94 protein-coding genes are annotated in these 99353 nt (G+C 32.4%); 69 read left to right on the top strand and 25 right to left on the bottom strand.

Annotation, left to right across the window (positions count from 1 at the left end):
• Positions 1–428 precede the first annotated feature (428 nt).
• Together Q0P94_RS00255 and Q0P94_RS00260 are read left to right on the top strand one after the other, a co-directional pair.
• Entirely contained in the window at positions 429–3203 is a 2775-nt protein-coding gene (locus tag Q0P94_RS00255; RefSeq protein ID WP_295112222.1) for a hypothetical protein, read from the top strand.
• A gap of 134 nt (positions 3204–3337) precedes the next feature.
• Positions 3338–6856: a hypothetical protein gene (locus tag Q0P94_RS00260; protein ID WP_295112225.1), complete on the top strand. Its 3519-nt coding sequence runs from the start codon at positions 3338–3340 to the stop codon at positions 6854–6856.
• Here the strand turns inward: Q0P94_RS00260 and Q0P94_RS00265 are convergent.
• Positions 6853–7044 carry a hypothetical protein gene (locus Q0P94_RS00265; RefSeq protein WP_295112228.1) on the bottom strand — a complete coding sequence of 64 codons (192 nt, stop codon included), beginning with the start codon at positions 7042–7044 and terminating at the stop codon, positions 6853–6855. The two genes, Q0P94_RS00260 and Q0P94_RS00265, sit on opposite strands and share 4 nt — an antisense overlap.
• A 154-nt stretch (positions 7045–7198) precedes the next feature.
• On the opposite strand from Q0P94_RS00265, the gene Q0P94_RS00270 reads away from it, so the two are divergent.
• From Q0P94_RS00270 to cca, 8 genes are all read left to right on the top strand, one after another.
• A complete protein-coding gene (locus Q0P94_RS00270; protein ID WP_295112232.1) occupies positions 7199–10837 on the top strand; it encodes an Ig-like domain-containing protein in 3639 nt (1212 codons plus the stop codon).
• A gap of 92 nt (positions 10838–10929) precedes the next feature.
• Positions 10930–11475 (top strand): flavodoxin family protein, encoded by a 546-nt coding sequence (locus Q0P94_RS00275; RefSeq protein WP_295112235.1) that lies wholly within the window; start codon positions 10930–10932, stop codon positions 11473–11475.
• Positions 11476–11500: 25 nt separating this feature from the next.
• Positions 11501–12346: a pantoate kinase gene (locus Q0P94_RS00280; protein WP_295112238.1), complete on the top strand. Its 846-nt coding sequence runs from the start codon at positions 11501–11503 to the stop codon at positions 12344–12346.
• Positions 12339–12854, top strand: a complete 516-nt coding sequence (locus Q0P94_RS00285) for an SAM-dependent methyltransferase (protein WP_295112241.1) — start codon at positions 12339–12341, stop codon at positions 12852–12854. Before Q0P94_RS00280 ends, Q0P94_RS00285 begins: the two co-directional genes overlap by 8 nt.
• Before the next feature lie 333 nt (positions 12855–13187).
• Positions 13188–13982, top strand: coding sequence for a 2-amino-3,7-dideoxy-D-threo-hept-6-ulosonate synthase (locus Q0P94_RS00290; protein ID WP_295112244.1), 795 nt, complete (start codon positions 13188–13190; stop codon positions 13980–13982).
• Between the two features lie 9 nt (positions 13983–13991).
• Positions 13992–15122, top strand: a complete 1131-nt coding sequence (locus Q0P94_RS00295; RefSeq protein ID WP_295112246.1) for a 3-dehydroquinate synthase II — start codon at positions 13992–13994, stop codon at positions 15120–15122.
• A gap of 10 nt (positions 15123–15132) precedes the next feature.
• Positions 15133–15690, top strand: coding sequence for an RNA 2',3'-cyclic phosphodiesterase (thpR, locus tag Q0P94_RS00300; protein WP_295112249.1), 558 nt, complete (start codon positions 15133–15135; stop codon positions 15688–15690).
• Positions 15691–15694: 4 nt separating this feature from the next.
• Positions 15695–17047 carry a CCA tRNA nucleotidyltransferase gene (gene cca, locus Q0P94_RS00305; protein WP_295112253.1) on the top strand — a complete coding sequence of 451 codons (1353 nt, stop codon included), beginning with the start codon at positions 15695–15697 and terminating at the stop codon, positions 17045–17047.
• 149 nt (positions 17048–17196) lie between these two features.
• Here cca and Q0P94_RS00310 read toward each other — a convergent pair whose 3' ends face one another.
• Both Q0P94_RS00310 and Q0P94_RS00315 read right to left on the bottom strand, forming a co-directional pair.
• Positions 17197–17406, bottom strand: a complete 210-nt coding sequence (locus Q0P94_RS00310) for a hypothetical protein (protein ID WP_295112256.1) — start codon at positions 17404–17406, stop codon at positions 17197–17199.
• Positions 17407–17534: 128 nt separating this feature from the next.
• Entirely contained in the window at positions 17535–17663 is a 129-nt protein-coding gene (locus tag Q0P94_RS00315; protein ID WP_295112259.1) for a hypothetical protein, read from the bottom strand.
• Positions 17664–17851: 188 nt separating this feature from the next.
• Here Q0P94_RS00315 and Q0P94_RS00320 point away from each other — a divergent pair, with 188 nt between their 5' ends.
• From Q0P94_RS00320 to Q0P94_RS00350, 7 genes are all read left to right on the top strand, one after another.
• Entirely contained in the window at positions 17852–18196 is a 345-nt protein-coding gene (locus tag Q0P94_RS00320; RefSeq protein WP_295112262.1) for a hypothetical protein, read from the top strand.
• A gap of 45 nt (positions 18197–18241) precedes the next feature.
• A complete protein-coding gene (locus Q0P94_RS00325) occupies positions 18242–18796 on the top strand; it encodes a DUF2284 domain-containing protein (RefSeq protein WP_295112265.1) in 555 nt (184 codons plus the stop codon).
• Positions 18797–18800: 4 nt separating this feature from the next.
• Positions 18801–19490, top strand: a complete 690-nt coding sequence (gene npdG / locus Q0P94_RS00330) for an NADPH-dependent F420 reductase (RefSeq protein ID WP_295112268.1) — start codon at positions 18801–18803, stop codon at positions 19488–19490.
• Positions 19491–19496: 6 nt separating this feature from the next.
• Entirely contained in the window at positions 19497–19982 is a 486-nt protein-coding gene (locus Q0P94_RS00335; RefSeq protein WP_295112271.1) for a hypothetical protein, read from the top strand.
• Positions 19983–20102: 120 nt separating this feature from the next.
• Positions 20103–26609 carry a right-handed parallel beta-helix repeat-containing protein gene (locus tag Q0P94_RS00340; RefSeq protein WP_295112274.1) on the top strand — a complete coding sequence of 2169 codons (6507 nt, stop codon included), beginning with the start codon at positions 20103–20105 and terminating at the stop codon, positions 26607–26609.
• Positions 26610–26967: 358 nt separating this feature from the next.
• On the top strand, positions 26968–34473 hold the full coding sequence (locus tag Q0P94_RS00345) for an Ig-like domain repeat protein (RefSeq protein WP_295112489.1): 7506 nt from the start codon (positions 26968–26970) through the stop codon (positions 34471–34473).
• A gap of 99 nt (positions 34474–34572) precedes the next feature.
• The gene (locus Q0P94_RS00350) at positions 34573–34902 is read left to right on the top strand and encodes a TIGR04076 family protein (protein ID WP_295112277.1); all 330 of its coding nucleotides are present in this window, start codon (positions 34573–34575) and stop codon (positions 34900–34902) included.
• 258 nt (positions 34903–35160) lie between these two features.
• On the opposite strand, the gene Q0P94_RS00355 is transcribed toward Q0P94_RS00350, so the two are convergent.
• On the bottom strand, positions 35161–35796 hold the full coding sequence (locus tag Q0P94_RS00355) for a CatA-like O-acetyltransferase (RefSeq protein WP_295112280.1): 636 nt from the start codon (positions 35794–35796) through the stop codon (positions 35161–35163).
• A 75-nt stretch (positions 35797–35871) separates the two neighbouring features.
• On the opposite strand from Q0P94_RS00355, the gene Q0P94_RS00360 reads away from it, so the two are divergent.
• On the top strand, positions 35872–37203 hold the full coding sequence (locus Q0P94_RS00360; protein ID WP_295112283.1) for an FAD-dependent oxidoreductase: 1332 nt from the start codon (positions 35872–35874) through the stop codon (positions 37201–37203).
• Positions 37204–37228: 25 nt separating this feature from the next.
• Positions 37229–38209 carry an Mrp/NBP35 family ATP-binding protein gene (locus tag Q0P94_RS00365; RefSeq protein ID WP_295112285.1) on the top strand — a complete coding sequence of 327 codons (981 nt, stop codon included), beginning with the start codon at positions 37229–37231 and terminating at the stop codon, positions 38207–38209.
• On the opposite strand, the gene Q0P94_RS00370 is transcribed toward Q0P94_RS00365, so the two are convergent.
• Together Q0P94_RS00370 and msrA are read right to left on the bottom strand one after the other, a co-directional pair.
• Entirely contained in the window at positions 38206–38601 is a 396-nt protein-coding gene (locus Q0P94_RS00370; protein WP_295112288.1) for a hypothetical protein, read from the bottom strand. The genes Q0P94_RS00365 and Q0P94_RS00370 overlap by 4 nt on opposite strands.
• Positions 38602–38606: 5 nt before the next feature.
• Entirely contained in the window at positions 38607–39503 is an 897-nt protein-coding gene (gene msrA / locus Q0P94_RS00375; protein WP_295112291.1) for a peptide-methionine (S)-S-oxide reductase MsrA, read from the bottom strand.
• A gap of 118 nt (positions 39504–39621) precedes the next feature.
• On the opposite strand from msrA, the gene Q0P94_RS00380 reads away from it, so the two are divergent.
• Both Q0P94_RS00380 and Q0P94_RS00385 read left to right on the top strand, forming a co-directional pair.
• Positions 39622–39813, top strand: a complete 192-nt coding sequence (locus tag Q0P94_RS00380; protein ID WP_295112293.1) for a hypothetical protein — start codon at positions 39622–39624, stop codon at positions 39811–39813.
• 54 nt (positions 39814–39867) lie between these two features.
• Positions 39868–40098 carry a hypothetical protein gene (locus tag Q0P94_RS00385; protein ID WP_295112296.1) on the top strand — a complete coding sequence of 77 codons (231 nt, stop codon included), beginning with the start codon at positions 39868–39870 and terminating at the stop codon, positions 40096–40098.
• On the opposite strand, the gene Q0P94_RS00390 is transcribed toward Q0P94_RS00385, so the two are convergent.
• The 4 genes from Q0P94_RS00390 to Q0P94_RS00405 all read right to left on the bottom strand — a co-directional run bounded on the left by Q0P94_RS00390 (position 40087) and on the right by Q0P94_RS00405 (position 42454).
• Positions 40087–40368, bottom strand: a complete 282-nt coding sequence (locus Q0P94_RS00390) for a hypothetical protein (RefSeq protein WP_295112298.1) — start codon at positions 40366–40368, stop codon at positions 40087–40089. The two genes, Q0P94_RS00385 and Q0P94_RS00390, sit on opposite strands and share 12 nt — an antisense overlap.
• Positions 40369–40812: a hypothetical protein gene (locus tag Q0P94_RS00395; protein ID WP_295112301.1), complete on the bottom strand. Its 444-nt coding sequence runs from the start codon at positions 40810–40812 to the stop codon at positions 40369–40371.
• 2 nt (positions 40813–40814) lie between these two features.
• Positions 40815–41303: a hypothetical protein gene (locus tag Q0P94_RS00400; protein ID WP_295112304.1), complete on the bottom strand. Its 489-nt coding sequence runs from the start codon at positions 41301–41303 to the stop codon at positions 40815–40817.
• Positions 41304–41509: 206 nt separating this feature from the next.
• Positions 41510–42454, bottom strand: coding sequence for a ketopantoate reductase family protein (locus Q0P94_RS00405; protein ID WP_295112307.1), 945 nt, complete (start codon positions 42452–42454; stop codon positions 41510–41512).
• A 187-nt stretch (positions 42455–42641) separates the two neighbouring features.
• Between Q0P94_RS00405 and Q0P94_RS00410 the strand changes: the two genes are divergently transcribed.
• The 3 genes from Q0P94_RS00410 (at position 42642) to Q0P94_RS00420 (ending at position 45301) form a co-directional block, all read left to right on the top strand.
• Positions 42642–44078, top strand: a complete 1437-nt coding sequence (locus tag Q0P94_RS00410) for a zinc-ribbon domain-containing protein (RefSeq protein ID WP_295112309.1) — start codon at positions 42642–42644, stop codon at positions 44076–44078.
• 50 nt (positions 44079–44128) lie between these two features.
• Positions 44129–44473 (top strand): isoprenylcysteine carboxylmethyltransferase family protein, encoded by a 345-nt coding sequence (locus Q0P94_RS00415; RefSeq protein WP_295112312.1) that lies wholly within the window; start codon positions 44129–44131, stop codon positions 44471–44473.
• Positions 44474–44605: 132 nt separating this feature from the next.
• Positions 44606–45301, top strand: a complete 696-nt coding sequence (locus Q0P94_RS00420; RefSeq protein WP_295112314.1) for a class I SAM-dependent methyltransferase — start codon at positions 44606–44608, stop codon at positions 45299–45301.
• On the opposite strand, the gene Q0P94_RS00425 is transcribed toward Q0P94_RS00420, so the two are convergent.
• Positions 45302–46006, bottom strand: a complete 705-nt coding sequence (locus Q0P94_RS00425) for a PD-(D/E)XK nuclease family protein (RefSeq protein ID WP_295112317.1) — start codon at positions 46004–46006, stop codon at positions 45302–45304.
• Between the two features lie 56 nt (positions 46007–46062).
• Complete coding sequence (locus tag Q0P94_RS00430; RefSeq protein ID WP_295112320.1) at positions 46063–46608, bottom strand: hypothetical protein; 546 nt, start codon at positions 46606–46608, stop codon at positions 46063–46065.
• A 145-nt stretch (positions 46609–46753) separates the two neighbouring features.
• Between Q0P94_RS00430 and Q0P94_RS00435 the strand changes: the two genes are divergently transcribed.
• The 6 genes from Q0P94_RS00435 to Q0P94_RS00460 all read left to right on the top strand — a co-directional run bounded on the left by Q0P94_RS00435 (position 46754) and on the right by Q0P94_RS00460 (position 50767).
• Positions 46754–47296 (top strand): flavodoxin family protein, encoded by a 543-nt coding sequence (locus tag Q0P94_RS00435; RefSeq protein ID WP_295112323.1) that lies wholly within the window; start codon positions 46754–46756, stop codon positions 47294–47296.
• 87 nt (positions 47297–47383) lie between these two features.
• Positions 47384–48358: an alpha/beta hydrolase gene (locus Q0P94_RS00440; RefSeq protein ID WP_295112326.1), complete on the top strand. Its 975-nt coding sequence runs from the start codon at positions 47384–47386 to the stop codon at positions 48356–48358.
• A gap of 237 nt (positions 48359–48595) precedes the next feature.
• Positions 48596–48769, top strand: a complete 174-nt coding sequence (locus tag Q0P94_RS00445; RefSeq protein ID WP_295112329.1) for a 4Fe-4S binding protein — start codon at positions 48596–48598, stop codon at positions 48767–48769.
• Positions 48770–48964: 195 nt separating this feature from the next.
• Positions 48965–49201: a 4Fe-4S dicluster domain-containing protein gene (locus tag Q0P94_RS00450; RefSeq protein WP_295112333.1), complete on the top strand. Its 237-nt coding sequence runs from the start codon at positions 48965–48967 to the stop codon at positions 49199–49201.
• A 60-nt stretch (positions 49202–49261) separates the two neighbouring features.
• Positions 49262–49681, top strand: coding sequence for an NUDIX domain-containing protein (locus Q0P94_RS00455; RefSeq protein WP_295112336.1), 420 nt, complete (start codon positions 49262–49264; stop codon positions 49679–49681).
• A 9-nt stretch (positions 49682–49690) separates the two neighbouring features.
• Positions 49691–50767 (top strand): acyltransferase, encoded by a 1077-nt coding sequence (locus Q0P94_RS00460; protein WP_295112339.1) that lies wholly within the window; start codon positions 49691–49693, stop codon positions 50765–50767.
• A gap of 25 nt (positions 50768–50792) precedes the next feature.
• Here the strand turns inward: Q0P94_RS00460 and Q0P94_RS00465 are convergent, their stop codons facing one another.
• A complete protein-coding gene (locus Q0P94_RS00465; protein ID WP_295112342.1) occupies positions 50793–51077 on the bottom strand; it encodes a putative quinol monooxygenase in 285 nt (94 codons plus the stop codon).
• Positions 51078–51198: 121 nt separating this feature from the next.
• Here Q0P94_RS00465 and Q0P94_RS00470 point away from each other — a divergent pair, with 121 nt between their 5' ends.
• From Q0P94_RS00470 to dtd, 8 genes are all read left to right on the top strand, one after another.
• Positions 51199–53058 (top strand): hypothetical protein, encoded by a 1860-nt coding sequence (locus Q0P94_RS00470; RefSeq protein ID WP_295112345.1) that lies wholly within the window; start codon positions 51199–51201, stop codon positions 53056–53058.
• Between the two features lie 178 nt (positions 53059–53236).
• On the top strand, positions 53237–54193 hold the full coding sequence (locus Q0P94_RS00475) for a malate dehydrogenase (protein WP_295112348.1): 957 nt from the start codon (positions 53237–53239) through the stop codon (positions 54191–54193).
• Positions 54180–55442 (top strand): serine/threonine transporter SstT, encoded by a 1263-nt coding sequence (gene sstT, locus Q0P94_RS00480; protein ID WP_295112350.1) that lies wholly within the window; start codon positions 54180–54182, stop codon positions 55440–55442. The genes Q0P94_RS00475 and sstT overlap by 14 nt, the downstream gene beginning before the upstream one ends.
• A gap of 114 nt (positions 55443–55556) precedes the next feature.
• A complete protein-coding gene (locus Q0P94_RS00485) occupies positions 55557–56453 on the top strand; it encodes a hypothetical protein (protein ID WP_295112353.1) in 897 nt (298 codons plus the stop codon).
• Between the two features lie 9 nt (positions 56454–56462).
• A complete protein-coding gene (locus tag Q0P94_RS00490; RefSeq protein ID WP_295112356.1) occupies positions 56463–57068 on the top strand; it encodes a zinc ribbon domain-containing protein in 606 nt (201 codons plus the stop codon).
• A gap of 10 nt (positions 57069–57078) precedes the next feature.
• On the top strand, positions 57079–58218 hold the full coding sequence (locus Q0P94_RS00495; protein ID WP_295112359.1) for a toxic anion resistance protein: 1140 nt from the start codon (positions 57079–57081) through the stop codon (positions 58216–58218).
• Positions 58219–58224: 6 nt separating this feature from the next.
• On the top strand, positions 58225–58647 hold the full coding sequence (locus Q0P94_RS00500; protein ID WP_295112361.1) for a hypothetical protein: 423 nt from the start codon (positions 58225–58227) through the stop codon (positions 58645–58647).
• 12 nt (positions 58648–58659) lie between these two features.
• Positions 58660–59106 carry a D-aminoacyl-tRNA deacylase gene (dtd, locus tag Q0P94_RS00505; RefSeq protein ID WP_295112364.1) on the top strand — a complete coding sequence of 149 codons (447 nt, stop codon included), beginning with the start codon at positions 58660–58662 and terminating at the stop codon, positions 59104–59106.
• Here dtd and Q0P94_RS00510 read toward each other — a convergent pair.
• Together Q0P94_RS00510 and Q0P94_RS00515 are read right to left on the bottom strand one after the other, a co-directional pair.
• On the bottom strand, positions 59103–59750 hold the full coding sequence (locus Q0P94_RS00510) for a hypothetical protein (RefSeq protein WP_295112366.1): 648 nt from the start codon (positions 59748–59750) through the stop codon (positions 59103–59105). The two genes, dtd and Q0P94_RS00510, sit on opposite strands and share 4 nt — an antisense overlap.
• Before the next feature lie 139 nt (positions 59751–59889).
• Positions 59890–60288: a hypothetical protein gene (locus Q0P94_RS00515; RefSeq protein ID WP_295112369.1), complete on the bottom strand. Its 399-nt coding sequence runs from the start codon at positions 60286–60288 to the stop codon at positions 59890–59892.
• 102 nt (positions 60289–60390) lie between these two features.
• Here Q0P94_RS00515 and Q0P94_RS00520 point away from each other — a divergent pair, with 102 nt between their 5' ends.
• A complete protein-coding gene (locus Q0P94_RS00520; protein WP_295112372.1) occupies positions 60391–60744 on the top strand; it encodes a tetratricopeptide repeat protein in 354 nt (117 codons plus the stop codon).
• On the opposite strand, the gene Q0P94_RS00525 is transcribed toward Q0P94_RS00520, so the two are convergent.
• Positions 60741–61217, bottom strand: coding sequence for a GNAT family N-acetyltransferase (locus Q0P94_RS00525; protein WP_295112375.1), 477 nt, complete (start codon positions 61215–61217; stop codon positions 60741–60743). The two genes, Q0P94_RS00520 and Q0P94_RS00525, sit on opposite strands and share 4 nt — an antisense overlap.
• Positions 61218–61273: 56 nt before the next feature.
• Here Q0P94_RS00525 and Q0P94_RS00530 point away from each other — a divergent pair, with 56 nt between their 5' ends.
• Together Q0P94_RS00530 and Q0P94_RS00535 are read left to right on the top strand one after the other, a co-directional pair.
• Positions 61274–61732 carry a pyridoxamine 5'-phosphate oxidase family protein gene (locus tag Q0P94_RS00530; RefSeq protein WP_295112378.1) on the top strand — a complete coding sequence of 153 codons (459 nt, stop codon included), beginning with the start codon at positions 61274–61276 and terminating at the stop codon, positions 61730–61732.
• Positions 61733–62071: 339 nt separating this feature from the next.
• A complete protein-coding gene (locus Q0P94_RS00535; RefSeq protein WP_295112381.1) occupies positions 62072–62731 on the top strand; it encodes a uracil-DNA glycosylase in 660 nt (219 codons plus the stop codon).
• Here the strand turns inward: Q0P94_RS00535 and Q0P94_RS00540 are convergent, their stop codons facing one another.
• Both Q0P94_RS00540 and Q0P94_RS00545 read right to left on the bottom strand, forming a co-directional pair.
• A complete protein-coding gene (locus Q0P94_RS00540; protein WP_295112384.1) occupies positions 62732–63334 on the bottom strand; it encodes a hypothetical protein in 603 nt (200 codons plus the stop codon). It abuts the gene before it with no gap.
• 25 nt (positions 63335–63359) lie between these two features.
• Positions 63360–63926: a hypothetical protein gene (locus Q0P94_RS00545; RefSeq protein WP_295112387.1), complete on the bottom strand. Its 567-nt coding sequence runs from the start codon at positions 63924–63926 to the stop codon at positions 63360–63362.
• A gap of 93 nt (positions 63927–64019) precedes the next feature.
• Here Q0P94_RS00545 and Q0P94_RS00550 point away from each other — a divergent pair, with 93 nt between their 5' ends.
• The 5 genes from Q0P94_RS00550 to Q0P94_RS00570 all read left to right on the top strand — a co-directional run bounded on the left by Q0P94_RS00550 (position 64020) and on the right by Q0P94_RS00570 (position 70178).
• Positions 64020–64469 carry a hypothetical protein gene (locus tag Q0P94_RS00550; RefSeq protein ID WP_295112390.1) on the top strand — a complete coding sequence of 150 codons (450 nt, stop codon included), beginning with the start codon at positions 64020–64022 and terminating at the stop codon, positions 64467–64469.
• 128 nt (positions 64470–64597) lie between these two features.
• A complete protein-coding gene (locus Q0P94_RS00555) occupies positions 64598–65368 on the top strand; it encodes an FHA domain-containing protein (protein WP_295112392.1) in 771 nt (256 codons plus the stop codon).
• Between the two features lie 12 nt (positions 65369–65380).
• Positions 65381–68914: an Hsp70 family protein gene (locus tag Q0P94_RS00560; protein ID WP_295112395.1), complete on the top strand. Its 3534-nt coding sequence runs from the start codon at positions 65381–65383 to the stop codon at positions 68912–68914.
• 6 nt (positions 68915–68920) lie between these two features.
• Positions 68921–69070 carry a hypothetical protein gene (locus tag Q0P94_RS00565; protein WP_295112397.1) on the top strand — a complete coding sequence of 50 codons (150 nt, stop codon included), beginning with the start codon at positions 68921–68923 and terminating at the stop codon, positions 69068–69070.
• A gap of 70 nt (positions 69071–69140) precedes the next feature.
• The gene (locus Q0P94_RS00570) at positions 69141–70178 is read left to right on the top strand and encodes a LytS/YhcK type 5TM receptor domain-containing protein (RefSeq protein WP_295112400.1); all 1038 of its coding nucleotides are present in this window, start codon (positions 69141–69143) and stop codon (positions 70176–70178) included.
• Here the strand turns inward: Q0P94_RS00570 and Q0P94_RS00575 are convergent.
• Together Q0P94_RS00575 and Q0P94_RS00580 are read right to left on the bottom strand one after the other, a co-directional pair.
• Positions 70170–70994 (bottom strand): hypothetical protein, encoded by an 825-nt coding sequence (locus Q0P94_RS00575; protein ID WP_295112403.1) that lies wholly within the window; start codon positions 70992–70994, stop codon positions 70170–70172. The genes Q0P94_RS00570 and Q0P94_RS00575 overlap by 9 nt on opposite strands.
• 79 nt (positions 70995–71073) lie before the next feature.
• On the bottom strand, positions 71074–71457 hold the full coding sequence (locus Q0P94_RS00580) for a hypothetical protein (protein ID WP_295112406.1): 384 nt from the start codon (positions 71455–71457) through the stop codon (positions 71074–71076).
• A gap of 274 nt (positions 71458–71731) precedes the next feature.
• Here Q0P94_RS00580 and Q0P94_RS00585 point away from each other — a divergent pair, with 274 nt between their 5' ends.
• The 3 genes from Q0P94_RS00585 to Q0P94_RS00595 all read left to right on the top strand — a co-directional run bounded on the left by Q0P94_RS00585 (position 71732) and on the right by Q0P94_RS00595 (position 74157).
• The gene (locus Q0P94_RS00585; RefSeq protein WP_295112410.1) at positions 71732–72235 is read left to right on the top strand and encodes a nitroreductase family protein; all 504 of its coding nucleotides are present in this window, start codon (positions 71732–71734) and stop codon (positions 72233–72235) included.
• Between the two features lie 25 nt (positions 72236–72260).
• Positions 72261–73715: an NAD(P)/FAD-dependent oxidoreductase gene (locus Q0P94_RS00590; RefSeq protein WP_295112413.1), complete on the top strand. Its 1455-nt coding sequence runs from the start codon at positions 72261–72263 to the stop codon at positions 73713–73715.
• Positions 73716–73827: 112 nt separating this feature from the next.
• Entirely contained in the window at positions 73828–74157 is a 330-nt protein-coding gene (locus Q0P94_RS00595) for a hypothetical protein (protein ID WP_295112416.1), read from the top strand.
• Positions 74158–74177: 20 nt separating this feature from the next.
• On the opposite strand, the gene Q0P94_RS00600 is transcribed toward Q0P94_RS00595, so the two are convergent.
• The gene (locus tag Q0P94_RS00600; protein WP_295112419.1) at positions 74178–75227 is read right to left on the bottom strand and encodes an NADH-dependent flavin oxidoreductase; all 1050 of its coding nucleotides are present in this window, start codon (positions 75225–75227) and stop codon (positions 74178–74180) included.
• A 38-nt stretch (positions 75228–75265) separates the two neighbouring features.
• Between Q0P94_RS00600 and Q0P94_RS00605 the strand changes: the two genes are divergently transcribed.
• The 7 genes from Q0P94_RS00605 to Q0P94_RS00635 all read left to right on the top strand — a co-directional run bounded on the left by Q0P94_RS00605 (position 75266) and on the right by Q0P94_RS00635 (position 79200).
• A complete protein-coding gene (locus tag Q0P94_RS00605) occupies positions 75266–75526 on the top strand; it encodes a zinc ribbon domain-containing protein (protein WP_295112422.1) in 261 nt (86 codons plus the stop codon).
• Between the two features lie 6 nt (positions 75527–75532).
• Positions 75533–75982: a MarR family winged helix-turn-helix transcriptional regulator gene (locus Q0P94_RS00610; RefSeq protein WP_295112425.1), complete on the top strand. Its 450-nt coding sequence runs from the start codon at positions 75533–75535 to the stop codon at positions 75980–75982.
• A gap of 73 nt (positions 75983–76055) precedes the next feature.
• Entirely contained in the window at positions 76056–76535 is a 480-nt protein-coding gene (locus Q0P94_RS00615; RefSeq protein ID WP_295112428.1) for a bacterioferritin, read from the top strand.
• A 6-nt stretch (positions 76536–76541) separates the two neighbouring features.
• Entirely contained in the window at positions 76542–77321 is a 780-nt protein-coding gene (locus Q0P94_RS00620) for an MBL fold metallo-hydrolase (protein WP_295112431.1), read from the top strand.
• Positions 77322–77358: 37 nt separating this feature from the next.
• On the top strand, positions 77359–78120 hold the full coding sequence (locus tag Q0P94_RS00625) for an EFR1 family ferrodoxin (RefSeq protein ID WP_295112434.1): 762 nt from the start codon (positions 77359–77361) through the stop codon (positions 78118–78120).
• Between the two features lie 33 nt (positions 78121–78153).
• Entirely contained in the window at positions 78154–78579 is a 426-nt protein-coding gene (locus Q0P94_RS00630) for a thioredoxin family protein (protein WP_295112437.1), read from the top strand.
• The gene (locus Q0P94_RS00635; protein WP_295112440.1) at positions 78580–79200 is read left to right on the top strand and encodes a cytochrome c biogenesis CcdA family protein; all 621 of its coding nucleotides are present in this window, start codon (positions 78580–78582) and stop codon (positions 79198–79200) included.
• A gap of 52 nt (positions 79201–79252) precedes the next feature.
• On the opposite strand, the gene Q0P94_RS00640 is transcribed toward Q0P94_RS00635, so the two are convergent.
• Positions 79253–80212 (bottom strand): PLP-dependent cysteine synthase family protein, encoded by a 960-nt coding sequence (locus Q0P94_RS00640; protein WP_295112443.1) that lies wholly within the window; start codon positions 80210–80212, stop codon positions 79253–79255.
• 303 nt (positions 80213–80515) lie between these two features.
• Here Q0P94_RS00640 and Q0P94_RS00645 point away from each other — a divergent pair, with 303 nt between their 5' ends.
• Positions 80516–81679 (top strand): zinc ribbon domain-containing protein, encoded by a 1164-nt coding sequence (locus Q0P94_RS00645; RefSeq protein WP_295112445.1) that lies wholly within the window; start codon positions 80516–80518, stop codon positions 81677–81679.
• 45 nt (positions 81680–81724) lie between these two features.
• On the opposite strand, the gene Q0P94_RS00650 is transcribed toward Q0P94_RS00645, so the two are convergent.
• Together Q0P94_RS00650 and Q0P94_RS00655 are read right to left on the bottom strand one after the other, a co-directional pair.
• Positions 81725–82222 (bottom strand): hypothetical protein, encoded by a 498-nt coding sequence (locus Q0P94_RS00650; RefSeq protein WP_295112447.1) that lies wholly within the window; start codon positions 82220–82222, stop codon positions 81725–81727.
• Positions 82223–82254: 32 nt separating this feature from the next.
• Positions 82255–83019, bottom strand: coding sequence for an alpha/beta fold hydrolase (locus tag Q0P94_RS00655; RefSeq protein WP_295112450.1), 765 nt, complete (start codon positions 83017–83019; stop codon positions 82255–82257).
• A 234-nt stretch (positions 83020–83253) separates the two neighbouring features.
• Between Q0P94_RS00655 and Q0P94_RS00660 the strand changes: the two genes are divergently transcribed.
• The 12 genes from Q0P94_RS00660 to Q0P94_RS00715 all read left to right on the top strand — a co-directional run bounded on the left by Q0P94_RS00660 (position 83254) and on the right by Q0P94_RS00715 (position 98433).
• Positions 83254–84639, top strand: a complete 1386-nt coding sequence (locus tag Q0P94_RS00660; protein WP_295112453.1) for a glycosyltransferase — start codon at positions 83254–83256, stop codon at positions 84637–84639.
• 15 nt (positions 84640–84654) lie between these two features.
• On the top strand, positions 84655–86973 hold the full coding sequence (locus Q0P94_RS00665; RefSeq protein ID WP_295112455.1) for a hypothetical protein: 2319 nt from the start codon (positions 84655–84657) through the stop codon (positions 86971–86973).
• A 264-nt stretch (positions 86974–87237) separates the two neighbouring features.
• Positions 87238–88080, top strand: coding sequence for a pyridoxamine kinase (locus Q0P94_RS00670; RefSeq protein WP_295112458.1), 843 nt, complete (start codon positions 87238–87240; stop codon positions 88078–88080).
• A gap of 197 nt (positions 88081–88277) precedes the next feature.
• On the top strand, positions 88278–89060 hold the full coding sequence (locus Q0P94_RS00675; protein WP_295112460.1) for a class I SAM-dependent methyltransferase: 783 nt from the start codon (positions 88278–88280) through the stop codon (positions 89058–89060).
• A 169-nt stretch (positions 89061–89229) separates the two neighbouring features.
• Positions 89230–90045 (top strand): 5'/3'-nucleotidase SurE, encoded by an 816-nt coding sequence (gene surE / locus Q0P94_RS00680; protein WP_295112463.1) that lies wholly within the window; start codon positions 89230–89232, stop codon positions 90043–90045.
• Positions 90046–90257: 212 nt separating this feature from the next.
• A complete protein-coding gene (locus Q0P94_RS00685; RefSeq protein ID WP_295112466.1) occupies positions 90258–91337 on the top strand; it encodes an acyltransferase in 1080 nt (359 codons plus the stop codon).
• A 121-nt stretch (positions 91338–91458) separates the two neighbouring features.
• Positions 91459–92487: a HisA/HisF-related TIM barrel protein gene (locus Q0P94_RS00690; protein WP_295112469.1), complete on the top strand. Its 1029-nt coding sequence runs from the start codon at positions 91459–91461 to the stop codon at positions 92485–92487.
• 398 nt (positions 92488–92885) lie between these two features.
• Positions 92886–95837 carry an SGNH/GDSL hydrolase family protein gene (locus Q0P94_RS00695; protein WP_295112473.1) on the top strand — a complete coding sequence of 984 codons (2952 nt, stop codon included), beginning with the start codon at positions 92886–92888 and terminating at the stop codon, positions 95835–95837.
• Positions 95838–96043: 206 nt separating this feature from the next.
• Positions 96044–96307 (top strand): hypothetical protein, encoded by a 264-nt coding sequence (locus tag Q0P94_RS00700; RefSeq protein ID WP_295112475.1) that lies wholly within the window; start codon positions 96044–96046, stop codon positions 96305–96307.
• Positions 96285–96485 carry a hypothetical protein gene (locus tag Q0P94_RS00705; protein ID WP_295112477.1) on the top strand — a complete coding sequence of 67 codons (201 nt, stop codon included), beginning with the start codon at positions 96285–96287 and terminating at the stop codon, positions 96483–96485. The genes Q0P94_RS00700 and Q0P94_RS00705 overlap by 23 nt, the downstream gene beginning before the upstream one ends.
• A 122-nt stretch (positions 96486–96607) precedes the next feature.
• Positions 96608–97138, top strand: coding sequence for a hypothetical protein (locus Q0P94_RS00710; protein WP_295112480.1), 531 nt, complete (start codon positions 96608–96610; stop codon positions 97136–97138).
• A gap of 107 nt (positions 97139–97245) precedes the next feature.
• Complete coding sequence (locus Q0P94_RS00715; RefSeq protein WP_295112483.1) at positions 97246–98433, top strand: STAS domain-containing protein; 1188 nt, start codon at positions 97246–97248, stop codon at positions 98431–98433.
• 16 nt (positions 98434–98449) lie between these two features.
• Here the strand turns inward: Q0P94_RS00715 and Q0P94_RS00720 are convergent, their stop codons facing one another.
• On the bottom strand, positions 98450–99046 hold the full coding sequence (locus Q0P94_RS00720) for a zinc-ribbon domain-containing protein (RefSeq protein ID WP_295112486.1): 597 nt from the start codon (positions 99044–99046) through the stop codon (positions 98450–98452).
• Positions 99047–99353 lie beyond the last annotated feature (307 nt).

A 99353-nucleotide genomic window follows, 5' to 3' on the forward strand; every position in this document is an offset into this window, starting at 1 on the left:
CTTTAATTATTATATGATATGTTAATATTATTAGATATGTACAATTTAGAAATATTTATATTACCCTTTATTCAAAAATATACCTACGGAATATGAATTCATAATTAATGGATATTCCTTGAAAATTTAAATAATATAATTATATGTTTATTGAGTTAGAACAAATCTTATATTGAAATGCTTAAATCAAAATTTAGTTAAGTTCTATTTTAACTGTTATGATTGGTATTTTTTGGCCTAGTGTTTTAATTAATTAGTATGATTGATATCCATTAGTTGTATTGTGTTTTTTAGATGCACGATAATGGTTAGGTTATATTATTTGTATAAGTTCGATTTAACTGGAAATAAATTTAAAAATTTATATTATTAAATTTAGTTTGATTTAGTTTAGTATATTTGATTTGTCTCTCGCTTTGAGGGAAATCATGAAATGTAATAAACTAAAGATTTTATTGGTATTTTTAGTACTAATAATGTCTGTTGGGATGGTTTCAGCTAGTGAAAGTGTTTCAATGGACGCAGATGTAAATGATGTGAACGAACAGTTAGCTATAAATCAAGTAATTACAGACGAAAACATTTTAAGTGACGGTGAAGTAGGTACTTTCACCGAACTGGATGAATTAATTACTCAAACTATTAATTCTAAAAAAGATGTATTAGATTTAACAAAAGACTATAAATATGATAGTATAAAAGACAGTAGTATTTTAAGAAATGGGATTTCTATTTCTAGATTTACAATTAATGGAAATAACCATACTATTGATGGGAGTGGAATTGCAAGGATATTCACTCAGTATAGTGGACAAGTAACATTAAATGATATCCATTTTGTAAATGGTAGATCTCCATACGATTCAAACGGTGGGGCAATCATTATAAATTCCGGTAACTTGACAGTCAATCATTGTACATTTGAGAACAATGCGGCACAAAAACATGGTGGGGCTATTGCTGTATCCCTGATTTCAGGTTCAAGCTATGTGAAAGCTTATGACTCCACTTTTGATGGAAATACCGCAAAATATAATGGTGGATCTATATATGCTAGGAACTTGATTGTTGACAATTCTTCATTCAGCGGTAACAGGATATTGACAAGATATTCTAAAAACCATATGCAACTTGAGGAAAAAGGTTTGGGCGGAGCAATTTTTGCTCAAAATTCGCTTATAAACCATTCAACGTTTAAGGGAAATACTGTATTTGGAAATGGTGAATACCAAATTGATGAAGGTGGAGGAGCTATTGTCTCCACAGGTCAGTTAATTGTAGATAATTCCTACTTTGAAAAGAATAAGGGTTTCAAAGGAGGAGCAATATTTGGTATATCAGCTTATGACAGTGAACTAGTTCCTAGAAACTACGTGAAGGTATATAATTCAATATTCTATGATAACAGCGCATATAACGCTGGTGCAATTTGTTCGAATTTTAACCTTACTACTGATCATTGTTTATTTGATAGCAACAATGCGACCGGATATGGTGGTGGAGCTATCAATACAGGATTTAAAAGTAATAATAATATATTCACTTATTCAAATTTCACAAATAATGAAGCGCTTAACTATGGTGGGGCTTTATCTACCAGTCATTCACATATAGACAATTGTATATTTGAAGGTAATAAGGCAAGACATGGTGGAGCTATATTTTCATTAAGTTTTGACATATCAAAGTCCACATTAAAAGATAATGTTGCAACTGAAGGAAAAAACATTATAGTTATCGATGGATACACTAAGGATGATTATACTAAAATATCCGAAAGTGATGTGATTCAGTATAATCAGAACAAGGTTAGTGATTATTTAAATGATGTTCTTGATGGTGCTTCTCGTGATACTCACTACATCCCAACTGGTGATTTCGCAGGGTACAGCGTTTTCTGTGTGGAAGAACATTTGTTCCGTCCGGAAAATACTGAGGGTGTATTGATTGATGATTTATCATACATTGTAAACTCTCTTGACAGGACAGGTGTAGAGGATTACCTCAGAGTAATGTTCTATCTGTTAGATGCACGTCCTGAAAAGTATGTTGATTATACTGACAGGGATATTCAAACTGTCACATGGGTTTTCACAGATGGTGATTATCTTCACTCAAGAGATAGACTTGTAAGAGATGTATTAGACCAATATTATAATCATTGGGATGAAATGAATATGACAAACAACTCATATACTCTTCCTAATGGTGAATTAATGGAATATGACATGGTATTGTTCTTAACTCCATCCGATAGGCAAAATATGGTTTTATTCAAAAGTCAGCCATTCGTTCCAAGACACAACGAAACAGTTAGCAAAACCACTTTAAATACGACTGTTCTTGTAGGTGAGAACGTTAAATTCAAAATCAGTGTTACAAATAACGGTAACATGATTTTAAATGATGTATTTGTTAAAGATATTAAGTATAGTAAAGGTTTAGTTTATAAAAACTGGTATAGTGATGTAGGTAATTGGACCTATGATGGCCATGGAAAATGGACATTGGATCATACTTTAAGATTAAAACAGACTGTAAGTTTCATTGTTGAATTTGAAACTACTGAAGTCGGTGTTTTGGTCAACAATGTAACATCCGGTTACGGAAACTTCACAGTATCCAATTCAACCAATACAACTACAACCTATCCTAATCCTGAAATGTCTGTAAGAAAAATATCTAATAATAAAAAAGTTCAAGTTGGTAAAACTGTCAGCTTTACTGTTGTTGTAGAAAACACCGGTAAATATGATATTACTGGCTTATACATAATTGATAATGATTATAGTGAAGGTTTAGTTTATGATTATTTTGTTGATCCAACCAATCTCTGGCAATATGTCGGAAACGGTAAATGGATTTTCAATGGTGTTTTAAAAGTTGGTGAAAAAAGAAGTATTATCCTTTATTTCATTGCTAAAACAACTGGTTTAAAAACCAATAATGTGACTGCTGGTAACAATCAAACCAATAAGACTGTTAACAGCACTAACAAAACCAATGTTACTAAGGAAAATAAAAAGCCTACAAATAACACTACCAAAAAGGATAATAAAACTAAACATCATCATGAAAACAAAACAAAAGTTCATCATTATAATAAAATTAGATATGATAAGAATGCAACTGGAAATCCTTTGTTTGCTCTGATATTGGTATTAATCAGTCTAAATTTTATTACTTTTAGGCGCAGGAAATAAAACTTAAAGTTATGTATTTTTCATACATAACACTTTTTTCTTTTTTTGTAATGAATTTTACACAAGTATATATAAGACTTTTAATAAATATAACTATATCTTAGCGACATTTTTAAGATAAGGAGGAAATAATTTTGAAATTGAAAAAGAGGATGTTAGTTATATGCTTAATATTATTCATTCTCATCGGTATTTCATCTGTATCGGCGGCAGATAATGATACAGTTGTTCTTTCAGATATTGGTGATATCAATGATGATATTTTAAGTATTGACAATTATAATGATAAAATATTAGGTGATACTAATGATGGAAGTTTTGCTGATTTAAATACAAAAATAAATGGCAATTCTTCAACCAATATTACTCTTGATAAAAATTATACATACTCTACAAGTGACACAATCAAAACGGGTATAGTTATTTCTAAGAATAATATTGTAATTGACGGTAAAGGACATACTATTGATGCTAAAAATCAAGCAAGAATATTTAATGTAACCGGTACAACTGTAACTTTGAAAAACATTAATTTCATTAATGGATTTTCTCAAAAAACTGCTGGTGCAGTTTATAATTACGGTGAAAATCTAAGAATATTGAACTGTACTTTCATGGATAACACTGCAAATTCATGGGGTGGAGCAGTCTATTCATATCCTAACAGTTACAGTATTTTTGCAAACTCTACATTTATAAATAACAAAGGAGCATATGGAGGTGCAATGGCGCTTTTAGGTGACGGAAACCATGCTCGTCATGATGTTTTAAACTGTACTTTCATTGGAAATAAAGCTACTGCCGATGATTTTGGTGGTGGAGCAATATTTTATTATGCCGACTGGGATTCCAATAATTATGTACGCAGTTCTTTATTTATAAATAATACTGCAGTTAATGGTGGAGCTATCTATAACTGTATTAATTCTATGATTGATGTATCAGATTCAATCTTTATTCAAAATTCAGGATATCAAATCGACTCATTTGCATATCATGTTGATGCTAAAAACTGCTGGTTTGGAAACACTGTTGATAATATGTCAGCAAGCCCCAATGTTGGTAAAACAATTAATGTGTCTAACTGGTTATACTTTGATATGATTCCTGATTTCGGATCATTGAGTGTAACCGTTTCAATCAATAATTTGTATGATAATGCAACAGGTAAAACAAGTATTTACAAAACATCAAAATTACCATCAATTGATGTAGGGGTAACTGCTAAAAATGCAACATTTGATAAAAATATTGTAACTTTAGACAACTCAGGCAAAGCAACTGTAAGTTATAATGTAATGAGTGATTATACTTTAACTGCTAAATATGAGAAAATGGAAATATCCAAATCATTTATAAGTGGAAGTTTCACTGAATTACAGGCTTTGATTGATAATGCCCCTGGTGATGAAATTACTTTGGAAAAAGATTACACTTTCACTCCTAGTGTAGATACTCATTTGACTGCAGGAGTTACTATTTCCCGTCCAATTATTATTAATGGTAATGGTTATACTGTTAACGGTGCAGGTAAATCCAGAGTATTTTACATAAATCATGCCCGTGGTGTTACATTAGAGAATATTATAATTGCTAATGGTAATACTTATTTAGCTAATGGTGCAGGTGTATTATGTTATGGTAATAACATTAATTTTATAAATTGTACTTTTATCAATAACTATGCTGACAGTGATGGAGGTGCTGCACTTCATATTACTTATGGTAATGGTACTAATATAATTGACTGTAAGTTTATTAATAATACTGAAATTGAAGATGGTGGTGGTGCTATATATCTTGATGTAAATGGTGTTGAAATTACAAATACTTTATTTGAAGGTAACCATGCAAGAATATGTGGTGGTGCTATACATCTTAATAGTGGAGGTACTAAGATAACTAATTGTACCTTTAAGAATAATTATGCTCATCAAGGTGGTGCAATACGAGATTGTGATTGGAGTGATTTAACCACTATTGTAACTGATTGTATTTTCATTGGCAACAATGCTACTGGTGATAATCAGGAGGATGGTGGTGGTGCTATAAGGGCACATAGAATGAATATTGATAACACTATATTTATTGGAAATAATGCTAAATTCGGTGCTGCTATATTCATAATTGGGGGTAATTATGTGAATGTTGATAAAGCACTTTTCATAAATAACACTGCAAGAACTAATGCAATCGTTTTTTCAGAGTATGGGTCAAATATTGAAAATTCAATTTTTGTAAACAATCATATTCCATTTGGATATTTGATTTCTTCAGTTAACGGTGAAGGTTTCAGAACAAATTATAACTGGTTTGGAAATGTTTGGAAAAATCACAATACTAATTACGTTGTCTCCAACCTTTGTGAAATGGATAACTGGTTATTCTTAAATTTAACTGAAATAGTATATGACGACAATAAATCCACATGGCAAGCAAAATTCAATTTCTTTGTATATGATAAAAATAATGATAACATTATACCATATGATTTCAACAATTTACCATTATTTGATTTGAAATTATCCTCTATAAACTTAACACTTGATAAAAATGTCGTTTCCTTAGGTCAAACAATTAATGCTACTGTAGATTATTATAAAGGAATTCTAATTGCAGAATATGAAAACGTAAAATATGAAATGCCATTCAAATTCAAAATAGATACTTGGATTGAAGTCAATTCCACAATAAATGTACCAATATCCAAGAAAGTTTCAATGCACGATTTGATTCATCCATTTGAATATGATTACATGTACTTCTTGCAAAATGCTAATAGGATTCGCTATGCAAGTAGTGATGCAAGTATTGTAAAAGTAGATAAATGGGGTAACCTTAATGGAGTAAGTTTAGGTGTTGCTAATGTTACCATTTACTTCTATGGTACTGATGTAATGGGTAATGATCAATATAATCCGTCTACTGCGGTGGTTACAGTTAATGTAACACGTATTCCAACTTCACTTAAACCGGTAATTGTACCAAACAGCACAATTGAGTTAAATCCAAATGCTCAAACTGTTCGTTATTCATTGGATCCTTATGTCTCAGGAAGCATAATAAATTACACTTCTAATGATACCAGTATTGCAACAATAGATTATGGAATGCTCAAGACATTAAAATATGGTGTGGTCAATATTACAGTTAGTTATGCCGGAAATGAAAAATACGCTCCATGTTCCACTTCATTTATTTTAACTGTAACTAAAAAACAATCTTCAATTAGTGTATCTAATACTAATTTAACATTAGATGCTGGTCAAAGTCCATATTATGTGGGAGTTTCCGTAAATCCTAGTGGTGTTGATTTAAAAGTTAATTCAAGCAATCCGGATGTTGCTACTGTATCTTTAAATAATGGTCAGTATGTAATCACACCAATTAGTGGAGGTTTAACCAATATTACATTTACTTTTGAAGGCAATGAAAAATATGAACCTTCATCAAATCAAATTTTAGTTAAAGTTATTGATTATGAAACATATATTGATGTTAATTCCACAATTGAAATAAATGTGGGTGATATCGATTCATTACCTAATATTTTCACTTTAAGAGATTCTGACGGAAATCAATTGGTTCTGTCTCCTGTGGCATATAATTTTAAAACTAATGATTCCAATATTTTAAATATTTCCGAATACTAGTCTTTCACTGCATTAAATGCAGGAAAAGCTCTTTTAACTATTGAATTTTTAGGATATGATAAATATAAGGCTTCAAAGGCTTCTGTAACAGTTATTGTATCATCTGTAAAAACTGAAATTAAAGTAGAACCTGAAATTACGATATATGTTGGAGATAATGTTAAACTTAATGAGACTTCAAATATCAATGTTTTAAGCCGTATCTTTAGTTATGCAAGCGATAATAACAATATTGTTTTTGCGAATAAATTTGGATATGTACAGGGTATTTCAGAGGGCAGTGCAAAAGTAACCATCAAATTTGAGGGTAATGACAGATATCAACCTGCAACTGCTGAAGTAATGGTTAATGTTGTTAAAGTTCCTACAACTGTTGAAGTTGGAAAGGTATTTACTTTATTAATCAACGAAACTGAATCACTTAATGCTACTTTAAATCCCCCTGCTGCAGGTAGCTTGCTCAGTTATACAAGCAGTAATGCCAATGTTGTAAAAGTGGATCAGAATGGTAAAATTACTGCTGTTGGTGAAGGTACTGCATATATTACCGTTAAGTTCTCAGGTAACAATAAGTATGCTGCTTCAAATGCTACTGTTGAAGTGAATGTTGCAAGTGGCATTGTATCTTCAGAAATTAAAGTAAATGATACAATTGATTTGAAAGCTGGTGATAAGGTGAATATAGGTGCTGTATTAGTACCTTCCAATGCAGGAATATTGAATTATTCAAGCAATGACACTGATGTTATCACTGTTGATGAAAATGGTGTAATTACTGCAATTGCAGAAGGTCAAGCTATTATTACTATTCAATTAACACCTAAAAATAACTTTGAACCTGCAAGTGCTTCTGTTATTGTTAATGTTTCTCCGGTAGTAACATCTATTGATGTGACCAGCCCTATTGAAATAAATCTAACTGAAACCAAACCTATTGATTATATTTTCTCCCACCCTGATGCTGGAGATTTAGTATTTACAGTAGGTGATGAAAGTATAATTGACCTTGAAAATGGTATTATCACTGCTAAAAAAGTTGGAACCACAACAATTACAATCACTTTCAAAGGAAACAAACAATACACAGCTTCAAGTGCTACAATCAATGTAGCTGTTGTTGATGTTCCTGTAGCTATCGATGCTGCTGATTCCATTACTATAAATGTGACTGATATCCAATCAATTGATGCTAAATTAAATCCTAAAGTTGGTGATTTGGTTTATACTAGTTCTGATGAAAGTATCGTTACTGTAAATCAGAACGGTGTTATTAAAGGTATTAAAACTGGTGAAGCTGACATTACAATTAGCTTTGCAGGAAACGGTAAATATCGTGGAAACTCAACCATTATTCATGTAACTGTTGTTGATGTTCCTGTGGATATTGTCATCGGTGATGATTCAATCAGATTAAACGTAACTGAATATAATAGAATTATTGCTAATTTAAATCCTAAAGTTGGTGATTTGGTTTATACTAGTTCTGATGAAAGTATCGTTACTGTAGATCATAATGGGGTTATTAAAGGTATTAAAGCTGGTGAAGCTGACATTACAATTAGCTTTGCGGGCAACGGTAAATATCGTGCAAACTCCGTTAAAGTTCATGTAACTGTGGATGTTGTAAAAACAGAAATCAAAGTGGAAAATACTGACATTTCATTATTCATTGATGATAATGTAAATCTTAATGCTACTTTAAGTCCGTCTGATGCAGGTGAGTTAAACTACACAAGTAGCGATCCGACAATTGTAAGTATTGATGAAAACGGTCAAATGACCGCTTTAAAAGAAGGTAATGTAATTATTACTGTAAGTTACACTGGTGAAGGCAAATTCGTATCTTCATCCAAATCAGTAAACGTTAAGGTCACCAAAATTGCTACTCAGATAAATATTGACGATATGAATATGGAATTGGGAATATCTGTTGTTGTCAAACCAATAGTTTCCCCTATAGACATATTGATTAAAAACCTTACTTATATAAGTAGCGATGAAAATATTATTGAAATTCATCAAAATGGATATGTATATGCTGCTGCAGCAGGTAAAGCAATAATAACAATCAGATATGCTGGAAATGATAAATACGCTCCATGCGAAAGGAATATGACAATTACTGTTTCACCAAGACACACTTTCATTGAAGTTAAAAACGATATTGAAATTGGATATAGTGACAGTATGGATTTAGGTGCAGTAGTTAAAGCTTCATTTGATACACCAGTGGATGGTAAATTAACATATTCAAGCAGCAATCCTGAAATAGTAAGTGTAGATAAAAACGGTAAAATCACTGCCAATAAACGAGGTAATGCTGTAATAACCATTAATTATGAAGGTTACACCAATCAAGCTGGCTATTTGATATACTATCCATCCAATGCTACAGTCAACGTAGTCGTTGAAGCTATGACTACAGAAATTACCTTGAATTCAAACAAAATAACTTTATATGTGGATGATGAAACTTCTGTCAATGCCAAATTAAACCGTCCTAGTGAAGGTAAATTAGATTACTCAAGCAGCAATCCTAATATTGCTAAAGTTGATTCAAACGGTAAGATTACTGCCGTTGGAAAAGGAAATGCAATAATTACTGTTGCTTATGCAGGAAACAACGATTACCGCTCTTCCTCTGCAAAACTGGAAGTTGTTGTTAAAAAAGTCAGTACAACTATTAAAGTCAATCAATCTGTTCACATGTATGTTGATGGCAATGTTAATTTGAATGCAAGTGTCTTGAAGACAGATGGAAGATTAACCTATTCAAGCAGTAACCCATCAGTTGTCACTGTTGATGCAAGAGGTAATTTGAATGCAGTTAGAACAGGTTCTTCTCAAATTACTATTAAATTAGAAGGAGACAGCAAGTATGCTGAGTCACTAAGAATAGTTATAGTTTATGTATATCTTGTTCCAACTTCTATTAAAGTGGATCCTATTGTGATGTATGTGGGTGATGAGTTTACTATCAAAAATGGATTAACTCCTACAGGCATAGGCAAATTAACTTATGACGGTTATAATTGGGATATAATTGATGTGGACAGTAAAGGTCTTGTTACAGCATACATTGAAGGAACTACTGAAATCATTATTTCATATGCAGGTAACTATAAGTATGCTCCTTCTAACTGTACAGTTCCTGTAACAGTCAAAAAGTTCAGCATTCCATCAGAAGAATGCAAATTTGATATTTTAGTTCGTGACGAGATAGGCACTGCGACATTTAGTGTTAAATTACCTGATTATGCTGAAGGAACCTTTTATATAATTATTGATGGTAATGAAAGTAATATATACAGTGAGGAAATTGTTAACGGTGTAGCTAAACTTACTGTTGAAGATTTAAAACCTGGTCAACACAATGTATCAATGGCATACTCTGGAAATCTAATCTATTCAAGTGTTTCTGAATTTGATAAGTTCTACCTATCAAAAATTAAGATAGATAAAAACAGGGATATTCCTATCCTATACACTGCTACAGGCAAATATATTGTTCACTTAACCAAGGATACTCAAGCTATGTCTGGTAAAGTCGTAACATTCTATCTCAACGGTAAAAAGCTTACTGCAAAAACCAATAAAAACGGTTATGCATACATTAATGTTAAATTGCCGGTTAGAGCAAAACCATATGTTGTCACTGCTCAATTCGGTAACGTTAAAGTTGCAAATAAAATATCCATCAAAAGTATTGTGGTTGCTAAAAACGTTATTGTTAAAAAGTCAGCAAGCATATCCAAAATCCAGGTTTCATTGAAGAAGGTAAACGGAAAATTCTTATATGCCAAAAAGGTTACCTTGAAATTTGCCGGTAAGACATTCATTTCAAAAACCAACAAAAAAGGAATTGCAGTATTCTATCTTAAAAAGGCTGTATTCTCCAAACTTAAAGTTGGTAAGGTTTATAACTATAAGGTTTCCTTCTTAAAAGATTCTGTGGCAAGAAAAATTTTCATTAGAAGATAGGATTTATTTTTTCCTATTTTTTCTTTTTTTTTATTCATTTTTTTAGTAACTTTTATATGATATTTTTTTATTAATTATTATAAGGTGTAATTATGAAAATTTTAGCTTTACAGGGAAGTCCCAGAAAGAAAGGAAATACTAATCGTGTTTTGGATGAAATGATTAAAGGGGCTGAAGATAACGGCCATGAAATTAAGAAATATTTTTTGAATTCTTTGGATATCAGTCCCTGCAATGGCTGTGAGAGATGCGCCAAAGGAAAAGACTGCCAATTTGAAGATGATGGGGCTGAAATTATTAATCAGCTGGCAGATGGTGCAAGTGTGATTTTAGCTTCTCCAATTTACTTTGGTCAGATGACAGCACAGGCAAAAACAATTGTGGATAGGTTCTATTCCATTTTCAATAATCCTGATAAGAAGTTTGATGGAAAGGCAGCAATGATATTCACTCATGCTTTTCCGGATAAGGACATTTACCAGCCATATATCAAACTCACTGAAGCTCAACCATTTTTAAACAATACTGAACTGGAATACATTGAAACATTGGAAGTTGCTGGTGTAAAAGAGATTGGCGATGCAGACAATGCAGAGGATGACCTTAAAAAAGCTTATGATATTGGTCAAAAATTTTAATTAAATTAAAAACAAAGTTGTATATATGAATAAGTCAGTTTTTGTGCCTGGACATGTTACAGGTTTTTTCAATATTGAAAATCATGAGGTGAGCCTTAAAAACGGATCTTGCGGTGTAGGGTTTTTGCTCTCTAAGGGTGTTAGAACCACTATTTCGCCTTCCGAAAAACTGGAAATTGATGTCAATCAGGGTGATGAAACAGTCATTGATGAAGTTTTAAACATTATGGAACTTGATGACACATTCAAAATCACACAGGACATTCAGCTTCCGATAGGGGCAGGATTTGGAACCTCGGCAGCTTCAGCATTAAGTTTAACATTAGCGGTCAATGAATTTTTGGATTTAGGGTATTCGCAGGAATTATGCGGTCAGATTGCACATATGTCTGAAATAAATCTGGGTGCGGGATTGGGTGATGTAATCGCCCAAACAGGCAAAGGCATAGTTTTGAGAACTAAATCCGGTGCTCCAGGCATCGGCGAGATAAAATCATTTAGAAAAGATGTTTTTGTTGGATATAAAACATTTGGCCCTATAAAAACGGCAGATATTATTTCAAACCCTCACCACAAGCAGGTCCTTTCACGGGCCGGTTTGAAATATCTGGAACTATTTGAAAAAGAACCCACCATGGATAACTTTTTATCCTATTCTGCCAAGTTTTCAAGTGAGACAAATTTGATGACTGATGATGTGAAAAATTTAATTGAGTATTTTAATTCTTCGTGTGATATTTTGGGAAGTTCAATGGCAATGCTTGGAAATACTGTATTTGCTTTTGCATATGATGAAGATGCATTCAAAAATTTAGACATTGATGACTTACATGTATGTCAACTTGATAACAATGGTATAGTTTATGATTAAATTAAGTTATGATATTAAAAAATACCGTCAGGATTTAACGGAACTGATTAATGATGGGGATGTAGTTATAGAATTGGGATGTCATCTTGGTGGCACGACAAAAATCATTTCTCACAGTTGCAGAGTCATTGCAGTAGATAATTCACCCGAAGCAATTGATGTGATGGGCAGTCTTGATGGTGTGGAGTTCATTTCAGGGGATGTGAGACGCCATGAAGTTTTGGGCGAGGTTTTTTCGAAAGTTCAAAAGTGTGATGTGCTTGCAATTGACCTTGGAGGTGGATATCATCCTGATACGGTTTTTAAAGTGTTTTACATTTGGTCATCAACATTCAAACCGGCACATACTGTAATTAGAAATCGTGGAATTTTGGAATTTGTCAATTCATCAACTGTCAGCGGTGAGGATTACAGTTCAGATGAAGGTTTTCTGGATTCATATAATGACTCAGGAATCCCTCCGCTTATTAAGGAATTTGACTTATGGACACCTTCGCTTAGGAAGTAACTTAATGTTTTTTTTTAATTATTTGTGTGATTTAATGAATAAATTAAATTAACTATTTTTCTTTTAATTTTCAATCTGTACCATTATTCAATATTTAATTGTCATGCTGATTATCGATTACATTATATTTAATACTGTTTACTGTATATTTTTTATAAAATTAGTGTTTATTTTTGATTATATTTTTCATTATGAAATATTATTCTGTTTAATTTTCATTTATTAAATTTAATGTAATTTTAAACTTCATTTAATATTTTTTTCATATTGTGCAATTAATATTATATATGTTGATAAATATAATATAATTCATAAGTTTAAATGAGGCTTAATATGATGATAGGCAAAAAGATTCGTTTAGAAAGAATCATAAACAGAAATACCGGTAGAACTGTAATTGCACCGATGGATCATGGTGTGTCCAGTGGACCTATTCCTGGTATTATTAATATGGATGAAACTGTTGAAAACATCTCACAAGGTGGGGCAGATGCAATTTTAATGCACAAGGGAATTGTAAAACAAGGCCACCGTGGTTACGGAAAAGATATTGGGTTAATCGTGCATTTGTCAGCAAGTACCTCACTTGCACCGGACCCAAATGATAAGGTAACTGTAACAAGCGTTGAAAAAGCTATTCAGCTTGGAGCGGATGCAGTATCAGTTCATGTAAACCTTGGAAGTGAAACAGAAAGTCAGATGTTGCAGGAATTAGGTGAAATAGCTGAAACCTGTGACTATTGGGGAATGCCTCTTTTGGCAATGATGTACCCAAGGGGTCAGAAGGTGGAAAACGAACACGATGTTGAATTCGTAAAGCATGCAGCTCGTGTAGGTTCAGAACTTGGAGTGGACATTGTTAAGACCAATTACACTGGAGACCCTGATTCATTCAAAGAAGTTGTTGAAGGTGCAATCGTGCCTGTTGTAATTGCTGGAGGGCCTAAAGTTGAAACTGATGAAGAATTGTTGCAAATGGTTAAGGACTCTCTTGAAGTCGGTGGTGCCGGTGTAGCTTTCGGACGTAATTTGTTCCAGGCTGAAAATCCGGGCAAGATTACCCGTGCAATTTCTGAAGTGGTCCATAATGATTTGGAAGTTGATGAGGCTTTGGAATTCTTGAAATAAGGTGATTGTATGCAAGATAAATTCGCTTGGATAAGCACACCTGATGAATTGTGGGAAGATAAAAAGGAAATGATTACCACAGCATTGGAATCAGGAATTGACCATGTTCTTGATTTGGATGATATAGAACAAATCAGAAAACTGGGTAATGTAAAAATAATTGCTAATAGTGACGATGCCGACATATATCTGGTAGGCATTAACGGTGAAGGTGACGGCTTTGTAGATTTGAAAGAAAACTTTGCTGATTCACAGGATATTGCAACTGCAAAAAAAGCAAAAAGCGAAGGAAAAACTGTATGCGCATATATTAAAATCACAGATAAGGCTCATGAACAATTGGCAGTTAAATTAGGGCCTATTGTAGATTATATTATTCTCGTTGGAACTGACTGGACTATCATTCCTCTTGAAAATATCATTGCGGACCTTCAAAAGGAGGATGTAAAAATCATTGCTGCAGTACAGGATCTTGATGGTGCGCGTGTAGCACTTGAAACATTGGAACATGGAACTGATGGAGTAATATTTGAAGCAAATGACTTCAATAAAACCAAAAAAATAGCTCAGGAAGTTGTTGAAGCTTCACAGGCAAAATATGAACTGAAGGTAGCTACAGTAACCAATGTCAAGCCTTTGGGATCTGGAGACAGGGTATGTGTTGATACAACAGACATGATGAAGCCTGGTGAGGGAATGCTTATAGGGTCATATTCAAAATCAATGTTTCTCGTTCATTCCGAATCTTTGGAAAGCGAATATGTTGCTTCACGTCCATTCAGAGTTAACGCAGGTCCTGTTCAGGCATATGTGATGGTGCCTGGAAACAAGACCAGATATCTTGCAGAACTTGTTGCCGGAGATGAGGTACTGATTGTAAATACTGAAGGTGAGACAAGAACCGCATATGTGGGCAGAAGTAAAATCGAGAGAAGACCACTGATATTGATTGAAGCTGAATATGAAGATCAGACAATACGCACTTTACTTCAAAACGCTGAAACTATCAGAATTGTTGATGAAAATAACGAAGCACTGTCCGTAGCTGACATCAAACCTGGTGATAAAGTAAAAGTCTACATTGAAAGCAAGGCACGTCACTTCGGTATAGCTATTGATGAAACAATAATTGAGCAGTGAGTGTGATTTGATGCCTGAAATTAGAGCTTTTCTTGCAATTGATTTGGATGAAGACTTAAAACCTAAAATCAATAAGATAATTAAGAACTTCAAGGAAATTGATGCAAATATTAAATATGTTGATTTGGCTAATCTTCATTTGACATTGAAGTTTTTTGGAGATATTGATGTTGACGGAATTGATTTGCTCAGCCGGAAAATATCAGATGTAGTCTCCGGATTTGATTCATTCAATATTAAGATTATGGGATGCGGTGCATTTCCAAACAAAAACCACATTAAGGTAATTTGGGTTGGTCTTGAAGGGGATAAAGTCCTAAAGGATTTGCATGATAAACTCGATGTTGAATTTAAGAAACTCGGTTTTGAGGCAGATAAAAAATTCTCATCACACCTGACCATCGGACGCATGAAATCCGCCAAAAACAAGAATGAAGTTAAGTCTCAAATAGAGTCTCTTGAGAATTTTGAAATTGGTGAGATGACTGTGGATAGAATAATACTTAAAAAATCTACATTGAAACCATCCGGACCAATATATGAGGATATAAAAGTATTTGAATTGTGATTATATGGATTATGAAGCTATTTTAAAAGATATCAAACCAACAGTTGATGAAAAACAGCATATTGATGATGTTTCCTTCAGGATAATGAATTTCCTTCAGAAGATGTGTGATGCACAGGGCATTGATGCGCATGTGAACCTTGTCGGTTCTGTTGCTAAAAACACGGCACTTAAAGGAAAATCTGATATTGATATCTTCATAGCTTTTCCACTCGACACAGATAAGAAATACTTAAAGGAAACAGGCCTTAAGTTGGCACATTCATGCTGCAGTGAATTCGATGTTGAAGCAGAGCATCACTTTGCTTCACACCCATATGTTACAACCCACATTGAAGGATGTGAAGTGGATATTGTTCCATGCTATGCAATTGAAGACGGAAGTCAACTCAAATCCGCAGTTGACAGAACAATCCTTCACACCAGATATGTAAAAGATAAACTATCAGACGGACAGGATGAAGAAGTCCTTCTTTTGAAACGATTTATGGCAATGACAGGGACATATGGATCCGAGTTTAAGGTAGGAGGATTTGCAGGATATCTGTGTGAGCTGCTTATTATCAAATACGGCAACTTTGAAAATACTCTTGATGCGGCAATCAACTGGAAATTCGGTGAAATTATAGACTTGGAGGATTATGGCACTGCAAATTTATTTAACGACCCTCTAGTTGTAATTGATCCCACTGATAAGAACAGAAATGTTGGTGCTGCTCTACGATTGGACAAGATGGCTGAGTTTATCCAGTCCGCACGTAACTATATAAATTCAGACAATAAACAGGACTATTTTTATCCTCTACAACTCAATTTAAATAAAGAAAATATTCTAAAAGAATTCAAATTGAGAAACAGTGATTTGATAGCATTCAGATTCAGTATTCCTGAAATGCCATTGGATACTCTTCATCCGCAGCTTAGAAAGACATGCGAAGCTCTTGAAAGGAAATTGAACAGTGAGGAGTTCAATGTATTCAAGGCCGATTACTGGAGCGATGAGGTAGATGACTGCGTGATACTGCTTGAAATGTCGTCATCAAAATTGAATAACATTAAGGTAAACATTGGGCCTAAGGTATTCATAAATCAGGCATGCGAAAACTTTGTCAAAAAGTATGGCCGTGAAAACTGCTATATAAAGGATGACTTTTTAGTTCACACGGAAAAAAGAGAATTCAACAATGCAGTTGATTTGATTTCATATATTTTTACACAGGAACATATCGGCCTTATCAAAGTTGGAAAAAACCTTAAGAAAAACCTGATTAACACTCATGAGTTCATTGGTATTGATGAGATTGATCTGAAATTTTTAGATGATTTTTTAAATCCCGGCAAGTATATTGTAAGATAATAGTTAACAAGATGTTAACTACTATAATTTTTCTATTTCTGAAATGCTTAATCCTGTGATTTCTGATATTTCTAAATCGGTCATTATATTTTTTAAATTTTTTGCCACTTCTTTTATTCCTTCTTTAATTCCTTCTTTTTTACCCTCTTCTATTCCTTCTTTTCTACCTTCTTTTCGTGCTTCATCCTTTTCAAGTTGAGCCCATTTTTTTTCGTATGTTCAAAAACTTCTCTAAACAATGCTTCGGTTTCAGGTGTCATATCAATCTCCTTTTTAAATTCTTTTTGTTCATTTTCGGGGACAAATTTTTCAATTTCTAATTGAATTAACTGTTTCTGTAATTTTATCATATCTAACATTTGCAATAATATTATAGTCATAAAATCGAGTCAGATCATCGACTTTAGGACTTTTTAGTTGAAATTCAATATTATATAATTTTCCATCATTTGTTTTACATAAAAAATCTAAATATACTGTTCTCCCGCTAATTGTCGTAATTTCTGTTTTCAAGACTTCTTCTATTTCTTCCGATATATTCTAAAAATTCACTCAGATAAACTGTGATGATTATTTTTAATATGGAGTCATAAATTTGGTGATGTTTTTTGTTCATTTTATAACTTCCTAGTGGTTATTTACTTATTATTTAATTTAAAGATTATAAATAATTTTTGTTGATTTTAAGCTAAATTTTACTCTTTAAACTAAATTTTACAAATATAAATCAATTTTCAGCAACAATCACAATATTAATATACCTTCAAAACCAAAGATAATTTAGTCAAACCTAAAAGTGATACTATGGCACAGAAAACTTTTCTATATGAATATCAGCACAATGACTTGGAAGGTCTGAAAGGTATTGAAAAGGAAGCTTTCAGAAAAGCGGATGAACTCAACGATAATTTGCTTGATTTGAAGATAATGATTGATCAGGTCAATGAGGAATGGGATGAATACATTGAATTTCTGGAAGATAAGAGAATATCAAAATACTGTGAATTCAAATGCCTGGAAACTATTGAATTTGATGGGGAACTGCTTTATGCAATAGTAAACACCCTTAAAAAATCATTGAATGATACCAACAAATCAATTGGTTATAATTCAAAAAAAATCAAAATTAATCGCGTAATTGAAGGATAATATTTATAGAAAGTTTTATAATATTCAATTTTTATAATAATAATTATGTCTGAGATTAAAAAACTCACAGCAGATGTTGATGTCGTTGAATTCTATGAGAAATACGTCGACTTTGATGAAGTGTCAAAACTGTGCATTGAAGAGCAGGAGATGCTTGGATACAACTGGAACTATCCTCCATTTGAATTTGATGTTGCAGACGTCTGGAATTCATATGACAAGCTCAAGATAATCGCTTTTAAAATTGATTTTTCTGAAGAGGAACTGGCACACACTTTTGAAGAAAAGGAACTTGAATTCATTTTGAAAAGATTCGAGAGAATGAAAGTGAAGCTGATGAATGAAATTTACATGCTTGAAGATGAAAATTCTTTGGGTCTCTTTCTTGGCAAATGTAACCTGTGCATGAGATGCACAAGGGAATTCAACATGCCATGCAAGATGCCCTTCAAGATGAGATACTCATTGGAATCTCTTGGTGGGAAAGTCGATGAATGCATCAATGACATTTTTGGATATGAAATAAAATATGCTCATGATGGGAAACTGCCGGAATATATAATTTTCGTCGGCGGATTATTATATGATAAAAATAGGTGATAGAATGAAAGTAAGTATAATTGGAGGAACAGGTCCACAAGGACTTGGAATTGCAGAAAGATTGGCCATTGCAGGCATGGATGTAATTGTAGGTTCAAGAAAAGAAGAAAAAGCATTAGATGTTGTTGCAAAAGCAAAAGAAGATTTATCCGATTATGATTTGTCAAACATGGTAGGCATGGCAAATGAAGACGCTGCAAAAGAAGGCGACGTACTTATAATTACCGTCCCTCTGGCTGCACAAAAACCAACCCTTGAAGGAATCAAGGAGTTCTGTGCTGACAAGATTGTTATGGATGCAACCGTACCTCTTGAAACTGCAATCGGCGGAAAACCTTTCAGATTCATTGATTTGATGGAAGGATCAGCCGCTGAAAGAACTGCTAAAATCTTGGAAGGAACAGGTGCAAAGGTAATCTGTGCATTCTGTAACATTTCAAATTCTCATTTGGCTAACATTCCTGAAGAAATCGACTGTGACTGTCTTATAGCCGGTGATGACGCTGATGCTAAGGCAACTGCAGCGGAAATCATTGATAAAATCCCTGGAATCAAAACAATCGACTGCGGTATTTTGGAAAAAGCACGTATCATAGAAAAAATCACTCCGCTTCTCATTGGACTTAACATTAAATATAAATCCCATTACGGCGGACTTAGAATAACCGGAATTCCTGCACTCGATAAGGAATAGATTAACATGGATTCATTCGAGGCTCTTGTTGGAAAAAACATCCATGATGTAGTCTTGGATGAATCGGAAACTTTTTTTGTTGCTCCTGTGGAGTATTTCTATAAAAACTGTGGCAAGAGATATCCCGCATCGAAATTTAAATTATCTGATTTGGACTATTTTAATTTTATTGGCTTTTCAGAGCTTTTTAAGTATGAATCTGTTTTAATAATATGGCATGATTCAACTGGTATTATAACTGATCTTGAGTTTTATTATTTAAGTAACGACTTTGACGTGCTTTTTAAGGATTACTGGTATATTAAGAAAGCCATTGATAATGGTGAGGCTCACAAGTTGCGTGAAGGTGATACAACTTATCTCGGAGCTTCAAGATTGCCTGAAAAAGTTGCCCAGCCAAACAGTGACAGGCTGGCCGATAGACGTGAACTTGTTTTGAAGAAAAAGTATCTTCAAAAAATCCTTGATGAAATGGGATTTAAATGCAGATAAACTTTATTTTTTAACTTTTTTTGTAATTTTATTCAATTTTTTCTTAATAATATAAATATTATATTATACATAAATAATAACATTCTCGATTAATATTTAGTGTAAAAGGAGAGAATTGTTTTGACGTTTAAAAAGGAGATAATTACTATTTTATTAATTATCTGCGTGCTTTTTACAATTTCGGCAATAAGTGCAGCTGACAGTGGTGATGAAGCTGTAAGCGTTGCCAATGATACTGTGGAAGTAACAGGGGTTAATGTAAATAGTGAAAATATTTTACAAAAAAGTAATAATGATGTTGAAATTTTGGGGGACACGGACGATGGAAGCTTTGCTGCTTTGCAGACTAAGGTAAGTGGTGCTTCTGGAAAAGTCCTATTGGAAAATGATTATGAATATATGAGTACTGATACAATTACGGCAGGTATTGATATAACTGTGAATAATTTGGTTATAGATGGTCAAGGCCATAAGATAGATGCGAAAGGCCATACAAGATTTTTTAATGTTAATTCTAATAGTGTAACCATTAAAAATATTACTTTTGTCAATGGTTATTCTTCTGATGGACCTGGAGCGATATTTGCTGATAATCAAAATGATATTTGTAATAATGTTAAAATTCAAAATTGTACATTTATAAATAACCATGGTCTTGATGGAGCTATATATTACTACTATGCTTGGGGTAATTCTATCACTGACTCAACTTTTATAAACAATACTGGGTCTAATACTGGTGCGGTTCGTTGGATTTATTATGGTGGAACTATAGATAAATGTATTTTTATAAATAACACTGGTTCTAATGCAGGTTCCATATATTGGTCAATATATTATTCAAATGGAGTAATTTCAAATTCAATTTTCATTAACAATTCTGGAACTTATGATGTTTTATATAATAACCAATATGCTAGTAGCTATGGTAATACTCTTACTGCAGAAAATAGCTGGTGGGGTCTGACCAAGGACAATTATAAAACTGCAACTCCAAAGGTAAATTCTGCTTTGAAAATAAATAAACAATATGTTTTAGATTTGAATTTGGACGGCAATGGAAATGCTTTTGTATCATTAAATAATTTATTGGAAAATGGGGTTTTAAGTGAAGATACAAACTATGCTTTACCTACAATTGATTTGGATGTTAAAGGAGAGGATATTGAAGTTCCTTCTAAAGTAAAAATTGATGGTACCGGGAAAAATACAATCGTTTACACTCCAGCTGATTCATATTTATTGACCGTCGGTATCAGTGGTGCTGAAATAACCCGAGGAGTTGATCCTACTTTCATTTCACTGCAGAATAAAATTAATAATGATATAAGCGGAGAATTATCATTAAAACAGGATTACAATTATGATTCTGATAAGGACAGCAGTTTAACCAGCGGCATTGAAATCACTAAAAGTTTAACAATTGATGGTAACGGACATTTCATTGATGCAAAAGGATTATCTAACATTTTTTACTTTAATGATGAAACAGGCTCTCAGGATTTAATCTTAAAAAATATTATTTTCAGAAATGCAGTCGGTACAGATGGTGCTGTTGTATACTTTAAGGGAAATAAGATTGAAGTAATTAACTGTACTTTCACTAATAATGATGCAAGTGGTCAGGGTGATGTATTATATATCAATGCAAACAGTAATGAAAATAAAATAACAGAGTCAAGTTTTATAAACAATGTCGGTTCTAATTCTGTAATTTATATGAGTCCTACCACAATAGCTAATATAGATAATTCAATATTTATCAGTAATGATGCTACTTACAATGTTGTTGGATCAAGTGATGTTGTAGCTGATTATAACTGGTGGGGTAATACAGCTCAAAATTATGATACTTCAATCACTAAAACAGACGGCATAACTGTTAATAAATGGTTATTCCTGAATATAGAGGCGGACCCAGCTACTGAAGGTACTGCAACAGTATCTTTAAATAATCTTTTTGACGGTAACGGTAAAGGCAATTATGACAGCTATGCACTACAGGCCATAACACTTAATCTTGGTGGTACACATGCACAGTGCAATCCGACTGCTGTAACTCTCAACGACAACGGTCAAGCTGCTTTCGGGTTTGCAATGTTTAAAACTACTGCAACATTAACTGTCAGTTATGAGGATATAACTGTCAATAAAGAACTGGAATATGTTATTGTCTGTAACGGTAGTTTTAAGGAATTGTATGATCTTATTTGGTTTACTCCACAGGAAGGAGTTCTAAACCTTGAACATGATTTCAAATTTATTGACGGTGTAGATACAATAAAAAATGGAATATTTTCAAATAAAGACATTACCATCAACGGAAATGGTTATACAATTGATGGTGATAAAAAAGCGTGCATATTCTGGTTTAATGAAAATCATGTAACTTTAAATAATATTACATTCAAGAATGGGGTTTCTGATTATGGTGCTGCAATTTATCACTCTGCCCAATCTTTAAATGTGAATTACTGTACATTCATAAACAATCAGGCTAGTGATTACGGTGGAGCGGTTTATAATTATGGCGGTACAAATTCCTTTATTAACTGTACATTTATCAATAACTACGGTAACAGAGGAGGTGCAGTTTATGATAATGGTCCTGTCAACACTTTCATCAATTCCACTTTCGCAAATAATCGCGCTTCAACAGGTGGTGCAATATATAGCTATGCAAGTGGCAACACTGACTTTGCAAACTGTACATTTGAAAACAACAGTGCAACTAATGCCGGGGCTTTATATATTTATCATTCATATGTTGATTCAGATAATTGTACATTTAAAAACAACACTGCAAATCAGGGAGCAGTATCATATACAACAGGATACAGAAATGTGATTACAAACTCCAAATTTATTAAAAATATTGCAAAAGCAGGTGCTGTTATTTATGATGCAAATACTAATGTTGCGTCAGCAGATAAATGTATTTTCATTAACAATACTGCAACAACAGCTTTAATTTATGTAACTGGAGGTTACACTCTTGAAAATTCCATTTTATTGAACAATTCCGGAGAATATGTTATCAATTCAGCTATTCCACAACAGTTCTTTGCCAATTATAACTGGTTTGGAAACAATATGACCAACTATGACCAAAAACCTAATGTTCCTGCTAATCTGGCAATGGGTCCATGGTATGTTTTAGATGCCAATGCAACAAACGAATATGCAACAATTTCTTTAAACAATCTATATGATGGTACAAACCTCATCAGAGGATATTCATCTTACGATCTCCCGAATATCACATTAAACACTGAATCAACTAATCTGGATGTTCCAGATACAATTACACTAAATAAAACAGGGAAAACAAATGTTGCATATACATTAAATGGTGAAAAAGGATCATTAACAGTTAAAAACACCAATGCAGTAGCAACAACAGAAATTATGGCTGGAGATTTTAATATCTTGCAGAAACTTATAGGTGAAAATGATGTAGTTGAGCTAACACGCAATTATACTTATGATTTATTATTTGACACTATCACAGAAGGAATTGTTATTGACCGTGACAATGTCATAATCAAAGGTAACGGTTACATTATTGATGCAAAAGGCCAGTCCAGAATATTCAAGATAACAGGTTCAAATGTCGTAATCGAAAACATTACATTCATCAATGCCAAAAGCGATGAGAATGGTGGTGCAATATACTTTGACGGCGAAAGCGGAACCGTAAAATCATCCATATTTACAAATAACACAGCTGCAGGCGGAAGTGCAATATACTGGATAAAAAACAATGGAAAAGTAAACGACTGTGTATTCATTGACAATCCTGGAGATAATGCAATTTATGCTCCAAGCGACTTGAATGCTGATTATAACTGGTTTGGAAATAACGCTTCCGATTACAATAAAAACATTGCAAAAGTTGAAGGATTCACATTAAACAACTGGTATTTCTTAAATATTACCTTAGGACAAGCGGCTGCAACAATCAATTTGAATAATGTCTACAATGTTTTGGATGCAACAAACAGCACAAATGAAAATTGCGCTTTAGGAAACCTGAACCTGACATTAATTGGAGAAAACCTGACTGTTCAGGACAGTGCGGTTTTATCTAAAGGAGTTGCTGATGTTCCTATTGCTCCAGTATATAAGGACCTATCATTAACCGCAAGTTTCGGATCTGCTTCATATAATAAAAGCTCTTCTATACAGGGGGACTTTGCTATTTTACAGGAATTAATCAGTGCAGCCGGTGAAAACGGTGTTGTCAATTTAGACCGTAATTATAATTATATTATAGGTGCGGATACTGGATATACTGGAATTAGGATATCCCTTAAAAATTTAACAATCAACGGTAACGGATTCACTGTCAACGCAAATGGCAAATCAAGAATATTCAATATCGAAAACGCTCATAATTTAACTATTAAAAACATTACTTTAACTAATGGTTATAGTAATGAACATGGTGGTGCAATTTATTGGAAAGGCGCAAAATATGCTACAATTAGAGATACCATAATTAAAAACAGTCATTCTAATTCACAAGGTGGTGCAATATACCTTAATAGTGGTATTAACAAGAGATTCATTAATGTGACTTTCATGAATAACACCGCTCTTACCGGTGGGGCACTGGCTTTTATGGACCAGCAATCTGGTGACAGCAATTTAATTTATGACTCAACATTTGTAAATAATTCTGCTTCTTCCAATCTTGGTGGAGGTGCAATTTATAGTTATTCTGGAAAAATAAATATCACAAATTCAGATTTCATAAATAATTCTGCATACAGTACTACTCAATCAAATTATGGTGGAGCTCTTTATATTTCAACCACTGCTGATGATGTCAGTATAGTGAATTCTACTTTTAGAAACAATTTCGCAAAAGGTAAATCTACAGCTCACGGTGGAGCAATATATTGGGCGGCTACAGGTAAAACACTTTCCATAGCTAATTCCACATTCATTGGAAATGATGCAAAAGGTGGTACAAGCTATGGTCGTGGTGGTGTATTGTATACTACTGCAGGTACTCACAATATTGTAAACTCAACATTTTTGAACAACCATGCTAAATCTTCAGGTGGAGCAGCTTTTTGTGCAAATAGTGCATCTCAAACCAATTTCAGAGATTCAATATTCCTTGGAAATTACTATTCCTCATCTCAAGCATTTCCAAGTGTTGTAGGTAGGACTTCCGGTAAGTATAATTTCGACAACTGCTGGTTTGGAAACACTCCTTCAGATACCGGAAATCGTGGAGTTACTCCAGGTACCTATATAATTGTAAACAACAAATTGACATTGAATTATGAAACAGACCCATATATGGTGGTTGGTGAAGACAGAAATGTCAAATTTGTTTTCACATATGTTGAAAATGGTGTAAATAAGGTTTATGATTCATCCAATCTTCCTAAGGTAAATCTTACACTTACACCTTCCAACGGAAAAGTTAACAAGAACAATGCATTAATGGAGGAAAATATTTTATTCAATGCAGACCAAAGGGAAAATGTTAAAATAACTGCTTCATATAATGTTGCTTCATTAACAGTTCCTTTTGAAGTAAAATATTCAGTTAAAATTATAGCTGCAGATGAAATTACCATTCATGTTGGTGATGTTGATGTTGAGGTTCCTGCAGAGTTAAGTGAAAGTGCAGCTACTGGTGTTATAAATTATCGTGGAGGAGATGAATTTATAGATGTTTTGGCTAATGGATATGTAACTGGTCTTAAATACGGAACATCTGTTTTAACAATTTTTTATACTGGTGATGATAATTACGCTCCGGTTAGTGTTAACGTTATTGTAAATGTAGTTAAAAATTCTGCTTCAATCACTGTAACTGATGAGAACCCTATACATATTAAAGTAAATGATGAGAATATCCAGCTTAATTATACTAAAGTAAGTGATGCAACCATTAACTTCGTTAGTAATGACACAAGCGTTTTAGAAATTGACCCTGCAACCGGTGTAATGACAGGTAAAAAAGGTGGAGTAGCAAATATTACAATTTCACTTCCTGAAACAGATAAGTATGAAGCGAAAAGTGTTAACATAATCGTCACAGTCGACAAAATTGATGCAGATATTAGTGCTGAGCCGTTTGAAGTGAGTGTTCGTGAGGAAAAGTTAATTGATGTTAATGTTCCTGGTGATTTTGATGGAACTGTTTCTTTTGTTAGTGCTGTTCCTGATAATCTTACTGTTGATACTGATGGTAAGGTTACTGGTAAAAAAGGTGGTGAAGTTGTTGTTACTATGAGTTGGGCTGAAAGTGATAAGTATCTTGCGGGTAGTGCTGATGTTAGTGTGAAGGTTAATAAGCTTGTTCCTACTATTTCTGTCGGTGATATTGGTTCTATTGATGCTGATGAGTCTGTGAGTGTTGTTGCAAGTGTTGATAGTGGTGCTGAGTTGACTTATGTGACTAATGATTCCAGTGTTGCAAGTGTTTCAGGTAATGTGGTGACTGGTGTTATCGGAGGTAAGGTCAATATTACAGTTCGTGCTGCTGAAACTGATGAATATCTTGCAGGCAGCAAAAATATCACAATCACAGTTAACAAGATATCACCAAACATTCATGCCGACAGCATCGAGGTCGATGTCAACGCAAACATTCAAACCTGATGACTATAACGGCATCATAACTTATGAAAGTAAAACTCCATTAATTGCAGGTGTTGATGAAAATTCAGGTAACGTAACAGGAATTTCTGGCGGAACTGGAACTATAACCATTAATTGGGAAGAAACTGCAAAATACAATGCAGGCAGTTATGATGTAACTGTAAAAGTCAATAAAATAACTGCAGATATTAGTGCTGAGCCGTTTGAAGTGAGTGTTGGTGAGGAAAAGTTAATTGATGTTAATGTTCCTGGTGATTTTGATGGAACTGTTTCTTTTGTTAGTGCTGTTCCTGATAATCTTACTGTTGATACTGATGGTAAGGTTACTGGTAAAAAAGGTGGTGAAGTTGTTGTTACTATGAGTTGGGCTGAAAGTGATAAGTATCTTGCGGGTAGTGCTGATGTTAGTGTGAAGGTTAATAAGCTTGTTCCTACTATTTCTGTCGGTGATATTGGTTCTATTGATGCTGATGAGTCTGTGAGTGTTGTTGCAAGTGTTGATAGTGGTGCTGAGTTGACTTATGTGACTAATGATTCCAGTGTTGCAAGTGTTTCAGGTAATGTGGTGACTGGTGTTATCGGAGGTAAGGTCAATATTACAGTTCGTGCTGCTGAAACTGATGAATATCTTGCAGGCAGCAAAAATATCACAATCACAGTTAACAAGATATCACCAAACATCAAAGTCGATCCATTCGATGTTGATGCTGACAGTACTAAGCAGATTGTTCCTGTAAAACCTGGTGATTATAGTGGTGAGATAACCTATGAGAGCAATAATACATCCATCGCATCTGTTGAAGGTGACGAGGTCACAGGTATTTTCGGAGGCAAAGTCAACATAACAGTCAGCTGGACTGAAACAGAGAAATACACCGCAGGCAGTTCAAACGTAATTGTTGTAGTCAACAAAATTTCACCTAACCTTCATGCGGACGCATTGGATGTTGAATTCAATCATACCAAATCATTAGTTGTCACTTCAGATAGTGAAGGCGGCTTGACTTATGAAATTCAGGATTCAAGCATTGCCACCGTAGATGGAACAGGTAAAGTTACCTCAAATAAAATCGGACAAACCACTGTTAAAATAAGCATAGCCGAAACTGAGAAATACACATCCGACGAGGTGGATGTTATTGTTAATGTTATCAAAACATCCCCAAATCTCCACACTGATGTGATTAGGGTGAAAGTTGGAAACACAGAAGAAATTCAATTAACATATCTCGGTAATGGGACACTATCATTTGAAAGCCTGGATAATGCTACTGTGACTGTCAGCAACAACGGCAAGGTCACAGGTATTGATAACGGTGAAACAAAAGTCAAAATAACAATTGCGGAAAGTGAAAACTACACTTCCCAAACAATTGAAGTTCCTGTAATTGTTACCAACAAGGAAATAGGTAAAATCAACATTTCCTCAAACCAGAAATATATGGTTGATGTTGATGGAAAAATCATAATTAATGCAACTACAAACAGCGACGGAACTTTAAGCTACACTATCAATGATACAAGTGTTGCAGTTTTATCCGGCAATGAACTGACAGGTCTCATTGGAGGAAAAGTTAAAGTAACAGTTACACTCCCTACAACCCACGACTATGTTGGTGAGGTTAAAAACATTACAATTACCGTAAACAAACTCACACCAACTGTCACAATCATCAATGGTGAAAATGACGAAGTCGATGTCGGTAAAAACATCACTGTCAATGCTCAAACATCAGCTGATGATATGGGCGATGCTAAACTAATATTTGAAAGCAATGATACTGATGTGGCAAAAATTGATGAAAACGGAGTTGTGACTGGTCTTAAAGGAGGTGTTGTAAACATTACCGTAACAAGTCCTGAAACTTCAAGATATTCCAAAGGAATCAAAAACATTACAGTAACAGTCAATAAACTTGAATCAAATATTACAGTTAACAATGGAGAACCTGTTTCTGTTGATGTGGACAGGACTGTAAACGTTAATGCAACCACCAACAGCAATGCGACAGTTGAATTTATAAGCGCTAATGTTGACATTGCAAAAATTGACAGTGAAGGTAATTTGACAGGTGTTACTGGATATGATGTTGTAATTACAATCAGTGTACCTGAAAACGAATGGTATCTGGCAAAAACTGTTTATGTAACTGTTAAAGTTAATAAGCTTACTCCAAATATCACTATCAACGACATCGATTCAATTAATGCTGATCAAACTGCAGTAATAGTCGCTACTACAGATAGTGACGGTGAAAAGTCATATGAAATCAATGATACCACTGTTGCAGCTTTAAATGGCAATGAATTGACAGGTATCCTAGGTGGAAAAGTCAATGTAACCGTGAATGTGGCTGAAACTGACAGGTATGTTGCAGGAAATCAAAGCATTGAAATAACTGTCAATAAGATTTCTCCAAAAATCAATGCAAGCGATATTGAGGTTGATGTTGACAGCACCAAAGCAATCGATGTCAAAAAGCCTGATGATTATGAAGGTATAATCACTTTCACAAGTTCCGTTCCGGAAAATGCAACAGTTGATGCAAACGGAAATGTGACAGGTATTTTAGGTTCAAACCAAACAGTTACAATCAGTTGGAGTGAAACAGACAAATACACTTCAGGAAGCTATTATGTAAATGTAATTGTCAACAAACTCAAACCAACATTGGAGGTTGCTAAAGATTCAGTCTCAGTAGATGTTGACAAATCCATCTCAATCGGATATGACTATATTGGCGAAGGTGCAGTAATTTTCGCTTCAAGCAATACAAGTGTTGCAACCGTTAAAGGAGGAACAGTTACCGGAATAATCGGAGGTGAAGTAACAATTACATTAACTTCAAAAGAAACTCCTAGATATCAGTCCGTAAGCAGGAATGTAACTGTAACTGTTAATAAACTCACTCCTGAATTCACAGTCAATAACGAAGAACCGATTTCCATTGATGTATATGGAAGTGTTGATTTAAATGTTACCACTAATAGTGACGGAAGCCTCAGCTTTGAAATTGTAGATGATTCAATTGCTGATTTAAATGATGTTACTGTAACAGGTAAAAAAGGTGGAAAAGTAAACGTAACTGTAAGGGTATCCGAAACCGAAAGATATCTTGCAGGCAGCAAAAATGTAACAGTCACTGTAAACAAGCTCATTCCGAATATCAAAATTTTAAATGATCCATTTTCCGTAGATGTTGATGATACTGCTGATATAATGGTTGACTTCTCAGGTGATGAACGTGGAGTCTCATACAAATCCAATAATGAATCAATTGCAGTAATTGTAAATAACAATCATGTTTCAGGAATAATTGGAGGTCAGGTGAACATTACAGTAACTGTTGGGGAAGACGAAATATATGAAAAGTACAGCAAAAACTTCACATTGACAGTAAATAAGTTAGCTCCGACAATCACTGTAAACGGTGAACCTATTTCAGTGAATGTGAAAGATGGAGTGTCAATTATTGTAAGTGTCGACAGTCCTGGAGATGTAACATTCAAGGTCAATGATTCATCAATTGCCACAGTAAACAATGACGGACTTGTAGAAGGTCTGAACAGTGGCATTGTAGAAATTACAATCAGTGTTGCTGGAACTGACAAATATCTTGCCGCAAACAAAACAATTAATGTAACTGTCAATAAGGCTCCAACTGTCATTAATGTGGTCAGTCCGATTCAAACACAGTACAATGATACAATTTCACTGAATCCGGGTATTTCAACACAAAACGGACATGACGTAAGTGAAGGAAACATTACATACTACATTGGTGAAAATCCAATTTCAGATGCAATATCCATTGGTGATGAGTTCAGATGGACTGTAAAATCCATTGAAGAATTCAATATCACTGTAAAATACTCAGGATCTCACAACTACCTTCCATCCGAAGCAAACATTACAGTCAAATCCAAAAAGGCAACTGTTAATGTTGTAGTTGAAGTTGAAGATGCGGTTTATCCTAATGCAATAACTGTCAAAGTGACATCTGATGTCGACGGAAAATACACAGTCATCTTAAATGACACACAAAACACTAAACTGACAGTGGATGTAGTTGGAGGAGTAGGTGAAAACACAACCTTCCTTAATGCAGGTAACTACTCAGCTGAAGTTTCAGCATTTGACTATGAAAACTACACAGTAAACGCTCAAAACGATACATTTAAAATTGAAAAGGCAGACATCAACGTGACAATTGTCGTTGATGAAATTGTCTACGGCAGCAATGTGACCGGTTACATCACGACTGATGTTGCTGGAACTTACACAGTAAACATTGCAGACAAATATTCATTCGATATTGAAGTCAGCGAGCCTGACAAGGAAATTTACTTCAATGAATATGTCTATCTTGATGTGGATTCATACAATGCAACTGTAGCAACCCCTGAACAGGAAAACTACAACAGACAGAAAAATTCAACAGCATTTAAAGTAATCAAAGCCGACAATCATATTGAAGTAAGTGTCATTCCTTCAACCTATCCGTTCAACGTAACAGTTCAGGTAACCGCAACAGCAGCAGGAATGTATAAGGTCGACATTAACGGAACAGTTGTTGAAGTCCAAGCAAATACCACAGGCACAAGTATTCATTTGGCTGCAGGTTCATATTATGCAAACATTACAGGATATACAAGCAACAACTACAATGGATTGACTAAGAACACTACATTCAATGTTATCAGGGCACTTGCTGTCATTGTCATTGAAATCGATGACACCACACTACCTGGAGATGTATTTGTCAAAGTAATCTCAAACATGCCTGACACCTATAACATAACAATCAACGGAACCTACACAGTTCCTGTAACAGTTGATGAATATGGTGAAGGAAATGCAACAGTCAGTTTACCTGCAGGCATAGGATATGTGGCAACAACCACATTTGCTGATATTCAAAACTACACTGTAAAAATTACAGAAGTAAAATTTAATGTAAGCAAATCAGACAATAACATAATTGTTGTTGTTGAAAATATTGACTATCCGAACAATGCAACTGTCAGGGTGATTGCTGATGTCAACGGAACATACACAGTAGACATTAACGGAACCGTGGTGGATGTCGAAGCTAACGGTGAAGGAAAACATGTCTCATTAGATGTAGGAAGCTATAATGCAAATGTTGTGGGATATGTCAGTGATGATTACAACGCAATCATTACCAATGACACATTCACAGTATTTGGAACAAACAATGTGAAAGTGGAAGTTCCTGAAATTGTATACAACGGTGAGGCAACAATCAATGTCACTGCTGATGTCGACGGAAACTACACAGTCAAAATCAACGATGAAAACGTAACTGTTGAGGTAATCAACGGTAAAGGATCAACAACAATTGAACTTCCTGAAGGTTCATATGCAACATCAACTTCTCTCGGTGATGAGGTATACCATAATGATGTAGATGAGTCAGCATTCTATGTATTGCCTAAGGACATCAAATACGAATTGACAATACGTGATATAAACTATCCTGAAAATGATACAATCACTTTGATTGGTGAAGGAAATGTAACAATATCCGTCGAGTATTACCTGGTCAAATTTTTCAATACCACAGGATACTCATTCGATGTATATGTTAACGGAGTTCCTAGCATGATTGGTGAGCCTGTCCAAAAGCAATTCACAAATGTTAAAGATATTATAATTTCCAAAACTTCAAAAGTGAATATAACTGTTGTCTACAAGGACATAGTAAATAATATCACAGTTACAAGCAATGCCCTGACTTATGATATTACAGTCAAAAATTCTACAGTTTCAGCTGTTGCAGATGACATATCATACACCGATAATGCGATAATCAACATCAAAGCCGGTGAGGACGGAACATATGATGTTATAGTTAATGGCAAATCATATGAGGTAAATGTGACTGATGGAGTTGGAAGCCTTGATTTGGGTGTGCTTCCGGCAGGGGAATATGATGTTTCAATTGCATCTAGAGACAATGCAAGCATCAGAAATGTCACTTCATTTACAATTTCCAAAGCGGATGACATTGAACTTAACACTAGCGTATTCAATGAAGAGTTGACAATTACAAATTCAAACAATGCAACTGGTAAATTGACAATTTCAGTAAACGGAACTGATTATGAAGTAGAATTGGTAAACGGTACTGCAAAAACACCTGTTGATTTATATCCTGGTGAATATCAAGCAACAATCAATTATGCAGGTGATGAAAACTACAACCCTGTTTCCAAAAACATCACATTGACTGTTCCGAAAATTGAAGTTCCTTTCGATGAAGCTGTTGAAATTGAAGTTGTAAATGACACAACCTCTGCAGAAGTGACAGTTAAACTGCCTGGTGATGCAACTGGTGAGTTGATTGTAACTATCGATGGTGTTGAAATGCCTCCAGTTGAAGTAGTAAACGGTACTGCAACAGTCAGAACAGATGACCTGGCTATTGGAAACCATACAGTAAGTGCATCATACTCAGGTGATGGAAAATATGCTCCGATTGAAAACACAACTACATTAACTGTTCCAAAAATACCTACTCCAATCGAAGATGCTGTAAGTGTTGAAATTCCGGAAGGTACTACTTCAGCTAAAATCACTGTAAAATTACCTGAATTCGCATCAGGTGATGTCAATATCACAGTTGATGGCAAACAATACACTGCCCCTATCAACGGTGGAGTTGCAACAGTGACTGTAGACGATATGGCAGTCGGTGAACATAACCTTACCGTAAACTATCCTGGGGACTACAGATATGAGGCTGCAAACACAAATTCAACATTTGATGTTCCTAAAGTGGTCTTGCCGGCGGATAAAACAATCAAAATTGACCTTCCAGTCAATACAACCTCTCCGGTAGTCACTGTAACATTGCCTAGGGATGCAACAGGAAAAGTTACAGTAACTGTTGACGGTGAAAATTACACTGCTGATGTTGTAAACGGTACTGCAAGTGTTGATGTCGGTGATTTAGCTATTGGAAATCATACAGTAACCGCAACATACTCCGGTGATGACAAGTATGCGCCGGTTACCAAAAACTCTACTGTCAATATTCCTAAGGTAACTCCGTCAAAAGAGGACCTTTCAGTAGATGTTACACTTCCTGTCGGTGACAAGGACCCTGTACTTGATATAGGAGTGCCAAGTGACGCTACCGGATATGTATTAGTGGACATAAACGGCTACACATATCACCTTCCGATTGAAAATGGAGTATCCCACATCAACTTGCCTGATTTAAGCTATGGCAAACACAATGCAACCATAACTTATCCAGGTGATGCGAAATATAATCCAATCAGCAAAAACGTCACAATTAACATTCCAAAACCTAAACTGTCCACATTGGACATTACCATCAGGTACACACATAATTACATATACAAAGTACGTGTAACACTTGACGGCAAGCCTATTGTAAAACAATATGTGACATTTAAGTTTGCAGGAAAAACATACAAACGTTTAACTGATGAAAAAGGTATTGTATCCCTTAAGTTGCCTACTGTGAAACCTAACACATATAAGATTTATGCAACCTACAAGGATGTGACAATATCCAAGAATATCAAGGTTGTAAGCATCATACATGCCAAAAACAAGGTTGCAAAAACAACATCCAAACGTATTATCATAAAAGTCTTGTTGAAGTCTGTAAACAAGAAATACATGAGCGGAAAAATAGTAAGTATGAAATTCCTTGGAAAGGTCTACAAGGCCAAAACCAATAGCAAAGGAATTGCTCTATTTACATTCAAGAATGTTGTTCCAAAACTTAAGGTCAACAAGCCATATAAGTTCCTAGTCACATATGGTCAGGACAAATTAACAAGAACAGTTGTTGTCAGAAGATAGAGATTACTTTCTCTATCACTTTCTTTTTTTTTATTTTTAGTCTAATTTTTTCACTATTTTTCAATAGGATTATAGATAATCAGATTCATATATTAATTCATGAAAAAAGTTAAAATTACAATCCTAAAGACTACTTTTCAAGAGGATCTTGCAAAGGAATATGGTATTGAGGGACTTTCAACATGTCCTATGATGAGTGAAGGTCAGGTATATTATGCGGATTATGCAAAGCCTGAAAACTTTTGTGATGAGGCCTGGAAGGCTATCTATCAGTATGTTTTTGCATTGGCTCACGGTGTTCAGGAAATCTGGTATTACAGTGATTGGATTAAAACTCCTGGTGTGGCAATTGTCTCATGTAATGACGGGTTAAGACCGGTAATTATGAAACTGGAAGCAACTGACATTGAATCTGTTGCAGAAGATTAAAAGTAGCTCGTTTATTTTCATAAAATTACTAATTTTCTGTAGACAATTTTATAAAAAATAATATTTTCATTATTATTAATAAATATTATTTTATTTTATACAATATTTGGGGTTTTCCATTTTAAATTCTAATTTTATTTTCAGTGGAATTAAATGAAAAATATAAAATAAATGTAAAAATGCAGTATTCCAAATGAAGATGATTTTTTGAGAATAATTCAAACATGTACAAGGATTTCAAAAAGTAAGTTCAACAACTCAGTATCTGGTTGGTAATTTTGTAAATTCCTCCTGAGCATATTCATAGAAATACCCAAGTTCCCTGCCGTTGACAAAGATATGACTTACTGTAATAGCAACTGTCATTTCTTTATCTTCATTTATACGTCCCCAGCTTATCAACGGCTGGATTTGACGGCCTGTCACAACACAGCTTGTAATTGAGTCAAAATCAATCCATGGGATGCATGAAAAGTTTGCGATGTTTTCCATATCTCTTTTTTCCATATCCACAGTAAATCCCTTATTTTCACCATTCAAAATTGATTTTGAGAGATCTTTAACATAATCATGCCATTCATTGAGGGTATCAAAGTTTTGTGGGGTTTCAACTCTCATTTCCTTATATATTTCGTTTTTCTCATCCATTATTGGTGTGGTTGCCTCAAGATAGTCAAATTCATAAACCTTATTGTTTATTATTCTTCTTTTTAGTGCCGGTACTCTGTTTACTGCATTCATCAGACAGCCCAGACTCATGACAAAAAATGATTTATCGTGTTCATGACACCAATTCCACATTTTTTCCACACTGATTCTTGCAGACATGGTGTATCTGGAAGATTGGAAATTAATGAATGGATTTTCATTTAGATTAAATTCAATTTCTCTCATTTAAAAAACCTTAATCTTTTTATATCATTTTTTAATATATATTATATTGTATAAATCTTTAATGGGTTTGTTAAAATGAAAGTAGTAATCGTAGGTGGAGGAGCTGGAGGAATATCAACAGCTTCAAATATTCGCAAAATTGACAAAGATATAGAAATTACAGTTCTCACAAGAGACAACAAAGTAGCATATTCTCCATGCGCTATTCCTTATGTATTGTCCGGAACAATTGAATCATTCGATGATATTGTTATGAGAACTCCTGAAGATTATAAAGAAAAAGATATTGATGTTATCATTGAGGCAGAAGTGACTGCAGTTGATTCTGATAAAAAAACCGTGACTTATCAAAAGAATGGTAAAGATACTGTCATACCATATGACAAGCTTGTATTGGCTACAGGAGGAAATCCATTTGTCCCTCCAATGCAGGGTGTGGACTTGGATGGAGTATTCAAAATCAGAAACATTGAAGACGGTATGAAAGTACAGGAAGCTATGAAAGATGCAAAAAGCGCAATCGTAACTGGTGCAGGTTTAATTGGTATAGAAATTGCATTTGCTCTTAAAAAACAAGGTTTGGATGTTATATTAAGTGAAATGATGCCTCAAATTGTTCCAAGATCTTTGGATAAGGACATGTCCGACATATTGGTAAAATACCTTGGAATGGAAGGAATTAAAGTTGTATTAGGTAAACCTATCACTAAATTAATCGGTGATGGTAAAGTCGAAAAGGCATGTTTCGGTGATGAAGAGGTTTATGACGCTGACATGGTAATAATGGCAACAGGTGTAAGACCTGAATTGGAACTTGCTGAAATGGCAGGATGTGACATCGGAAGATGGGCAATCATTGTAAATGACAGAATGGAAACATCAGTTGAAGATGTTTACGCTGTTGGAGACTGTGTCGAATCCAGAGACCTTATTTTAGGATTTAATACAATTTCTCACTTAGGAACTACAGCTGTTCGTGAATCAAAAACATTAGCTCGTACAATCTGCGGTAAAAAATCCAAATTCAATCCTGTATTGAATTCAATGGTTTCTAAAGTGGGCAAATTGGAATTTGGTGCTGTAGGATATACCACAAGTTTCGCTCAACAAAACCAGATCAGACCTGTTGTACAAAAAGTGCAGGCACTTACAAGAGCAAGATACTATCCTAATGCAAAACCTATGGACATCAAGGTTATCTGTGACGGTAACGGAACCATTATAGGTTGTCAAATCATAGCTGAAGAAAGGGTAGCTGAAAGAATTGATACCATGACTTTGGCTATTACCGAAGGATTGACCTGCTTTGATTTAAGTAATATGGAATTTGCTTATGCACCACCGGTATCAATGGTTACAGACCCATTAATCCTTGCCGTTGAAGAGGTTAGTAAAAAATTTAATTAAATAAATATTTTTGGAGATGATATTAATGCCAGAACATGGACACGGTCACGGTCATCATGGTCACGGAGGCCAAATGACACCTGAACAACAAAGACAAATGATTGAACAAGAATTGAGAATAGCTAAAAACCTTGGCCAAATCAAGCATAAAATAGTTGTTATGAGTGGAAAAGGAGGAGTTGGAAAATCCACCGTTGCAGCTAACATTGCTGAAACATTACAATCAATGGGATATGCAACAGGAATACTTGATGCAGATATTCACGGACCAAACATTCCTAAAATGCTTGGAATCGAAATTTTAGAACAGGAATTTAATCAATTTCAATTTGATACCTTCAAGGAAATAACTGAAAATGCAATGGCTAAAGAAACTTTTGAAACAAAAGAAGAGGAAGCAGAATTCATCAAGGCAAAACAGCAAGAATACAGCCATTCAATGTTTCCGGTAGTTACTCCAACAGGTTTGAAAGTAATGTCAATGGCATTTTTAATTGACGCTATAGACAGACCTATCATTTGGAGAGGTCCTCAAAAAACAGGCGCTATCAAACAATTGATTTCCGATGTATATTGGGGAAAACTTGACTTTTTAATTATCGATAACCCACCTGGAACCGGTGACGAACCTTTGACAGTTTTACAGACAATTCCTGATGCAGATGCAGTAATTATGGTAACCACTCCTAATGTAGTGTCTCAGGAAGATGTTTTAAAATGTGTAAAAATGGTTGAAATGATGAATATTAAGAAAATAGGTCTTATTGAAAACATGGCTTATTATATTTGTCCTCACTGTGATGAAAAGCTACACATATTCGGTGAAGGTAACGGTAAATTATTTGCAGAAGAAATGGAAATTGAATATTTAGGCGATTTGCCTATTGAAGAATCAGTCTCCAATTCCCCAAATAAAGAGGCAACTATTTCAACATTAAATCCGGATGATGAAGTTTCAAAAAGATTTGAAGAAATAGTAAAAGAAATAAACGAAAAATTTTGTTAGATTAATGTAATGTTAATGATATAACTTACACGAGCTATATTTACGATGTATCCTAAGAAATTAGGATCTTCTTTTAATTTTTTAAAGTAATCAAGTTTTTCAATCACATAATCCTTGTTTTCATCCATCACATTCAAGGAAAAGTACTGCATTCCATTTTTATATTCTAGTGCGTCAGTAAATATTGGAACCAGATACTGCCCGTCATTTGCATATGGAATTTTCACTGGTTTTCCGCCTTCAACAGAAATTATGAATTCTTTATCTGAAATATATTCTTTAATTGTCTGTTCTGTTTTTTCAATTGCTTTCTGGTTTTGATTTTCGCCATGCATATAAATCATGTTGATATGATTTTTAAGCTTAGGATGTTTTATTTCTTCGATTTTCATTATATCTACTTTTTGTTTTTATTGTTAATATATTCTTCAATCTCTTGTTTTGGAATGAATTTCAATGCTGCAGAGTTGATGCAGTATCTTTTTGCCCCTCCAGGTCCGTCATTGAAGACATGGCCAAGGTGGGAATTGGCTTTGGCGCTTCTGACTTCAACTCTTGTGCTTCCATGTGAAAAATCCCTGTTTTTTGTTATTACATCTTCGGAAATGGGTTTTGTAAATGCAGGCCAACCGCATCCTGAGTCAAACTTGTCCTCAGAAGAAAAAAGAAGTTCACCATTTACAACATCTACATATACACCATCTTCATAAAAGTCATCATATTCACCACTAAATGGCGGTTCTGTCATAGAAAGCTGTGTTATTTCATACTCTTCACGAGTCAAGTGTTTGAATTCTTCATCGTTTATTAAATTTAAATCAACATGACAATAGCCCTGCTGATTTTTTTCAAGATATTTCTGGTGATATTCCTCAGCTGTGTAAAAGCATCCAATAGGACCAACTTCAACGACAATTTTTTCACAATCCTCATTCTGTTTTTTTGCAAAAAATTTCAGGATGTCTTCCCTTTGGGATTCCTCCTGCCAGTAGACACCTGTACGGTATTGAGTTCCGATGTCTGGACCCTGACGGTTTAATGAATAAGGATCAATAATCATGTAATATTTTTCTAAAATTTCCTCAAGGGAAATGATTTCAGGATTGTAGGTTACCTTGACACTTTCGGCATGGCCTGTTTTGCCTGTGCATACCTTTTCATATGTCGGTGCCAAATCATTCCCATTAGCATAGCCTACCTCTGTCTGATTGACTCCCTTCAATCGGGATATAAATGCTTCCACGCCCCAAAAGCATCCACCTGCCAAATAGATTACCTTTAATTTTGTATACATATTATTTAATTTCATTTGGTTATATTTATCATTTGGCAATTATTTTTCCGTCAAAAAACTTTTTTATAATAAAATTCATACATTTATAATAGTTTATTATTTTGGAGGAATTATTCAAATGTTTTATAGTACTATTATGAAAATCGATTCAATCGATAGATTAAGAGATATTAGGGATGCTTTACTTGTAGAACAGGGTATCAATCCTACCCGTCAAGGTGAACAAGCTATTAAAGTGGTTGTCGAAAGAATTGATGAGATTCAAGCTACTTTAGATAAATCTGCAACCAAAAACAGAAACAGAAGATAAGTGATTTTCGTGTTGAGGCGGGCATCTAGTAACAGACGATTACTTAGAAAAAGAATGTATAAAGCACCACATACTCGTCATAGGAATTCTCAATATTACCGTGAGAATAAAAGTTTAGTTAAACCACACCAAGAGGAATTTAGAAATTCCCATGCACCGGTTATAAGACGTAAAAGAAGACCTAAACGTGAAGTTGTAAAAGGATTTAAAATGTCTTATAGATATAAATATTATGTTGATGATGTTGTAGAAGAAGAGGAAATGGATGAGAAATCAGAAGAATGATTCTTCCATTATCTCATTTTTGTCAACATGCTTGTTTTCATTATGCATATTTAATATTATGCCCGAAAAGGCATCATCATTTTTTGAAAGCTCTTTAAATAGTTCAAGTGACACTTCACAAGGAGTATAATCACTCAAATCCATATGTTTTAAGCCTTCTTCATATTCTTCAAGACTTGAAAAAACAATAATTTTAAACTCATCAATGCTACCACATACAAGAAAGTCCCTTTCATGACCTTCTCCAATTGAAGGGCAAATGAATTTCATTTAAAAATCACCGTTCCGGTCCATATTGAAGTTTTGGGAATGGGGATTTATTACAAATCCCTGGAAATGTTCATCTTCTTCAGCTATTTTTGTGATGTCTTCAGGAGTCATTACCTTCATTTCTAATTTATCCAAAAAGAGTTTTGCTATTTTTGCACTTCCAACTGCATATTCCCTGATATCTGTAAAAATTGGAATAATATATTGTTTTGATGCCTCGGTAAGTGTCAGTTTCACAGGCCGGTCAACTTCATCAACCAAAGTGAAGTAAATCTCTTCAGGATAAGTTTGCTTGATGTTTTCTTTTACTGCATCAAGTTCAACGGCCTGTTCAGTTTTAAGTTTTTTGGCCATATCAGCATATATTTGGATATATTCCTTAAGCTGACTTTTTGATGCCTTTACATTATTTTTCTGATAGTCTTCGTAATCTTTAGGGTTCATATTTACTCACAGCAGTCGTGAACATCTTCTCCGCCGATAACGAAATCCCATTGTGGTGCATTGATTGCAAGGCCAATGAAACCTTCATCATCTGCATAATCTGCCACTATTTCGCTTCCGACTTTGGTGTCGCATTCAAATTCATTGTCTTCAAACTGTTCTTTGAAAACAGTGATTGCCTCTTCAGCTTCTTTTTCATCAGTGTAAACGGGTATTACGAATTCTTCATCTTCGTCGTCTTCTTCACTTATGATTAAAGCAACCACTTCTTTTTCTTCGCTTTTTGCATTTGAAACGATGATAAATTCTTCATTAAAAACTTTGTGTTCTATTTCATGGTATATTTCACCAAGTTCTTCAATCTGTTCCTTGTTGTCTTCTTCAAAGCTTTCGGGAAGATCTTCTGAATTTTCTAATTCCTTTTCTATTTTTGCATTTAAATCATCATCAAGTTCAATAAATTTTTCTACTAATTGTTTAAGTTCGCTCATAATTTCACCTAATTAATAAATAATCGTTAAAAAAAAGTTTTTAAAAACAAATGAACATTCTCTTCCTAAACACCACTAAAGGAATACAAACGAATGCTCATTTCAACCATCACCATTGTTCATATTATAAAAAAATAGTATATAACAATATGAACAATATTATTTATAATTTCAACCTATATAAAGTTTTAGTATCCGAATAGTAATTAAAAGTCTTTTTCAATACTTTTGATTAGATTATAGATAATTCTATTTGTGCTTACATCAACATTATTTTTCTCGCCAAGCTCAATGACCTTACCATTCAATGAGTCAATTTCAGTTTTAATTTTTCTTTTGATATCCTGATGGGTTGAAGAGTAATGTTCATAAGTATCCGGAACCAGTTTGGAATAAAAAATATCCTTATATTCGTTTGAAGTGTTCCAAAGGGTGGAATAGCCTGATGCCTTGATTACTTCAAAGATTTCATCAATTATTTTATCCATTATTTCCATCGAATATTCGCTTTCAGTCAGTTTTCCGTAATTCACATTCAAGATGGCACCTAATGGATTTAATGCACAGTTATAAATCATCTTTGCCCACAAATATCTGTCAACTTCGTTTGTAAGTTCACATTTTATTCCAGATGAGGTTATCATTGAAGCAATTTCTCTTAAACAACTTGGATTTTCGTGCTGTAGTGATCCAAGAAGGACAGGTTCTGTATATACTGTTATTTCACTGATGTATCTTTCATGTCTTTTAAATCCGGTAATCACGCGTGCTGAAAATACCTGATTTTTTGGAAAATATCTGAGGTATAATGCATCGTTTCCAAATCCGTTTTGGAATATGATGATTTTGGCGTCATTCTTCAGGATGTTTCTGTGACTGTTTAGGTTATCTGCAATTTCTTCATTTGCGGTTGTTTTTGAAGCAATGAAAATATAATCAAATGTGTTTTCAGGAATGTCTGAGTATGATTCATAAACTGGCACATCCTTAATTTCATAATGTTCAAATAGTCCACATCTCTTAATTCCGTTCTTTCTTATTGCCTTTGCTGTTTCTCCTCTTGCATATACAGATACTTCCGCTCCCTGTGATGCAACTGATGTGAGTATTCCGATTCCTACACTTCCGGCGCCGATTAATAATATCTTCATAATATTAAATTTGTTTTTATAATAAATAAAAATAATTTTAGGCATATCAAAAATTTAATCCTTTTTAAATTCTTTATTTTGGTAAAACTAAATTAATAATATTTTTTTAAACCTAAAAAAGATATATTCATAGATTAATTTAAATATAATGATTTTCCTATATATTATTAATACATGGGGCATTATCATGGATTATCTAATTCGAGAAAATAACATTCAAAAGGTTTATCTTACCGAAGATACTTTGGATGTAATGGAAATATTGAAAGAAAATTATGGTTATATTGTTGATTCAATGAAAATGGAGGAATTTTCCGTTAAGAATCCTACATGCAGTCTATTCAAGGAACTTGTTTATGAAACCAAAGTTGTAGGTTTCTGTTCTTATGACTATTCAAGGGAATTCATGACTTCTGCCCTGAACAATATTTATGTTTTGCCAAAGTTCAGAGGAAACGGATTATTTTTAGATGAATTAACTAAAACAATGAAAGAGCAGAACAAGCCCAGCATTATCGAACCTACTCGTTTGGTTGTGGAATTACTGGTTAAATATGGTTTTGCAAAAAAAATTACAGATAATATCGTTGCCAGCTCTTTTGAATTCATTGTGCCTGGTGAACATGTGCTCTCAAATGTGGAGTATGATTCATCTGAAGAGCTATCCACTCATTTTTATGATTTAAACGCATGTGCAAGCATTCATTTCCTTGATTTGGATAAATCACATTTTGCATACAGCGCTCCATTGAACTATGACATAATCAATTATGATTGTCTCAACAAAAGAAAACAAATTGATGATGAGTATTTTGATGAAATTAGATGCCTCTTTACAAATCATCATGAAAAACTTATCAATGCGGTGATTGAGCTTGAAGACAAACTTTCAGTCAAGTCATATACTCTTGAAGAGGTTATAGGTGATGAGAATAATCTTTCACCATATATTGAATCATTGATAGATGACGCACATGTAACATACACTAATGCATTGGAAATTAAACAGCAGATTAAAGAGGAATATGAGGCTGGAATGATTTTAAATGAGTCATTGTTAATCAGATTGGCTTATCTATTTGACAAACCGACTGAACCTACAATCAAATCTCACAGTGACACATGTCCGTACTGCGGCATGCCGATTGATGACCATGACAAATTCTGCCATTTCTGCGGAATCAACCTGAATTACGACCCCGATGAAATGTTTGACAGTCTACTGGAAACTATCAAATCTTCTAATGATGATTTCAAGGAGGACATAAGATATGTTTCCTACAAATTCCTGAAGCTTATAGATGAGGGGATAGATTTTAATTATGCTGTTTTCACAATTGAAAATACCTATGACATTGACTGGCGGGTCTTGAAAAAGTTTCTTGAAGAAAACAATTACTTTGATGGTAAACTTACTGAAAACGGTTTTGAATTCATTTTAAATCATCCTCTGAATTATTATGAGGAGTTTAATATGAGCAATGTAAATTACACTGATTTTGAAAGATATTTCTATGAACATGATGATTTGAGGGGAATAGATATCTGCCTTAATTATCTCAATCAATTCAAAGATGATGAGGACATTCTGGAGATAATATCTGAAATAAAAAATTACATATAAAATTTAGGTACACCAAAAAATTTTAATATTTGAAGAATATATTATATTACATGGACGATGATCATTTGCCGGTTTATGGTGTTGGACCTTATTTGATTATTCCGATGTTAGCAATAACGCTTTTATTCAGTTTTGCAATTAAAATACCTGTATTTAAAGTTGATTATTTGAATGCACCATTTTTAATTATTGGGGTAATATTCCTAGTTTTGGGAGTCATATTCTGGATTTTATCTGTAGTCCGATCCAAAATTACCGAAAACATTTTGGAGAGTAATCTTATTACAACAGGAATCTATGCATATGTCCGACATCCAATATATTCGGCATTTTTATTCGTTTCAACAGGTCGATTTTTATTTCAAATAATTTATACTTGTTTATTCTACCGATAATTTTCTGGGCTTTATTATCATTGGTAATTATAAATACGGAAGAGAAATGGTTAATTGAGAAATTTGGTAATGAATATCGTGAATATTCACAAAGAGTATCAAGATTTATACCATTCTTAAGGATATGATAATATGGGATTTTTTGACAATATGAGAAAACCAAAAGGAAAATTAGGAAACCTTCAATTAAAATCTATGAATAAAGAGCACACTCCCGTTTCCCTGTGGGGTTTGAAACATTTGGATATTCACTCCAATGATGTAATTCTTGATGTTGGATGTGGGGGAGGAATAAATATTAATAGAATGGCTGAAAAAGCGAAAAAGGTCTATGGTGTTGACTACAGCATTGAAAGTGTAAAGCTTTTCCGTGAAGTAAATAGGGTAAATATTGACAAAGATAAAGTAGAAATTCTTGAAGGTGATGTCCAGAATCTGCCTTTTGAAGACAATCGATTTGATATTGTAACAGCTTTTGAAACAGTATATTTTTGGCCTAATATTGTTGAATCATTTAAGGAAGTTAAAAGGGTTCTCAAACCAGGGGGAATATTTTTAATAGGCATGGAATCCAACGGTTCGGATAATATTATTATGAAATTGTCCGAAAAATTTATTGATATGGCGGTTTATAACGATAAAGAAATCAAGGAGTTCTTAAAATCTGCAGAATATTGTGATATTACTGTATATTTAAGAGATGGAAAGAATAAAAAGGAAATAATTAAAAAAATGGATGGAAGCATCACAAAAATAGATGATGATTACAATAATTTATCAATTTCAGATAAATTCGTTGAATGGATGACAATTGTGGCTCAAAAATAATCATCCATCACAAATATCCTTGTATGTGCAGAATTTGCATAGAAATTGTCTGTGGGCTGGAAAAATGCCCTTATTTATTTTGGCTCTGACTTTATGAAGTGTATCAACAGCTTCATCAATTTCAGTCTGATTCAGATATTTTCGTTTGTTGTCTTCATTGCATACATCTAATAATCTTAATTTACCGTTTTTTGTAAAAAAGACTCCAACACTTGACACTTCACGATTATAAACGTTTTCAACCAATAGTTTATAATAGCATAATTCAAGGCGGTATTTTGAAAATGAACTTGATTTGCTTGTTTTATAATCAATCACGACTAAATCTCCATTTTCATCCTCCAGTATTATGTCGCATATTCCAGAAAATCTGTTTTTCTCATCAAGTAAATATTCCTCATTTGAGAATAGTTTATAGTTTTCCTCAACAAAAACTTCATCAAAAAATGATCCTAGATTGTCTATGTGTGAAGTCAGGTCATATCCTATGTCCAAATCATATGCTATCTTCAAAAGTTCATTTGTAGTGTCAACGTCCTCAATGTTGTCCCCAAACTTTTCTGTAAACTTTTCAGCAATCAAATGGACATAGCTTCCAAGAGCCATATACTTGTTTTGTGGAACTTCAATTTCATCGATATACTGAAATTTGAATTCCAGTGGACACTTGAGATAGGAATTAACCTTTGATTTTGATAATTTCATGATATAATCTCTTAAAAAATAGATTTTGAGGATTGTTAAACCCTCGAATTAAAATTTTACCATCTGCTAATTTTGCCGTCACTTGAAGATGCACTCATTGTATCAATAATGTTTTTACATGTGTTTATGAAGCTTTCACTGTTTTCATAAGTAATGTTGTCTCCACTAATTTTGAAATTTTGGCCGTCTTTAGCAAAGTAGATATCTGTATTATAACTGGATTCACTTTCTTGATATAGGAAGTATGCAGGAACACCGTTTTGGTCAATTTTCTGATTTGAAGTGTAGGAACCCTGACTGATTAAACTGTTGGCTGTATCAGAAACATTTTGTGAACTGTCAAGCTGTTCGACTAAAATAGTCATGTTACTGTTGCTGTTAACCAGATTAACCGCAGTATTATTTATTTTAGATTCTTTAAAATTAGATATTTTAGCAAAATTACCTGCACCGACAGTAATTCCATCACCATTGTTGTCATTTGTATTATTAGTGGTATTGTCGTTTGTATTAAGAATATTTAAACCGTTTGCAGCCACATTAATGCCCACATAAATAACTATTAAAATGATAAGTAAGGCATAAAGTTTTTTCATTTCCATATCTTCACCTTTATAATACTTATGAATTTTAACTTATATAAAATTAATTTAAGGATTTTTAAATAATATTTATATATATATTTTTCAATAAAATATAATTATTAATTTCTTATTTTGAAAATTAATAACAATCGGAGATAAAAAAATGAAAATTGTAGCACTTCAAGCTAGTCCACGTAAAGGTGGAAACTGTGACGTATTGATGGATGAAATGATAAAAGGAATTGAGGAAAACGGTGGAGAAGTAGTCAAATATTACTTGGAAAAGGAAGAAATTGCACCATGTAAAGCATGCATGTACTGTGCTGAAAACCCTGAATGTGTGCGTGCAGATGACGGTAACAAAATATTGGATGAATTAGTTGCTGCTGATGGTGTAATATTTGCAACTCCAATCTATTATGGACAAATGACTGCTCAAGGAAAATTGATTATTGACCGTTTCTACAGTATTGGCCAAAACCCAGATAAAAGCCTATCCGGTAAGGCAGCATTAATCTTTACTGAAAACCAACCTGAAGGAACCTATAAAGAATATATTGAACTTACCAAATTCTCACCATTCACATTCATGGGCTATGATGTAATAGGTCATGTGGATGCGGGTAGTGCGGGTCCTGCAGGAATCGTTGCTGAAGAGCAAGAAGACAAATTGAAAGAAGCTTACGAATTAGGTTTAAAATTCTAAACCTACATTATTTTTTTTAACAAATTTTACTGTTGTAAACCGCAACATTTATATATTTTACATTTTAATTTATATTCAGTGATAAATATGGAATGTGAAAAACTAGTTTTAACTAATGACTGGGATAAGGTATTTCCAAAATCAGACAAAGTAAATCATGAAAAAGTAACTTTCATAAATCGTTATGGAATAACATTAGCAGCAGATTTATACAAACCCTTGGATTTTGATGGTAAATTGCCTGCAATTGCAATATGTGGTCCGTTTGGCGCAGTTAAAGAACAGTCTTCCGGTTTGTATGCTCAAAAATTAGCTGAAATGGGATTTTTAACAATAGCTTTTGACCCTTCATTTACAGGCGAAAGTGGCGGACAGCCACGTTTCATGGCATCACCGGATATTAACACTGAAGATTTTCAGGCTGCTGTTGACTTTCTGGTAACAAATGATGAAGTTGATGCAGATAGAATTGGAATCCTTGGAATATGTGGATGGGGAGGCATGGCTTTAAATGCCGCCAGTTTGGATACTCGTATAAAAGCAACTGTAACTTCTACAATGTATAATATGACTCGTATCAATGCAAAAGGATACTTTGATGAAGCAGACAGCCCTGATGCAAGATATGAAATGAAAGTTGCTCTTAACAACCAAAGAACTGAAGACTACAAAAATGGAAAATATGCAATGGGTGGAGGAGTAGTCGATCCACTTCCGGATGATGCACCTTTCTTTGTAAAAGACTATTATGATTACTACAAAACTGAAAGAGGGTATCATAAACGTTCACTTAACTCCAACGATGGTTGGACAGCTATTGGAACAATGTCATTCATATCCCAGCCAATTATAGCATATTCAGATGAAATCCGTTCTGCAGTTCTGATAATACATGGTGACAAGGCTCATTCATGTTATTTCTCAAAGGATGAATTTGAAAAATTGAACGGAGACAATAAGGAATTAATGATAATTCCTGATGCAGTTCACACAGACCTGTATGATGATTTGGATATAATTCCATTTGAAAAAATTGCAGATTTCTTCAATGAAAATCTGTAATTTGTATCTATTTGAATTTTTTTAAAATATTTTCAACTATTTTTTTTTAATTTTATCTGACTTTTTTTTTTGACATATTGTGAAAATTTCATAGGATTAACTTAAGTTTGATACTAAATATTATAAATCAGTAAATGTAAAATATATTTTATTTGACTGTTATTTTAATTTGAATATTTAAAGGAGATAATTTTATGTCTTTTCGTGTAGAAAAAAATTGTATCTGCTGCGGTGATTGTGCAAGCATGTGATTTGAATTTAATAACAGTTTATGATGACCATATTGAAATGGATATTGAAAAGTGCCAGCATTGTTCAAAATGTGTTTCTGCATGCAAGAATAATGCATTTACAAAAACCGTCATATTAAAGCATTTTTTATACTTGTTCAAACGTAAAAGTGGATTATGACTTTCTTAGTTCTCACATCAATAATGAGTGTTATTTTAATATAAATCACTTTTTGTATAATGCATCAAGCTTTAAAATTTCATCATGTTTTTTATATAATTTTTTACAAATTAATTATTAATGATATGTGTTGCTTCTCAAATTCGATGAAGTTCTAACACTTCGAACTAGTTATCATATAAGGGAGTAATTGACATGGGTTTAGGGTCATTTTTCAAAAGAAACAAAAAACAAAAGGAAGAGATAGAAGAGGAATCACACATTGACATCAACATTGATGAGTGTGATGGCTGTGAAAAATGCATTATTGCCTGTCCCAACAATGTTTTGGTATTGGTGGATGAGAAGTCCTCTGTAAACAATTCATTTGGATGCAAACGATGTAAGGTATGCATGGCAATCTGTCCGAATGAATGTATAAATGTAAACTGAAAAAAATTTATTATATGAATTTTACAAATATTAATTAAGAGTTACTGGAAACGTGTTATTATGAATGATTTATGGGGATTAACAGTGCGCGGAATATGTGAAGTGAACGGTAAAATTCTGCTTTTAAAGGTAAGGTCCAAATCTAGCCATGATGCAAACAGATGGGAAATTCCCGGAGGCAAAGTAAAGAAATGTGAATTTTTTGACGATGCTCTCAGAAGGGAATTTTTGGAGGAAACCGGACTTACTATAACTATAGAATCCCTTTATAATGTTATTCAAAATAATTATACAGCCTGTAAAACCAAAGAAGAGGTCAAATCAATACAGTTAATAATGAAAGTAACATCAGATAGTGATGAGGTTACAATAAGTGAAGAGCATGATGGCTTTAAATGGTTTACCCGCGATGAAGTTGATCAGTTGATTGAAAAAGATTTGCTTACAAGAGCTGCAATGAATTCATTTAAAAGGAATTAGTCAGGTAATATGCATAACACCAAAAGAATTTTTTATTATGATGTGCTTAGGGCATTTGCAATAATTGGAATAGTGTTCTGTCATGTTTCTACTATATTCGTTTTGACAAGTATCAATACTCCAAATTTATATATCTCCACTTTTTATAACTGTTTTAGAGATATTTCAATACCTGTCTTTGTAATGCTTAGTGGAATTTTGCTTTTAAACAGAAAGGATTCATTCAAAAATTTTTTTCAAAAGAGACTGTCACGTATTTTAATTCCGTTTATTTTTTGGGCAATAGTTTATGCAATATATGATTTTATTTATGTGGGTCATGTATTTGACTGGAACGTGTTATTTAACATTTTCATTGCAAAACCCGGAACGTTAGGAGTTACATTTTGGTATATCTGGATGATTATTGTGATTTATATTGCAATATTTATCATTAATCAGATAATTGCATATGGCAATAAAAGAATGGACGGTTTCGCTAGCAAATTCATTAATATTCTTACTGCATTTGCTATTTTATTCATTATTTTAGATTATTTTGATGTATTTCATCTGTTTTACCGATCAATGTTGTTTTATTATTTTTCATTTTTGTCATATGTCATAATAGGATATTTTATGGCAAACAATGATTTCATTGGAAAAAGGATTTCTGCAAAAAAGATGGTTTTAATCACTTCCATGATTGTCTTTTTTGGTTATATCTTCTATATAGTGGGTTATGTTGTCCCAACAACCAATATCAACAGTCATTTCACATATTTTGGATATTTTAATCCATTGATTGTTATTATTTCAGTCAATGCATTTTTATTTGCCAAATATCTGTCAAAAACTGATTTTTTAAAAAATATTGAAGATACTCAAATTGGTAATGTGCTTAGTTTGGTGAGCAGATATAGTTTTGGAATTTATTTGGCTCATTTCATTATATTAAAAAGAGTAATTGCCCGTTTGTTTTTCATTTCTCAAAACTTGGCTATAGCTATTCCGGTTTATGTAATTATTACAATAGTTTTGTGCATTGTAATCTTATGGATTTTAGGCAAAATTCCATATGTTAATAAGGTGTCTGGAATAAATTAAAAAAAATAATGGATTATAGGTTTAATTATTCAGCACCTATAATTTGGATATCACTTTCTTTAACGAAATCCTTAGTTTCTAAACGAAAAGTTTTGAAGTGGCTTGATACCATATGTTCTCTCAAATAATCGAAATTTTCCCATTTTTCAATAAATGTTATTGAGTTATCAGTTGTGGATTTTAGTAATTGATATTCGAGGTTACCATCTTCCTCAAGTGATTTTTCTATTAACTCTTGTGAAATTTCTAATACACTTTCTTGACAGCCATCTTTTGGATATAATCTGGCTAGAACTACAATGAACTCCATAAATACTCTCACGATGTCGATAAAAATAGTTTTATTTTAATGATATATAAATTATTTTGAAAAGATTTTTTCATGAAACTATTTTTATACTTGAATGAAATAATATTATTATAGGTGAATTATGAATAGTAATTTAAAATTTACATTTTTTTTAATCATTATTTTATTTGCAGTTGGCACGGTTCATGCTGCTGATTTTAATTCAACAGAAACAGAACAGTTAGGCTATGTCATTAATGATACTCATATTGAAACTGGCGGTTTGGGTGCAATTGAAAATTCAAGCGATTCACATTCGGTAGAAAAATCACATCCCATTATTTCAATTGATTCAAATAATATTAAAAGCAAAGATGTACTCAATATTAATTTGGTGGACAGTACAGGTAACGTTTTGAAATTTAAAAATATAACTGCAAAAATAAACAATAAGAATTTCAAGTTGGTGACTAATTCAAAAGGAGTTGCCAAGTTAAATGTTAATCTTCCCGCTGGAAAATATAAACTGACAATTCAAACTAGGGAAGATGATAATTTCAAAGCCACTTCAAAAACATTTAATTTAAAACTATCAAAAATATCAACATCGATAATATACCAATCAAATTTTGTTTTAAATAATAACTATTTTTATTCATTTTTAAAGGATGAGAATGGCAATGGAATCTCATCAAAAAAGATTACATTAATTTTAAACGGAAAAACATATGTAAAAAAGACGAATGTCAATGGAAGAATTGCTATCAAAATCAAATCTTCCTCTAAAAAGCTTTCCATTTATTATAAATTCGATGGAGATGATTATTATTTCAGAACATCGAAAAAAGTAAATTTTTATGTTAATGAACATACATCACTCAACATAGGAAATTCCAAATTGATAACCGGAGGATATTTAAGAATATATCTCAAAGGTGAGGGTTATTCCAGTTATTGGAAAAAGACAATCACAGTTACAGTAGGAAATTTAAAATTTTCCAAAAAAACAAATGCAGAAGGTATTGTAATTATCAGGCCAAATATGGATGTGGGCAAATATAAGGTTTCAGCCAGATATGGAAAATACTATACATTTAAAATTATGTACTGCTATAAAGCAATCGCCAAGGATCCGTTGAAAGAAGTTGTTCCATTAAAAAATGGCGCTCCAGATATTGACGTCATGACTGGAAACTATGTTGGGGGAGATGGAAGCAGAACTTATATACTCACTAAATCACAGTATATGGAAGTTTTAAAAAGGGATAGTCAATGTTTATTTTTAAAGAATAAATTAACAAAATATGTATTCTTTAAAACAAAACATTATCCAAATACCTACCACATTCTCAATAGGGAAAAATGGAATGTAATTGAAAAAGCCATAAATGAAAAGCTTGTTGATGCAAATACTTATGGTTATTGGCCGGGCATAATAAAAGTGTCTTTAAAGGGAAGGTCATATTCATATCCTGAAGTCAGAGACTGGCAGGATACAGCATATACTTGCGGACCGACTTCATGCAGTATGTGCAGTCAGGTTTTAAAAAATTATCTGTGTGAGGCGTATATTGCCAAATATGCACATTCTACAAAGGCTTTTGGAACTTCATGCTCTGACATGAGTAAGGTATTGGAAAAGAAGAATTTCAAATGTGAATACTATTACAGAAATTCATTTGCATATGCTTTGAATGAACTTAAAAAAGGAGGATGTGCGTTGGTATTCCATGCTAGAAATCATTATGTTGCTATATTAGATATCAGCACTAATGGTAAACTGGTATTGGTAAGCAATTCCTATGGAACTTATGATAATATTGCATCTAAATGGCTGTCTGTTAGCTATATGAAGACAAGGTATTATAAAAACTATGATGATGGGCTGATAGTTCGTTTGAATTATAATCTGAATGACAACATCAAAAATCAGATAAGTTGCTATTATTCAAATTTTGTTCCGAACTGGGCTGCCCACAATACTCGCGAAACTGTGAGCTAACACAAATATTTTGAAGATTATTCATATTTTTTTTAAAAATTTTTTTATTTTATTCTTTTAATTATTATTTTTGAATATTTTTAATTATTTGGTGATATAATAACACAATTAATATTTTTTGTAGGTTTTTTTATTTATTTCATAATTTTTATATAAGTTATTTATAAATATATTAAGTATGGTAAAAGTTAGTATTATGGGATCAACTGGAGTGATAGGTAAAAATGTTGCATTTACCTTAGCAAGAGCTGATACAGTTGATGAAATTGTAATGTTTGCAAGACCTCAAAGTGTCGATAAGGCAAAAGGTGAAACCTTTGATATGTATGATGCTTTAGCGGCAGAGGATATTGATTGTACACTTACTCCATCATCTGATTATAATGATATTGAAGGTTCAGCTATCGTATTAATCACTGCAGGGATTCCAAGACAAGAAGGAATGAACAGGCGTGATTTAGCTATTCCTAATGCAAAAATCGTTAAAAAATATGCAGAACAGATTGCAAATCATGCTCCGGATTCAATTATTTTAATTGCAACAAACCCTGTTGATATTATGACAACTGTGGCTTTGAAATATTCTGGATTCGATAAAAATAGAGTCATAGGTATTGGAAATCACTTGGACTCTTTAAGATTAAAAACATATTTCTCAAAATTCATTAACATCAACAGTTCAGAAGTTCACACAAGGGTAATTGGTGAACATGGAGATCATATGGTTCCGCTTTTAAGCTCCACCACAATTGGTGGTATTCCATTAAAATATTTCATCCAATCTGTGGATGTTGATGTCAAAAGACTTATAAAAAGACTCAGAAATGCAGGAAATACAATTATTAGTAAAAAAGGCGCAACCGAATACGGACCGTCTTATGCGATATCAAACTTGATTTCCACTATTATTACAGACAGCCATAAGATTTTGACAGTAAGCACATATCTTGAAGGTGAAATTGAGGATGTTAAAGATGTTTCTTTAGGCGTTCCTGTTGTTTTGTCAAAAAAAGGAATTGCAATGATTGTTCCTATTCATATGAATGATTATGAAAAGAAAAAATTTTTGGAGGCATCTGAAATAGTAAAAGAGACAACTGATGAAGTTCTTGAAGCTCTTGATGAAAAGTGGTGATAATATCTTAAAGGATATTGTAAAAAAATGGACTGAATCTAGTTTAATTTTAAAAATTGTCATTGGATTAATCATTGGTACCATTTTAGGTGTTTGTGTTCCGCATATAACAGTCATTGGTCTACCTGGAAAATTATTTGTAAGCGCATTAAAAGCTATTGCTCCACTTTTGGTGTTTGTTTTAGTTGCTTCAGCTATTTCAAAGGCAAGCAGTGGAATAGGCTCAAGATTTAAAACGGTCATTGTTTTATATCTGTTCAGTACCTTTTTGGCAGCAATGGTTGCAGTTACTGGAAGCTATCTGTTTCCTGTAGGAATGCACCTTTCAACAGTAAGCAATGCAACAGCACCAACAGGTCTTGAGGATGTTGTTACAAATATGCTTTTGAATGTGTTTTCAAACCCTTTAAAGTCATTGTCTGAAGGTGAATATTTGGGAATATTGTTCTGGTCTATTGTATTTGGAATTGCACTCAAATCTATTTCAGCAGACAGTACGATATCCGTTCTGACAGACTGTGCAGGTGCAGTTACTAAAATTGTAAGAGGTATAATTCAATTTGCACCTATAGGTATTATGGGTTTGGTATTTACTTCAGTTTCAGAAAGCGGTATTGGAATATTTACTCAGTATGGACAATTGATTTTATTGTTGGTGGTGTGTATAGGAACTGTGGCATTCATAACAGACCCTATTATAGCGGGATTTGCATTAAAAAGAAACCCTTATCCATTAGTATTTAAATGTTTAAAGGAAAGTGGTATTACTGCATTTTTCTCAAGAAGTTCAGCAGCTAATATTCCGGTGAATATGGAACTTTGTGAAAAATTAGGATTGGATCGTGATTTTTATTCTATTTCAATTCCTTTAGGTTCTACAATAAATATGGAAGGTGCTGCGGTAACAATCACAGTCATGACCCTGGCAGTATGCCATACATTAGGAATAAGCGTTTCATTACCTACAACAATAATTTTGTGTGTCATTTCCACTTTGGCTGCCTGTGGTTCTTCAGGTGTTGCTGGAGGTTCATTATTGTTGATTCCGATGGCATGTTCTTTATTCGGTATTACCCAGGATATTTCTATGCAAGCTGTTGCAGTTGGATTTATAATTGGGGTGATTCAGGATTCTTGTGAAACAGCTTTAAACTCTTCCGGTGATGCATTATTTTCAGCAACTGCAGAATATCATGATCGGGTGAAAATAGGGGAGGACATGAAATTTTTAGGTGAATTTGCTAAATAATTCATCTCTTTTTTTTAATTCTTTTTTTCTAATCCATATTAACAACTTTAATACAAATGTTTAAAAACATTAAAAGTTATATATTTTTATATACTGTTCATTGGAGAATGAGAAATGGTTAATGATAATTCTAAAATGGATGAAATTAATAGATTAAAATCTCCTTTAAAATATAATGATTATAAGGTTTATGATAGTCATGGAAATGAAGTGAAATCTGTTGAAACATTTTCTGATTTAAAATATGTCATGGAACCTGATTCCAATATTTTAAGTGATGATGAAATCCTGGAATATGCTCCTCACTCAAAAGAGGCTTCCAAAGTCAGGCTTAAAAGGGGAGTTGGGAATAATTCTGATGTAATGCTTGTCAATGATTCACTTCCATGGATTATCGGATTATATTATATGATTTTAATTTGCATTTCAATTCCAGTTATTTATGGAGGAAATCGCTTATCAATGTTTTTAATATTGATATTGGTTATTCTTCCTTTGATTTATCTGTATTATATTTTCAATTTAAAACAATATGAGGATAAAAGCAGTAAAAAACTAATCAATAAATCCAGATTCAGTAATTCAACAATTTCAGAAATCAAAACAGATGAAGGACTTCAATCTCTAAAAAAATATGCGGAAGAAGTTGAAGAATTGAAAATAATTTTTGAATCAAAGGAAATTGCTGTCAGAAAATTGATTGAAAAACGTTTTGAGCCTCCTCAAATAACTTATGACAGATTTATATCTGCTATTGATAAGTCTCATGAATTGTTTTATCATGAAGCTAATGGAGCATTAAACATAACAAAATTAGCTGTTGAAGATACTCCAAGGGTGGAAAATGAGCTTGAAAATAAAATCAGTATTTTAAAATCAATCATTGATCAAATTGAGGATTTAACTAATGAACTGGTAATCAATATAAATTCTGATGGAAAATCCGAGGATGTAAAAACTTTAGTGGATGATATGGAAAACCTGATAGATTCGGTTAAGGAATATAAGTAAGGGATTTACATGACAATAAAATGCCCAAAATGTGGAAAAGAACTGCCTGATGAATCTAAATTTTGTCTTGAATGTGGATGTCATATATATAATAAGAATACCTCAAAATCTGAGTCAAATTTATTTTCAAATGGTAAAATTTTTTTGATTTTAATTTTTATAGTGTTAATTTTTGGCGGTGTTTTGATATTTTCAATGGGAGGAAGTGACAATAACCAAACAGCTGAAGATAGCATAAGCAAGGAAGCCAGTGAATTTTCATTCACTATAAGTGATGTGAATGGATATTACAGTGCTGAAAATAATAATTATTTCATATGGACTGAAGTATTATTCCAGAAAGTCCCATCCAATCAAAAAGACTATATTGTAAAAGTGACATATCTTGATGGGAACAACACTGATATTGGTCATGAAATTGATAATCTGGCTAATATCTATTATGATGCTGATTATGCCCTATCCGTTGGTTATCATACTTCATATAAATACATGGATATTGATTCCGTTAAAGTTGAAATAATTAAAGACGACCAAGTTATTAAAGAAGCTACTTCAAAAGTAGATAAAAATAAATTTAATTTCAATGCTCCTAAGGCAAATCAAACTAAGTGATGGTGATATAATGGCTGAATTTTCACTCGATGTAGATGAAATAAAAAATGATGTTGAAACAACTTTAAAAGAAGAAGAAGTAAAATTGGAAAATTCAAATCTTAAAGACAAGGCTAGCCAAAATGCTGTAGCTATTTTTGAAGCAGATTTTAATAATCCTGCTGAAAGGGACAGTATTCTTAAACCTTTGGAAGACTTTGGTATGGATGATATGTCCAAATCCTCCCAAAGAAATGAGCTTCTTGCCACTAGGTTTGTAGATATCAGCAAAGGTGGTCAGGATGCTGAAAATATTGGAGAAAAATTGTCAGAATTAGAAAGGCAAATGAAGGATTTGGATCCAAGTAAAGTGGATTTCACCAAAAAAGGAGTTTTAGGAAATATCATGAATCCTGTTCGCAAATACTTCGCTAAATATGAAAAGGCTGAAACCTCAATTTCAAATATCATACAATCTCTTGACAACAGCAGTAAAGTCCTTCAAAATGATAACGTAACTATTTCCAATGAAGAGGATAATTTAAGACAAGTTACAAATAAACTCTTAGCGGACATTGAACTTGGTAAAAAAATGGATGATTCAATAGAAATGCAAATTCAACAGGCTGAAATGGAAGGAGTAGACCCCGAAAAAATTAAATTCGTAAAAGAAGAGATTTTATTCCCTCTCAGACAAAGAATTATGGATATGCAACAGATGATTGTTGTCAACCAGCAAGGAATCGTTTCATTAAATGTCATTAGAAGAAACAATAAAGAATTGATTCGTGGTGTAAATAGGGCTAAGAATGTAACAGTATCTGCACTCAGAACAGGTGTGATGGTTGCACGTGCACTATATGACCAAAAACTTGTGATGGACAAGATTAATATCTTAAACCAAACAACTGAAGAAATCATCGAAACAACTTCTCATATGCTTCGCCAGCAAGGAAGCGAAATCCAAAAGCACAGTGCTGAAACTATGATTTCACCTGAAGTTTTAAAAGCTTCATTTTTAGAAGCTCTTGGCGCTATTGAAGATGTAAGTAAATATAAAGAAGAAGCCCTTCCTAAAATGAAGGAAACAATTGTTGTATTTAATGAAATGGCAAAAGACGGTCAAAAAGTTGTAGATCAAATAGAAACTAAAAACAATATGTTAAAATAGATTTTTATGAATGCAATTGATAAAATCAAAAAATCATGGTGGGTAATATTTCCATTCACATTTCTTTTTCCAGGAATGGGATTATTATATATAGGCCTTAAGTTCAATAATAGAAACTGGATTGTGGAAGGAATTACCTATGAAGTTCCATGGTTTTTCTTTTTTTTATCTTCAGCGATATATCATTCACAAGTAATATCATCATATTATGTGTGGATTTTGATTTTAACTGCTTTTATAGCTTTGGTCAGGTCAATTATGGTGGCCATTAAGCTAGCGGAAGTTTATGATATAGGTGAAAATTCAACTGCAACTCATGTAAGTTCAGGCAGTCCGATTTCCAAAGCAAAGGATGATTCAAAACTTGGTGGATGCTGTATTTGCGTTATTTTTATATTTATTGTATTTGCATTTGTTGCAATTCTTTAAAGGGGATATTTAATGCGTTTAATTGTTCAAAGGGTTTCAAACTCCAGTGTAAAAGTTGATGGAGAAATCGTTGGTGAAATTAAAAAAGGATTGATGGTTCTGGTTGGATTCGGACAAAATGACACTTCAAAAGAAGCAGAATATCTGGCTAAAAAATTGGTCAAGTTAAGGATTTTTCAAGATGAAAACGGACGGATGAACAGGTCCGTAATTGATATTGGTGGTAAATTACTGCTTGTTCCTCAATTTACATTATATGCATCAACCAAAAAGAACAGACCTTCTTTTCACAAGGCATTAAGTCCTGATAAGGCAACTGAATTATTTGATTATTTTACAGAACAATGCAGACAACACATTGGTGTTGAAACTGGTGAATTTGGTGCGTATATGAAAGTTGATCTTTTAAATGATGGTCCGGTAACAATTTTGCTTGAAAAGGAATTTGGTGAAGATTAATATAATCTTTCACCGCTATACTCGTTTTCTTCAGTGTATATTCGGATTAACGTATCGACTGTATCATCATACATTAACCTATATCCGATAGCACCGCCGTCATCTGATTCAACATTGTTTAGGGAAGTATCACTGTTTTCACTGCAATTGTTGATGACATACCACATTCCATGAGGTGTGTATATGAACAGTACTCCTTCACCGTCTTTTGATCCGTTCTTAAAGCTGTCGTCAGGGTCATAAATTTTTGTTGAATGAAGTGCCAATCTAGAAAGGTTTTGCTTTGGATGTGTTCCTGTTTTTTTAAACAATGTGTTTAGCCAGTTGTATGCATTGTCCTTAAGGTTTACTTTTGCAATCGGGTCGGCAAGTGCTTTTTTGATTTTTTCCTGTCTTTTGGCAAGGGTATTTTCTATACCTAAAATCTCTTCCACTTTACTGACATCTTTTTCGAGGCATCTGTAGCCTTCAGGTCTTCCTGTAACTTTGATAATCCCATCGACAAAATCTTTTCTTCTGAAATCTCTCATATATGGTTTTACTTTTTCAAATTCCTTGTCGGGTATTTTTTGGTTTAATCCATATAGATATCCATATTCATTGGCATCATAACATTTGGTTTCTAATTTTAACTCTTCTGCCATTCAAATCAGCTCTTTAATTGTATAATTAATATTAAAAAGTATGGATATATAAATGTATTCAATAAAATTGTCTTTAAATGAATTGTTATAAAAAAGGTTTATAAAAAAAGAGTAAGAGCATTAAAAATGCTCTAAATGTTTATTCTAGATAATCACTTCCACGAGCTTCCATGTCCTTGTAATCTTGAATGAGTGTAGCTGCATCTGCACCATCACTTTGACCACCTACAACTTTTCCCCATTGGTTGTAGTAGAAATTGTACTCTGCATTATAATAGAGAGGTTCATCACTACCACCATCACTTGTTTGATTTTTAGTGGAATTGTCGTATTGAACGGTGTTTGCTGTTGAATTGGAATCGGTTTTTTCAACTGTTGCGCTTCCTTCTTCAATTTTAATGGTTTCTTCTAATTTGGAGGGGTTATATTTTGAGCTTCCTGTGTAATTGAAGATAACCTTGTGATCTCCTATAGCTTCATTATACAAAATTAAGTATCCTTTACCATCTTTATCAGTAATTACAGAATAGTTTTCCATTTTTATTCAAATTTTTTTTTAGATATTATCCAATATTTTTTACATTCTTGCAGATTTTTCAATAAACAAAAATTTATCTATTTTTAAGATAAAATTAATATCATGAAACGTGATGTAGGGTCTAAATTTAACAAAGATGAAGCAGATAAAATATTTGATGCATTAGATAAACTTGATTCAAAAAGTACAAAAAAGGATAAAAATATTGAAAATCAAATTAAAGAAGTTTCACAGATTTTAAAAGATGCTAAATCCTGTGATGATGCAAAGGCATGTGAACTTTATCAAAAAGTTTTGGTGCTTATGCCTGAAAATTCCGATGCATATATGGGGCTTGCTGATATTTATCATAAGCAAAACCGTGCCGAAAAGGAAAAAGACATCATAAAAAAAGCTATTCATAATACTGATGGAAGCAATAAGGAAAAATTTATGAAGAGATTAAAAAATCTTTAATCTTCATCTGCAAGTTTTTTCAGATTTATGCCTGTTAGATGAAACACATTCCAGTCTTTTTGTTGGGCTCCAATGGATTTATAAAAGTCAATGCTTGGTTTGTTCCAGCTAATACATGTCCATTCAAATCTTCCATAATCCCGCTCAACTGCAATTTTTGCCAATTTTTTAAGCAATGATTTGCCGTAACCTTTTCCCCGATATTCCGGATCGATGAATAGGTCTTCGAGATGCATATTGACATTAGAGATATATGTTGAAAAGCTCAAGAAAAACAGTGCGAACCCAATCACTTTTTCATCTTCCAGTGCAAATATTACTTCAGCTTGTTTTCTATCAAAAACCCATTTTTCTATTGCTTTTTCTGTAGCAACCACTTCATCAAGTCTATTTTCATATTCTGCCAATTTTTTGATATATGTTAGGATTAAACTGACATCTTCCCTATTGGCATTTCTAAATGTTAGTGTCATATCAATCAAACTTTATTTTTATTAGTTTTTATAGATATAATAGTATGTTTCGAAAAATGAGAAGGCACAAACAGGAGTTATCAAAAGAAGAATGCATTGAAATATTGACAAATGAACCTCGCGGTGTTTTAGCTCTGTTAGGAGATAATGATTATCCCTACGCACTTCCAATGAGTCATGTTTATGTTGATGGAAAAATATACTTTCATGGAGCAATGGAAGGACATAAGAATGATGCTGTTGAAAAATATGACAAGGTTTCATATTGTGTGATGGATAAAGGTGTCAAAAAAGAGGACAGCTGGTGGTACACATTTAAAAGTGTCATAGTATTTGGAAAAATCAAAACTTTGTCGGATAAACAGGATAAAATCGATAAATTAACTTATTTGGGTGATAAATTTTTTCCAACTCATGAAGAGACAGTAAGTGAAATAGATAAACTTTTGGACAGGACTGAAGTGTTTGAAATAACAATTGAGCACATGAGCGGAAAAATTGTTCATGAAAAGTAATGAGGATATTATTTTTTTTAAGTTTTGCAGTCATCATTTTTTAAGCTAAGGAACCAAAAATGTAATTGTAATTGATTGAGATTAAATAGAAATAGTTTTTTTATTAATATGTGAAATTAAATATGAAAATCATATTTAATTTCCGTGAGAGTAGTCATATGTCAAATTAAATTAGAAAAGAATATTAATGCTAATTTAATTCAATCGGAGTAGTAATATAAATTAAGTTTAGGTAAACCTAAATTTTATCACTAATTATAAATAGTAAGAAATAGTATATAAATTTTTTGGTATGCCTAAAAGTAAATATAATATATTTTAATTGCTAAATCTATTTTTATGATTGGAAACGATTGGGATTTGGCACTTAATGAAGAATTCGAAAAGGAGTATTTTTTAAAAATCATGGATTTTGTAGATAAGGAATATGAAACAAAGACAATTTATCCTCCTTATGAGGATATATTCAATGCATTCAAGTTCACTCCATTTAATAATGTTAAAGTTGTCATTTTAGGCCAGGACCCTTATCATGAAAAGGGTCAGGCTCATGGTCTTGCATTTTCAACACCTATAGGAAGAGCAATACCAAGATCTCTAAAAAATATATTCAAGGAGATTCATGAAGAATATGGTTATCCAATTCCAGAATCAGGATGTTTGGAATCCTGGGCAAAACAGGGAGTTTTTCTTCTGAATACTGTCTTGACAGTCGAGGACGGTAATGCCAACTCACACAGCAAATGCGGTTGGCAAACATTTACTGATAATGTGATAAAATTATTAAATGGCCATGAAAAGCCAATAGTGTTTTTGCTTTGGGGAAAACAAGCCGAAAAGAAAAAGGAACTGATAAAAAATCCTCATCATTTGGTTTTAATCACGTCTCACCCTTCACCTTTTTCTGCAAGACGAGGATTTTTTGGATCAAATCATTTTAAAATGGCAAATGAATTTCTAAAAGAGAATGGACTGGAAGAAATAGATTGGAAATTATGATCAACTCATAACACCAAAGTTAAATCCATTGCTTCCGACAGAAACAAATGAATGTGATCCGCTTTCTCTTTGAGGACTATCAAATCTTTGTGATTCAATTGCATTTACAATTTTATATTTGCCATACTCTTCATTGAGCAGTGAATAAAACTCATTTTTATTATAATTTGATTTGTTTGCACTTTTTACAACTTCTTTAATGGTTGGTGTTATTTCGCTACCTCTCCAGGCAATGTAGTAGAATTCATCACCTGCAGAAAACCATAATTTGGAGTTGTTTGTCTCATCATGGCGGTTATAGCTCATGAAATGAACTGCATCATGGCCTGCAACATTAACTTTTTTAACATAACTGTTGTGCTCTAGAAAGTATCCGTATAAACTCATAATTCTCGGATTCACATATCTGACTGTAAAAACATCAATATCTTCATCAAATTCATACATGTTGAAGTCACTTGAATACGGATTTTCATATTTGGGTGGGATTTTGAATTTTTCATAGCCCACACTGGCCTTTGTCCAATTTGAACTGTCTATGGCATTAACTGCACCTATTAATATAAACAGTGTTAAAATAAGAATTATAATTTTTTTAAGCATGGTAATAGTATATGTTTAATAATATTTAAATGACTATTCTGTAGCTTGATGTCCGTTTATCCCTATCTTTTGAGTCCATATCAACCAAATCATAAACCAATGGGTTTGTAATCAGTCTTTTCCATATTTCATAGGTAACTTTAATGAAATCTTCATTAAGTTTGATATGGTCACGAATAATTGGGCATTCGTATGGAAATTCAGTTTTATCTAAGATTAAATGAAATTCTCCATTCTTTGATATGTGTGGTACCAGTGGAAATGTCCTGCATTGTATTGGTCTTATGGACCGGTCACATTTTGGAGGATTGCTGCATTTTACAAGGTAAATATTATCTTTCCAGGAATGCGGGTATCTGATTTCGGAAGAATCCATATAATATAATTCAAATTCATCGCTGTCTTCATACATCAGCTCTTCACCGGGCAAGAGATATAAAACTAGCTCTTCGTCATGTGTTTTGTCAGTATCATAAACACAGCATACTTCTCCGCATAGTTTTCCACAATCAAAATCGACAGGTGTGACCTCATCAAGTCTATCATATATTCTTTGAATTGATTTTTTCATTTCTTTTGCTGTAATTTCCATGATTATCCAAATTAATTATATCAATCAAATGTATTATATTTTTTGAAAAATTATTTATAGTCAAATATAAAATATATCTTTAGGTGTAGTTAAATGTATAAAAAAATAATTATTTTTTCAATATTGGCTATATTTTTAATGGGTTTTGTTTCCGCGCAGGATTTTTCTGACTTTAAAATTGGCGACGGATTTAAAGATGTAGGTGATGGAGTTTACGTTAAATATGATTCCAAGGGTGAAACTGAAGAGAGCATGGCAATTCTTAACTATACTCAGCATAATGGTGAGGATTATTTCGTAAATGATACTGGATATGGTTATTCTGTCAATAAATCCAAGAATAATATTTATAATTATTATGATGGCAAACTGAAAGAACAGGGGTCTTGTGAAATTGTAAACAAGAGCGGTAAGTTGTATATTATTGAGTCTTGGGAATCTATTGATAACGCTAAAGACTTTAATAATACCTTTAACGATATTTTGGAATTCAATAAAGTGAATAACCTTAAACCTGTTGATGTTTCCAAAGTTCTCAAATGATTTTTATCCTTCTTTTTTTTTAATTTAAATCTATGTTAAATAAATATTCCATCTAGAAATTATTAAATAATTATTTGGCAATATATAATATTTGTATTTTAAAAATCCTTCCATTGGAGAGGTTTAACATGGGTGATTCAGAAATTACAAGTACAGAAATTATTGATTCATTTGACTGTGACATCATTTCAAAAAAACTTGCAGCTATAAATAATAAAGTTAGATTTTCTATTTTGGAAATTTTAAGGAGCAATAATAAAGATCCGTTATACTCACGTGAAATAAATTCAATTCTTTTAAACAATTATAATATTTCTATTTCTGTCCAAATGTTGGGACAACACTTGAGGCAACTTGTTGAAGCTGAATTGATTGAAGAGGTTAGCGTTAAAAAAGAGGTTGTAAACAAGATTGGTAAAAGAAATGTTAATGGGTATTGCATAAGAAATAATGCTTTTGAAGATTTATTTTTGGAAATTTCTTTTTTATCAGATGAAATCCTGGCATTCTTTGATGTGCATCAAAGTAACTTTAAAAAAGACGATGATGAATATTGCAGATTAACTGTATTTAACGGACCTGACAAAGGCAAATTCTTTAAAATTTCTAAAGATGAGACAGCATTTATCGGTCGTAAAAGCAAGTTCAAAAATGAAGACTTTGATTTTCCGGTTGTTTTATTGGATGATGAATATTCTACTGTTTCTAATGTTTCAAAACCCCACTTAAAATTATTCAATAGGGATGATTCATGGTATATTCTAGATGAAGGAAGCTCCAATGGTACTTTTATCAAAGATACTGAAATACCAATCGGCAAACCTACACCAATAAGGAACAATTCTTTCATTAAATTGTCCCGAGGCAACGGAGGAGCAGTAATTCATTGCTTATTTTAATTGGTGATTTTGTTGGATTTTGAAGAAATTAAAGACCTTGTCGGCAATTATTTCAATGGTCAGTATGAGGTAAAAAAATTTTTAGGCGAAGGATCATTTGCAAAGGTTTATCTGGTAAAGCATAATTACCTGGATGATTTTCGTGCAATGAAAATTATTAAGGAGCCTATAAGTCCGACAACAAATATAAAATCTGTTTTTCATGAAGTGATGCTTGCAACCAAATTGAGGCATGAAAATGTAATAAGCATTTATGATGCCGGTATAATGTCAAGGGATATTGTAAATAAAAGCAAACGTGACCTTGCTTTTTTTGTATTGGAATATGTGCAGGGAGGAGACTTGGAGCAATATTTGAATTCATTTATAAATTCAAATATACTGATGCCAATAAATCGTGCGTTAGACTTAATAAAGCAGATATTAATGGGTTTAAATACTCTTCACATGTCAAATCCTCCAATTGTTCACAGGGATTTGAAGCTGAACAATATTCTGCTTACATATGATAAATGTGGTGAAATTGTTGTAAAAATATCTGATTTTGGCTTTTCAAAGGAAGTAACCACAAGCATTTCCGATATTGATATAGGAGGTACACGGCCATATATGGCTCCGGAATGTTTTAACAAGATATTATCTCCAATGGTTGATATTTATGCGGTAGGAATCATTTTTTATCAGTTGCTGACAAATAGATTACCTTATAATGTTGATGATTTCACGACAGAAGAGATGTTGGATTTAAAACCATGGCAAAATAAATTTGAGCCTCCGAGTTTTTATAATAAAAATGTTTCAAAGAATTTGGATGAAATTGTAATGAAGTGCCTTGAATTCAGTCCTCAAAATCGTTATCAGAATGCATCAGAAGCATTGAATGATGTGGAAATAGCCATTAATGAATTCAAACCTTTAAAGGTTGAAAAAAATCATGTTAGTGATGATTATTTTACGGATTACATTTTAAATGACTCACTTAAAAAAGCTTTTATGCTTGCTAAAATTGAAAATAAGTTGAATGAAGCTATTGAAATTCTTGAAAGTGAAGTTTTAAGGGATTTTGATGTAAGGAAATATTATGGCCAAAGACTAAAAATGTGGAAGTCAGAATATCCTGATGTAAAATTAGTTTCCAGTGCTTTTACGGTTAATTTGAGTGGAAAAAATTATAAATTATCATGTGATTTATTAAAGGAAGCTATAGCTTATAATCCTTCAATTAAAAATAAATATTATCATTTCATTGATTTGTGGCAGATTTTCATAGATTTGTCAAATGAAGGCAATTTGGTTAAGGCAGTTCTGGAATTGGAAAGTTTAATGGACTTGAATAATCATATTCGAGATATTTATTCTCCAATTATAAATATATTGAAGACTTTTTCCGTTGAAGAGATCGTTGCACAATCTGTCCATTGGGTAAATTCGAATAACTTGGTCGATGCCTCAAATTTAATGGAATTTGCAGTTGTATATGATTCAAATATCTGTGAAGAATATGGATACAAACTGTCTTTGTGGAAGCAAAACATGAATACTGATTTTAAAGTTGGCACTCAGGTTGAAGGGGAAACTATTGATTATGCAATTGATTTGGGAACAACAGATTCCATTCTTTCTTATTATAATGAAGGAAACCCTCAGATTATTAAAAATTATAAAACAGGAAAAGATTATACACCATCAGCGGTTCTAATTGATGAAAATAATGATGTGTATATTGGAGAACATGCTAAAAAGGCATTATTGCTGGATAATTCCAATGCTGTATCTGAATTTAAACATAATATGGGATTTTCAGTTCCATTTAATTTTAAAAATGCTTCACGTGAAATGCAACCTGAGGAACTGTCAGCTGAAATTCTAAAGGAATTAAGAGTATCTGCATTCAAACAATGTGGTGTAAATATGGACCATGCAGTTATTTGCGTTCCTGCAAATTCCAATAACATAAAAACAAGAGCAATCAATGATGCCGCAAATCTTGCCGGTTTCAGGTCACATACATTGTTATTGGAGCCGATAGCTGTAGCTTTAGCTTATGATTTATCTTCATATGGAGATGCAAATTGGATTATTTATGATCTCGGCGGAGGCACATTTACTCTTTCCTTAATCAGGTATAAATCTGGTGAAATTGAAAAGATAGACAGTATCAGATTGGATGATTTTGGAGGAGATACTTTGGATTGGGCTATTGTAGATGAAATTTTTGTTCCAAAAATTCTCGATGATTTGCATCTGATTGATTTTAGAAGGCATAATCAAAAATATAAGCAAATTTTTTCAAAACTTAAATTAGCCGCCGAAAAATCTAAAAAAGAATTGGATATTACTACTTCGACAGATATATGTTTAACTAATCTTTTCAGTAATTATGACTTTACTTATAATTTATCAAGAGATGAATTCATTCAAACGGTACAATCATTAATTAAACCTACATTTAATTTGGCACAAAATTTGTTAAATCGCAATTCATTATCATTCGATGAAATTGAAAAAGTTGTTCTTGTAGGTGGCTCATGCATTAGTCCTGTTCTTCGCAGCATAATTGGAAAGAATTTTGATGTTCCTTTGAAATTCAGTTTAAATCCTCTAACAGCAGTTGCCAAAGGGGCTTCAATTTATGCGGGAAGTTTGAAAAAGCCGAAAATTAGAGTATATGATGGTCCAGTATCTGTAATTATTAATTCATGTGACGGACATGTTGATGGAAGGATTTTCACACCTGATGACAAATTTTCATTTTTAGGTTATTTCATAGAGTTTTCAAATTCCAATAATTCATCAGGTAAAGTTCCAGTTAATCTGGATGGAACTTTTGATGTAAATATTAAAAAGGGTGATTATGATATCATGGTTTATGACGGTGAGGGTATTGTCAAAATTGATGAAAAATCACCAAAATCAATTAAAAATGATGAAATATATATTGAATTTATAGATAAATCCTTTTCAAATAATCATAGTTTGAGAGTTGATGAAATCATAAACTCCTATAATGGCTTAATTAAAAAAGTCGACTATCTAAAGGACTATTCATTTTATCTGAATGAAATTGATATATTGAATTATTTGGACAGGTTAGTTGATATTGTTCAAATTGATAAAAGGGCATTGCTTCAGACTTCAATTTACACTGATTATCTTGAATCTATTGTAGAGAAAAATTTGGATTACCTGAATTTTTCAATTATTTTGGAAAATATTGAAAATAAAGTAAAAATCATAAATGAAAATAAGCTATTTAATATAGATAATTTGGAGAAAAAATTAAAAGAGGCTGTTGAATTAAAAGATTTCAACAAACTAGATGATATTTATAATAGCTTGATGAGGAAATATATTGAAATAAATCGCAAAGATGTGATTATCTCAAGCTTTTTTAATCTAAAGTCTGAAGGCATTTATATTAATAATATGGAAGAATTCAATCATCTGTCTAAAAGGGCAACAGTTTCATTGGAAAAACAGGATTATGACGCTTTGGCAGAAATTGTATGCAGATTATATGAAATTGATGAAAGATTTAAGGAATAGATAAACATGAAAAAGAAAGATAATTCTTCAAAGGCAACGGTTATATTAAATAAGAGTAATTCTGATGGATTTTTGGAGTATCCATATGATTTGGTTTCTATCATCAAAATATTGAATGAAAATACAGATGAATTAATCACTCGTTCAAGTAATTGATGTTAACCTATAATATGATATATTTATTAACAATGTAACCAAGAAATAGTATTAACTTTAAGGTGTTTTCATGGATAAATCTCAAAAAAAGAATCTGTCTTTAAGTATTAATAATAGGAATATAAATATAATCTTTTTAATATTATTTATTTCCAATATCATTCTTTATGGGGCATTAATTACTCATTATTCTTCTCATTATGAGGTATATTTTCATATGAGCAATCTTAATGACATATTTGCTATGGTTTCAGCAGTCATTATATTGGGATTTATCTCTACAAGATTGCCACAGTTTAGAAAATTGGGTGACAGTTCCATTTATGAAGTCAGCTACCTGATTATCTTTGGTATAGTGGGTATGGTTGTTTCTTATTTCAATAAAATCAGTAATTCTGAAGCATTTATAGCTCCTTTTTTTGATATGTTTAAAGTTTTATCTGTGATGTTGATTTTAATGATTATTGCAACTAAAACAAAACCTTTTAAAAACATGTTAAAAGGTAAATTCACCAAAAAAAATCTGTTTTTATGCTTTATAATATTCACTATTTTGGGATGTTTTGCATCTAAATATCATATTTATGTTGACAGTACTCCTGCAAATGTCCGATGTCTGATTATAATGGTTGGAGGATTGCTTGGAGGGCCTTTAGTTGGAATACCTTCTGCAATAATATCTGGAATATTCAGGTTTATTCAAGGGGGTCCTACAGCATTTCCATGTGCAGTTTCAACAGTTCTTGCGGGATTAATCGGAAGCATGATATTTGTCTGGAATGACAGAAAGATTCTTCGCAGGTTACATGCAGTTATTTTAATGTTTCTCTTCATAGGATTAGAAATGTTGCTGATTGTGGTTTTGACACCTCCAAGTATATCATTTGGTTATATTGAAGATGTTTATCCGTTGATGCTTTTTGCATCAGTGTTGGGAATGATTCTGTTTTTAATGATTGTCCGTGAACAGAAGGATAACAGTAAACATGATATAAGTTATGAGGAATTGAGAATTAATGAGCTTGAAAACACTCTGGATGAATATATGGACAAAGTTGACGATTTGCAGGAAGAAATAGATAACTTGAAGAATGAGGATTCAGATTAACCTGGCTACTGTATATTCGCCCAAAAAGTCAAACAGGATTTCAGCTTTTTGATTTTCATTGATTGATTTTTTAATGTCACTTGCACTTTTTACTTCTTCAATTAATGTGTAATCGCTGTTTGCCACATAGCCGGCAATTTTCTCATTAAAAAAGACTGCTATTGCATCAGGATCATGCTCGTTTTCAAGGTCTCTAATCAAATCAACAACGATTCCACTTTTTGGTGTAAAATTATAAAAGCCTGTTCCCGCAATTATAATTAAAATATCTGAGGTATTATTCAGATAATCAATTTGATTCTCTAATTCTTTAAGTCTGTCAAATTCATTATATGCCATCAGGTAGGCTTTTTGTGCTTCAACAAGATTTTCCATGCCTTCAAGAATTTCGGCCTTTAAAAAATAGAATTCAGAGGGGTCTTCACTTTCAGGAAGGATATCTAATGCATCATCAATTAAAATAAGTGACTTATCGTAATTGCCTTCGGGGAAAAATGTGACTTTTGAAAAATCATACAGGCATTTTGCTTTATTTAATCTGATTTCTTGACAATCACAAAGGGATAATGCATTGTCAAAGCATTCAATAGATTTTTCATATTCTTTTAGATTATTTAAAATAATTCCTTTGAGATTCCAGTTTGAAAAGTCTTTATCATTTTCCAGTATCTTATCGATGTGTGTTAATGCTTTTTCATAATCTTTTTGATTAATCAAATGCTCAATTTTGGAAGTTTTTGAAACTTTGAATTTTGCCTGGTGTGTGCTGTCATCTGTTTTGTCATCAAAATCAATATAAAGATAATTATTTGTCATGTTATCTCTCAATTGTATTTAAATTATAATATAAATGAATCTGCTAATTAATTATCAGTTTATCTTCATATTAAATGTTTTACTTTAAATTTATATCCATTTGTGCAAGATAACCTAAAAATGTGGTAATGAATAAAGTCACGACAAATGTTGAGAAAAAATGAATTGGGTATTCTCTAAAAATTAAATTGGGTGTATTTGGCAGTATTAAAATTGTAAAATCTAAAATTGCTGAAGTTAAAATGAATATGCATCCAGCTAGAAATCCTTCTATTACCTCATTTGAATTATAGTTTCTTATGTATAATATTCCAAAGATTGTTGTTGAAATAATGGATATTGTAGGCACAAGTATATTTACATGAGGTAATCTTGATGTAAACAATGGATTTAAAAGTGTTGTTCCAAGGAATAACAAAATCCAGTTCAATATTCCGTATAATACTGCTTTTTTAAAATTCATTATTAAAGTATTTCATTATATTTTTTAAATACTTTGCTATATTTATCAATAAATATTACAAATAATCATCAAGGCATACATTTTTAATCATTAATTTTTGTAATGTTTCGACTCTTTTTTATTTCTCATTTTGCCTTTCAGTTAAAAAGATGGACTTTCAATTGTGCTGCCGGTTTTTCAACTGATTTTTTTCATGGCATTGCATTCAATTTAATTTTACAAAACTTTTAATTATTTTAAAATCATACTTTAAAATATGTCTTTAATTGATTTAATGTATAAAAGGAGAAGTACAAGAAGATTTAATGATGAAGAGATTTCAAAAGAAGATCTTGATTTAATTCTTCAATCAGCACTTTTAGCTCCTTCCGCAATGAATAGAAAACCATGTAATTTCATGGTTGTTGAAAGAAAAGAAACTTTAAAGGAATTATCTGTTTGTAAGGAAGAAGGAGCAGGTTTGGTTGCTGGAGCTAAAAAAGCTATTGTTGTTATTGCTGATACGATGATTGCACCGGATACCTGGATTGAAGATTCTGCAATTGCACTTACACATATGCATTTGATGGCAACGGAGCTTGATATAGGTAGTTGCTGGATTCAAATTCGCTTAAGATCCAAAGACGGAAGGGATTCAGAAGAAATCATCAGAGATATTTTAAAAATAGATTCTCATTACAGGATTGCAGGCATTTTGGCATTAGGTCACAGTGATAAAATTCCAAAGCCACATGATGCAGATGATTTGGACAAGTCAAAAATACATTTCTTGGTTTAGGTAAATTTTTACATGAGGTTAAATTATGGATTATGATGTTATTTATATTGGAAGTGGAAATGCCGCATGGCAGGGTGGTCGTTTTTTAAGGAAAGCGGGGCTTAAAATATTGATTGTTGAGGAAAGTCTCTATGGAGGGACATGTGCAAACAGAGGATGCAACTCAAAGGCATTACTTGATGCACCATATGAGATAAAGGCTTTGGCTGATAACTTTGAAGGTGTTGGTAAAGCGGGAAACTTCGAAGTCGACTGGCCGGCCTTAATGAAATTCAAACAAAAACGTATTGGAAACATGGCTCCCTTTTTAGACGGTAAGTTCAAGGAATATGACCTGGATGTGGCTCATGGAAAAGGAGTAATTGTAGATGAACACACTGTTAAAGTTGGGGATGAAACATACACTACAGAAAAGATTGTTATTGCCACAGGTTTAAAGCCAATTATTCCTGACATTAAAGGCCATGAATATTTGCATGACAGCACTGACTTTTTGGATATTTCAGAACTTCCGAAACATGCAATAATTATAGGAGCTGGTTTTGTAGGTATGGAATTTGCATCTATACTGGCTGAAGCAGGTCTTGAAGCTGATGTGATTATTAGGGGAAACATGGCCTTAAAATATTTCCACCAGCCATATGTGCAGAAGGTAATCGGCATTTTAAAGGAGAAGAATATCAGATTCCATTTCAATGAAACAGTAAAAGAAGTAATAAAGGATGAAAATGTAATTATTGAAAATCCTGAAGATAGAATCCTCAATGTTGAAAAAGGATTGAATGTTGATGAGGATTTAAGAGATCCCGATGCAAAGATAGACAATAAGGCATATGAAAATGCTTTCACAGTAAAGTGTGAAAGTGGATTAAGCATTACCGGAGACTACGTTATAGCTGCAATGGGAAGAGAGGCCAACGTAGATGGCATAGGTCTTGAAAATGTTGGATTAACTTACACCAAATCCGGAATCAAAGTAAATGGACACCTTCAAACAAAAGTTCCAAATATTTATGCTTCAGGAGATGTTGCCGATACAGGCATTGCAAAACTGGTAACAGTTGCCATTCATCACTCAAAATATCTTGCAAAGGAATTGTTGGGCGAAGCGGATGAGATTACATATCCTGTTGTGCCTGCTGTAGCTTATACTATTCCAAGGATTGCAACTGTAGGGGTTCCGGCATATGTTGCTGAGAAAAGCGATGAATATGATGTTCACCAGATAAGGTACGGTAATTCATATTCTCTTGAGCTTAAAAACGATACTACTGCTGAGGCTAAGGTAATTGTAGATAAGGGATTAAACATTGTAGGTGCAGAAATTTATGCAGCAGATGCTGAAAATGTAGCAAACATGTTCGCATTTATCATTAACAAAAAAATAACTCTTGAAGAACTTGATTACATGATTTATGCATTCCCTTCAAGCAGTTCAGTATGTTTGTACAAGTTGCATAATATCCATTATGACTTATAGCATGGGTTTAACCTGTGCTTTCTATCTTTTTTTCATTTTGAGGATTGATTTTAGAAAAAATTTATTAAGTATAACTTAGTAATTAACATATATTATTTTGAACGTGATTTTTATGACAGATGAAAAAATTACTTATGATGATATTAAAAACTATGAAAAATTATTCACATTGGCACCATCATTTCTGCTTGAAAGATGGGCTAAAAAGAATACCAATATGGTTTCAAAGTTTGAATCAAGAGTTCAAGACCAATTGCACAAGTTAAATGATGGTAATAAAAGAAAATTGGATTTAATTTTGAATAGTCCTGTAGAAGATTTGCAGGCCATTATGGCTGATGCATACGAAAAATCCAATAAAAAACAATATAAGATATTGGCTAATCCAAAATATATGGAGTTTATAGAACTGAATTTGGATGAAATTAGAAAAATGGTTTAGTATTGTAATGTTTTACAATTCTAACTCTTTTTTGGTATTTCTGATTTCACATCCCATTTTGCAGAACGGTTAATAAAACATGTGGAAGTTTTTTTCCAATAGCAGTTGTTGCATGTTTTGCATTTGGTCTCACCGTTGCCTTCAAGTTGCCAATCGACCAAAAAGCTAGGGTCTGCTACAAAAGGTCTTTGCATTGAAATGTAGTCAATATCTGTTGTGTTTAAAATTTCATTAATCTGATTTTGAGTTGTTGCTCCACCACCTAAAATAACCGGAATATTCACATTTTTAATTATCTGTTCGCTGGCTTCAATTAAAGGATTTTTTTCTTTGTTTTCGCGTGTGAAGAATTGTGGTGAACGTGGACGAGTAATCTGAAGTGAATCCGCTCCATATTTTTCCAAAATTTTAGCTACCTCAATTGTTTCTGTCAAGGTCATTCCATTTGTTGTTCCATCAAATGCATTTAAACGGCAGTTAATATGCAAATTTGTTGTTTCTTTAATGACTTTGATTATTTCAAGAACTATTTTCAAGCGGTTTAATGTGCTTCCGCCGTATCTGTCTTTGCGTGAGTTGAAGTTCGGATTTATGAATCTGGACAAAAAGTAGTAGTTTCCAAGACCTATCTGAATGCCGTCAAAACCTCCATAATCGAATTTTTGAGCAGCCATAATCATATCTGTCTGGATTTTTCTTATGTCTTCTATAGACACATCATCAATAGCTATGTTCTGTTCAGTTTTTTTACTGTACTGAACCATTCCCAACTGTGCAAATATGGGAACGTCATATACGTGAACGAGATCTGTCAGGTCACGGGCTTCACGTACAAACCTGGCATAATTGGTGGTATTTGAATATTTGGAAAAAACATCCCTTGGATACAAGGAGTACAATTCTGTAATTATCAGTCCGACACCGCTTGCGGCGATATTTTCATATCTGTTATAGATTTCAGGTGTTAAATTCCCTGTTTTTTCTCTTTCAGATTCCCATAAACCAGTTCTTACAATTCTGCTATTAAGTTTCAAGTCTCCAAATTCACAATAATCAAATAAGTCCTTCATGGTTATTAATATAATATAAAATAATATAAATATTAATCATGTCAGTAGAAAGATGCCCACATTGCAATAAGATATTGTCTCCTCAGGAGTCAGTCTGCAGCAATTGTGGCAAAAAGGTTAAAAATCCAAATATAGGAAAAATTAATTCCATATATCATAAAAGCAATGTAGCAACATTGATTTTCTTTGCCGTGTTTCTGGTTGTGGCTTTGATATATGCATTTGTTGACTGGATTTTGGCCATTATTGTTGGTGTTGTTTTGATGGGTTTATTTATGTATTTAATATTTAAACGGTGAAAAATTATGAATGATCTGAATTTTGATGATGAAAGAATCCTTTTTACACCATTGATTCTTTATATTGATTATATTTATTTGCTTCACAATGACTATTTAAAAAAGACTTATAAGGACTTGACTCCCAGTGATGTGACATATCTGATTAATATTTTTTATCATCAGAACTGTTCACAAAGGGACTTGGCAGAGCTTTTGTTTGTTTCAGAGTCAAATGTGGCTCAGATAATTAAAAAATTGGAAAAAAAGGAATATATTGTCAGAGTTCCTGATGATAAAAATAAAAGTAGAAAAATAATTAATTTAACTTCTAAAGGCAAAAATACAGTTTTCATGATTATAAAAGGAATGTATGAATGGGAAGGCGAATTTTTCAAGGATTATAATCCTGAGGATGTTGAAAACTTTAAGAAAATGTTATATGAATATTCACAAAAAACAATCAATTCAATCTAAATATTTATATGGTGAGGTTTACATAATTATAAATTAAGACTTAAGGTACTTAAGTCATTCTTTAGGTGATATTATGGCTGATAAAGAAAAAACAATTGAAGTATTACAAGCTATTGTAACCGGATTATCTGCAAATTCATTTGGACACAGAATTCAATCAAAAATATTTGCGGGATTAGGATTCCAATCTTTAGGAGACAAATATACTACCCATGCAACTGAAGAAATGGACTTTGTAGAACAATTCATGGACCGTATCTTAGATTTAGGCGGAGAAATCAAACAGGAAGCTCAAGAAGCTAAACCTATTTATACTGACATTGTTGAGTTCATTGAAGCAGATTATCAGGTATCTGTTGAAGGTATTGCATTTTTAAATGAAGTAATGGACTCAGGCATTTTTGATGCAACCACTTATGACTTAATGAAAGAATATCTTAAAGATGAAGAAGAGGACATGTACTGGAGCGAACAGCAATTGGATTTATGCAAAATGATTGGTAAACAAAATTACTTGACCCAATTATTAATAAACGACCAAAACGCAGAATAGATTACTATGAAAATCAAAGCTGTAAAAAATATTGAAAACGGTTTCATGACTCAGGGATTTGCTTTTGGTGGAGAAGAAGGTCCTGAAAAATTTGATAATTCCATCAAATATCGTTCAAGCATTCAAAACTTTTTAATTGACACTGGTGATGATGTTATTTTAGTTGATACAGGTGTTCCAAACACATTTCCAATTAACGAACCAGATGAATCAACTCCATTATTTATGGGAGATAAATTCACTGAATATTTAACTTCCCTTAAAGAATTAGGCTATGATAAGGAAGATGTTACTAAAATTATTCTTACCCACAAACATATTGACCATTCAGGTGAAATAAAACAGTTCCCAAATGCTAAAGTTTACCTGTCAAAAACAGAAGCGGAAGCATTAAATCTTGAAGGGGACAATATTGTTCCTGTCGAGTTTACTGACGGCACTTATCACAACTTTGAAAAATCACAAAAAATCGTAGATGGTGTATACTTAATAGAAGCAGTTGGCCACACTATGGGTAACAGTTTAGTAATTGCAGAAGATGATGGATTATTCTACATGTTCCAAGGAGACATTACATATACTGATGAAGCATTGTATGCAAATAAGCTTTCTACTGTTTTTGAAGATATTGAAAAAGCAAGGGAAGCATTAGACAATGTTCGTGAATTTGTAAAAAATAATCCAACAGTATATTTATCAACCCATACACCATTAGGTCATGAGAATCTGGAAAACAAATCAGTTATTGATTTGGAAAATCCCCCAGAAAGTATTTATCCAGAATAGATACTTTCAAATTCTTTTTTTTTTAAAGGTTTTTTTAATGAAAATATTATATTTTACATCAACTGGGAATAATCTATATATTTCTCAAAAACTGGGCGGTGAATTGCTGAGCATCCCCAAACTTGTGAAAAACAATGAATTTGATATTCAAGATGAATGTGTGGGCATTGTTTTTCCAGTATTTTTCGCTAATTCACCAAAAATGCTTCGTGAATTTCTAAAAAAAGTTAATATAAAAACTGATTATCTGTTCATTATAACTTCATACGGTTCTGACGGTGATCAGAATGCACTGAGAATAATGATTGAAACTCTCCAAAATAGGGGCATTCATGTAAATTATGCCAATTCTGTTTTGATGGTTGATAATTTCCTTCCAATGTTTGACATGGCTGAAGAAAAGAAAATTAAAAAAGATGAGGACATTGATGCTCAAATTGAATCTATTAAAGAGGATATAGATTTGAGAAAGGATTTTAGACTATCCAAAAAGATGTTTACAGACATTCCAAATATTGAAGATGTTTTGGAAAAAACAATGATTTCAAAGTTCCATATATCAGTCAGTGAAGATTGCACCAATTGCCAAATTTGTAGCAGGGTCTGTCCTAGAGGAAATATTGCATTTGCTGATGAAAAACCGGTTATAGGTGAAAATTGTGAGTTCTGTCTTGGCTGTGTACATCACTGCAAAAATAATGTTTTGACGATAAATGATGAAAAAAACAGCTCTGAAAGATTCAGAAATCCTCACATTAAGCTTTCTCAAATCATTAAAAGTAACAATGTTTTAACATAAGATTAATTTAATAGTTTTCCCATAATTAGATTCATGAAAAGCTATAAACTTTTTATTTTCATCATGGTTTTAATTGCCTGTGTATCAATATCTGCAGGTTTCAGTGCAGATACAACTAAGATAGTTGACGGATTAAATTCATCATCTGATTTAACACAGGCATTAAAGGATGCAGGAACTCAAAATAAAACTGTAATGTTGCTTTTTGATCAGGACAGTTGTTATTATTGTGACTTGTTGAAGCAGGATGTTTTAAGTAAAAGCAATGTTCAAAAAGAGTTAAATGACAAATTCATTGTTGTTGATGTTGATGTTAACAAGCAACCTCAGCTTGCTGCGCAGTATAAGGTTGTTGGAACTCCAATGATTGTATTTTTGGATTCTAATTCCAAAGAACTGCAAAGAATTGAGGGTTATGTTTCAGCAGATGAATTTTTAACTTCAATTAAGGAGATTTAAATGGAATTTCTTCCGTTAATCTCATTTACCACAGGAGCAATATCCATATTGTCTCCCTGTATTTTACCTATTTTACCTATTTTTGTAAGCGTTAGTCTTAAATCCAAATCAAAAAGTGAATTGATATCATTTATATGTGGTCTGTTGACTATTTTTATTGCAGTAATATTTTTAACAGGATTTTTTACAGCTATTTTATATGCTTATATAGCCCAAATAAGACTAATTTCAGCAATTATTCTCCTGATTATTGGAATTTTGATGTTTTTTGATTATTCTTTAAGCTTCAAAATAATTCCTCAGATAAAAGATAATGGAATTGTATCTAATTATTTGATGGGAGTTTTGACATCAGTTGCCTGGGCTCCATGTTATAGTGGATATCTGATAGCTCTTATAACCTTATTAATCAGTTCAAACAGTCCGACATATGCTATAGTTAATATAATAATCTATTCAGTTGGTTTTGCTTTGACCTTGCTTGTCTTAAGCTATTTCATATCTAAAATAAATTTGGAAAAATTAATTTTAAAAACAAGATATATTCCAAAGATTTTTGCAGTTTTAGTAATCTTTGGAGCTATATATTTAATTTATGAATCAATGAAGGTATTGATTTAATATTGTTCAATTGAAAATAAGAATTGGAAAGCTACAAAGTAGCCATATATTTTTAAATTACTTCAAAATCTATCAGTTTTATTTTGTTTGAAATGAGATCTGAATTTTCATCAATCTCTTCGGATAATTTTGTAGTAATGTATTTTTTGTTGTCGTCTGCAAACACGGTAGCAATTGTCAATTCATCACTGTTCATCAAAACCCCTGCCAAAAAGTTTGCGCCACTGGAGATTCCAATTCCCAAACCGAATTCCTTAGCTATTCTTTTTGACATATTTATGGCATCACAATCGTGGATTAAGACAATTTCATCAATTGCACTTTGATCAACAATTCCAGGTATGAAATCATCGCCAATACCCTCAATTAAATGGCTGCCTTCTTCCATACCCATTTTAAGGATAGATAATGTTGATGGCTCAAGTGCAATAATTTTTGAGTCAGGATTGCTGTCCTTTAATCGTTTTCCGATTCCCATAAGTGTTCCACCTGTTCCGATTCCTGAAACAAATGCATTTACATTAGGAACTGCATCAATTATTTCCTGACCTGTAGTTTTATATTGTGCTTCAACGTTTAACTCATTATCAAATTGAAGTGGTCTGAATGCATTATTTTCTTTTGCAAAATCTTCTGCAAGTTCTAAAGCTTTTTTAAATCCACCTTCTTCTTTGGATACAAGATGCACATGAGCGCCATACATCTCAATCAGATTTCTTCTTTCAACTGATACCCAGTCGGGCATGAATATATGTACGTCATGGCCGTAGAATGCACCTATTGCGCTGAATGAAATTCCTGTGTTTCCGCTTGTTACTTCTACAATTGGCTGACCATCTTTTAGTTCTCCGTTTTGTTTTGATTTTTGAATGATGTATAAAGCAATTCTGTCTTTTATGCTTCCTGAGTAATTGTAATATTCAAGTTTGGTGTAGATACTTCCTAATTTGCCTTCATATTCATAATTAATCTTTATCATTGGGGTGTTGCCAATTAACTTTTCTAAACTCATAATGTTCAATCCGATTCAATAATATAATATTTTATTTATGTTTTTCAATTATAATATATTTTTTTGTAAATTCTCTTCGCTGATTGAAATGATTAAAAGATGAAATTATAATTTTAAACTTTCAAAATTGGGAATAAATATATTGTCAACTATTTTAGACAATCCTGGTGTATTTTAAATATTATATTCTTTAAATAATTAATTATAGAGGTTATGTTAACAAAAGGTTAGCAGATCATATTCTATAATTTTATAAAAATTGTAGAAGGATTTTTTCTCAATTAATTTGGGAGGAGGGATTATATGAGGATCTGTCCTGAATGCGGTACTGAAAACAGTGATAATTCAAAATTTTGTAGAAATTGCGGAAGCAGTTTTGAAAATCTTGCAACAGATGATTTGGGAGTTGGTCAAAACAAACGAAATGTAGGCAATGCTTCAAATCAGAAAAATAAATGGATAGCATTAATATTAAATTTTATTGGAGGAATGATTGCTTATTGTTTTAGTGGTATAGGACATATACTTTATCTTCGATTGTATAAACGGGGATTAATTTTATGTGCAATAGGATTATTAATTACCGCAATATTTGGCATAATTGCTATTTTCAATGATAGTTTCACTGTCACTTTATTATCATTGATATTTGGATTCGGATTGATAATTTATTCTATGTATGATGCTTATAAATGCACTGATGCAATAAATGAGGGCAAACAGTTGCCTTTGCTTTTCAATGCAATAGATTCAGAATCCATGTCAAAATCAAAGGTAATAGCAGTTATTCTAATTTGCGTTGTTGCTCTATTTGCTTTGGTGGGAGCCATAATTTTATCTCCAGAACCTGATTATTCTCCGCAACTTACCAATGGCCTTAGTGGGGATATTATAGGTGGGGATGTCGAAGACTATGATGTTCAAATAAAAATTATCTGTCCTGTTGAATGGTCTGCTTCAATTGGTGATGAAAATACCAGCACTCATTATGAAGGAACAGGCAATAGGACTATTAATATTGATTCTGATGATTATGAAGTAATTGCTGCTGCTGTGCAGAAGACTAAAAGTGGTTCGGATAATCTGAAGGTTCAGATTATAAAAGATGGTAAGGTTGTTGATACAGAAAGCACTACTAAAGATTATGGTGTTGTTACTGTAAGCGCCACTCTTGACGGTAAAACTTTTGCCAATCCTAGTTCTGATAAGATACAGTTTAAAATTACCTGCCCTGTTGAATGGTCAGCCTCCATTGGTGGAGATGACACAAATACACATTATGAGGGAACAGGCAATAAAATCATTGAAGTTGACCCTAAAAACTATAAAGTGATCGCTGCTGCTGTGCAGAAGACTAAAAGTGGTTCGGATAATCTAAAAGTTGAAATTATAAAAGATGGTAAGGTTGTTGATACAGAAAGCACTTCTAAAGATTATGGTGTTGTAACTGTAAGTACGACTATTTAATATTATTTCTTACCATTCTTTTTTTTTAAATCAAAATTGTGATTGTTATTCCGGTAGACTTTCTGTCCATTGATAAGCGATTCTTGCGGATTTGTCATTAACATATACAGTTCCGCATTTCTTAAAATCATTTCTTTCAATTAGTTTTTGCATCACCAGATTGTTTTTGTGCGTGTCTATTCTAATGTTTTTGGATATGCTTTTGCAGTATTTGATGGCGCAATCGAAAATACCTCTGCACTTACCGTCACTTGCAATTCTGTGTACAGTTACATATGCATCATCATTTAACCATTCACCATTTTCGATGTATCTGTATGTGGGTTCATCACCTCTAAAAAGTGCAAATACTCCATGAGGAGATTCATTTTCATAAATCAGATAGCAAATTTCATTTTCAATGTCATTTTCTATCAATTCTTTTGTAGGGTAATGATGTCCCCACTGTGTCGGATTTCCGGATTTAATCATGAAATTCTGTGCAATTTCATATATTTCCATGATTTTATCCAAGTCGTCAGTTACGGCTTTTTGGATATGCATTTTTTTTGACCTACAATAATTATTTTTGTCAGTTAATGATTTTTATAAAAATTATTCAAGATTTTTATTATTTCAGCATTGTTTTTTCCAACAAGAAGATTATGTCTCACATCATCAAAAACGATTAAATCTGATGAGGAAATGCTTTTATGAATAAGTTTTTGCTTATCCAATGGTATAATCTCATCATATTTTCCCGCCAAAATTAATGTAGGCACGTTAATATTGGAAATGCTTTTTTCAGCATTGAAATTTATGCAGGCGTCAACCGCTTTTTCATAAGCCTCAAGGTTTGTATTTTGTGATGAAATCTGCTTTAGGATTTCCAGTTCTTCACGATTTTTTTCAATGACTTCCGGGCACAATACTTTTTCAATCATAAAGTCAAAAAAGTCTTCAAATGATTTGTTTAATTCCTCTTTAAATTGACTGAACAGCTTTGATAAGTAGTCATCACATTTTAGAAATGTTGACATCAAAACAAGAGAAGACACATAATCTGGATATCTGATTGCAAAATCAATTGCTACAGCACCGCCTAGGGAAAATCCAATTACATTTGCTTTTTCAATTTTCAATTCATCCAATATCTTTTTTAAATCATTAGCATAAGTGTTTATGCATATTTCATCTGCACCTAACTCAGATTCACCATGTCCTCTTAAATCAATTCTTATGATTTTATAATTGTTTTTAAGGCTGCTTGTCAATATTTCCCAGTATCTTAAATCGTCCGAAAGGCCATGTATGAATATTAAAGTTTTTCCTTCACCTTCAACAATGTAATTTAGTTTCATAGTTTCCCCATTCATGTTTATATATACTATTTATTTTTACAGTTAAATTTTTATTAAATTATTTCTTTAAATTAAAAAATTTTTATTAAACTATTAATTATTGTTCACCATTTTTTGTTAAGTTGAATTGGCCTTTAAATCTTTAATTGTTTTAAAAATATATCTTTTGTATAAAAAAGTTTAAATTAAATGTTTTTTATAAAACCTTATTAATTAGTATATATTTGTGATTTTATGAAGCCAAAAATTTCAGTTATAATTCCCGTTTACAATGATGAAGAATATATTGGTAGATGCTTAAACAGTCTCATTAACCAGTCATTAAAAGAAATTGAAATCATATGCATAAATGATGGATCTAATGACAATTCTCTTGAAATCCTTGAGGAATATAAAAACAAAGATGACAGGATACAGATTATTTCCCAAAAAAATCAGGGAGCGGGCATCAGTAGAAATAATGGAATAAAATTGGCAGAGGGGGAGTATATTTCATTTGTAGATGCCGATGATTGGATGGAATTGGACTCGTTAGAGAAATTATATAAAAATGCCAATGCTAATGATTCAGAAATGGTTTTATTCAATTCAATCGAGCATGGAATCAATGAATTAACAAGGGAAAGAATTTATCTGCCTGCTGATGAATCCGTTGATTACGATAATTTTGTTTTTGATTATAACTATGAAAAGAAGTTAGTCATGAATAAGATGTTTGTGATATGGTCAAAAATTTATAAAACTTCCTTTTTAAAGGAAAACAATTTGGAGTTTTACAGTCATAAAATATTCAATGATGTTCAATTCCATATAGAATCAATGCTTCTGGCCAAAAGGATTTCCTATCTTCCGGAAATTCTATATCACTATAACAGGGCTAATGAAAATTCTCTTCAAACAAAAGCAACATCATCAAACAATAAGATTATAATTTTTGATGTTTTCAGGGGAGTTAAGGATTTTTTAATTAATCATAACTATTATGATGAGTTTAAGCAGAATTTTGCACAATTTATGATAGTTGAATCCAGAGCTAATCTTCTTAAAACCTCTGATGAATTTAAAGATGATTATTATTACACCTTGAGGTCAGAATTTATTAAAATGAATTTTGATTCTGAAACCCTCAATAAGTTTCCTTTCGGTTTGTATAATTTCTATATGCTGGTCTTGAACTGTGAAACTTACAGTAATTTTGATTTATTTAAAACTAAAATTAGCAAAGACGATATTGAAATAGATGAAATTAGTGAAATTACTTTAAATGATGATGAATCTATTGGAGGTCAAACCGGGCAGCAGGAAGTTCTATTGTCTCAGGACAAATTATTCTTGTTCAATCTGGAACATCAACTCTACAGAAAGAATAAGCATATTAAAAATCTCAACAATAAAATAAATATTCTCGAACAAAAGAATGAAAAATTAAACAATAAATTAACCTCTTTTGAAAATAATAACATTAAGCTAAAAGAAAAAAACAAAAAATTAAAAACAAAAAATCAGGACATTATAAATCAAAATAAGGAACTTAAAAAATTAATTAAAGAATATGAGTCTTCAACAAGTTGGAAAATCACAAAACCGTTAAGAAAAACAACAAATATGTTTAAAAAATAGTATGGAGGTTAAACGATGTCATTTGGAGAAAATTTTTTGGTGGATAATTTTTTCATAATTGATTCAAAAAACTTAAATCAGGTAACAACTTCTTTTTATGGGTATTCAATCGATTCACAGGGTAATGTATTTACTGAGTATGATGAGGATATTGAATTAACTTCCGACGGAGCTTATGTTTTGGTAGATGTTTATGAAGATAAAATAGTCATTAATCAGGATTTTATGGGTTCCTATGGATTATATTTATATCAAAATGATGATTATTTTGCTATTTCAAATTCATTTATCAAATTGGTGGATTATATAAAGTTAACTCAAAAAATTTCACTCAATCAGGATTATGCAAATGATTTGCTTTTTACAAATCTGTGTTCAAGGGCGTATAATGAGACATTGGTAAACGAGATTGAATGTTTGTCAAGAAACTGCATTGTCACTATAGATAAATCAGATAAAACAGTTGAATTTGACTACATTGACTATGGAGAAAGTACCATTCCCATAGATTCAAAAAATGCTTTGGATATTCTGGATGATTGGTTCTACAAATGGGTAAACATAATAAGATTGTTGAAAAGCAAAACAAATAATCTCGCTTTTCATCTGTCCGGCGGTTTTGACTCAAGAATCATTGCGGTATTGTGGTTATCTGCAAACATTAACCTGAATGACATTAAGATAGTGTCTATAAATGACCATCTCCACACTCATAAAGAAGATTTTGAAATTGCCAGTGAAATAGCTGATAAATTCAATTTTAAGTTAAATGAGGGAAAAATTAATGAGAAAATTATTGGATTTGAAGATATTCAAATGCCGATGATGAATTCTTTTTATACCAAACAAGGTTTTCACAAGGAAATGTATTTTAAAACATTCAGATATGAACATCCTGTCTATACATTCACAGGTTCCGGAGGAGGTGTTATAAGAGAATTAAACAATGAAGTTCCATCAGAATTTATAGAGGATATTAAAAAGAGGAACCATAATGTGGATTATTCATTAACAAAATCATCAATCAATCTTTTTGAAAACGCACGCATTAGGTTAAATGAGAGATTCGCAGTTGACATGGATTCAAAGGAAATTGTAGATATATATCACAGAGAAGTTAGAAACAGGATTCATTTCGGCAAATCTGCTGTAGAGACATTTTTTGCAAACGACATTTCCTTAACTCCTTTATTAGATTCAAATCTAATTAAGATAAAGCTTACAACAGAGGAGTGCAAAGACAATAATCTGTTGATGGCATTGATTTTCTCAAGATTCTACCCTCAATTATTGGAATTTAAAATTGAAGGCAACCGTGGATTCAGACAGGAAACAATAGATTATGCCAATAAAATTAATGAACAATATCCATTTGAATTAAAGGACTTTACAAGAATTCCAGATATGGAATCTGATGAAAAGAGTGAAAATATCATTTTAAACGATGAATACATATCAAGACGGGACATTGATAATTATCTGGAAGAAATTTTTAATTCCAGAACTTTTGAAAAGGAATTTGAGAAATATTTCTCATTTGAATCATATTCATATATACATAAAATCACAAAAAATACTCAGTATTATCCTTTAAAAGCTGTTTATGCTGCAATAGCGGTTTTAAAAATTATCAAGGATGTTGAATTTTCCAATAGGGGAATCGATTATTCAGAAATGGACTGGCTTGACGGTTTCTTTGATGATAAAAACTTGGTTAGATTAATTAAACTTGAAGACAAAAAGGATTTGATTAAATTTGCAACTGCCAGATTGGATATTAAAAACAACGGTGAAAATAATTCAATTGAAGTCATTAAAAATTCGGATGAATATTCCCGTCAGCAATTCCCTCGCTGGTTTGAAGATTCCAAAGGAAAAGGTCTGGTTATTGAAAGTTATAGGGGAGAATTGGATTTGCAGCTCCAATGTGTCAATAAAGGTAATCTTGAAATAAAACTAAAGGGAGTAGACATTAGGGATGAATCAGGTAACAAATTGCCTATTTATATTAATTACACTTCTTTCATGATTAATGGTGAAAAGCACATAGAAAATGTTTTGACAAAAAATGATGAACCCTTCGTATATAAAAAAGAAGTTGAAGATCAGGAAATTGTTGAAATGCATGTTGAATGGCATCCTTTGAATTCAAAATCAGTTTATCAAAATAAACTTAAAATCAAAAATGATAATCTGCAAAATGAGAACTGGGAACTTTTAAGAAAATTGGATGATATAAAATCTAAATGCAATCAGCTTGAAATTGAGAATAAAAACCTTAAAGAAAAGAATGATTCAAAATCTTCAAAATTCAAATCATTTTTAAGGAAATGATTTTTATTTTATTTATCAGTGAAATAATGGGCTATGAACTATTTGGATTGGGGATTTGATTCTCTTTAAATATCAGAATATCAAAATATGATTTATATTGAAATTTTTTAAAGTATTTTTAAAAATTAAATGATATTTTTTAAATTTTGTATTTTTTTTACAAAAAATATTAATGATTATTATAAAAAATAATATAAAATTTTATATATGTGAAGATTAATATATTATGAACAGAAATGTTACTAAACTAATTGGGTTGAAAAAATGAATGAATCTACAAAAATATTAACTATTCAGGATTTGTCCTGTTTCGGGCAATGCTCTATAACCGTTGCACTTCCAGTAGTTTCTGCATTTGGAATAGAAACTGCAGTGCTTCCTTCAGCTGTTTTATCCACTCATACTTCTGGTTTTACTGATTATACTGTTAGGGACCTAACAGATGACTTGCCTGCAATTCAAAAGCATTGGGAAAGTGAAAGAATATATTTTGATGCCATTTACACAGGATTTATTGCATCAGCAGAACAGATGGATTATATAAAAAGCATTATAGATTCACGACTTAAACCTAACGGAAGTGTATTTGTTGATCCTGCAATGGCTGATCATGGGGAATTTTATAATGGTTTTGACCAGGAATTTGCAGATAAAATGGGAGAACTTTGTAAATTGGGCGATTATATTCTTCCAAACACAACTGAAGCCTGTTATATATTACATAAACCTTGGAAAGAACATTTTTCCGAAGATGAAATGTTGGAAATGGCAAGGGAACTTGCAGATTTTACAAAAAGATATGTCATTCTCAAAGGATACGAAAGGGAAAATGAGCTTGGAATGATTATTTTCGATAAGAAAGACTCATCCGTTGAAATTGTTTTCAATGATAAAATCAATTATGTATCTCATGGAACAGGAGATGTTTTTGCATCATCTTTTGTCGGTTCAACTATACTTGGAAAAAACCCCTCTAGGGCGGCTAAAATCGCAGGAGAGTTTACAAAAATAGCTATTGAAAAAACAATTGGTGATGAAACACATACTTATGGTGTAAAATTTGAACAGGCCATTCCTGAATTATATGGTCTTTTGAAAAAATATTAATTTTTTATTTTTTTTATAAAATCATAATATATGTAATTTTTTTTATTATTTTTTTTTAATATTAATTTATTTAACATATTTTTAATAATTATATTCTATTTTTTTATTAATTTTGTTTAATTTAGGTATGCCTAAAAATTTATATAGTTATTAGTTCAATCATTATATAACTCAAAATAACCAATGGAGGAAAACTTATGATATTAGAAGGTGTAGAAAAAACAATGCTTTTGACATTATTTGCCAAAGCACAACATTCACAAAAAAAGAACCACAAATTTTACGATCAAAAAGCAATAGAGATAATATCCAAGATAGATTATGATTTCACAGTTGCAAATCAGGATAGATTTATGAAATATGGTGTGATTTCAAGAACAATTGTTCTTGATGAAATGGTTTCAGATTACATTAAAAAACATCCTCACTCTACTATAGTCAACATTGCTTCAGGAATGGATACAAGATTCAACAGACTGGACAACTGTTTAATCAAATGGTATAATATCGATTTGGAAAACTCAGTTAATTTCAGAAGACAATATCTTGAAGACACAGACAGGGTCAAAACACTTGCATACTCAGCAATGGATTCCAATTGGGCTAGTGAAATTAAAATAGAAAGTGGCAATGTTCTTTTTATCATTGAAGGTCTTAGCATGTATCTTACAGAAAATGACAATTCAGAAATTCTAAAAATAATAAATGACAATTTCAGACACTGCAGCATATTTGTTGAGATAATGCCTCCAGTTTCAGTAGAAAATGTAAAGGAAAAATCTGTAGAGCAGACCAGTTCAGAATTTATATGGGGTGTTGAAAAAGGTTCACAACTTCTTAATTTAAATTCCGGATTTAAGTGGATTCGAGATGTAAATCTTTTTGATGGAATGAACAAGTTCAAGCCGGCATTCAGATTGTTTACATGGCTTCCATTTTTGCGAAAAAAGATGGATTATATTGCAGTTTTGGAAAAATAGTTTTTAAGCTGATATTTTTAATAATATTATAAATTATTTTTCTAAATTTTATCTATTTGTACAAAACAAAATATCAAATTAAATTTTTTTCAAATCTTATATTTTTAGCTAAATATTTAAGATATTTGTACCATAATATTAATTATTAACATTTAAGGTTTTGACATTTATGAATATCTTAATATCCAATGATGATGGGGTTTTTGCACCGGGGATATTGGCTGCAAAACAGGCAGTTGAAGACTTGGGAAACGTTACGGTTGTCGCTCCTGATAAAAACAACAGCAGTGTAGGGCGTCGTTTAACATTATTCAAGCATTTGAAAATCAATAAATGTGAACTTGAAGATGGAAGCCTTGCCTATTCTGTTTCTGGAAGTCCTGCAGATTCTGTTGTAGTTGGTGCAAACTATATAATGGATGAAAAGCCTGACCTGGTCATAACCGGAATCAATCAGGGCGTTAATATAAGTTGTGATATTACTTCTTCTGGAACAGTCTGTGCAGCTTTTGAAGCGGTCAGTTTGGGAATACCTGCAATTGCAGTTTCATTGTTCATGGACCCTAAAACCTCTTATAAACAGGATGAAAACGGTGAATGGTTTTTGGATTATGATTTTACATTGACAAAGAAAGTTTTGCATGATATCGTTTTGAAGATAATCGAAGATGGCTTTCCAGAAGGCGTTGATTTATTCAATTTGAATGTGCCTTCAAATTATGATTGCGAAGAGGTTAAGATTACTCATTTGTCTCATAAGATGCTTGACAAGCAGGTCATTGATCGGAGCAGCAGTGAAAAATCAGAGTTATTCAATTATTCTCTGGATGAAAATCAGGATGATGAAGGTTTAATCATGATTACACCTGATCTAGTCAATGAATATGAAAAAGACAGTGACGGATATGCATTGATTGTTGAAAAAAGACCGAGTTTGACACCTCTGAATGTCAATATGACTCATGAAAATTTGAAGGATTGGTAGTTCATGTTTTATTTGTAAAATCTGATGATAATTCAGTAATTGATGCAACTGATGAAATAAATTTCAATAACTACTATTTTTTACATTTTTTTAGATTAATGATACTCATTTACAATCTGAATTCTATTTAAGCAAATTTTATATATTTTTTATACTAAACATTTATATTAAAGAGTATTTATTTCTTAAATTAATCATAAAAAATGAGTGTTATGTATAAGGTAGTAAACGGAAAAAAGAGAATTTTTTATTTAGACCAGTTAAGGGCGCTGGCTATAATGCTGGTTGTTTTGGCTCATGTTTTTAGAAATTTTTCAAATAATTTTGCTGTAGGAACTTGGCAATGGTACTTTTCAACACTGTGGGTTGATATTGCTGTAATGGGTGTGCCGTTGTTTTTGATGATAAGTGGTTCATTATTGCTAAATAGGGATTATGAACTCGGAAGCTTTTTGAAGCATAGATTTGCAAGGATACTTATACCATTCATTCCTTGGGCTATCTTATTGCCGTTTCTTTTGATGTTTGTAAACGGATATGATGTCTCTTTAGTATCATATAAAAATATCTTTTTAGATAAGCAGTATTGGTTCATATATATGCTGATTGGGGTTTATCTGTTCTTGCCTGTAATCAATTCATTTGTAAAGGAATTTAAGCTTCGGGGTGTTGAATATTTTTTAGTTGTGTGGCTTGTCACCATGGTATTGGGTTTTCTTAATAAGTATCCGTTCCATGAACTTGAGCTGAGTTATTTTGCAGGTTATCTCGGTTACTTTGTGATGGGATATTATTTGGCAAATAAGGATTTCAAACTGTCAGACAAGAATATGATCAGATTAGGTTTTATAATTGCTGTGGTATTCACATTCATCAATATGAGATATACAATTAGCCGTGGATTTACAACCAAATCAGTCATGTGGTGCACATATTTGACAATTGTTCCGGTAATGCAGGCAACAGGATTGTTTTTAATATTCAAATATTGGGCGGCATTCAGTTCCAAAAATCCGGGTTCATTCAAAAATAGGATTTATTCCTTCTTGAAGGATTCTTTCGTATTCAAAATAATTTTTGCAATAAGTACATACAGTTACGGTATATTTTTGGTGCATTATTTCCCTTTAAATACCCTTAAATATATTGGAAATCATATGATTCCATTTTTCAAGTGGAACCCTCTCATTTGGCTGCCATTAAATTATATTGCTGTATTTGTTTTGGCATTCTTAATCGTATTTATCTGCGGCCATATTCCATTCATAAAACGATTTAGTGGTGCACATTAATGTATTAATATCATTTTAATACATTATCTTTTTTTATTATTTTTTTTAGGAGCATGAGGTTTACAACTGCACTGTTATGCATACATCAATATTTATATCTTCAAAAAATTAATTGTTTATTATGAAGGATATATTTGACCGTTGCGGCTTCGGAAGTTTTGAACTTAACAGCAGGATAGTTAGAACAGGTTTATGGGAGTCCCAAAGAGAACCTCTCGGAAATTTCACACCAGAAATATATGACAGATATGAAAGCATTGCCGCAAGCGGTGTAGGATTAATAATTACTGAAGTAATTTCACTTTATCCCCGCGATGTCTTTTCAAAATACACTCACACCATTAATTTTAATCGTTTTGTAAGAGAAGCAAAGGACTTAACAGATCTTGTTCATGTATATGACGTGCCTATTTTTGCTCAGTTAGCCTTTGTACAGTATAACAAAAGAACTGAACAGAATCTGGAAGCTGAAGATTTATCAATTGAGGACATCAGAAAAATCCAGGCTGATTTCATTATAGCTGCGCAAAAAATGGATTTTGCAGGTTTTGACGGAATACAAATAGCGCTTGGAAACAATTATTTCCTGAGTCGTTTCATTAACCCTTCATATAATTTTCGTCATGATGAATATGGTGGTAATACGCTGAACAGGTTAAGGATGGTATTGGAAATCATTAAAGTTATCAAACAGAATACCAAATTGCACATCAACTGCAGATTAAATGCTTATGATGAATCCCAGAATGGAATGACAATTGATGAGACCATTGAAATAGCTAAACTGCTTGAAAAGCATGGTGCTGATTCACTCCAAATAACCCGTCCTCTATCATCTGTCTTTTTCACCCGCAATAATACTGAAAGCAACCCTTTAATTGATGCAACTGAAAAGATTCTAGAAGAGATTGACATTCCTGTTATTTTAGGAGGTGGACTGACCAGTCAGAATCAAATAAATAAATTGCTGAATGAAACCAATATCGAATATGTATCTATGCAACGACCATTTGTTGCTGACCCAAGCTTTCTGGTTGACTGGCAAATTAAAGGCAATGGTGAAAGTTTTTGTCAGGCATGCAATAACTGTTATTCAAAAAAGGCAAGTACCTGTCATTTAAAGCCATGCAGTCCCGAGTATTATAAATGAACTTTTTTTTTTTATCTGCTATAACTGCCTTGAAATTGCCATGTGATTTGAAAATATCAAATCAATCAGACATTATTCAATTTCTGTTGGAAAAATTAATTCATTTGTTCCATTGACCTGTATTAAATTAGATTCATAGTTCTTAAAACTATTTGATCATGCTTTTTACCTAAATTTTAGGTTATATGGCTCAGATTATTTTACCAGTTCAATTGTAATTTATTATTTGCTTGGTGTCCATAAAATCTTTATTTTTATTTAATATTTAATGTATATCAAATAAAACGAATATTTGATAAATTAAATTTAAATTAAGAAAAGAAAATCTTTTTTAACTATTATTAATTAATATAATGATTAAGTTAATCAAGGTATGTTTAATTTAATTGGGAGATATTATGAATAAGTTTTTCAAAAAAACAGTAATTGCAGTTTCCATTTTATTAATTTTATTTTTGATGATGGGTTTTGCTTTCTCCAGTGGAAATAATTCCAGTAATTCATCATTTGAAAAATTTTATGAAAATTCAAATTCACAATCACATGACATTAACATTTCAGGTAATGTAAGTCTTAATGATAATGGCACTTCAGATGATTTTAAAGAAAATGAAGAAACCCCTCAAAATTCAAGTGGAAACAATAACAGTAGCAATTTAACTAACAATAGTTCGATTTCAGATAATACTCCTGAAGAAATGTATGAATCTACAAAGGTTAACTATAAACCATTAACAACAGATTACACTGAAGGTTACGTGTTTTTTCCTGTTTATGCTTATGATATTGTAAGTTATGATGGAATCAGATACATCAATCCAAAATATAATTCAATCGTTAAATTAATTGTATTCACAGGAAGCACTTTCAAGAATTATTCGGGCAAAATTGGAGATAATGGGATAGCTCAGGTTAAGTTGTATGGCTTAAGTATAGGAAATCATATAATTAAAATTCATGTTGATGGAAAATATTACGGTTCATCATCTATAAAGGTTTTAAAATCTACCGCTCGGGTATATGCACCTCTTACACAGGTAAATTATAATAGAACCAATTATTTTTTTATCAGGGTTATTGATACACATAATTTCAATGTCAAGGCGACTATACTGAAAATCAAGGTTTATTCCGGCAGTAAATATAAAATATACACAGTTAGAACAAATGCTGCTGGCCTTGCAAGAATGCACACTAAAGGTTTATCATTGGGTGTTCATAATGTCATTATCTATTCCGTTAACAGTAAGTTTAACATTAATAAGGCTTCAAAAATTATCGTCAGGAAAAGTGCAAATAACACAGTTAAGCAGGTGGTGGGATATACCCAAAACGGAATAGTGAAATATAAAGACAAAACTTATTTCAAGATAACTGTCAAAAATACATTAGTTTTCCCAGTTAAACAGTTGCTTTTGAATGTAAAGGTGAATTCAGGTAAATATTATAATATATATAAAGTTAGAACTAATTCAAATGGAGTTGCTAGCCTGAATACTGGTGGATTATCATTAGGTAATCATAATGTACTGATTACGTCAGCCAACACAAATTATTTGTTAAAAAAGATTTCACTGATTTCGGTGCAAAAGAATGTTGTGAATAATAAAATAGAAAAAACAAGGTTAAAATCTTTAATTTTTAATCATCCTGGCAATGATTATTTTGCAAAACTGACATGGACTTCAAAGAAAAATGCCGATTATCAAATTCTAAGAAAGTCTGAAGGTAATTTTAAAATAATTGCGACAGTAACCGCCAATAGTGAAGAAATGTCTTTTATAGATAAGGTTTGTGAAAATGATTCCTATACATATTCTGTCAGGGAAATAATAACCAAGGGCAATACAAAAATATTGGGGCCTTATGATTCAGAGGGATTGAAACTATTGAAATATCCTACAGTAAGTGTTGAATTTTACAATAATAAGGCGGTAATCCATTGGAGTAAAGTTTCAGGTGCAACAAAATACTTAATATATAATAAAATCGGAAAAGAAGGCAAGTTTAAATTAATCGGCACAGCAGATGGAAGTAAACTGAATTTTGCTCACTATTACTATAAATCCGCAGGTGATGAGATTAAAAGGAATTTCACTGAATATTACTATAAATCTGCACCAGACATATCTGATAAACTGATAAAAGGTGTTTTCATTGATCCAAGTTCAAATGATTTGGTCTACACAGTCAGAGCCTGCACAATAGGAAAAGTTGACGGTGTAGAAAAAACAAGTTTCGGTACATATCTAATCGACGGTGATTTTCACCTTGAATGCCCAACTATAATTTCCCTTTCTGAGGGCATTATAACCTGGGACACAGTTCCAAATGCCGACGGTTATCTTATATTGAAAAATAATAATTCAGATAATGTGTGGAATGTAATAAAACAGGTAACTAAAAATACTGAGGTTCATCAGTCTGCGGAAATTGGTGAAATTGAGAAGGATTCCTATTATGCCGTGCAGGCATATTCCAATAAAAATGGTGAAATTATTTATGGGGGATATGATGAAGGTTTCACCCTTAAGCATTTTTCTCAAAATTATTCTAATAACAGTATATTGTATATTGGAGATAGTCTTACTTTCGGAGCATATTATTCTTCAAGTAAAAATGACTTCTTCTCCATACCTTATAGAGTGGCGCAGTTAATTGGTGGAGTGTATTATAATCCTTCAATTATGGGGTCTACTTATCATAGTCTTGAAAAAAATATTAATAATGTTAGAGATGTCCTTATTAATGCTGTAATAAATCCAATATATTCAGGAAAACCTCCTTTTTCTGGCCGAAATATGGTTTATACAAATAATAGTATTGGTCAGGCAAACACACGTATTGCAGATTATGATGTAGTTGTAATGGCTGCCGGAACTAACGATTACATTACGGATGCCAAATTAGGCTCTTTGAATAGTAATGATACAAAAACATTCAATGGTGCAATCAACTATATTTTGAATAAAATAGAAAAATCAAGTGAATATCGTGTTAATCATGGAAAAACACCAATTAAGGTGGTTTTTGTTGATTTATATTATAGTGATACTGTTTATGACCTGAAAAAGATAACAAACAGGGATGTAACTCCTAACAATATTGGATTGACATTGACAAATTATCAGAATGCTTTAAATAATCAGATTAAAAAATGGAATACCAGCGAATTTTTGACATTTTATCAATTTAAGACAAGAAGCTATAATATAGTTACCCAGCATAATTGCGCATATACCACATCCGATAATTTACATTTAACCAGAGCTTCCTACAGCAAATACGGCAATGCATTTGCGGAGTTCCTTGTAAATAATGTTTACACTAATTCAACGGTTAATTTTTAGAGGTATAATATTTACATTTTTTTCACAAAATTTTTCTTTAAAGTAACTTTGAATTCTGTATAGGTCAATTAATTTTAATTGAATATTTGAACAATTTATAGCAAATTTAAGTGTATGTGTGCACTTGCATTCGGAAATATTTATATATATTTTATTTATATGATATTTAATAGAGATTATATTTCACTAAAAAAAGGTGATTAATATTGAACATTAAAGGAGTTTTAATTTTAGTTATCGTGACAAGTATTTTAATCAGTAGCGTATGTGCGGCTGGAGTCAATGACTTTAAAGTTGACAGCTCATTCAAAAATGTATACAGTTCAGAATATTATGCAGTATATGCAACAAACGATCAAACATCTGGAATAAGCATCTACAAAAATGTAAACGACGATGTATATGACGACCAATACAACGATGATGTCCTAGACGGAGCAATTCACCATGACGGAAGAGAATACACCTAGTGGATGGGCATGGTTCTTAATTCAAGACAATGAATCAAAATATTTAAAATATCCGTACATTATTAGGGTATTTGAAAGATTCAAGACCAGTTATATGAAGGTGATTTTGATAATAATGAAAGATATGAACTGGGTGAAAAGACATCTGAAATATCTGATTTTTTCTGTTTTTAACTGAATTAATCATGTTTGAATTTTCATCTGAAGTTTTACATGCTTTTCAAATGAATTTATGGAAAATGATATTAACATTCAAATCCAAATTTATATCTATATATTTCAAAATAGTGAGATGATAATATGCACACATGTCCCGACTGTGGCTCAATAATTATGGAAGGAGACCCCTATTGCACACATTGCGGAGCTCATCTGTCCTGGAGTGACGATTATGGCTCTCAAGGAAGGTCAAATATGGGATACTCCGATTTTGATGACTCCCTTGAAAAATCATTAGAATTTGAAAAAAGACATCAGGAACTCATTAATAAAATATGTGAAAAATATAAAGTGGAACTGGAAGATTTGGACATTAAAGATGGATATACAGAATATATTTTCCTTAGAAAAACACCATACTACACTTTAAAAATCGTTGCAACAGACCAGTACGGTGGAATGATTGGAATTATAAATGATGCAACAAGAGTTGATTTTACAAAAATACTGGAAAACAGGGATTATCAGGAAATGATTAAGGATTTGGGGCCTCATAAATTAACTACAGATCTTTACAGGGATGAAATGCATATCGTCACACAAGATGCCATCTACCAGATAGATATGGAAAATAAGAAGTTAATAGAGGTAAAAAAAGAGAAAGTTACATAATATTTTGCGAAACAGGAGATATTATGAACAATGTGTTTAGTTTTGAAGGAATAGAAATTAATCAGGACTTGTTGGAGAGAACAAATCCCATATTTAACACTGCTCGGATGACTCTTTTTCAGCTGGCGGTAGCAGGTCATGATGATGCAATGGATATAGTTGAAAAGTTGAATCTTACCAAGGAAGATACACAGAACAGCAAAACTGTCAAGGCCGATGAGGATGATCTTTTTGTTAACAGCGTCATTATGGATGTGAGATATTTTACCAGTGGAAAGCTCGCTAAGGAATCTGGTTTAACCGTGGTTGACTTGCCATGCGGTTTCACACCCAGAGCCCTTGAATTTTCAAAAAGCGGCAGGAAATATGTTGGAATGGATCTTCCCGCAACAATCAATGAAGTTGAACCTGCCATTATGTCACTGCTGGATGAAAACCAAAAAAAGCTTGTTAGTTTTGAAGGCGTGGATGCAACAAATTATCAGTCCCTTAAGTCTGCATTTGACAAAATTGATGGTGAGGTATGCATAACAACAGAGGGGCTCCTGATGTATCTTACAAATTCCGAGATGGATGTCATGTGCGATAACATTAAAAAGATTCTTCAAGAGCATGGAGGATACTGGATTACTCTTGATCCTGAAATATCTTTTCTCTATGTTTTGATAGTGAAAGCTTTTTATGGTGATCGAACAAGGGAAATTATGTATCGGTCTAGGTTTAGAATAGAGGATAAATCTGATGTAAAGGCTGTGCGCAATACAATAACTGTTCGTGTCGTAGGTGATGTTCAGGAAAATATGAGAAATGCAATTAATTATATTGCCTCAAGGGGATTTAAACTGGAAAGGATACCATTTGCAGACCATGTTCCTGAGTTTAAAAGTTTAAAGAATGCAGACCCTAAAATTGCAGACCATATCAAGGAAGGCCTTAAGAGAGTGTGTATATGGAAGATTTCCGTAGATGAATCGGATAAGGAGGAAATTTCTGATTCCGGAACTGAGTCTTTTGATGCAGATGCGTCAATTGATGGTGACATGCTTAATCTCATCATGTCAGGAAATTTAGATTCATTAAGTGCACCTAATCTTCTTGCCAATTATGAAAAGATTAAAAAAGATAATGCTTTAAGAAGCGTGATGATTGATTGTTCAAAACTGGAATATGTATCATCTGCAGGTCTGCGCGTTCTTCTTATTATGCATGATGGCTGCAGGGGTGGAGTTGTAATGAAGTCATGCAATGAAAGGGTCAGAGAAGTTTTATCAGATACTGATATAAAAATTAAATAAATTGATTCAGCAATTATCATTCATAATCTTCACAATAACATCCTTTGCATATATGATGTCCTAAATTGCAGTAATACTCAACATATCCATCAATTTCCATATCTCCAACAATTCCTCCGTAACTGTCAAAAAATTCCTCGTAGAAATGTATGCAAGTAAAACTGCAGTAGCCTCCACGGGTCGGTGGAGTGTTTTCTATTTGTTTTCTTCTCATTTCTTTTTCTTTAGCTATTCTGGCTTCTTCTTCAGCTCTTTTCTGATCTATTCTGATTTTATTTTCCTGCATTAACTGATTTATCCTATCTTCAACTTCTCCACTTTTAATTTTCCCGGAGTCGATTTCTTCGTAAACCTGTTTTTTGATATTTTCCGCCGTATTAAAACCTATACCCATTCTGAGTATTTCCTCAGTGAAACTTGCCTTGAATAATATTCCTCCCCCCATTACTTTTTTAAGCTGATTTCTGGCTCTTTCTTTTTCGTATTTATCCTGAACTGATTTTAATGAAGTGTCCTGTTTCATATCCTCTTTATCTATTTTAGTCCCACAATTACCGCAATAATTATAATCTTTTTCTAATTTGGCCCCGCAGTTAGTGCAAAAATTGCCCATATTATCATTCCCCAATTCAATCTTATTAAACACAGTTTAGTCTAAACTTATATATATGTTTCTAAGTTCTGCCATTTATATTAACTGTATTTATATTTTTTTCAAGGTAAATGAAGATGAATATGCATAATATTGCAGCAATAATTGCGAGTAATTGGGAAAAAATTATGGAAAAGAGACAGATTAAGTTATTTCTATTCTAAGAATGATACGGAAGATAAAACTGTTTTTAAAAAGAAAATTAGTAACTTTCAACAAAGGGATGAATTACTATTATATTTCTCTCTTTTTTGTATATTTTTTAAAA

Source organism: uncultured Methanobrevibacter sp. (assembly GCF_946184425.1).
In the GTDB taxonomy this organism is placed as follows: domain Archaea; phylum Methanobacteriota; class Methanobacteria; order Methanobacteriales; family Methanobacteriaceae; genus Methanocatella.

Coding starts and splice junctions, on each gene's coding strand:
- Q0P94_RS00255 (WP_295112222.1), top strand. CDS start 429: ATGAAATGTAATAAACTAAAGATTTTATTGGTATTTTTAGTACTAATA.
- Q0P94_RS00270 (WP_295112232.1), top strand. CDS start 7,199: ATGGTTAATGTTGTTAAAGTTCCTACAACTGTTGAAGTTGGAAAGGTA.
- Q0P94_RS00275 (WP_295112235.1), top strand. CDS start 10,930: ATGAAAATTTTAGCTTTACAGGGAAGTCCCAGAAAGAAAGGAAATACT.
- Q0P94_RS00280 (WP_295112238.1), top strand. CDS start 11,501: ATGAATAAGTCAGTTTTTGTGCCTGGACATGTTACAGGTTTTTTCAAT.
- Q0P94_RS00285 (WP_295112241.1), top strand. CDS start 12,339: ATGATTAAATTAAGTTATGATATTAAAAAATACCGTCAGGATTTAACG.
- Q0P94_RS00290 (WP_295112244.1), top strand. CDS start 13,188: ATGATGATAGGCAAAAAGATTCGTTTAGAAAGAATCATAAACAGAAAT.
- Q0P94_RS00295 (WP_295112246.1), top strand. CDS start 13,992: ATGCAAGATAAATTCGCTTGGATAAGCACACCTGATGAATTGTGGGAA.
- thpR (WP_295112249.1), top strand. CDS start 15,133: ATGCCTGAAATTAGAGCTTTTCTTGCAATTGATTTGGATGAAGACTTA.
- cca (WP_295112253.1), top strand. CDS start 15,695: ATGGATTATGAAGCTATTTTAAAAGATATCAAACCAACAGTTGATGAA.
- Q0P94_RS00310 (WP_295112256.1), bottom strand. CDS start 17,406: ATGTTAGATATGATAAAATTACAGAAACAGTTAATTCAATTAGAAATT.
- Q0P94_RS00315 (WP_295112259.1), bottom strand. CDS start 17,663: ATGAACAAAAAACATCACCAAATTTATGACTCCATATTAAAAATAATC.
- Q0P94_RS00320 (WP_295112262.1), top strand. CDS start 17,852: ATGGCACAGAAAACTTTTCTATATGAATATCAGCACAATGACTTGGAA.
- Q0P94_RS00325 (WP_295112265.1), top strand. CDS start 18,242: ATGTCTGAGATTAAAAAACTCACAGCAGATGTTGATGTCGTTGAATTC.
- npdG (WP_295112268.1), top strand. CDS start 18,801: ATGAAAGTAAGTATAATTGGAGGAACAGGTCCACAAGGACTTGGAATT.
- Q0P94_RS00335 (WP_295112271.1), top strand. CDS start 19,497: ATGGATTCATTCGAGGCTCTTGTTGGAAAAAACATCCATGATGTAGTC.
- Q0P94_RS00345 (WP_295112489.1), top strand. CDS start 26,968: ATGAGTTGGGCTGAAAGTGATAAGTATCTTGCGGGTAGTGCTGATGTT.
- Q0P94_RS00350 (WP_295112277.1), top strand. CDS start 34,573: ATGAAAAAAGTTAAAATTACAATCCTAAAGACTACTTTTCAAGAGGAT.
- Q0P94_RS00355 (WP_295112280.1), bottom strand. CDS start 35,796: ATGAGAGAAATTGAATTTAATCTAAATGAAAATCCATTCATTAATTTC.
- Q0P94_RS00360 (WP_295112283.1), top strand. CDS start 35,872: ATGAAAGTAGTAATCGTAGGTGGAGGAGCTGGAGGAATATCAACAGCT.
- Q0P94_RS00365 (WP_295112285.1), top strand. CDS start 37,229: ATGCCAGAACATGGACACGGTCACGGTCATCATGGTCACGGAGGCCAA.
- Q0P94_RS00370 (WP_295112288.1), bottom strand. CDS start 38,601: ATGAAAATCGAAGAAATAAAACATCCTAAGCTTAAAAATCATATCAAC.
- msrA (WP_295112291.1), bottom strand. CDS start 39,503: ATGTATACAAAATTAAAGGTAATCTATTTGGCAGGTGGATGCTTTTGG.
- Q0P94_RS00380 (WP_295112293.1), top strand. CDS start 39,622: ATGTTTTATAGTACTATTATGAAAATCGATTCAATCGATAGATTAAGA.
- Q0P94_RS00385 (WP_295112296.1), top strand. CDS start 39,868: ATGTATAAAGCACCACATACTCGTCATAGGAATTCTCAATATTACCGT.
- Q0P94_RS00390 (WP_295112298.1), bottom strand. CDS start 40,368: ATGAAATTCATTTGCCCTTCAATTGGAGAAGGTCATGAAAGGGACTTT.
- Q0P94_RS00395 (WP_295112301.1), bottom strand. CDS start 40,812: ATGAACCCTAAAGATTACGAAGACTATCAGAAAAATAATGTAAAGGCA.
- Q0P94_RS00400 (WP_295112304.1), bottom strand. CDS start 41,303: ATGAGCGAACTTAAACAATTAGTAGAAAAATTTATTGAACTTGATGAT.
- Q0P94_RS00405 (WP_295112307.1), bottom strand. CDS start 42,454: ATGAAGATATTATTAATCGGCGCCGGAAGTGTAGGAATCGGAATACTC.
- Q0P94_RS00410 (WP_295112309.1), top strand. CDS start 42,642: ATGGATTATCTAATTCGAGAAAATAACATTCAAAAGGTTTATCTTACC.
- Q0P94_RS00415 (WP_295112312.1), top strand. CDS start 44,129: ATGGACGATGATCATTTGCCGGTTTATGGTGTTGGACCTTATTTGATT.
- Q0P94_RS00420 (WP_295112314.1), top strand. CDS start 44,606: ATGGGATTTTTTGACAATATGAGAAAACCAAAAGGAAAATTAGGAAAC.
- Q0P94_RS00425 (WP_295112317.1), bottom strand. CDS start 46,006: ATGAAATTATCAAAATCAAAGGTTAATTCCTATCTCAAGTGTCCACTG.
- Q0P94_RS00430 (WP_295112320.1), bottom strand. CDS start 46,608: ATGGAAATGAAAAAACTTTATGCCTTACTTATCATTTTAATAGTTATT.
- Q0P94_RS00435 (WP_295112323.1), top strand. CDS start 46,754: ATGAAAATTGTAGCACTTCAAGCTAGTCCACGTAAAGGTGGAAACTGT.
- Q0P94_RS00440 (WP_295112326.1), top strand. CDS start 47,384: ATGGAATGTGAAAAACTAGTTTTAACTAATGACTGGGATAAGGTATTT.
- Q0P94_RS00450 (WP_295112333.1), top strand. CDS start 48,965: ATGGGTTTAGGGTCATTTTTCAAAAGAAACAAAAAACAAAAGGAAGAG.
- Q0P94_RS00455 (WP_295112336.1), top strand. CDS start 49,262: ATGAATGATTTATGGGGATTAACAGTGCGCGGAATATGTGAAGTGAAC.
- Q0P94_RS00460 (WP_295112339.1), top strand. CDS start 49,691: ATGCATAACACCAAAAGAATTTTTTATTATGATGTGCTTAGGGCATTT.
- Q0P94_RS00465 (WP_295112342.1), bottom strand. CDS start 51,077: ATGGAGTTCATTGTAGTTCTAGCCAGATTATATCCAAAAGATGGCTGT.
- Q0P94_RS00470 (WP_295112345.1), top strand. CDS start 51,199: ATGAATAGTAATTTAAAATTTACATTTTTTTTAATCATTATTTTATTT.
- Q0P94_RS00475 (WP_295112348.1), top strand. CDS start 53,237: ATGGTAAAAGTTAGTATTATGGGATCAACTGGAGTGATAGGTAAAAAT.
- sstT (WP_295112350.1), top strand. CDS start 54,180: ATGAAAAGTGGTGATAATATCTTAAAGGATATTGTAAAAAAATGGACT.
- Q0P94_RS00485 (WP_295112353.1), top strand. CDS start 55,557: ATGGTTAATGATAATTCTAAAATGGATGAAATTAATAGATTAAAATCT.
- Q0P94_RS00490 (WP_295112356.1), top strand. CDS start 56,463: ATGACAATAAAATGCCCAAAATGTGGAAAAGAACTGCCTGATGAATCT.
- Q0P94_RS00495 (WP_295112359.1), top strand. CDS start 57,079: ATGGCTGAATTTTCACTCGATGTAGATGAAATAAAAAATGATGTTGAA.
- Q0P94_RS00500 (WP_295112361.1), top strand. CDS start 58,225: ATGAATGCAATTGATAAAATCAAAAAATCATGGTGGGTAATATTTCCA.
- dtd (WP_295112364.1), top strand. CDS start 58,660: ATGCGTTTAATTGTTCAAAGGGTTTCAAACTCCAGTGTAAAAGTTGAT.
- Q0P94_RS00510 (WP_295112366.1), bottom strand. CDS start 59,750: ATGGCAGAAGAGTTAAAATTAGAAACCAAATGTTATGATGCCAATGAA.
- Q0P94_RS00515 (WP_295112369.1), bottom strand. CDS start 60,288: ATGGAAAACTATTCTGTAATTACTGATAAAGATGGTAAAGGATACTTA.
- Q0P94_RS00520 (WP_295112372.1), top strand. CDS start 60,391: ATGAAACGTGATGTAGGGTCTAAATTTAACAAAGATGAAGCAGATAAA.
- Q0P94_RS00525 (WP_295112375.1), bottom strand. CDS start 61,217: ATGACACTAACATTTAGAAATGCCAATAGGGAAGATGTCAGTTTAATC.
- Q0P94_RS00530 (WP_295112378.1), top strand. CDS start 61,274: ATGAGAAGGCACAAACAGGAGTTATCAAAAGAAGAATGCATTGAAATA.
- Q0P94_RS00535 (WP_295112381.1), top strand. CDS start 62,072: ATGATTGGAAACGATTGGGATTTGGCACTTAATGAAGAATTCGAAAAG.
- Q0P94_RS00540 (WP_295112384.1), bottom strand. CDS start 63,334: ATGCTTAAAAAAATTATAATTCTTATTTTAACACTGTTTATATTAATA.
- Q0P94_RS00545 (WP_295112387.1), bottom strand. CDS start 63,926: ATGGAAATTACAGCAAAAGAAATGAAAAAATCAATTCAAAGAATATAT.
- Q0P94_RS00550 (WP_295112390.1), top strand. CDS start 64,020: ATGTATAAAAAAATAATTATTTTTTCAATATTGGCTATATTTTTAATG.
- Q0P94_RS00555 (WP_295112392.1), top strand. CDS start 64,598: ATGGGTGATTCAGAAATTACAAGTACAGAAATTATTGATTCATTTGAC.
- Q0P94_RS00565 (WP_295112397.1), top strand. CDS start 68,921: ATGAAAAAGAAAGATAATTCTTCAAAGGCAACGGTTATATTAAATAAG.
- Q0P94_RS00570 (WP_295112400.1), top strand. CDS start 69,141: ATGGATAAATCTCAAAAAAAGAATCTGTCTTTAAGTATTAATAATAGG.
- Q0P94_RS00575 (WP_295112403.1), bottom strand. CDS start 70,994: ATGACAAATAATTATCTTTATATTGATTTTGATGACAAAACAGATGAC.
- Q0P94_RS00580 (WP_295112406.1), bottom strand. CDS start 71,457: ATGAATTTTAAAAAAGCAGTATTATACGGAATATTGAACTGGATTTTG.
- Q0P94_RS00585 (WP_295112410.1), top strand. CDS start 71,732: ATGTATAAAAGGAGAAGTACAAGAAGATTTAATGATGAAGAGATTTCA.
- Q0P94_RS00590 (WP_295112413.1), top strand. CDS start 72,261: ATGGATTATGATGTTATTTATATTGGAAGTGGAAATGCCGCATGGCAG.
- Q0P94_RS00595 (WP_295112416.1), top strand. CDS start 73,828: ATGACAGATGAAAAAATTACTTATGATGATATTAAAAACTATGAAAAA.
- Q0P94_RS00600 (WP_295112419.1), bottom strand. CDS start 75,227: ATGAAGGACTTATTTGATTATTGTGAATTTGGAGACTTGAAACTTAAT.
- Q0P94_RS00605 (WP_295112422.1), top strand. CDS start 75,266: ATGTCAGTAGAAAGATGCCCACATTGCAATAAGATATTGTCTCCTCAG.
- Q0P94_RS00610 (WP_295112425.1), top strand. CDS start 75,533: ATGAATGATCTGAATTTTGATGATGAAAGAATCCTTTTTACACCATTG.
- Q0P94_RS00615 (WP_295112428.1), top strand. CDS start 76,056: ATGGCTGATAAAGAAAAAACAATTGAAGTATTACAAGCTATTGTAACC.
- Q0P94_RS00620 (WP_295112431.1), top strand. CDS start 76,542: ATGAAAATCAAAGCTGTAAAAAATATTGAAAACGGTTTCATGACTCAG.
- Q0P94_RS00625 (WP_295112434.1), top strand. CDS start 77,359: ATGAAAATATTATATTTTACATCAACTGGGAATAATCTATATATTTCT.
- Q0P94_RS00630 (WP_295112437.1), top strand. CDS start 78,154: ATGAAAAGCTATAAACTTTTTATTTTCATCATGGTTTTAATTGCCTGT.
- Q0P94_RS00635 (WP_295112440.1), top strand. CDS start 78,580: ATGGAATTTCTTCCGTTAATCTCATTTACCACAGGAGCAATATCCATA.
- Q0P94_RS00640 (WP_295112443.1), bottom strand. CDS start 80,212: ATGAGTTTAGAAAAGTTAATTGGCAACACCCCAATGATAAAGATTAAT.
- Q0P94_RS00645 (WP_295112445.1), top strand. CDS start 80,516: ATGAGGATCTGTCCTGAATGCGGTACTGAAAACAGTGATAATTCAAAA.
- Q0P94_RS00650 (WP_295112447.1), bottom strand. CDS start 82,222: ATGCATATCCAAAAAGCCGTAACTGACGACTTGGATAAAATCATGGAA.
- Q0P94_RS00655 (WP_295112450.1), bottom strand. CDS start 83,019: ATGAAACTAAATTACATTGTTGAAGGTGAAGGAAAAACTTTAATATTC.
- Q0P94_RS00660 (WP_295112453.1), top strand. CDS start 83,254: ATGAAGCCAAAAATTTCAGTTATAATTCCCGTTTACAATGATGAAGAA.
- Q0P94_RS00665 (WP_295112455.1), top strand. CDS start 84,655: ATGTCATTTGGAGAAAATTTTTTGGTGGATAATTTTTTCATAATTGAT.
- Q0P94_RS00670 (WP_295112458.1), top strand. CDS start 87,238: ATGAATGAATCTACAAAAATATTAACTATTCAGGATTTGTCCTGTTTC.
- Q0P94_RS00675 (WP_295112460.1), top strand. CDS start 88,278: ATGATATTAGAAGGTGTAGAAAAAACAATGCTTTTGACATTATTTGCC.
- surE (WP_295112463.1), top strand. CDS start 89,230: ATGAATATCTTAATATCCAATGATGATGGGGTTTTTGCACCGGGGATA.
- Q0P94_RS00685 (WP_295112466.1), top strand. CDS start 90,258: ATGTATAAGGTAGTAAACGGAAAAAAGAGAATTTTTTATTTAGACCAG.
- Q0P94_RS00690 (WP_295112469.1), top strand. CDS start 91,459: ATGAAGGATATATTTGACCGTTGCGGCTTCGGAAGTTTTGAACTTAAC.
- Q0P94_RS00695 (WP_295112473.1), top strand. CDS start 92,886: ATGAATAAGTTTTTCAAAAAAACAGTAATTGCAGTTTCCATTTTATTA.
- Q0P94_RS00705 (WP_295112477.1), top strand. CDS start 96,285: ATGACGGAAGAGAATACACCTAGTGGATGGGCATGGTTCTTAATTCAA.
- Q0P94_RS00710 (WP_295112480.1), top strand. CDS start 96,608: ATGCACACATGTCCCGACTGTGGCTCAATAATTATGGAAGGAGACCCC.
- Q0P94_RS00715 (WP_295112483.1), top strand. CDS start 97,246: ATGACTCTTTTTCAGCTGGCGGTAGCAGGTCATGATGATGCAATGGAT.
- Q0P94_RS00720 (WP_295112486.1), bottom strand. CDS start 99,046: ATGGGCAATTTTTGCACTAACTGCGGGGCCAAATTAGAAAAAGATTAT.